The 115,343-nt window shown below is 43.9% G+C and carries 98 protein-coding genes and 3 pseudogenes (2 of these 101 cut by a window edge); 26 read left to right on the top strand and 75 right to left on the bottom strand.

What is annotated here, in order from left to right:
• On the top strand, positions 1–134 hold the 3' portion of the coding sequence (locus AC0YN6_RS14480; protein WP_190865494.1) for an alpha/beta-type small acid-soluble spore protein. 85 nt of this gene lie to the left of the window's left edge; 134 of the gene's 219 nt are visible here — the last part of the coding sequence; the start codon falls outside the window, past its left edge; the stop codon is at positions 132–134.
• Between the two features lie 108 nt (positions 135–242).
• Here the strand turns inward: AC0YN6_RS14480 and AC0YN6_RS14475 are convergent, their stop codons facing one another.
• The 12 genes and pseudogenes from AC0YN6_RS14475 to AC0YN6_RS14420 form a co-directional block, all read right to left on the bottom strand.
• Positions 243–809 carry a lytic transglycosylase domain-containing protein gene (locus AC0YN6_RS14475; protein WP_475747657.1) on the bottom strand — a complete coding sequence of 189 codons (567 nt, stop codon included), beginning with the start codon at positions 807–809 and terminating at the stop codon, positions 243–245.
• Complete coding sequence (gene coaE, locus AC0YN6_RS14470; protein ID WP_475747656.1) at positions 806–1,402, bottom strand: dephospho-CoA kinase; 597 nt, start codon at positions 1,400–1,402, stop codon at positions 806–808. The genes AC0YN6_RS14475 and coaE overlap by 4 nt, the downstream gene beginning before the upstream one ends.
• A gap of 15 nt (positions 1,403–1,417) precedes the next feature.
• Complete coding sequence (gene ytaF, locus AC0YN6_RS14465) at positions 1,418–2,134, bottom strand: sporulation membrane protein YtaF (RefSeq protein WP_475747655.1); 717 nt, start codon at positions 2,132–2,134, stop codon at positions 1,418–1,420.
• A gap of 137 nt (positions 2,135–2,271) precedes the next feature.
• On the bottom strand, positions 2,272–3,117 hold the full coding sequence (gene mutM / locus AC0YN6_RS14460; protein WP_475747654.1) for a DNA-formamidopyrimidine glycosylase: 846 nt from the start codon (positions 3,115–3,117) through the stop codon (positions 2,272–2,274).
• A gap of 48 nt (positions 3,118–3,165) precedes the next feature.
• The gene (polA, locus tag AC0YN6_RS14455; protein ID WP_475747653.1) at positions 3,166–5,844 is read right to left on the bottom strand and encodes a DNA polymerase I; all 2,679 of its coding nucleotides are present in this window, start codon (positions 5,842–5,844) and stop codon (positions 3,166–3,168) included.
• A 302-nt stretch (positions 5,845–6,146) separates the two neighbouring features.
• Positions 6,147–6,806, bottom strand: coding sequence for a phosphate signaling complex protein PhoU (gene phoU, locus AC0YN6_RS14450; RefSeq protein WP_475747784.1), 660 nt, complete (start codon positions 6,804–6,806; stop codon positions 6,147–6,149).
• Between the two features lie 109 nt (positions 6,807–6,915).
• The gene (gene pstB, locus AC0YN6_RS14445) at positions 6,916–7,671 is read right to left on the bottom strand and encodes a phosphate ABC transporter ATP-binding protein PstB (protein WP_475747652.1); all 756 of its coding nucleotides are present in this window, start codon (positions 7,669–7,671) and stop codon (positions 6,916–6,918) included.
• A 12-nt stretch (positions 7,672–7,683) separates the two neighbouring features.
• Positions 7,684–8,559 (bottom strand): phosphate ABC transporter permease PstA, encoded by an 876-nt coding sequence (gene pstA / locus AC0YN6_RS14440; RefSeq protein WP_475747651.1) that lies wholly within the window; start codon positions 8,557–8,559, stop codon positions 7,684–7,686.
• A gap of 1 nt (position 8,560) precedes the next feature.
• Entirely contained in the window at positions 8,561–9,424 is an 864-nt protein-coding gene (gene pstC / locus AC0YN6_RS14435; RefSeq protein ID WP_475747783.1) for a phosphate ABC transporter permease subunit PstC, read from the bottom strand.
• 190 nt (positions 9,425–9,614) lie between these two features.
• On the bottom strand, positions 9,615–10,616 hold the full coding sequence (locus tag AC0YN6_RS14430) for a PstS family phosphate ABC transporter substrate-binding protein (protein ID WP_475747650.1): 1,002 nt from the start codon (positions 10,614–10,616) through the stop codon (positions 9,615–9,617).
• A gap of 100 nt (positions 10,617–10,716) precedes the next feature.
• The gene (locus AC0YN6_RS14425) at positions 10,717–11,997 is read right to left on the bottom strand and encodes a methyl-accepting chemotaxis protein (RefSeq protein WP_475747648.1); all 1,281 of its coding nucleotides are present in this window, start codon (positions 11,995–11,997) and stop codon (positions 10,717–10,719) included.
• 299 nt (positions 11,998–12,296) lie between these two features.
• Positions 12,297–12,398 (bottom strand): annotated as a pseudogene (locus AC0YN6_RS14420) (beta-galactosidase); the annotation flags it as partial.
• 109 nt (positions 12,399–12,507) lie between these two features.
• Between AC0YN6_RS14420 and AC0YN6_RS14415 the strand changes: the two are divergent.
• The 4 genes from AC0YN6_RS14415 to AC0YN6_RS14400 all read left to right on the top strand — a co-directional run bounded on the left by AC0YN6_RS14415 (position 12,508) and on the right by AC0YN6_RS14400 (position 16,911).
• Positions 12,508–13,356: an AraC family transcriptional regulator gene (locus tag AC0YN6_RS14415; protein WP_475747647.1), complete on the top strand. Its 849-nt coding sequence runs from the start codon at positions 12,508–12,510 to the stop codon at positions 13,354–13,356.
• Positions 13,357–14,457: 1,101 nt separating this feature from the next.
• The gene (locus AC0YN6_RS14410; RefSeq protein ID WP_475747646.1) at positions 14,458–15,651 is read left to right on the top strand and encodes a M20 family metallopeptidase; all 1,194 of its coding nucleotides are present in this window, start codon (positions 14,458–14,460) and stop codon (positions 15,649–15,651) included.
• 43 nt (positions 15,652–15,694) lie between these two features.
• Positions 15,695–16,453 (top strand): threonine/serine exporter family protein, encoded by a 759-nt coding sequence (locus AC0YN6_RS14405; protein ID WP_475747645.1) that lies wholly within the window; start codon positions 15,695–15,697, stop codon positions 16,451–16,453.
• A gap of 29 nt (positions 16,454–16,482) precedes the next feature.
• Positions 16,483–16,911: a threonine/serine exporter family protein gene (locus AC0YN6_RS14400; protein WP_475747782.1), complete on the top strand. Its 429-nt coding sequence runs from the start codon at positions 16,483–16,485 to the stop codon at positions 16,909–16,911.
• A gap of 4 nt (positions 16,912–16,915) precedes the next feature.
• Here AC0YN6_RS14400 and AC0YN6_RS14395 read toward each other — a convergent pair whose 3' ends face one another.
• Positions 16,916–17,770, bottom strand: a complete 855-nt coding sequence (locus tag AC0YN6_RS14395; RefSeq protein WP_475747644.1) for a lipoyl protein ligase domain-containing protein — start codon at positions 17,768–17,770, stop codon at positions 16,916–16,918.
• A gap of 128 nt (positions 17,771–17,898) precedes the next feature.
• Between AC0YN6_RS14395 and AC0YN6_RS14390 the strand changes: the two genes are divergently transcribed.
• Positions 17,899–18,765, top strand: a complete 867-nt coding sequence (locus AC0YN6_RS14390; protein ID WP_475747643.1) for an AraC family transcriptional regulator — start codon at positions 17,899–17,901, stop codon at positions 18,763–18,765.
• A 28-nt stretch (positions 18,766–18,793) separates the two neighbouring features.
• Here AC0YN6_RS14390 and AC0YN6_RS14385 read toward each other — a convergent pair whose 3' ends face one another.
• The 3 genes from AC0YN6_RS14385 to AC0YN6_RS14375 all read right to left on the bottom strand — a co-directional run bounded on the left by AC0YN6_RS14385 (position 18,794) and on the right by AC0YN6_RS14375 (position 22,413).
• Complete coding sequence (locus AC0YN6_RS14385) at positions 18,794–19,516, bottom strand: response regulator transcription factor (RefSeq protein WP_475747642.1); 723 nt, start codon at positions 19,514–19,516, stop codon at positions 18,794–18,796.
• Positions 19,517–19,623: 107 nt separating this feature from the next.
• Positions 19,624–21,399, bottom strand: a complete 1,776-nt coding sequence (gene pnpS, locus AC0YN6_RS14380) for a two-component system histidine kinase PnpS (RefSeq protein ID WP_475747640.1) — start codon at positions 21,397–21,399, stop codon at positions 19,624–19,626.
• A gap of 36 nt (positions 21,400–21,435) precedes the next feature.
• On the bottom strand, positions 21,436–22,413 hold the full coding sequence (locus AC0YN6_RS14375; protein WP_475747638.1) for a bile acid:sodium symporter family protein: 978 nt from the start codon (positions 22,411–22,413) through the stop codon (positions 21,436–21,438).
• A gap of 116 nt (positions 22,414–22,529) precedes the next feature.
• Here AC0YN6_RS14375 and AC0YN6_RS14370 point away from each other — a divergent pair, with 116 nt between their 5' ends.
• Positions 22,530–23,672 carry a YfbR-like 5'-deoxynucleotidase gene (locus AC0YN6_RS14370; RefSeq protein ID WP_475747637.1) on the top strand — a complete coding sequence of 381 codons (1,143 nt, stop codon included), beginning with the start codon at positions 22,530–22,532 and terminating at the stop codon, positions 23,670–23,672.
• Positions 23,673–24,083: 411 nt separating this feature from the next.
• Here AC0YN6_RS14370 and AC0YN6_RS14365 read toward each other — a convergent pair whose 3' ends face one another.
• From AC0YN6_RS14365 to AC0YN6_RS14315, 11 genes are all read right to left on the bottom strand, one after another.
• Entirely contained in the window at positions 24,084–25,700 is a 1,617-nt protein-coding gene (locus AC0YN6_RS14365) for a glycoside hydrolase family 3 protein (RefSeq protein WP_475747636.1), read from the bottom strand.
• 38 nt (positions 25,701–25,738) lie between these two features.
• Entirely contained in the window at positions 25,739–27,373 is a 1,635-nt protein-coding gene (locus tag AC0YN6_RS14360) for a response regulator transcription factor (protein ID WP_475747635.1), read from the bottom strand.
• Positions 27,370–29,181 (bottom strand): cache domain-containing sensor histidine kinase, encoded by a 1,812-nt coding sequence (locus AC0YN6_RS14355; RefSeq protein WP_475747634.1) that lies wholly within the window; start codon positions 29,179–29,181, stop codon positions 27,370–27,372. The genes AC0YN6_RS14360 and AC0YN6_RS14355 overlap by 4 nt, the downstream gene beginning before the upstream one ends.
• A gap of 20 nt (positions 29,182–29,201) precedes the next feature.
• Positions 29,202–30,047 (bottom strand): carbohydrate ABC transporter permease, encoded by an 846-nt coding sequence (locus tag AC0YN6_RS14350; protein WP_475747633.1) that lies wholly within the window; start codon positions 30,045–30,047, stop codon positions 29,202–29,204.
• Positions 30,047–30,928: a carbohydrate ABC transporter permease gene (locus tag AC0YN6_RS14345; protein ID WP_475747631.1), complete on the bottom strand. Its 882-nt coding sequence runs from the start codon at positions 30,926–30,928 to the stop codon at positions 30,047–30,049. Before AC0YN6_RS14345 ends, AC0YN6_RS14350 begins: the two co-directional genes overlap by 1 nt.
• Positions 30,929–31,021: 93 nt before the next feature.
• Positions 31,022–32,395 carry an extracellular solute-binding protein gene (locus AC0YN6_RS14340; protein WP_475747630.1) on the bottom strand — a complete coding sequence of 458 codons (1,374 nt, stop codon included), beginning with the start codon at positions 32,393–32,395 and terminating at the stop codon, positions 31,022–31,024.
• 194 nt (positions 32,396–32,589) lie between these two features.
• Positions 32,590–32,781, bottom strand: coding sequence for a hypothetical protein (locus AC0YN6_RS14335; RefSeq protein ID WP_475747629.1), 192 nt, complete (start codon positions 32,779–32,781; stop codon positions 32,590–32,592).
• Between the two features lie 9 nt (positions 32,782–32,790).
• The gene (locus tag AC0YN6_RS14330) at positions 32,791–35,694 is read right to left on the bottom strand and encodes a DEAD/DEAH box helicase (RefSeq protein ID WP_475747628.1); all 2,904 of its coding nucleotides are present in this window, start codon (positions 35,692–35,694) and stop codon (positions 32,791–32,793) included.
• The gene (locus AC0YN6_RS14325; RefSeq protein ID WP_475747627.1) at positions 35,691–37,304 is read right to left on the bottom strand and encodes an SWIM zinc finger family protein; all 1,614 of its coding nucleotides are present in this window, start codon (positions 37,302–37,304) and stop codon (positions 35,691–35,693) included. Before AC0YN6_RS14325 ends, AC0YN6_RS14330 begins: the two co-directional genes overlap by 4 nt.
• A 168-nt stretch (positions 37,305–37,472) precedes the next feature.
• Complete coding sequence (locus AC0YN6_RS14320; RefSeq protein ID WP_475747625.1) at positions 37,473–39,227, bottom strand: sensor histidine kinase; 1,755 nt, start codon at positions 39,225–39,227, stop codon at positions 37,473–37,475.
• Positions 39,228–39,354: 127 nt separating this feature from the next.
• A complete protein-coding gene (locus AC0YN6_RS14315; protein WP_475747624.1) occupies positions 39,355–40,029 on the bottom strand; it encodes a tetratricopeptide repeat protein in 675 nt (224 codons plus the stop codon).
• A gap of 196 nt (positions 40,030–40,225) precedes the next feature.
• Here AC0YN6_RS14315 and AC0YN6_RS14310 point away from each other — a divergent pair, with 196 nt between their 5' ends.
• The 6 genes from AC0YN6_RS14310 to ptsP all read left to right on the top strand — a co-directional run bounded on the left by AC0YN6_RS14310 (position 40,226) and on the right by ptsP (position 46,700).
• Positions 40,226–41,818 (top strand): catalase, encoded by a 1,593-nt coding sequence (locus AC0YN6_RS14310; RefSeq protein WP_475747622.1) that lies wholly within the window; start codon positions 40,226–40,228, stop codon positions 41,816–41,818.
• A 265-nt stretch (positions 41,819–42,083) separates the two neighbouring features.
• Entirely contained in the window at positions 42,084–42,644 is a 561-nt protein-coding gene (locus AC0YN6_RS14305; protein ID WP_475747621.1) for a CAT RNA binding domain-containing protein, read from the top strand.
• A gap of 12 nt (positions 42,645–42,656) precedes the next feature.
• Entirely contained in the window at positions 42,657–43,157 is a 501-nt protein-coding gene (locus tag AC0YN6_RS14300; RefSeq protein WP_475747619.1) for a PTS sugar transporter subunit IIA, read from the top strand.
• Between the two features lie 53 nt (positions 43,158–43,210).
• Positions 43,211–44,662, top strand: a complete 1,452-nt coding sequence (nagE, locus tag AC0YN6_RS14295; protein WP_475747618.1) for an N-acetylglucosamine-specific PTS transporter subunit IIBC — start codon at positions 43,211–43,213, stop codon at positions 44,660–44,662.
• Positions 44,663–44,690: 28 nt separating this feature from the next.
• On the top strand, positions 44,691–44,963 hold the full coding sequence (locus tag AC0YN6_RS14290; RefSeq protein ID WP_475747617.1) for an HPr family phosphocarrier protein: 273 nt from the start codon (positions 44,691–44,693) through the stop codon (positions 44,961–44,963).
• A 6-nt stretch (positions 44,964–44,969) separates the two neighbouring features.
• Positions 44,970–46,700, top strand: a complete 1,731-nt coding sequence (gene ptsP, locus AC0YN6_RS14285) for a phosphoenolpyruvate--protein phosphotransferase (RefSeq protein WP_475747616.1) — start codon at positions 44,970–44,972, stop codon at positions 46,698–46,700.
• 47 nt (positions 46,701–46,747) lie between these two features.
• Here the strand turns inward: ptsP and AC0YN6_RS14280 are convergent, their stop codons facing one another.
• The 16 genes from AC0YN6_RS14280 to AC0YN6_RS14205 all read right to left on the bottom strand — a co-directional run bounded on the left by AC0YN6_RS14280 (position 46,748) and on the right by AC0YN6_RS14205 (position 65,569).
• Entirely contained in the window at positions 46,748–48,058 is a 1,311-nt protein-coding gene (locus tag AC0YN6_RS14280) for a GHKL domain-containing protein (protein ID WP_475747615.1), read from the bottom strand.
• A 149-nt stretch (positions 48,059–48,207) separates the two neighbouring features.
• Positions 48,208–48,501, bottom strand: a complete 294-nt coding sequence (locus tag AC0YN6_RS14275; protein ID WP_475747614.1) for a retropepsin-like aspartic protease — start codon at positions 48,499–48,501, stop codon at positions 48,208–48,210.
• Positions 48,498–48,746, bottom strand: coding sequence for a hypothetical protein (locus AC0YN6_RS14270; RefSeq protein ID WP_475747612.1), 249 nt, complete (start codon positions 48,744–48,746; stop codon positions 48,498–48,500). The genes AC0YN6_RS14275 and AC0YN6_RS14270 overlap by 4 nt, the downstream gene beginning before the upstream one ends.
• Positions 48,747–48,995: 249 nt before the next feature.
• Positions 48,996–50,513: an extracellular solute-binding protein gene (locus AC0YN6_RS14265; RefSeq protein WP_475747611.1), complete on the bottom strand. Its 1,518-nt coding sequence runs from the start codon at positions 50,511–50,513 to the stop codon at positions 48,996–48,998.
• 58 nt (positions 50,514–50,571) lie between these two features.
• Complete coding sequence (locus AC0YN6_RS14260) at positions 50,572–51,453, bottom strand: carbohydrate ABC transporter permease (RefSeq protein WP_475747610.1); 882 nt, start codon at positions 51,451–51,453, stop codon at positions 50,572–50,574.
• Positions 51,454–51,483: 30 nt separating this feature from the next.
• On the bottom strand, positions 51,484–52,449 hold the full coding sequence (locus AC0YN6_RS14255; protein ID WP_475747607.1) for an ABC transporter permease: 966 nt from the start codon (positions 52,447–52,449) through the stop codon (positions 51,484–51,486).
• Between the two features lie 91 nt (positions 52,450–52,540).
• Positions 52,541–53,986 carry a sulfatase family protein gene (locus AC0YN6_RS14250; RefSeq protein ID WP_475747605.1) on the bottom strand — a complete coding sequence of 482 codons (1,446 nt, stop codon included), beginning with the start codon at positions 53,984–53,986 and terminating at the stop codon, positions 52,541–52,543.
• Positions 53,987–54,053: 67 nt separating this feature from the next.
• Positions 54,054–55,319, bottom strand: coding sequence for a TolB family protein (locus AC0YN6_RS14245; protein ID WP_475747603.1), 1,266 nt, complete (start codon positions 55,317–55,319; stop codon positions 54,054–54,056).
• A gap of 35 nt (positions 55,320–55,354) precedes the next feature.
• Positions 55,355–56,554: a GNAT family N-acetyltransferase gene (locus AC0YN6_RS14240; RefSeq protein WP_475747601.1), complete on the bottom strand. Its 1,200-nt coding sequence runs from the start codon at positions 56,552–56,554 to the stop codon at positions 55,355–55,357.
• Positions 56,555–56,582: 28 nt separating this feature from the next.
• Positions 56,583–57,890, bottom strand: a complete 1,308-nt coding sequence (locus AC0YN6_RS14235) for a Gfo/Idh/MocA family protein (protein ID WP_475747600.1) — start codon at positions 57,888–57,890, stop codon at positions 56,583–56,585.
• A 133-nt stretch (positions 57,891–58,023) separates the two neighbouring features.
• The gene (locus AC0YN6_RS14230) at positions 58,024–59,052 is read right to left on the bottom strand and encodes a zinc-dependent alcohol dehydrogenase (protein ID WP_475747599.1); all 1,029 of its coding nucleotides are present in this window, start codon (positions 59,050–59,052) and stop codon (positions 58,024–58,026) included.
• A gap of 35 nt (positions 59,053–59,087) precedes the next feature.
• Complete coding sequence (locus AC0YN6_RS14225; RefSeq protein WP_475747597.1) at positions 59,088–60,644, bottom strand: extracellular solute-binding protein; 1,557 nt, start codon at positions 60,642–60,644, stop codon at positions 59,088–59,090.
• 29 nt (positions 60,645–60,673) lie between these two features.
• A complete protein-coding gene (locus AC0YN6_RS14220; RefSeq protein WP_475747596.1) occupies positions 60,674–61,543 on the bottom strand; it encodes a carbohydrate ABC transporter permease in 870 nt (289 codons plus the stop codon).
• A 59-nt stretch (positions 61,544–61,602) separates the two neighbouring features.
• Positions 61,603–62,565, bottom strand: a complete 963-nt coding sequence (locus tag AC0YN6_RS14215) for an ABC transporter permease (protein WP_475747595.1) — start codon at positions 62,563–62,565, stop codon at positions 61,603–61,605.
• Positions 62,566–62,710: 145 nt separating this feature from the next.
• Positions 62,711–63,763 (bottom strand): response regulator transcription factor, encoded by a 1,053-nt coding sequence (locus AC0YN6_RS14210; RefSeq protein ID WP_475747594.1) that lies wholly within the window; start codon positions 63,761–63,763, stop codon positions 62,711–62,713.
• Between the two features lie 15 nt (positions 63,764–63,778).
• Positions 63,779–65,569 (bottom strand): sensor histidine kinase, encoded by a 1,791-nt coding sequence (locus tag AC0YN6_RS14205; RefSeq protein ID WP_475747593.1) that lies wholly within the window; start codon positions 65,567–65,569, stop codon positions 63,779–63,781.
• Between the two features lie 409 nt (positions 65,570–65,978).
• Between AC0YN6_RS14205 and AC0YN6_RS14200 the strand changes: the two genes are divergently transcribed.
• Positions 65,979–66,815, top strand: coding sequence for a helix-turn-helix domain-containing protein (locus tag AC0YN6_RS14200; RefSeq protein ID WP_475747591.1), 837 nt, complete (start codon positions 65,979–65,981; stop codon positions 66,813–66,815).
• Positions 66,816–66,889: 74 nt separating this feature from the next.
• On the opposite strand, the gene AC0YN6_RS14195 is transcribed toward AC0YN6_RS14200, so the two are convergent.
• The 7 genes from AC0YN6_RS14195 to AC0YN6_RS14165 form a co-directional block, all read right to left on the bottom strand.
• Complete coding sequence (locus tag AC0YN6_RS14195; RefSeq protein WP_006040330.1) at positions 66,890–67,114, bottom strand: helix-turn-helix domain-containing protein; 225 nt, start codon at positions 67,112–67,114, stop codon at positions 66,890–66,892.
• Between the two features lie 125 nt (positions 67,115–67,239).
• Positions 67,240–67,929 carry a class D sortase gene (locus AC0YN6_RS14190; protein ID WP_475747590.1) on the bottom strand — a complete coding sequence of 230 codons (690 nt, stop codon included), beginning with the start codon at positions 67,927–67,929 and terminating at the stop codon, positions 67,240–67,242.
• Positions 67,930–67,944: 15 nt separating this feature from the next.
• Entirely contained in the window at positions 67,945–68,379 is a 435-nt protein-coding gene (locus AC0YN6_RS14185; RefSeq protein ID WP_475747589.1) for a GtrA family protein, read from the bottom strand.
• A complete protein-coding gene (locus AC0YN6_RS14180) occupies positions 68,372–69,370 on the bottom strand; it encodes a glycosyltransferase family 2 protein (RefSeq protein WP_475747588.1) in 999 nt (332 codons plus the stop codon). Before AC0YN6_RS14180 ends, AC0YN6_RS14185 begins: the two co-directional genes overlap by 8 nt.
• An 18-nt stretch (positions 69,371–69,388) precedes the next feature.
• Positions 69,389–73,192, bottom strand: a complete 3,804-nt coding sequence (locus AC0YN6_RS14175) for a phospholipid carrier-dependent glycosyltransferase (protein WP_475747586.1) — start codon at positions 73,190–73,192, stop codon at positions 69,389–69,391.
• A 170-nt stretch (positions 73,193–73,362) separates the two neighbouring features.
• Positions 73,363–74,760, bottom strand: coding sequence for a CDP-glycerol glycerophosphotransferase family protein (locus tag AC0YN6_RS14170; RefSeq protein ID WP_475747585.1), 1,398 nt, complete (start codon positions 74,758–74,760; stop codon positions 73,363–73,365).
• 8 nt (positions 74,761–74,768) lie between these two features.
• Entirely contained in the window at positions 74,769–75,794 is a 1,026-nt protein-coding gene (locus AC0YN6_RS14165; protein ID WP_475747584.1) for a polysaccharide biosynthesis protein, read from the bottom strand.
• A gap of 271 nt (positions 75,795–76,065) precedes the next feature.
• Here AC0YN6_RS14165 and AC0YN6_RS14160 point away from each other — a divergent pair, with 271 nt between their 5' ends.
• From AC0YN6_RS14160 to AC0YN6_RS14145, 4 genes are all read left to right on the top strand, one after another.
• Entirely contained in the window at positions 76,066–77,181 is a 1,116-nt protein-coding gene (locus AC0YN6_RS14160) for a DegT/DnrJ/EryC1/StrS family aminotransferase (RefSeq protein ID WP_475747583.1), read from the top strand.
• 5 nt (positions 77,182–77,186) lie between these two features.
• A complete protein-coding gene (gene neuB / locus AC0YN6_RS14155; RefSeq protein ID WP_475747581.1) occupies positions 77,187–78,224 on the top strand; it encodes an N-acetylneuraminate synthase in 1,038 nt (345 codons plus the stop codon).
• Positions 78,225–78,234: 10 nt separating this feature from the next.
• Positions 78,235–79,374: a UDP-N-acetylglucosamine 2-epimerase gene (gene neuC / locus AC0YN6_RS14150; RefSeq protein WP_475747579.1), complete on the top strand. Its 1,140-nt coding sequence runs from the start codon at positions 78,235–78,237 to the stop codon at positions 79,372–79,374.
• Positions 79,375–79,469: 95 nt separating this feature from the next.
• Entirely contained in the window at positions 79,470–80,570 is a 1,101-nt protein-coding gene (locus AC0YN6_RS14145) for a YheC/YheD family endospore coat-associated protein (RefSeq protein ID WP_475747578.1), read from the top strand.
• Between the two features lie 403 nt (positions 80,571–80,973).
• Here AC0YN6_RS14145 and AC0YN6_RS14140 read toward each other — a convergent pair whose 3' ends face one another.
• Entirely contained in the window at positions 80,974–82,017 is a 1,044-nt protein-coding gene (locus tag AC0YN6_RS14140; protein WP_475747577.1) for an N-acetylneuraminate synthase family protein, read from the bottom strand.
• Between the two features lie 14 nt (positions 82,018–82,031).
• Entirely contained in the window at positions 82,032–82,829 is a 798-nt protein-coding gene (locus AC0YN6_RS14135; RefSeq protein ID WP_475747576.1) for a cytidylyltransferase domain-containing protein, read from the bottom strand.
• A 216-nt stretch (positions 82,830–83,045) separates the two neighbouring features.
• Between AC0YN6_RS14135 and AC0YN6_RS14130 the strand changes: the two genes are divergently transcribed.
• Together AC0YN6_RS14130 and AC0YN6_RS14125 are read left to right on the top strand one after the other, a co-directional pair.
• Positions 83,046–84,434, top strand: a complete 1,389-nt coding sequence (locus AC0YN6_RS14130) for a glycosyltransferase family protein (protein WP_475747575.1) — start codon at positions 83,046–83,048, stop codon at positions 84,432–84,434.
• 445 nt (positions 84,435–84,879) lie between these two features.
• Positions 84,880–85,239 carry a hypothetical protein gene (locus AC0YN6_RS14125; protein ID WP_475747574.1) on the top strand — a complete coding sequence of 120 codons (360 nt, stop codon included), beginning with the start codon at positions 84,880–84,882 and terminating at the stop codon, positions 85,237–85,239.
• Between the two features lie 992 nt (positions 85,240–86,231).
• Here the strand turns inward: AC0YN6_RS14125 and AC0YN6_RS14120 are convergent.
• From AC0YN6_RS14120 to AC0YN6_RS14100, 5 genes are all read right to left on the bottom strand, one after another.
• Entirely contained in the window at positions 86,232–86,558 is a 327-nt protein-coding gene (locus tag AC0YN6_RS14120) for a hypothetical protein (RefSeq protein WP_475747573.1), read from the bottom strand.
• Positions 86,559–86,566: 8 nt separating this feature from the next.
• Entirely contained in the window at positions 86,567–87,424 is an 858-nt protein-coding gene (locus AC0YN6_RS14115) for a glycosyltransferase family 2 protein (RefSeq protein ID WP_475747571.1), read from the bottom strand.
• On the bottom strand, positions 87,424–88,506 hold the full coding sequence (locus AC0YN6_RS14110) for a glycosyltransferase (RefSeq protein ID WP_475747569.1): 1,083 nt from the start codon (positions 88,504–88,506) through the stop codon (positions 87,424–87,426). Before AC0YN6_RS14110 ends, AC0YN6_RS14115 begins: the two co-directional genes overlap by 1 nt.
• Before the next feature lie 97 nt (positions 88,507–88,603).
• On the bottom strand, positions 88,604–88,786 hold the full coding sequence (locus AC0YN6_RS14105; RefSeq protein WP_475747568.1) for a hypothetical protein: 183 nt from the start codon (positions 88,784–88,786) through the stop codon (positions 88,604–88,606).
• 99 nt (positions 88,787–88,885) lie between these two features.
• A complete protein-coding gene (locus AC0YN6_RS14100) occupies positions 88,886–89,191 on the bottom strand; it encodes a hypothetical protein (protein WP_475747567.1) in 306 nt (101 codons plus the stop codon).
• Between the two features lie 180 nt (positions 89,192–89,371).
• Between AC0YN6_RS14100 and AC0YN6_RS14095 the strand changes: the two genes are divergently transcribed.
• Positions 89,372–90,460 (top strand): glycosyltransferase, encoded by a 1,089-nt coding sequence (locus AC0YN6_RS14095; protein ID WP_475747565.1) that lies wholly within the window; start codon positions 89,372–89,374, stop codon positions 90,458–90,460.
• Positions 90,461–90,547: 87 nt separating this feature from the next.
• On the opposite strand, the gene AC0YN6_RS14090 is transcribed toward AC0YN6_RS14095, so the two are convergent.
• From AC0YN6_RS14090 to AC0YN6_RS14065, 6 genes and pseudogenes are all read right to left on the bottom strand, one after another.
• Positions 90,548–91,672, bottom strand: coding sequence for a glycosyltransferase family protein (locus AC0YN6_RS14090; RefSeq protein WP_475747563.1), 1,125 nt, complete (start codon positions 91,670–91,672; stop codon positions 90,548–90,550).
• 21 nt (positions 91,673–91,693) lie between these two features.
• Positions 91,694–93,010: a UDP-glucose dehydrogenase family protein gene (locus AC0YN6_RS14085; RefSeq protein ID WP_475747562.1), complete on the bottom strand. Its 1,317-nt coding sequence runs from the start codon at positions 93,008–93,010 to the stop codon at positions 91,694–91,696.
• An 87-nt stretch (positions 93,011–93,097) separates the two neighbouring features.
• Entirely contained in the window at positions 93,098–94,150 is a 1,053-nt protein-coding gene (locus tag AC0YN6_RS14080; RefSeq protein WP_475747561.1) for a glucose-1-phosphate thymidylyltransferase, read from the bottom strand.
• A 49-nt stretch (positions 94,151–94,199) separates the two neighbouring features.
• Complete coding sequence (locus AC0YN6_RS14075; RefSeq protein ID WP_475747560.1) at positions 94,200–95,354, bottom strand: glycosyltransferase family 4 protein; 1,155 nt, start codon at positions 95,352–95,354, stop codon at positions 94,200–94,202.
• A 117-nt stretch (positions 95,355–95,471) separates the two neighbouring features.
• Positions 95,472–96,170: pseudogene (locus AC0YN6_RS14070) on the bottom strand (phosphotransferase); the annotation flags it as partial.
• 278 nt (positions 96,171–96,448) lie between these two features.
• Positions 96,449–97,243: a glycosyltransferase family 8 protein gene (locus AC0YN6_RS14065; protein WP_475747559.1), complete on the bottom strand. Its 795-nt coding sequence runs from the start codon at positions 97,241–97,243 to the stop codon at positions 96,449–96,451.
• Positions 97,244–97,407: 164 nt separating this feature from the next.
• On the opposite strand from AC0YN6_RS14065, the gene AC0YN6_RS14060 reads away from it, so the two are divergent.
• Positions 97,408–98,349, top strand: a complete 942-nt coding sequence (locus AC0YN6_RS14060; RefSeq protein WP_475747558.1) for a polysaccharide pyruvyl transferase family protein — start codon at positions 97,408–97,410, stop codon at positions 98,347–98,349.
• 119 nt (positions 98,350–98,468) lie between these two features.
• On the opposite strand, the gene AC0YN6_RS14055 is transcribed toward AC0YN6_RS14060, so the two are convergent.
• Together AC0YN6_RS14055 and AC0YN6_RS14050 are read right to left on the bottom strand one after the other, a co-directional pair.
• Positions 98,469–98,678 carry a hypothetical protein gene (locus AC0YN6_RS14055; RefSeq protein WP_475747557.1) on the bottom strand — a complete coding sequence of 70 codons (210 nt, stop codon included), beginning with the start codon at positions 98,676–98,678 and terminating at the stop codon, positions 98,469–98,471.
• Complete coding sequence (locus AC0YN6_RS14050) at positions 98,585–98,872, bottom strand: hypothetical protein (RefSeq protein WP_475747781.1); 288 nt, start codon at positions 98,870–98,872, stop codon at positions 98,585–98,587. The genes AC0YN6_RS14055 and AC0YN6_RS14050 overlap by 94 nt, the downstream gene beginning before the upstream one ends.
• Positions 98,873–99,141: 269 nt before the next feature.
• Here AC0YN6_RS14050 and AC0YN6_RS14045 point away from each other — a divergent pair.
• Positions 99,142–99,270, top strand: a pseudogene (locus AC0YN6_RS14045) (DUF6444 domain-containing protein); the annotation flags it as partial.
• Between the two features lie 21 nt (positions 99,271–99,291).
• Positions 99,292–99,714, top strand: coding sequence for an IS66 family transposase (locus tag AC0YN6_RS14040; RefSeq protein WP_475747779.1), 423 nt, complete (start codon positions 99,292–99,294; stop codon positions 99,712–99,714).
• Between the two features lie 550 nt (positions 99,715–100,264).
• On the opposite strand, the gene AC0YN6_RS14035 is transcribed toward AC0YN6_RS14040, so the two are convergent.
• Complete coding sequence (locus AC0YN6_RS14035; protein WP_475747778.1) at positions 100,265–100,912, bottom strand: TylF/MycF/NovP-related O-methyltransferase; 648 nt, start codon at positions 100,910–100,912, stop codon at positions 100,265–100,267.
• A 138-nt stretch (positions 100,913–101,050) separates the two neighbouring features.
• Positions 101,051–101,845, bottom strand: a complete 795-nt coding sequence (locus tag AC0YN6_RS14030; RefSeq protein ID WP_475747556.1) for a glycosyltransferase family 8 protein — start codon at positions 101,843–101,845, stop codon at positions 101,051–101,053.
• Positions 101,846–102,488: 643 nt separating this feature from the next.
• On the opposite strand from AC0YN6_RS14030, the gene AC0YN6_RS14025 reads away from it, so the two are divergent.
• Positions 102,489–102,848 (top strand): Mu transposase C-terminal domain-containing protein, encoded by a 360-nt coding sequence (locus AC0YN6_RS14025; RefSeq protein ID WP_475747555.1) that lies wholly within the window; start codon positions 102,489–102,491, stop codon positions 102,846–102,848.
• A 328-nt stretch (positions 102,849–103,176) separates the two neighbouring features.
• On the opposite strand, the gene AC0YN6_RS14020 is transcribed toward AC0YN6_RS14025, so the two are convergent.
• The 4 genes from AC0YN6_RS14020 to AC0YN6_RS14005 all read right to left on the bottom strand — a co-directional run bounded on the left by AC0YN6_RS14020 (position 103,177) and on the right by AC0YN6_RS14005 (position 107,107).
• Positions 103,177–104,121 carry an NAD-dependent epimerase/dehydratase family protein gene (locus tag AC0YN6_RS14020; RefSeq protein WP_475747554.1) on the bottom strand — a complete coding sequence of 315 codons (945 nt, stop codon included), beginning with the start codon at positions 104,119–104,121 and terminating at the stop codon, positions 103,177–103,179.
• A gap of 5 nt (positions 104,122–104,126) precedes the next feature.
• The gene (locus AC0YN6_RS14015; RefSeq protein WP_475747553.1) at positions 104,127–105,017 is read right to left on the bottom strand and encodes a glycosyltransferase family 2 protein; all 891 of its coding nucleotides are present in this window, start codon (positions 105,015–105,017) and stop codon (positions 104,127–104,129) included.
• A 206-nt stretch (positions 105,018–105,223) separates the two neighbouring features.
• Positions 105,224–105,985, bottom strand: coding sequence for an IS66 family transposase (locus AC0YN6_RS14010; protein WP_475747776.1), 762 nt, complete (start codon positions 105,983–105,985; stop codon positions 105,224–105,226).
• Positions 105,986–106,381: 396 nt separating this feature from the next.
• Positions 106,382–107,107: a YhcN/YlaJ family sporulation lipoprotein gene (locus AC0YN6_RS14005; RefSeq protein ID WP_475747551.1), complete on the bottom strand. Its 726-nt coding sequence runs from the start codon at positions 107,105–107,107 to the stop codon at positions 106,382–106,384.
• A gap of 157 nt (positions 107,108–107,264) precedes the next feature.
• Here AC0YN6_RS14005 and AC0YN6_RS14000 point away from each other — a divergent pair, with 157 nt between their 5' ends.
• Complete coding sequence (locus AC0YN6_RS14000) at positions 107,265–108,275, top strand: beta-ketoacyl-ACP synthase 3 (RefSeq protein WP_475747550.1); 1,011 nt, start codon at positions 107,265–107,267, stop codon at positions 108,273–108,275.
• A gap of 78 nt (positions 108,276–108,353) precedes the next feature.
• On the opposite strand, the gene AC0YN6_RS13995 is transcribed toward AC0YN6_RS14000, so the two are convergent.
• The 4 genes from AC0YN6_RS13995 to AC0YN6_RS13980 all read right to left on the bottom strand — a co-directional run.
• On the bottom strand, positions 108,354–108,530 hold the full coding sequence (locus tag AC0YN6_RS13995) for a hypothetical protein (RefSeq protein ID WP_475747549.1): 177 nt from the start codon (positions 108,528–108,530) through the stop codon (positions 108,354–108,356).
• 34 nt (positions 108,531–108,564) lie between these two features.
• Complete coding sequence (locus AC0YN6_RS13990; RefSeq protein WP_475747547.1) at positions 108,565–109,950, bottom strand: glycosyltransferase family 2 protein; 1,386 nt, start codon at positions 109,948–109,950, stop codon at positions 108,565–108,567.
• A gap of 152 nt (positions 109,951–110,102) precedes the next feature.
• Positions 110,103–112,016, bottom strand: a complete 1,914-nt coding sequence (locus tag AC0YN6_RS13985; protein WP_475747545.1) for a hypothetical protein — start codon at positions 112,014–112,016, stop codon at positions 110,103–110,105.
• A gap of 600 nt (positions 112,017–112,616) precedes the next feature.
• On the bottom strand, positions 112,617–115,343 hold the final stretch of the coding sequence (locus AC0YN6_RS13980; protein ID WP_475747543.1) for a WIAG-tail domain. It continues 4,770 nt past the right edge of the window; the window shows 2,727 of its 7,497 coding nt (coding positions 4,771–7,497); the start codon falls outside the window, past its right edge; the stop codon is at positions 112,617–112,619.

The raw sequence follows: 115,343 nt of genomic DNA, 5'->3' as shown, positions 1-115,343 counted from the left end.
AGCTAGGCATCGCTATTCCGCAAGACGGATACTACGGCAACATGGCTACAAGAGACGCAGGCTCCATCGGGGGATCCATTACCCGTCGCCTAGTGCAAATTGCCGAGCAATCCCTTGCTGGTCAATTCAAATAATGATTCATTTAGAGTTGTATGAATAACCGAAGCTTTGGCTGGGCTCGTCCATGAAGTGACGAGCCTCCAAGGCTTCATTGTATTTTCATTATGGTCAAGGAACATCCTTTAAAAACTTGGATATAAGTCCTTGTACTTATTATAATAGTAAAAGACCCTTTGCACATAGTGCCTAGTTTCACCAAACGGTATTTCATTAACCGATTTGATAGTCCCGTCCCATTTTCCCGAGTCAAGCCATTTCCGAACATTGCCTGGACCTGCGTTATAAGCAGCGATTGCGGCAATTTTATTTTGGTCAAATTGTTGCGTTAGAGACCTCAAGTACCACGCGCCTACCTCAATGCTAACGTCCGCACGATGCATAAGCATATCTTCCGTAACTTCCTTAAATCCTGCTTTTTGAACGACCCACGCTGCTGTATCAGGCATAATTTGCATTAAACCCAATGCGCCTTTCTTCGATTCCCGGCCTGTCTCATAATTGGATTCACTGCGAATGATCGCAGCAACCAAATGCGGCTCAACCTCATAGTTAGAAGCACTCGCTCGAATGTCCTCTTTATAATGTATCGGATACATCAACTCCGCAAGCCAATCTGATTTGAGAAATAAGATTGTCATTAAACCGAGCAATAGTACGAGCAGCACTCTTTTCTTTTGGAGTATTCTCATGACGAGCACTTACTTTTCCAAAATTGATCCAGCTGACGTTTCGTCTCCTCCAGCGACCCGCTGTTATCAATGACCCAATCCGCACGCTGTCTCTTCTGTTCGATATCCATTTGCAGAGCTACTCGCCTGCTTGCTTCTTCCTCTGACATGCTGTTTCTTTCCATTAATCGCTTTTTCTGAACTTCAGCGGGTACGTAGACCACCAATATGCCTTCGTATAACTGTTCCTGCTTGGTTTCATACAGGAGCGGCACATCCGCAACGACTAATCGTTCAGGAAATTGTTCCGCATAGGTATGTATTTTTTGCTGCATTCTCGAGCGAATAGCTGGGTGGGTTATCGCTTCGAGTCTTGCTAGTGATTCTTTATCGCGAAACACGATTTCGCCGAGAGCCTTCCTGTTAAGAGAACCGTCCGTTTCGAGGACAGCTTGTCCGAACGTAGAGGCAATTGCCTCTAATGCTGATTCTCCCGGAAGGACAACCTCCCTTGCGACTTGATCGGCATCGACCAGCAGTGCACCGCGTTCCACGAGCATATTCGCAATAGTGCTTTTACCGCTGGCAATACCGCCGGTTAATCCGATTATCATCCATTTCACCTCAAATTATAACAACTTCATGATTCCCATCATGATTAATAATATGCCTGGCAACAAAGATAATGTTTGCATGCCCTTCCAAGCTGAGAAACGAAAGCCAAAACGTATGCCTCCGACTAGAAAAAGCGCACTAGCCGCCGCTATAGTTAAAGCCGTAAGTAATGAAGGCAATCCGATCAATGCAGCGCCAAGCCCTGCTCCGAAGGCATCAAGTGATAATGCAACGCCGAGCATAACAGCTTCCGATGCAGAGATCGTTCCTGATTTGTCGACATCCGCCGATTGAGGCGTTCGCAAAATCTGAATGACCAGCCCAAGACGCTTCAGCTCCACCATAACGACGAGTGCTGCACTCGCAATTTCTCCAGCATTCGTTTTTGTAACAGCTTCCGATGTTGCTGCACTTTGTTGCAAGGTAGCCTCAACAGAATCGTTCATCTCATTATTTTGCTTCCCTCGCCTAAGCTGCAGCAGCGCCCAGGCTCCAATCAGCATTAGCACGCATGCTCCGATAAGACGCGCGACGAATTCTGACAGAAATCCAGTTAGAAATCCGCCAACCTGCATCGACAAGTAAATAATAAGACCCGAGCAGCAAGCAATGATCAATACCGACAGCAATGGGATGCGAATTCTCCGCAAGCCATAAGTAACACCAACACCGAATCCGTCTAAACTTACTGCAAAAGCAAGAACTAACAGCGAAACAACATGCGCGAACAATGTTATAGTCCCTCCCCGCACAACGGCTATCTTGCTCACATAAAGCTGTGAGTAGACATTCGCCTATTGTTCGTAACACAATCATCATATGCGGGGAGGATTTGACTGTGCATGTCGATGAGCATTTGCTGCTTTTCTTACTCTTTTCCTGATTTAGTTAGCGTCTGACATTTACTGCAAATATGCGTACCTCGACCACCAACAACAAATTTTTCGATCGGCTTTGCACAGGATGGACACGGCTCATCCTTCTTACCATACACAAGCAATTGATGCTGGAACATTCCCATCTCGCCTTGCCCGTTTACGTATGATTTGATCGATGACCCGCCTGCTTCCACCGCATGCGCCAGCGTGGAACGGATAGCTTCGTATAGCCGTTTCCATTCAGCAGGCGTAAGCGTATTAGGCGTTCGTTCAGGATGTATACGTGCCTGGAACAAAGCTTCATCTACATAAATGTTGCCCAAACCGACAACATGTTCTTGGTTGAGCAGCAGCGGCTTAATCTTTGTCGCGCGTTTCTCCAGCTTCCCTCGCAGTGCTTCCAGCGTAAATGCTTGCTCCAGCGGTTCTATGCCGAGTTTGTTAAGCGGTGGAAGCTCAAGCTCTTGTCCTTCCTTGAATAGATGCATCGTGCCGAACTGCCTGACATCCTTATAACGCAAGTCCGTTCCATCTTCAAAATGAAAAATGACATGCGTATGCAGCTCAAGCGGTTCTTCGGACGGGAATACCCCGTATCGACCTTCCATACGCAAGTGCGACACAAGAACGAGTCCGTCCAGAATGATACGCAAAAACTTACCGCGGCGTTCAACGGTTTGGATCGTATGTCCGACAAGTGCATCTGCAAACTGTTCGGGCTCTGCAGGACGCTGTATAATACGCGGGAGTCTAACGGTTACAGATTGGATTTGTTTTCCCGCTACAAGTTCAATTAATGTTCGTCTTACTGTTTCTACCTCTGGCAATTCAGGCATTTCTCTTCACCTCAACTACCATTATACCCGAAACTGCCCGCCAGCGGGTTACTTTGCCTCATACCAATTGTCACCGAAACTCATATCTGCCTTCAGCGGAACATCAAGCTTGAGCGCTCCCGCCATCACTTCAGGTACAAGCGTCTTCATGAGCTCCAACTCCTCCTGCGGCACTTCGAATACGAGCTCATCGTGTACTTGCAGAAGCATGCGGCTCTTCAGCTTGCGTTCACGCAGCGCTGCATCCATATGCACCATTGCCAGCTTAATAATATCTGCCGCGGTACCCTGAATAGGTGTATTCATGGCCGTTCGCTCTGCGAAGGAACGCAGATTGAAATTTGAGGCGTTAATATCATTTAGGTACCTTCTCCGCTCTAGCAGCGTCGCAACATAACCGTCGCGCTTAGCTTGCTGAACGATATCGTGCATATATTGGCGAACACCTTTGAATACTTCCTTGTAATCGGCAATAAACTTTCCTGCTTCATTACGAGAAATACCAAGGTTCTGCGATAATCCAAAGTCACTGATGCCATACACAATACCGAAGTTGACCGCCTTGGCCGAGCGGCGCATATTGGAATCGACCTCTTCGGCCGTAACGCCGAATACGTCCATCGCGGTCTTCGTATGAATATCCATATCCTTGATGAAAGCTTCTTTCATATTCTCATCATCTGCGATATGAGCAAGCACCCGAAGCTCAATCTGTGAATAATCGGCAGCTACAATGGACCAGCCCGGCTCAGACGGCACAAAAGCTTTACGGATTTGGCGTCCTTCCTCCAGCCGGATCGGAATGTTCTGCAAGTTAGGGAACTGACTGCTTAGTCGGCCCGTAGCCGCAATCGTCTGGCGGTAATACGTGTGGATTTTGCCCGTTTCCTTACGTACCTCTTTAAGCAAACCTTCCACATAAGTGGACTGAAGCTTCGAGAGCTGGCGATAATGCAAAATGAGCGGGATGATCTCGTGATACGGCGCCAACTCCTCCAGCACCTCAGCATCAGTTGAATAGCCCGTTTTTGTCTTTTTCTTAGCCGGCAGGCCAAGCTTCTCGAACAATACCTCGCCAAGCTGCTTAGGTGAGCCGATATTGAATTCCAGACCGGCAAGCTTGTATACGCTGCTTATGATCGTTGTCAGCTGACCTTCCAAATGGCGTCCAAGCGACTCCAGCTCCTCGGACTTCACCTTAATGCCCAAAAACTCCATTCCAGCGAGAATACGTGACAACGGATGCTCCATGTCAAAATAAAGCTTGCTCATCCCCGTGTTGCTAAGCTCTTCGGTTAACAGAGGCACCAGCTTCCGAACCGCTTCCGCCTTCAATGACAAATGACGATACAGCGTCTCTGCATCCGGCACTTTGAACTTCGCACCTTTGCCGTAAACTGCCTCATCCGGCGGCAAAGTCGATAGTCCTTGCTTCTCATTAATGCCGCTGAGCGTCTGGCTGGCCTCGGTAGGATCAAGCAAGTAAGCAGCCAGCTGCACATCAAAAGCAGAACCCTCAAATTTAATCCCGCTCCACTTGAGCGCGAGCTCGATCTTATGCAAATCAAAACCGTACTTCGGCTTGTCCGCTTGCTCAAGCCAGTCACGAAGCTTCGCTGCAAACGGCTGCTTGAGGACAGAGTAAGGCATCGCGTACACGGCCTCTTCAGTCGCAATCGCTAATCCAATCAGCTCTGCATGATGCGGATTTTCACCTATCGCTTCAATATACAAGCCATTCTTATCCGTCTTCTCAAGATGCTGAATCAGATTATCCAGCGCTTCAGCATCTTTATCCGACTCGATGATATGAATATTCAGATCAGCAGCCGCTTCTTCGGCTTCCTTCTCCATATCGCCCGCTTCCGCACCCAATTGCAACCGCTCAATTAGCGATTTGAATTCGAGCTTACGGAACGCCTCAGCCAGCTCCCGGCCATCATACCCAGCATAACGAATATCATCGATGGACTTTTCAAATGGCACTTCACGGTAAATCGTCGCCAATTTTTTGCTCATCGTGGCGTCGTCCTTGTGATTCTCAATATTTTCCTTCAATTTGCCTTTCAGCTTGTCCAAGTTATCAAGGACACTTTCCACTGAGCCATGCTCATGCAGCAGCTTAAGCGCGGTCTTCTCGCCTACACCCGGCACTCCCGGGATATTATCGGAGGTATCACCCATAAGTCCTTTGAGATCAATAATTTGCATCGGTACCAGGCCGTATTTTTCTTGAATCGTTTCAGGCGTATATAGATCCACTTCACTGACACCTTTACGAGTAACAGCGATCGTAACCTTCTCTGAGGCAAGCTGAAGCATATCCTTATCTCCGGTCACGACAAAGGTTTCGATACCCTTCTCATCGGCTGCTTTCGTTAACGTGCCGATAATGTCATCCGCTTCATAGCCCGACAGCTCAAATTGCGAAATGCTAAAAGCTTGAAGCAGCTCTTTAAGCACCGGGAATTGTTCGGATAGTTCCGGCGGTGTCTTTTGTCTTCCGCCTTTATATTCTGCATAGCCTTCATGGCGGAACGTGATCTTGCCGGCATCAAATGCAACAAGGACATGCGTTGGCTTTTCTTGCTCAAGCAGCTTAAGCAGCATCGTCGTGAATCCAAAAATCGCATTCGTATGTTTGCCAGATGAGTTAGTCAGTGGCGGTATTGCAAAAAAAGCTCGGTAGATTATACTATTTCCGTCAATTAGCATCCATTTTTCCATAAGGGATCAACACCTTCTTTATGTAACATTCATACCTGTAAGTATAACACAAAAAGGGCTTTTCCCAAGCATCGCAGCAAGAGAGAGCCCTTTTTATTACAATTGTTACTCAACCCGTTCCTACATCATCAATTGCGATCTGATAACCTTGGCTTCGGTAATGCTCATCTGTCACGAAGTTGTCTCAATATCCGTTCCGTTCCTCTCCATAGCATCCCGTATATTTGATCCATTACGTCTTACTTTATAAAAAAACCGTCCAGCAACTAGGCTTCGACGGTTTCAGCATGGTTTGAAATTAACTATACGTTCAAATCCGGACGACTGCCCGTTACGAGATATACGACGCTCTCACCGATGTTCGTTGCATGATCGCCGAATCTTTCGAGATAGCGACCGACAAAGCTCAGAAGCGATGACTGTGTAATGTTGCGAGGGTTTTCCATCATTAGTGAATAAAGCTCACGAGTAATCTGTCCGTAAAGGGCATCGACTTGATCGTCATCCTTAGCCATTTTATAAGCTAGATCCACGTTTTCCTGAATAAATGATTGAATAGACTCATAGGTCATCAGCTGAACAATTTCTGCCATACGCGGCAGATCGATTAACGGTTTAATAAGCGCTTGCCCCTCTAAACGCAACACAACCTTTGCGATATCAACAGCCAAATCGCCCATACGCTCCAAATCACTCGCGATTTTGAACGCGGACAAAATGCGCCGCAAATCCTTGGCAACTGGTTGCTGCGTGGCAATAAGCTTCGAGCCGATTTCCGTAATCTTCTCTTCCATTTGGTTGAGTGACGGGTCCAGCTTTATTACCTGCTGCGCACGGGCAACATCAACGGATTTCAACGCTTCCATCGATTCAACGAGTGCTTTTTCCACAAAAGTACCCATATCGATCAACAAATTATGAAGATGCTCAAGTCCTTGGTCAAACTCTTTACGTGTGGCCATCATGAACGGCATTCCTCCTAAATAGGTGTGTAAAACATCTTACATTGCAAGCCTAAACATGATGCTCGTAGCTGCTGGAATATCCGCTATTACTGCTAACGCGTTCCGCTTAGCCGAATCTTCCGCTAATATAATCCTCTGTGCGCTGATCCGTTGGATTGGAGAACAGTTTCTCCGTTTCCGAATATTCAATAACCTCGCCATTTAGGAAAAATACCGTTTGATTAGATACACGTGCTGCTTGATGCATGTTATGTGTAACCATTACAATCGTATATTTATCCTTCAATTCTTGAGCAAGCTCTTCGATTTTAAGCGTTGAAATAGGATCAAGTGCAGAAGTCGCCTCGTCCATCAGCAAAATATTCGGATTCACTGCAAGGGCGCGAGCGATACAAAGCCGCTGCTGCTGTCCGCCGGATAGACCGAATGCGGAGCGCTTCAAATGATCCTTAACCTCATCCCACAATACAGCCGATTTCAAGCTCGTCTCAACAATTTCATCGAGCTCGCGCTTGCTCGTAATGCCATGCAGGCGAGGACCATACGCCACATTATCGTAGATCGATTTCGGGAAAGGGTTCGGCTGCTGGAATACCATGCCTACCTTTTTGCGCAACGTTTCTACATCAACCTCGTTCGAATAAATTTCTGTACCGCCAATCGCGATTCCGCCCTCGATGCGAGTGCCCGGAATCATGTCGTTCATACGGTTTAATGTGCGAAGCAAGGTTGATTTGCCGCAGCCTGATGGCCCAATGAAAGCTGTGATTGCCTTCTCTGGAATCGTAAGTGTTACATCCTTCAAAGCGTGGAAAGCGCCGTAAAATAAATTCAGCTTGTTAATATTAATAAGTGCTTCCATATCGTTTTCCTCCTAAATGTTCTTCTGATACTTGTTCCGAAGTAAAATAGCCGAGAAGTTCATAAGCAACAACAGCGCTAGCAAAACGATAATACCGCTGGCCGCAAGCTCCTTGAATTCAAGCTGAGGCTTAGACAACCAGTTGTACACTTGAATTGGAATAACCGTAAACGAATCCATAAGACCATCAGGTAAAAAGGCTACGTAAGTAAGTGCTCCGATCATAACAAGCGGTGCCGTCTCTCCTATTGCCCGCGACATGGCGAGAATAACGCCGGTTAACACACCCGGAAGTGCCGAGGGCATAACGGAACGAGATACGGTTTGCCATTTCGTTGCGCCTAGCGCGAACGAGGCATCACGACGTGATTTCGGAACAGCGCGAATCGCTTCTTGAGCGGATACGATAATAATCGGAAGCACAAGCAGCGTCATTGTAAGCGCCCCTGCAATAAGACTGCGGTCAAGCGAGAGAAGACGAACGAACAAGGTTAAGCCCAAGATACCGTATACGATAGACGGAACGCCCGCTAGTGTACTGATATTAAGCTGAATGATCCGAGTAATTCTGCCCTTCTTCGCATATTCCTCTAGGTAAATCGCAGCTCCTACTCCAAAAACAAAGGAAATCGGCGCCATAATAAGCAGCATGTAAATCGTCCCGACCAGCGCAGATTTCATTCCGGCTCCATCCGCCTTGCGTGAAGGGAAGTTCGTGAATAGATCCGGCTGAAGCCTCGCAACACCATCGATCAAAATATCTATAATCAGCGCGCATAGCGCGAGAACGCCGATTGAAGTAGCAGCGACGAATAGGATATGAAGCATCCAATCCTTCTTTCGTCGATTGGCAATTTGCTTGCGGTTCGCATCTAGAAATATGTTCATCTTAGTACTCCTCTCTGAATTTTCTTGCAATGAACTGGGCAAGAATATTGAGCAGGAAAGTAATGACGAACAACGTCATGCCGACCGCGAAGATCGAACCATACTCAATCGTTCCATGCGGTGTATCCCCAAGGCTTACCTGAACGATATAGGCAGTCATTGTCTGGATACTCTCGAGCGGATTAGCCGTCATATTAGGCGTAGAGCCGGCTGCTACCGTTACGATCATCGTCTCCCCGATCGCCCTTGAGAAAGCAAGTACGGCTGAAGCCACAATACCGGAGAAAGCTGCCGGCACGACGATTTTCAAAGCAACCTCAAACCGTGTAGCTCCAAGCGCATAAGCGCCGTCCCGCAGGCTGCGAGGTACAGAGGACATCGCATCCTCACTGAGCGAGCAAACCATCGGAATAATCATGATGCCGACGACAATTCCGGCACTTAATGCGTTGAACACGCCTGCGCTTTTAAAAACGCTTTGAATAAGAGGCGTAACCAGACTTAGAGCAAAGTAACCATATACGATTGTCGGTACTCCTGCGAGAACCTCTAGAATCGGTTTAATAATTTTTCTAACCCGCTTCGGCGCATATTCAGACAGGTATATAGCACTTGCTAGGCCTAGCGGTATAGCGACTAAACACGCGATAAACGTGATCATAAGCGTACCTGACAAGAGAGGCAAAACGCCAAAGCTTTTGGGTGCAATTAACGGTGACCATTTGGTCCCAAACAAGAAATCAAAGATCGGTATTTTTTGGAAAAACTGATAGGTCTCTGTGATGAGTGTGACGACAATACCTATTGTAGTTAGAACGGATACGGAAGCGCATAAGAACAATAGGATTGGCATCACTTTATTCATGATGCTGATGCGTTCGTTTTTGAAATCATATACTTCCTTGCTCCTGGTTTGAGCCTTACTGACCGTTTTCAGCCCTTGGCTTGGCATTGCAGCGTCCTCCTTCTTGCCTTTACAATTCGTTTACATTTGTGCCGATAAAAAGGTGATGTCCCGCGAGACATCACACATTTTCATCCGGTCTGAATACTTCTTATTGAATTTTTGCTGCTTCTGCTGCATATTGCTCATCTGGAAGTGAAACATAACCAACTTCGCCAGCGAATTTTCCGATGTTGTTGATATAGTATTTAACGAATGCGTTCACTTCTGGACGCTCGAGCTCTTTATTGTTTGTGTAGATAAATAGCGGACGGGACAATGGTGCATATGATCCGTCTTTAATTGTGTCATACGTAGGTGTAACAGCGCCTTTGCCGCCATCTACAGGAACAACTTTCAATTTATCTTGGTTTTCTTCAAAGTAAGCAAAGCCGAAATAACCAATACCATATTTGCTGCCTGCTACACCTTGCACAAGTGCGTTGTCATCTTCGGAGAAGCTGATTGCTTTATCATTGCGAATGCCTTTTTTATCTAGAATAGCTTCATTAAAATAGTCATAAGTTCCGGAGTCAGCGCCTGGCGAGAACATAAGGATTGGCTCAGCAGGGAATGTATCACGAACATCTTTCCAAGTAGTAACTGTGCTGCCCGTTTCAAAAATCTTGTTCAATTCTTCAACCGTTAGGTGATCGATGAAATCATTTTCTTTGCTTACGACAACAGACAAACCGTCAAACGCTACAGATAATTCTGTAAACTCGATGCCAGCATCTTTACAAGCTGTTGCTTCTTCATCCTTGATGGGACGGGAAGCATCGGCAATGGCAATCTCGCCAGCGCAAAATTGTTTGAATCCGCCGCCTGTACCGGATACGCCTACTGGAACGCGTACGTCGCTGTGCTCTTTGTTGAATTCTTCAGCAGCAGCTTCAGTAAGCGGGAATACGGTGCTTGATCCGTCGATTTTAATTTCGCCTGACAATTTCACATTTTCACCAGCTGGTGCGTTTGTTGCTGCATTAGTTGCAGACCCTGTATTTTCTGATCCATTATTTCCGCCTTTTGTATCATTGCCACATGCAGATCCAAATGCAAGCAGCGCCACCATCGATAACATCATAATTCCTTTAAAGCTCTTTTTCTTCAACAACTCTACCACTCCTCTTATTATGTCTCTAAGGGTTCGCCCCTGTGCCTCTTATACTACTAGCCGTTTGTAAACCTCGTATTCTGTTTTTGTAAACTCCATGTTAAAAATACGATTGCTGCAATTTTTTCATTTCGCCCGCTACATGAACAGCTTGCTGATGTGCCTGTTCGGATAGATCCCCAATTTTCTTCGCACTGTTTCGGTTGTCTGCTGCAGCTCTGAACAGATGATTAAATGCTTCTACAGCCTCATTGATATTTGCTTCACTAGAGATTGTCTCCATTCGACCAGTATGTGCAAGGTAAGTCGTATGTGATATGGCATTCACAATTGTAGTCGTCAAGGTTGTTATTTCATTCGCAAATTGCTTCGTTTGGCCAGCAAGCTTCATCACTTCACCAGCTACTACCGCAAAGCCCCGTCCATGCTCGCCTGCACGTGCTGCTTCTATAGAAGCATTAAGTGCGAGTAGATTACTCATTTCAGCCAGCTCTTTAATTAATAACGAGACTTTGCTTATTGAGCCGGCTTCTAATTGAAGCTCATTCATCTGCTTTTCCTGAAGCTCTGAGTTCACTGTAATGGCGTGAAAAACCTTCGTTACTTTATCAAGCTCGTTTTTACCGGAGAGAGTTAAATCTACCATATCTACCGATAAAGACTCGCCATTCGCAGTAGACTCGCGTACACTGCTAACCGCTTGTTCGATTTCCCGCACTCGCTGCTCCGCTGAGCGAATAGTGCTCATTTGCGCATCTACCGCTTCCTGCTGCAGCATTCGGGATAGCTTAAGCAAGTCCGACACGGTCAAAATGCCCGCAAGTTTGTTTTTTAACGTTACGATGACACAATCATAAAGCACGCTGTCATGTCGGCTTAAAGCACTATCTATTAACTGCTGCGGCGCATAATCATAATCCACTACGAGAGGACTCGCATCCATAAGCTTCTTAATGGGCTTGTCATCGTACAAATCTGCGCTAAAACGATGACCCAGCTTCAAGAAAAAAACATTGCGCATCATCAGACCAATCGGAGCCCCATGCTCTTCGGTTACGATGATGCACTCGCTTTCCGGGTGCTTCTTAAATACAGCAATCGTCTCACGGCAAGTTTGCTCTGCACCTATAGTTGGTGCCTTTCGCAAAAAAAGCTGCAAGCTCGCTGTGTGAGCCGCTTCTTTCTTTATTGGCTCTTCAGGTTTTGTAGGCTTTATTGCCTTTGCAACAACAGGCAGCTTCTCTTTCTCCGCAGCCTGTCTTGTTGTTTCTCTCTGTTGTTCTACCTGTTGTTTATGTCCGATAAGTGGTGTGTTTAGAGCAGTAATCTCTTTTTGCTCAACTACAGAGTGTTTCTCTTTTTCTAGAACAGTCGTTGTCACTCACCCTCACCCTTCCTACTATTACCTTCTGCACTCACTATAGGTCGTAAGCATCAAATCAAATAACTAGAAATGTTATCGGAATGTTAAATTCGACATTATTTTTTAGGAATTTTATAAATGTATGTTTGCTGTGTTCATTTGAATAGTGTGTCTTTTTGACTAGGTACAACAAAAAAAGCTGTGCTCCGCATACAATTTCTTGTACACTTCACACAGCTCTTGTTTCATTATTTTATGATTCGGAGGTCCGTTTCAAGATTCGGCAGCCTTCTCCCCGCGGTCAGTTGGAGACTCGAACTCCAATCGGTATAAGTATGACTCCAGAACGTCGTCCACCAAGCATCGTTAAGCGCTTCTAATGTACCGTATTTATTTTTCAGCCAGCCGCGGAATGCGTCCATTATCGTCTTGATTGTAGTTAGCATTGGTTATACTATAATGATATTCATATTATATCTTGTTCATTAGACTAACTATATAAAAGTAATTTCGCATGTATTTAAAAATATGAAACTGGAGGCTTGCGCTATCGATACGATGGTTTTTCCGATTTTGACAGAGACAGACAAGACTCTGCCGGTTTATCTCACGAGTATCGGACATTGGAGCAATCAAGAATCCACTGACCGTCCGAACGGATATCCTTATTTTCAATGGCTGCAGGTTATAAGTGGTTCGGGCGTTCTCCATGTTGGCGATCAGGAAATGACCGTCCGAGCTGGACAAGGATTCTGTCTGTTCCCGAATGAGCAGCATCAGTATTATTCGACAGAGGAGCCTTGGGAGATTATTTGGATGAGCTTCAGAGGCGATTTAATCGAAACGCTTTTCCGGTATGCTGGAATTACACAATCCGGTGTTTATTCAACTGCCGATCAAGATATGATTATTACCCACATGAAAAACATTTACGCGATGACGCAATCCGGCCGATCCTTTCTTGGTTTAGAATGCTCGAAGCTTGTTTACATGTTTTTACTCGATTTGATGAAGGTTATTCTTGTAAGCTCACATTCCGTGGAGCAAAACTACCTGAAGCTGCAGCCTGTTCTCGATTATATTGAAGCCCATTACAATAAGCTCATTACGATCAAGGAATTAGCAGGCTGTATCAATGTAACGCCGCAGTATCTCTGCTTGCTCTTCAAGAAAGCGCTAAAAATGAGGCCTATGGCATACGTCAATCGGGAGCGCGTCAATCGCAGCAAAGAGCTCATGTTCCGCGAGAGCGATATCAAAATGCATGAAATCGCCCAACGCGTCGGCTTCGACTCCCCCAGCTACTACAGCTCCGTATTCAAACGGCTAGAAGGGCTTAGCCCGGAACAGTTCAAGAAAATACACGGTATGCGTTAGCTCGGTGGAGGCGGGTGACGGGGCTGTAAAAGCACATGCGTGCTTACAGTCATCATATCGACGGCGGAGGTCACTAGGCGGGCTTAGTAAGAACATATATGTTCTTACAGACGCTCTGCTATTTTACTTTAAGTGCTGTAAGAACACATGCGTGCTTACAGCCAGCATATCGACGTCGCTAGCATGCCAATATAACTACATAAGAACGTATACGTTCTTACAGACGTTCTGCTATGTTGCTTTAAGTGCTGTAAGAGCACATGCGTGCTTACAGCCAGCATTCTGACGTCGGCAGGTTGCCGGACTGGCTTCGTAAGAACATATATGTTCTTACAGACGCTCTGCTATGTTACTTTATGATCTGGAAGAACACATGCGTGCTTACATCCATCATATCGACTTCGGCAGGTTGCCGGACGGGCTTCGTAAGAACGTATACGTTCTTACAGACGTTCTGCTATGTTACTTTATGAGCTGTAAGAGCACATGCGTGCTTACAGCCATCATATCGACTGCGGCAGCATGCTGGTCGGGCTTCATAAGAACGTATACGTTCTTACAGACGTTCTGCTATGTTACTTTATGAGTTGTAAGAACACATGCGTGCTTACATCCATCATTCTGAAGTCGGCAGGTTGCCGGACGGGCTTCGTAAGAACGTATACGTTCTTACAGACGTTCTGCTATGTTACTTTAAGTGCTGTAAGAACACATGCGTGCTTACAGCCATCATATCGACGTCGGCAGCATGCCAATATAACTACATAAGAACGTATACGTTCTTACAGACGTTCTGCTATGTTGCTTTAAGTGCTGTAAGAACACATGCGTGCTTACAGCCATCATATCGACGTCTGCAGCATGTCAATCTAACTACGTAAGAACGTATACGTTCTTACAGACGTTCTGCTATGTTACTTTAAGTGCTGTAAGAGCACATGCGTGCTTACAGCCATCATATCGACGTCGGCAGCATGCCAATATAACTACATAAGAACGTATACGTTCTTACAGACGTTCTGCTATGTTACTTTAAGTGCTGTAAGAGCACATGCGTGCTTACAGCGTCCATTCATATATTATTAGGAGGCTAATGACGCCATGAACGACAAAAAACTCATTTTTAATGAGATTGATCAATATGCGGAAGAGTTTCGAACGATATCACGAGCAGTGGGCAGTCGCCCTGAGCTTGGACATGAGGAATTTTTCGCATCCGAGCTGCTATGTACTGAGCTCAGAAAATACGGATTTGAGGTGGAGCGCGGCATACTTGGCATCGAAACATCGTTTATCGCCGTTTTTGATACCGGCAATGCTGGACCGACGGTTGGTTTCTTATGTGAATATGATGCACTGCCGGAAATCGGACACGCTTGCGGACATCACCTTATCTGCTCGATGAGCGTCGCTGCTGCGGTCGGTCTTAAAGCTGCTCTTCTTAGCAGCGGCATAGGCGGAAAAATCCGTATTTACGGCACGCCAGCAGAGGAAACACGCGGCGCTAAAGTGCCTATGGCAGAAGCTGGCTTATTCGATGACTGCGATTTTGCGTTAATGGCTCATCCTTATCATACGTTCGAGCGCTCGGGCGAATCACTGGCACTCGATGCCTTGCAGTTTGAATTTAAGGGTCTAGCTGCTCATGCAGCCGCAAGCCCCTATGAAGGAATTAACGCGCTGGATGCTGTGCTTCAGCTGTTTAATAGCGTGAATGCTCTTCGTCAGCAGACACGCAGCGACGCACGTATTCATGGAATTATCGACAACGGCGGTAAAGCACCGAACATCATTCCGGACTACGCGTCAGCCAAATTTTATGTCCGCTCGGCTACCCGCACCTATACGAACGAGCTTACAGCCAAGGTGCTACGCTGTGCGGAAGGCGCAGCATTGCAAACCGGCTGCACACTAACAACAAACAATTTCGAGTTCTCTTACGACGAGCTTCTTACGAATGAAGCATTATCTGAGCAATTCAATGTGAATCTTATTGAAGCAGGCATTCGCCCTGAGCAAATCGAGATCGGCAAAGATCATGGCTCGCTCGATTTAGGCAATGTTTCTGTTCGCTGCCCCGCAATCCATCCTTACGTCAAGGTCGTTCAGGATCGGCTGCTGCTTCATACTAAAGCATTTAGAGATGCTGCTATGACCGAATACGCGCTGGATGGTATGATTTTTGGAGCCAAAATGCTTGCCGCAACCGCGTTCGACGTATTTGCTGATCCTGCTCTGCTCGCCCGGATTCGTTCAGAATTCGAATATCAAATGAAGATCAGCGGTTCAGATTAAAATAAACTGACATCTACTTCGCTCGGAAATGGGGCAGGCCACAATGGATAAAAACATCATCAATAGCCATGAGATCACACAAATTTGTTTATTGGCCGGTAAAATCATCTTACAAAACGGCGGCGAAACCTACCGTGTTGAAGATACGATGGTCCGCATTGCTGCTGCCTTCGGGATCGAGAATTCCCACAGCTTCGTGACGCCGACCGGTATTATTTTTGCCATCGACGGTTCAGCCCAAATGACGAAGCTCATCCGCATTTCCGAGCGTTCGACAAATTTACTTAAAGTATCGTTAGTAAACGATATTTCCAGAAAAATAAGCACGGGTGAGCTCGCCGCTGGCGATGCACACCGAATGCTGCAAGAAATAGACTCCAATGCGTTTATTTACCCCGCTTGGTTGAAGATGTTAGCAGCTGCGCTTGCAAGCGGCTGCTTTCTTATCATGTTCCAAGGCAGCTGGAACGATTTCATTCCCGTCACACTGATCGGCGGTATTAGCTTCGGATTTCTGGTAAAGCTGCACCGATTCGTGCCGATCAAATTTTTCTCTGAGTTTATAACCGCTTTACTGATCGGCACTTTATCTGTGCTGTCCGTACATAATGGCATAGGATTTGACCTTGATAAAATCATCATCGGCTCCGTCATGCCGCTCGTACCAGGCCTGCATATTACAGCAGCGGTCAGGGACCTGATGGCGGGACATCTCGTATCAGGACTTTCAAAGGGAGCGGAAGCTTTTCTTACTGCATTCGCTGTCGGGGCAGGTATAGCTGCAGTACTCTCTTTTTATTAACCCTAACCATTCGGAGGTGTATCTCGTTGATGATTCTCGAACAGTTATTCACAAGCTTTATTGCTTCAGCGGCTTTCGGTCTCATCTTCAACGTACCGAAGCGCACGCTTGCCCATTGCGGAGCGGTCGGCATGATTGGCTGGCTCATTTATATTTCTTGTTTAGAACTTGAACTCGATACAATTCCTGCTACACTCATCGCGTCTTTTGTCGTAACCGTAATTAGTCAGCTATTTTCTAAATTATACAAAACACCCATCATCGTCTTCAGTGTGTCTGGCATCATCCCTTTAGTGCCTGGCGGACTTGCTTATGATGCGATGAGAAACGTCGTTGAAGATCAATATGATATTGCCGTACAGCTTGCTGTTGAGGCGTTCATGATCTCTGGTGCTATTGCGATTGGACTCGTATTCTCGGAAGTTATCAATCAAATCATTCGCAAAACGGAACGTTAATATGCTATGGCTGCACTTGTATCGCATACCTCGCACGCATTACCGCAGCCATTTCCAAAATCTGCTCTCTAGACGGCATGAGCAGATTCGACTCCGCTTCTCTCATACCCGCTTCCGTTTGCTGCGATGCTATTACTCCTTTTATTGCCTCTGCAAAAGCTTGCCCAGCCCCAAGGCCGAGCGGAGTCAATTGCTCCAAACTCGCAGTGCTTTCATCCGTCACCACTGGATAATCACTATCGAACTCCCCTATTGCTGCTCTATCGTAAAAGGATCGTACGAAACTTGCACGTTCCTGCCCAGAACCATCCGCCACAATAAAGGCCTGTACGATAAAAGCATGTGTCTGCCGACGCTGAGCAATCCCGCAAAATTTGAATCCATCAATGCTCAAATCAAATTCTCCGGGACAATACGCTCCTTTTATTTCCCCCTTATCTACCTGACAGCCTGTCTCCTTCAACGCAAGTCGAATTAGTCCGTACATTCGTTCAAAATCATCATGAAAGTGAAAAGAATCAAGCGTCGGTTTCGGCATAATCAGTGATATATTAATGACGCCTAAATCAAGCGGTACAGCCGCACCGCCCGAATTACGCACCGCAGTAGACCAGCCCTCCGATTCCATGAGATGCGCAGCATCAGCTGCTCCTGGCAATCGGCTGTCTCGCAAACCCATGACAAAAGCTCTCGGATGACGCCATATATGACAGATTGCAGGTCCGCCTTGCCCTGTTTTTCTGCATAACAGCTCATCAAGCGCGAAAGAATATAACACATCCGATTCATCCAACGCATTCATTCGATCGAGCAGCAGTATATTGTTTAATTTCAAATCTTTAATTGAATCGAGTTCCATATGTCGTCCAGCCCTCTCTTGCTTGTTGTTCATTTTTACACAAGATATGCTTCCTCCTTATTGCTAATAATATAGGCTTTCACTACAATAAGGATATTGTTATGCAGCACCAAGGGGGTACTTTTAGATTGGAAGCCGTAAATGAGAAAGTCGCCTATGAGAACCCGCTGCTGTCGCTGCGAATTTTTCGATCCATTCGCGCTCTGGGCGGGTATACGAACTGGCATTATCATAAGCAGGTTGAGCTTTTGCTTATTATTGAGGGCGATCTGGACGTATTCGTAGATGAGGAAAGCTTCCATCTTACATCTGGAGACATCGTACTCATCGGAGCATCCGAGCTCCATTCCGATCGCAGCCACAACACACTCGATTATATCGTGCTTCAGTTTGATCTCGAGTCTTTTTTTGATCAAAGTACTATTCCTTATATGCGTTATTTTACAGAGACTCAAACACCGCTTAGCAAAGCGAATTACATTTTCGAAGAAAATAGTGAAGTAAAGCAGCAAACGGTCTCCTGCATTCAGCAGTTATTGCATGAAACTACACATAAGGAAACGGGCTACGAGCTGGCAGTCAGCGTTTTAGTCAAACAAATATTGTTACTTCTGCTCCGCAACGACAGCCGAAAAGTGCTGATTGAACAAGATAATTTTGAACGAATTCGCCTTAAGCCTGTACTTGATTATATTGAGAATCATTTGACTGATCGTATTCAGGTCGAAGAGGTTTGCAAAATAGCCAATATGAGCTATTACTACTTTGTTAAATATTTCAAAAAAACGATCGGTTTATCGTTCACGGAATACGTGAATTATCGTAAGGTGAAATGGGCCGAACGAATATTGCTGACGAAGGATTTAAGCATTTCAGAGGTTGGCGAGTTAATCGGGATGCCAAATATGGCACATTTCTATAAAATGTTTAAAAAATATAACGACTGCTCACCAAAGCAATTCCAGCGAAAAATGCTTGTGTGGAATCGGCAATAATCTAACCATTAGAAAAAGCTCGTCCACCCTACAATTTCGGGGTAACGAGCTTTTTTGGCATTACGAGCTTATAACCTACACCACGGATGGATTCGATTTGGACGGATTGCTGACCGAGCTCGAGCTTCTTCCGAAGTGAACTTACATGAACATCGACCGTACGCTGACCACCAATATAATCAAATCCCCATACAACGTTCATTAGATCATCACGCGTAATGACCATGCCTGGACGCTGCACGAGATAAAGCAGAACCTCGAACTCCTTTGGTCTAAGCGGAATCGTATCTCCGTTCAATATAACCTCATACTTCTCTGGATAAATAGAAAGATCTCCTGCTGTAATGACTTTCTCTGTTGATTCAATCGGCTTGCTATCATCTAGCTGAGTACGACGCAGCACCGCTGATACACGTGCAAGAAGTTCGGCTACGCCAAACGGCTTCGTAATATAATCATCAGCACCGTGCTTCAGTCCTTGTACAACCTCTTCCTCTGCATTCCGAGCTGTTAAAATGATAACCGGTGTTCTGACGCCGTTTTGACGAAGACGGTTCAAAATCTCGAAGCCATTCATGCCTGGAAGCATGATATCAAGGATGACCAAATCGAAATTGCGCTGCAAAGCGGTTTGCAAGCCTTCCCCGCCATGATCAATAACGGTCGTCTCATAGCCCTCTTGGGTCAAGTTGTACGACAAAAGTCTTGCTAATGTCGGTTCATCTTCAATGACAAGCACTTTATGCGACATGTTACCTCCAACCTCGCGAATAGCGGCGCCATAGACGCCGCATCCGCAAATTTAAAACTTTTAAACATAGTTTATCATGGTTTCGTGAAGAATAGGTAAAACTTTTTCTATTGCAGTACTGGCAGCTCGATTGTAAACGTTGAACCGCCCCCTACCTCACTCGTTACCGCTATCGTACCTTTATGCAGTTCAATGAGATGCTTGACAATCGATAATCCAAGCCCCGTACCGCCTGAGCTGCGTGACCTTGCTTTATCTACACGATAAAAACGTTCAAAAATACGCGGCAAATCCTTCTTCGGGATGCCGATGCCGGAATCCGTAATTTGGATAATAATATGATCTTCGCCTAGCCCCTCAACCTTTAACGAAACCCGGCCGCCCTCAGGTGTGTAGTTAATACCATTCGACAGCAGGTTCATAATAATCTGACGCAAGCGATCCTCATCGGCCTCGACATATAAACCCGGCTCAACACTCATGCTGAGTTCAATTTTTTTGCGAGCAGCCTCCGACTCCATAAGCTTGATCGATTTGTGCACGAATGTATCCACTTCTACAGGAGAGAATATGAGTGGTACGCGTCGAGACTCGATTTTCGACAATTCTAATATATCACCGAGCAATCGATTAAGTCGGTCGCTCTCATCAAATATGATTTGCAAAAACGAGCGGGCTGTTTCTTCATCGTTCACTGCGCCGCCAAGCAGCGTCTCCGCGAATCCTTTCACTGCTGTAATCGGTGTCTTCAACTCATGAGAGACGTTGGCGACAAATTCGCTCCGCATTCTCTCCAATCTGCGAATAGCTGAAACGTCCTGCAATACGAGCAGGACACCGGAGAAATCATTTCCTTCCGGATGAATAGGTACCAAATTGAGCTCAAGCAGCCTCTCCTCTGGGAAGTAGAACGTTATTTCCTCGCGCAAATGCTGCCTGCTCTTTAGACCTTCTTGGATCATTTGCAACAGCTCATACTGCTGTTTTGCTTCTGCATAATGGCGTCCGACCAGCTCGCGAGCAGAGAAACCAAGCACTTCCTCCGCACGTCTGTTTAACAGGACAATTTTTCCGTCACGGTCAATCATTACAATTCCGTTAATCATATTATCGAGGACGCTCTCAAGCTGGTTTTCGTTTTGCTGAATTCGTGACATTTGAATTTGCAAGCCGTCAGCCATTGAATTAATCGCATGGCCAAGCTCACCGATCTCATCCTGCTTGGTTACCTTTACCCTTGCTAGGTAATCCATGTTTTTGATCCGCTTAGCAACCTTCGTAATTTGCTCCAGTGGTCTTGTCAGGCCGAGTGCAAGGCGGTAGCTAATAAATGCAGCAATGAGGAAAAGTACCAATAAGCCAGCGAATAGCAACATCGCCAATTGGCGAATACTTTCATCCACTTCCTTCAAACTCATCGAGAGACGAATCACATCAGGCGCTTGATTCGGTACAACCTTTACAGGAATGGCTACGTACATCATATTTTGCTTAACTGTCTCACTGGCCCGAATAGCTCTCCCGACCCCCGAATCCAGTGCTTTCATCACTTCTGTACGGTTAAGATGATTATCCATATCTCTTGGATCCACATCCGAATCGCCAATGACAACACCATCATTACGAATAAACGTTACGCGGGCACCCGTATAACGCTCGAGTTCCTTCGCTTCATTCGTATAATAGTCATATAAGGTAGATATTTCACCTGACTTCCAATTCATTTTCGCCGAAATGATCTGCATCTCGCGCACCATATTGTCTTCAAGCGCGTTTATATGGTTTTCTTTAAACGTCTTTACCATAAATAATCCTGCTGCACTGACCGATAATGCGATCATCGCAATCATGATGAGCGTCAGCCTAGTGCGAAAGCTGTTCATCTGCTTCACTCCCTACTTTTATGTTGCACATAACGTTTATCGTACATGCGTCGCTGTGCTTTCGCTAGTCTTGTTCATGTTAAGTTTTTGTAAAATGTAATGATACACTGTCGCAAGCGGCTGCTGAATTAGAATCGACAACACGACAGGCACAGCCGCCAGCGGACTAAAATAACCGAGCGCCAGCACGATGCCCAGAGAAATGTTGCGCATCCCTGTTGCATACGATACGGTTACCTGCTCCTCGCTATTACGCAGCGGTGCCGTTCCTATGTAGCCAAAAGCGTAGCATGCGCTAACCAGCAGTACAACAATAGGCACGAGCAGCAGCATGTCCTGCTTCAGCTCCCCCAAATGAGGCGCGATAGCCGATGCATTTAAGGAGACGACGCCAACAAAGCAAAGCTTGGACAGCGGCGACGTATAAGGATGAACGACACTTTGAATACGTCCTCGGCTCATCTGATGGAGTGCAACTCCTATAATAGTAGGAAGCACAATAATGACGAGCAAATCAATAATGATAGGCCCTGCCTTCACATCAACAGCCGAGTCAAAGAACAGATGAATGCCTGCTGGCACAACTAGCGGACTAAGCGCTGAATCCAGGACGACCATCGCTAGCATAAGCGGGACACTTCCCCCAGACATCCCAACCCAAAGCACCGTCGATACTCCGATTGGAATAAGAGTAAACAATACGAGACCAACCACATATGGAGAATCGGCTCCGAATGCCAGAGTGCCAAGACCATAAGCGACCAGCGGAGATAATACATGTGCAATTATGAAGGTCAGGCCCATAACGCCTGGGCGCTTCATGACCGCTCTCAATTGACCTACACCGCAGCCAATGGCCATCGTCAGCGTGACATATGCAAATAAGTAGGGCACCCATCCTATAAAGGATTGAAGCTGTGATGCAAATAGAAATCCAAGTATTAACGAACCTGGAATAATAATAAACATCCATTTTTCAAATAACCGATTAAAAGCTAATCCCCATTCACGCATGATCTTTCCCTCATTTACCTCTTCTAGTCGTTTTTGTACATAAGCTATATAATAACATAGACACTCCGCACATGAACGGAATCTCTTGAACTTACACAAAAAAAGGAGCCCGATTTATGAAAAACGGTAAATTCACCAATACAATCATCCGTATGCAATATGTGCCTAGATGGAGCGAATACGCTCCGCGATTTGAAGACAATGCCTCTGCTCACAGCTTTAGATGCGCTGCTTTGTCCATCCTGATTGGAATCATTGAAGAAAAGGTATTTCACCATCCGTTAGACAAACTAAAACTTTTAGGCAGATGCTTATGGGGCGATCTCAAAAACACCGGAACCGGCTCGATTAAGCATGTTACCAAAAAAGAATCACTCGTTATCAATCATATCCGAGACTTCGAGATGGAACTCAGTAAAGAAATTGTCTCCTATCTCTCCAAGTCGTTGCAGCGACAAGCATTCGATTTCATCGTTAATGCGCAGGATGATTCTCATATCGGCCGGTTAGTTGACGCTATCGATACTTTAGACGCTTATTTATATTGTCATAGAGAATCACGTTACGATACGAACCCCTTCTTTCATGCCAAACATCTAGAACTCGAACAAATCCTTATGGGCACGGAGCTCCAATCCATTCGGTGGCTGCTCGATGAATATAATAAGCAAGAGGGCTTATATGAATTTATACAGTACATCATGAACCTCGATACGGTAAAAAGATGGAACGGAAGCTATAATCTCGTTCCCGACAATGACGCCACACATTCCTTCCGCGTAGCTTCATTAGCTTTATTTAACGGATTACTCGAAATCGAGCGCTTCGGCAACCAAAATATCGATTTATATAAGCTGCTTGCTAAGGCTACTCTTCATGATTTGCCCGAGGCATTATCGGGTGATGTCGTATCGAATTTCAAGCACAATAACGCTGACATCAAACATGCCTTCGAGCAGTATGAGAAAGAGACAGCTCAATTTATGATTAATAAGCTGCCTCAATTTTTTCATGAGGATATGATAAATTTCATTGTACACAGTAAGTCAGATGATGAAATCGGTGAACTCGTCGATATTTCTGACAAGCTGGACGCTTTAATCAAAGCGAGCCTTGAGATGCGAAACAACCCTCATTATGCGGAAACCTATTATCAACAGCTTGTGAAGGTGCAGCATCGGTATGAGAATCCCTGTGTCATCTTTTTCCTTGCTTATATTTTGCATGATTTAACCTATTCCAATTTAATTGGTCAATAGTTTCATCTGTCGCTAACGCTAGTAACCTTATAAAGGTTGTAACTAGCATAGAACGTACGCGATTACGTCATCATTTTCATTTAGTACATCCTTAGCTCAGTAACTGCCCTCCGCTACGTTGTACTTTATGCAATAGACTTCTCCTCAAAACGTGTAGTGTACAGCTACATTGTAGTTTTTACAGCAGAAAACATCATTTTCATCGCATCTATCGATCTTTATCTTCTTTCTATTGCATATCTGCAATGTAGCTCTACTTACTCCGTATCATGTGAGGTTTCTATTGTAGATTGTGCAACGTACAACCTAGGGTAGCTAGCTTATTCTCACAAGCCGCTGACTCTCAGCGCCGCTAGCTATCAAAAAGGACCGCGAGTATAACTCGCGGCCCAGCATGATAACATTCATATATTAGTTGTCAACAGCAGCACTCCAGCCGTACGGATATGCAGCAGAAATCTCGAGCGGCAGCTTCCCGATTGGCTTTAAGTCACCAAGCAATGCTCTCGCAGCTGCAGCAAGCGCCAGCGGACGGCACTCATATACAGCCATGTAAGTCTTCACTTCTGGGTACAGCAATAGATCTAGCGGATTCCGAACGGAGACAGCAATCGTACGCTCAGGCGCCAACCTTACAACCTCACGCGCGATATCCCGCTCCACCGGATGCTTTGAAGCATCATAGGTTACAACGACGATTTGTTTAAAACTTTCCAAGTCAGCTAACGGGTTCTCATCGTTCATTTGGCGTTCGACAATGTTAGCACCATACTCCCCAAGGAAATGTCCTAAGGATCCGTCTCCTGATAACATTTCGTCCGCAACCGATACTGGAACAATTTCCGGCCATAGCACAAGTGTGCTTTCCGTACGGCTTAACGGCAGCAAGGAACCTTCATCTTTGACCAATGTAACGGAAGCCTCGCTCCATTTGATCGCCACTGCTTTGTTAACTTCCGTACCGATTGCCCATTGGACCTGTGACCACGGCTGCAAAGGCTCATCAAGCTCAAGCTTCTCCTTCAGGGTCATAATACGATCAAGAGCCTCGTTAATGCGAGCTTCGGGAAGCTCACCATTCTCGACAGCTATAGCAACAGCTTCCAGTGCAGCCCATTGCTTCTCAAATGTATGACTGATCAGCACCATGTCCGCTCCGGCTTGCAGTGCTTGAATAGCTCCCTGCTCAGGGCCGTAGTTTTTATCAATCGCGTCCATTTCTAAGCAATCCGTTACAACGATGCCGTTATAGTTCAGCTCATTACGCAGCAAACCTGTAATCACAGGCTCTGACAAAGTCGATGGTACGCCAGAAGGATCGAGTGCAGGCAAGCAAACATGAGCCGTCATAATACAATCTGTACCCGCTTCAATAGCAGCACGGAATGGCTTTAACTCAATCGCCTCTAAGCGATCACGGCCATGAAGCAAAATCGGCAGTGCATGATGGGAATCAACCGCCGTATCACCGTGTCCCGGGAAGTGCTTGACTGTCGCTGCTACTCGTGCAGACTGATAACCAGCAACGGCTGCTGCGCCAAGCTCAGCAACCACATCCGATCGATCGCTGTATGAACGAACATTAATAACCGGATTATCCGGATTGTTATTCACGTCAATACAAGGAGCATAGTTCATCGTAATACCCAATTGACGCAGTTCCTCACCGCAAACGCGTGCAGTTTCCCTAGCACTCTCTACTTGCCCTGTTGCACCAAGAGCCATATTGCCAGGCATAAGCGTGACGCCATCAACCAATCTCGCAACCATACCGCCCTCTTGGTCAATAGCTACGAATAAAGGAGGATTGCCCGCTTTCTTTGCTATGATTTGAAGTTCGCCGCTTAGCTTATGCACCTGCTTAGCATCCTTTACATTGCGAGAAAAATAGATCGTGCCGCCAATGCCGTTCGCTTCAATTAATTGTTGTATTTGCTCTGTTGGCTCATAGCCATGAAAACCAAATACAAATAATTGTCCAATTTTCTTCTTTAGGCTCCAATTCTGCCACTCACGCTTTGTCGTCATTCTCTTCTACATCCTTTCATTAATCAAGCTTATTGCAATTAATCAATCATTTGCTCACCGTTTTGACCGTCCTCTTGCCGCCTGCTGCGGTAATCGGTAGGATTCTCACCCGTATATTTCATGAAAACTTTTGTAAAATAACGCCGCTCCGCATACCCGACTTCCTTCGCGATTTGTGCAACGCTTTTATGTGATTCCCCCAACATCGCCTTCGCTTTCTCCATCCGCTGCCGCGTTACATATTCAATGAATGTTTCTCCGAAAGTTTGCTTGAACAATAAACTAAAGTAAGAGGTGCTTAATCCGACATGGGTTGCCGTCTCCTCTACACTCAGATCACGATATAAATTGCGATCCAAAAAAGCTTTCGCTTCGGTCATCGAACGCTCCGACTGTTTTTTCTTATCCATTGATTTCTCTGAGACCGTATTCGTTACCTGACGAATAACAGATAACAAATCCTTAATGCCAAAACGCCGATCTAATCTGCGCCAAAGCATATCCTCTTGCTCGCGCGAGAAAACACCCATTTCTTTCATCTCCCGCATAAGATGCAGGACAAAGAAATGAAGCAATGGCTTTACACGATTCAAAGATGGCTCGTTCATTCGCTGTAAGAGAAGCGTAATGCTTTGAAGCTCGCTATCTACGCTTATCGTATCTCCACGCTTAACCGCTCCAATTATTTTTTCCGCTGTATCCCAAAACGCTTGATCCGCTTGTGATGGATTTTGCAGAGCTGATGGATAAATAGCGATAACATCATGGACCGGCGTAAGCTGCATCCCTTGCTGAACTTGCTTATAAGCTTGGGATAAATCGGCTACCGCAGCAAACTCGTGATAAATACCAGCAAATAAGCTCAGCTTTACATGGCTTTTGATCGCGGATAACAGCATATCTGCCCAATTCTTAATAAATGCTATGTCAAAAACAGCCGTTTTTTCCGTTTCGATGAGTACACACCATTCGCCGTCACGAATTTGAATAACCGCATGGTGGAGCCCGTTCTGCTGCAGCTTCTCACGCAGCACATTGCATACAGCAAAGTTCCATAGCTTTCTTTCTTTGTCAGACCAATCTCGCCAATCCTTCGTTTTCTCCGAGCTTACATCGAGATCGAGCACAATTAAGACGAACTGCTGCCGCTTGAGCTGCTGTTCGTCTCCGGTCAACAGCCAATTGTCTGCTGTAACATCGGTATAGTCCATAATAATATCGTACAAAATCTTCTCACTGGCTAGATCGATCATACGGCCCAGCTTCTGCTTCTCTTCCTGCAACAGCTTCTGCTTACTGCGCTGACTGGACATGATCCTTGCAATTACGCCAGTCAATTCATCATAAGGAATCGGCTTCAGTATATAATCGTTGACACCAAATTGAATCGCTGTTCGCGTATAAGCAAAATCTTGGTAACCCGACAGCATAATAATATCGCAGGTCATCTCTTTATCACGAATATGGCGCACGAGCTCCAGACCATCCATAACTGGCATACGGATATCACAAAGCAATAAATCAAATGTTTGCTGCTCCATGAGCTCCAATGCTTCTACACCATTTTTAGCTGTTCCTCCAACAGTAAGTCCAAGCATTTCCCAGGGAATAACCTTTTCTAAATTTCTCGTAATATGTGCCTCATCGTCAACTAGGAGCACTCTCCCCGTCATAGCTGATCACCTCTGCTTTTCGGAATTACACAGCGAATCACGGTCCCGCTGCCCTCTTGACTACATATCCACATACCGAATGCTGCTCCATAATGTATTCGTAAACGATCTGCAACATTTCGGAGTCCAAGTCCTCTTCTTTCCCCTATTTCTGCAATATTAAAGTCCTTGTTGTACGGGTCTGATTCTGCAGTCAACTTACTTAGCACCTTTGCATTCATGCCAAGTCCATTGTCACTAACTATGATGACGATTTGATGAAGCTCAGCAATAACAACGATCGATATCTTACCTTGTCCATCCGCATAACCGTCAAAGCCGTGTTGAATGCTGTTCTCTACAAGCGGTTGAAGTGAAAGCTTTAAAATTGTAAAATCAAGCGCTTCCTCAGGAACATTTATTTCATAGGAGAAAAGCTCCTCGAAGCGATATTTTTGAATTTCCAAATAGCTTCGAACATGCTCGATTTCTTGGCTTATCCTGATTTCTTCCGATTGATGCATGCTGGTACGGAGCAGATTGCTTAACCTGCGTACCATAAGCATAATCTTTGCCCCTTCATTTTGTGCGGCGAGCGCATTAATCGATTCGAGAGTATTAAACAGAAAATGCGGCTTAATCTGCGCCTGCATCAGCATCATTTCCGCATGTTGCTTGCGCGCCTGCTCTCTGCGTACTTCATTAAGCAAATTGCCTATTCTTTCAACCATACTGTTAAAGCTATTGGCTAGAAGCACCGTTTCGTCCTTGCCTTGAGCAGTTACACGTATATCGAGTAAGCCTTGCTCGAACAATCGCATTTTACGAACAACCTTAATGATCGTTTTGGCTACTCTATTCACAAAAAAGACGTTGAACAGCACCGCCGAAAGCAAACCAAGTATTGTAATCATGCCAATCCATTGCACGAACCGAACATTTTCGTTAGTAAGTGAGTCCCAAGGCTTTATTGACACCAGAATCCATCCATTACGATCCAATTGGTAGGAAGACACTAGGCTGTCTACATCTTCGAACTTTACTCTAGCGCTGCTATAGTTATTCGTGAGCTGAGGCAATGAATTGGTTTGCTCATTTATGTTACGACCATCCATCTTTTTTTTGCTGTCGAGCATAATAAGACCTGAATTGTTGACGATCAGATATCTCGTTTCACCTACGTTGGATTGAGGGTTTTGAAATGTTTTGAGCATACTCGATATTTCTTCTGTTTTATACTGCGTAATCATAACGCCTAGATCATTAAATGTCTCAATATCTTTGACAACGCGTATTTGTGTAAATAGAGGCGGTACAACACCTGTCAACTCACGCTGTTCATAAGGCCCAATCCAAAGTGGACGACCCCCAAGCTTTATAACCTCTTTGTAAACGGAATGCTGCTTGAGCATATCGAAGGAAATAGGCTTGAACGTAGTCGGATCATTTCGGTACGAGCGAAACATCGTTCCATCCTTCGCATATAACACGACAAAGCTAACAGCTGGATGTTGAAACAAAATCCGTTTCATTTCTTTCTCCGCTTGGTTAACCTGAATGAGCGTACCAGGATCTATTGAATTATAATTGCTGTATCTCAGTGTGTCCTGTACCTCAGTGCTCGTTAGATTACCGTCAGAGAGCTGATCAAGCTCTCGGAAGAAATAATGAATATTGCCTCCTACTGCCCTGAGTGAAATTTCTGTTTGCTCACTATACTTTTTCTCAAGCAGCGTCTCTGAATTAATAAATGAGAATATGCCGAGGCCAATCATCGGAATGACGATCAGAAATATGAAAGCAAGCATCAATTTCGGTCTCAAGTTCATCTAGGAGGCTCCCTTCTTTATTAACCCTTCACGCTTCCTGCTGTCATACCTTCAATAATTTGACGCTGCAAGAACACATACACGACGAGCACCGGAATAATGCTTATAATTACCGCAGCAGAAAGCGATGCAAAGTTTGTGCGGTAGCCGTCATTAAAGGTTGCCATACCATTAGGAAGCGTTTTGAGTGATTCAGTTGTTATAAATAGCTGGGATAAAATATACTCGTTCCAGTTGCCAATGAAATTTAATATAAAAACAGTAACAAGTGCTGGCATTGATATCGGAATGATGACTCTGAAGAACAGACCGCTTGCGCCCAGCCCGTCCATAATACCAGCTTCCTCCAGCTCATTCGGGATCGATAGCATAAAAGCGTAAAGGATAAATACGGTAATAGGCAATGCATATGTGGAGTATACCAAAATTAAAGACCAATGAGTATCATATAATGGCTGACCAAACAACTCGATCTTCTGAATCAAACGGTACAACGGGATAAACAATGCACCTGCTGGGACGATTAAACCGATTAAAATGAAATTATAAACGGCTCTATTCATCTTGGTGTATTTCATCCGTGCGATCGCAAATGAGGTCATCGCTGCAAAAAGGAGCGTTAACACACAAGCCGTAACTGTTACAAATGTACTATTTAATGCATACTTTCCTATATTGGCCGTTTCCCAAGCAGCAATATAGTTATCGAAGTTGAAGCTAGTTGGCAATGACCATGTATTAACTGTAATTTCTCGGTTCGTTTTGAAAGATGACATAAATAGCCATAACAGAGGGAAGAGCACTACTGCAACATACCCAATTAAAAATGTATGCATCCACCATTGTGAGCTTCGGGAACGTTCCATTAGTATTGCACCTCCTCGCTTTTTGTCACGCGCTGTAATATACCAGTAAGAATCAAAATAATGATAAACATCGCTACGCCGATCGCGCTGCCATATCCAAGCTCAAGTGAGCGGAATCCAACTTTCAGCATATAAGTCGCCATTACTTCTGTAGATTGGAAAGGACCGCCGTTCGTCATAATTTGTACGATATCAAGCACCTTCATCGTTCCCGAAACACTTAGAAGCAGCATTACAAATAGGATCGGTCTTACGAGCGGCAATGTAATCATCCATGTTTCTTGCCAGCCGTTAACGCCATCCAGCTTAGAAGCCTCGACAATTTCTTTCGGAATGTTTAGAATCGCAGCCAAACACAATACAATGAAGAAGCCGATATTTTGCCATGCATTTGCAATTAGAATCGAAAGCATTGCAAGCTTAGGATCTGACAACCATTCACGCGCCCAGCTCTCTGGAGCGACAAGGCGAATAAACTGGTTGATCAAACCTGAATCATAGTTGTACAAAACGCCGAATAAAATCGCAACTGTTGCTGTCGATATAACAACCGGCACAAATACAGCCGATTTGTAAAAGTCACGCATACGTCTAACTTTACTGATTATGATTGAAATCAAGAAGACGAGCGGTATGTTCACGATTAGGGAAAATATCATAAAATAAAAGTTGTTTATAAGTGCTTTAACAAAAATTTCATCCTGAAACAACCTCGTAAAGTTATCAAATCCGATAAACACTTTCTCCGTAATGCCATCCCAACGAAAGAAACCGTAAAAAAAAGATACGATAACGGGATAAACAAAAAACAAAGCATATAAAGCAAGCGTCGGAATAATGAACGCCACATAAGTAATAGGGTTTTTGAGCGCTCTGTTCATAATGTCCTCCTTTGGTCCTGGCGTGGCAAGAGGGTGCCCTCCAGGAAGGAAGCACACCCTCTTGCTAACAGGAACGAATGTAATGTCTTTGGATTATTTAGCTGCGTTTGCTTTTTCTTGCGAAGCTTGAATTTTTGCAGCTACTTTTTCTGGTGTGCTTACTTTACCGATAAGCTCTTGGATACCAACGTTAATGTCAGCACCTACTGCTGGTTGAACGATTGCATCATATGCTTTCCATGAGCTGGAAGCATTAGCCATAACCGTCAAGATCTCAGTTGTAAGCGGATCAACACCAGACAGATCGCTTAATTTCATAGAAGGAAGCAATTTGTCTTCAACCAAAGTACGTTTTTGAACTTCTTCATTGTAGAAGTTAGTAATAAATTTCTTAACTGCTGCAATTTGATCTTCAGTTAGCGTAGCGGAGAAACCAAAGCCGTTTGAGTATGATGCGTTGATTGAAGTTTGGTCGCCAGCGCCGCCTTCGATTGACGGGAAGCCAAAGTAACCGATTTGGCCTTTAAGATCGCCTGCTTCGTCACCTGAGAAGCGGTTAGCATCCCAAGTTCCTGTGAATACCATTGCTGCTTTACCGGAAAGCAATTGCGCGCCTTGATCAGCATAAGCAAGACCTAGAGCACCTTTAGTGAAGAGATCATTGTTAACAAGCTCAGCGTATGAAGATAGTCCTTTAACAAAGTTGGCATCTGTCCATTTCGCTGTACCAGCTACAACATCGCTGAACGCTTGAATACCAACGTTGCGTTCCATAACTGTGTTCCAAAGCATACCGTTAACCCAGCCGTCTTTTGCAGCCAAACCAAATGGTGTGTAGCCAGCTGTTTTGATTTTTTCAGAGATATCAATCAATTGAGCCCATGTAGTCGGAATTTCCAAACCTAGCTCAGTAAAAATTTTCTTGTTGTAGAAGATGGCTTCACTATAGCCGCCGAAAGGAAGGCCGTATACTTTGCCATCTACAGTAAACTCGTCTAAGCTTGCAAATTTACCTGTAAGACCAAGCTCTTCAATAATTGGAGTCAGGTCAAGCATGCGGTTAGCTTTTACATAAAGGTTAAGGTCTGCTCCGCCGAACACTTCGAAGATATCAGGAGGGTTTCCAGCAGCCATTTCAGCCTTCAGCTTTTGATCGCGGTTAACGATCTCATCAATACCTTCAAGCTTGAAAGTAAGACCTTTATTTTCATCTTGTGTTTTCTTAACTACATCTTCAAGAATTTGCAAACGTTTTTTGCTTGTTTCTTTAATTTGTGTGTGGCGAAGGGACAATGTTACGTCTTTCGCTTCTACTGGTGCTTCAGTTGCTTCTACAGGTGTGTTAGTTGCATCGTTTGTTGCTGTTCCTGCATTTTTATTCGTTTCTGCATTGTTCCCGCCACATGCCGTTACGACAATCATAGCTGAAAGCAAAGTGGTGGCAACTAGTGTAGATCTCTTTTTCATTTGGGAAGACCTCCTCGTTTATGGTGTTGCTTGTTTGCCTCGCACCCTTATTATAGTTCTCATGGCTCAGAAGAAAGGAGGTCCAAAATACGATGAGTTAGGGATACAATTCTCTCATTTTTAAAAAGAGGGATAAAATCTTATAGCCCGTCGGGTTATTATTCCCGACGGGCTATAGGATTTTATCTACCGAGTTAGTATCGCATATCACTCGTTATTTCTTTGACAACCTCATAAAATCGCTTCCACTCTGGTATTGCACTGTCATTCTGGCGATTATCGGGCAATTGCCCCTCTTCAGCATGTGAAGTTTTATCATCGATAATCTTTTTTTCAACCTCAAGCTGTAATTTTTGCTGCTTCGCATGCAAACTTCCATCAGACAATTATATCCCTCATCCCTTTAACCAGCCTTTTCGTAATGCAAAAAGCTCCCTAAGATCTTCGGTAGACATTTCGGTAATCCATTGCTCCGACTGTCCAACGACTTGATCGTTAAGCGACTGTTTCCGCTCAATCATCTCATCGATCTTCTCTTCGAGCGTTCCGAGTGTTATAAACTTGTGTACTTGAACCTTCTTCGTCTGTCCAATCCGGAATGCACGGTCAGTCGCTTGATTCTCTACAGCAGGATTCCACCAGCGGTCAAAGTGGAACACGTGATTCGCAGCTGTCAAATTAAGTCCAGTTCCTCCCGCTTTTAGCGAGAGTACGAAAGCAGAGCATGGCTCCTCCGTATTTTGAAACTGTTCGATCATTTGATCCCGCTTCGCCTTCGGCACTCCGCCATGCAAATAAGGCACTTGTAAACCGATCTTCTCCTCAAGCAGCTGCTTGAGCTGATGCCCCATATCGATATATTGGGTGAAGATGAGACACCGTTCCCCTTCGGCTGCAATTTCCTCGCACATCTCAAGCAGCCGCGCTACTTTATTTGAACGTTCAATTTCCCATACAGCTGATTTATCCTCATTATGAAGCAGTGAAGGATGATCACATAATTGTTTCAGCTTAGTTAGAGCTGCGAGAATTAGTCCTCTCCGCTGCATAGGTCCCAGCTTATCTAGATTCTCTAGCAGTTCTGAAACTAAGTTTTCATACATCACGCCTTGTTCGGCTGTTAACGTCATATAAAGCTTAGTCTCGTTCTTATCCGGCAGAGACAGCTGAATCGAAGGGTCCTTCTTAATTCTGCGGAGCATAAATGGTTTCACCCAGCGCTGAAGCCCCGAAATAAGCTTCTCATCGCGTGTTTTCTCAATCGGTGTGACGACCTCCTTGCGGAACTCATTCATACTGCCGAGATAACCTGGATTAATAAAATCATAGATTGACCATAACTCGGTCAGACGATTCTCCATCGGAGTTCCGGTTAATGCCAAGCGATGTCCGGAAGGGAAACGTCTTATGGCGGCTGATTGTTTCGTATACACATTTTTTATATTTTGTGCCTCGTCGAGGCAAAGCGCATCCCAGTCAACTAGACACAAATCCTCTTCATCCAGCTGAGCTAGTGAATAGGACGTAATAACCAAATCCGCCCCAGCTACGGAATCTCGGAATTGTTCACCCTTTTCCCGCTTATTTCCGTAATGAAGCATGACATTAAGCGAAGGTGCAAAACGCTCGAGCTCCTTCTCCCAGTTGCCAATAACCGACGTTGGACAGATCAGCAGCGAAGGTCCTCCCGTCTGCAGCTTCTTTTCCTTAATATATACAAGATAAGCCATGAACTGAATGGTTTTTCCAAGACCCATATCATCTGCAAGGACACCGCCAAGCCCGAACTGTCTAAGAAACAGCAGCCACGACACACCCTCGTGCTGGTAAGGTCGAAGCTCGCCAAGAAACGCATCAGGAATTTCAGCGGGTGGAATTTGTGTAATTTGCTGCAGCTGTGCCAGCCATGACGTTAAGTGATCATTCAGTTCTACTTCCGCTTCCATTGCAGAGTCAAGCTCACCGCTGTCATCCAGCGGAATGCCCCCTCTTAAATGCATTTCCAGCACATCACGGAATGAGAGTCCCTTCCGTTTCCCCATCCGCTTCAGCCATTGTTTAATTTGAGTTACATCCTGCGGGTCCAAATGAACCCATTCACCGCCAATGTGGAACAGGCGACGATTCTGCTCTGCAAGATGAAGAAACTCCGCCTCGGTTAGATTGACATCGCCAAGAGCAAGCTTCCAATCAAATTGCACGATTTGATCCAGTCCGAACATCGGCTGAGCAGCGGAGCCGACAGATGATTTCATCTTGGCTTTCAAACGAAGCTTGCGTGATCGCACGGCTTCCCACCAACTAGGCAAAAGTACAGGACAACCGGCCTCCAGAAGACGAACGCTTGCATGCTCTAGAAATTTCCAAGCTTCATTATCGGTTAACCTGTACCTAAGCTTGCTCTCATCATTCGCTTCCGTCAGCTCTGGAAGTGCATTCGCCCATTTCTGCTGCTCTTTAGCAAGCTTCCCTTCAAGGAGCGGCAGCCATTCATCCGGAATCATTTGCTCGTCATCCGAATCTGCTTCCCAAAACTCCTGAGAATCGTTCATACGGATAGGAAACCACGGACCTCCGTCACGATTTTGAAGCGCGGGGCGTAATATCCAGATGGACGACTCCTGCGGTTCAACAAGCTGAAGCGCAATTCGGAATGGAAGAACATCCTTCCTTAGCCCCACTGCGATTAGCCAATCTTCCTCATCGGCAGCTTTTCTTCTCAGTACCGCTTCACCAGAAGCATTGCCTATGTCCTTCCAAGCCTGTTCAGCCTGTTCGTTTTGTTCAATCATTTGCTCGATTGCTCCGCTAATCCAGTGCTCTATTCCTTTATCACCATTCTGAGTTGCAGCATCCAAGTTTTCGTTCCAGTAACGCTGCAAATCAATCTCCTGCTCTGGAATGGCCATTTTCCAGCTGCGCTTCTCTTCCGTCCAAAGCTGCCAATTGGGCATAAACCAACCATTAAGAAGAGCACTCCTTATCTGCTCGGCCAATTTCATTAGAATAGACAATCGTTCCGTCCACTCGACTTGAAGCAGACGCACATGCTGAGGCGACGATAAATAATCAACAGCAAGTAGCGGTGGGATCTTTAACATTTTCCGATCACCCACATTAACTTCCTCAACATCTGCTCCATACCACGATGCCTTATGCCATGCGAATAATAAGGCTCGCAGTTTGCCATCCGCTGCATCCTTCCGATCGACTGCGCTTAACCAAATGGACGCACCTTCTTCTTCCTCGTTCCAAAACCCGTCTATCGTTAGCGTCCGCGCGCCAATGTAAGTTCTCATGTAACAATTTTCCCTTTCCACAGCTCTTCCTGAAACGCTCTCAAGCGCTGATGTTTTCGTACAAGTCCGCTAATATATTGATCCCATCTGACTGCATCTTTATCAGCTTTATATAACCGCTCGAGCTTCTTCAGCTGCTTGACTGCAATTCGGTAGCCTTGACGATTCCGGGACTGTATAGACGCCTCGACCGATTGGTGATATAGGGGCATTAATGCCCTCGGTGCGTGCTTTGCCATTTCTCTAAGCGCGTTGGCACCAACATCCTCTGGATGGGAGCCTACGAGCATCTGTAAATCAGCCCATTCCTCATAACGTTTCTGATCTAACCAATGGTCAGATAATTCTGAATAGGAATGAGGCAGCAATTGCTTCATATACTCGGTCCATATTGGCAGCTCAGGACGGTCAAGGTCGGCTCTCCGGCATAAAGTAACAAATGGTCCGACCGAACGGCCGTTTTTTGTTTTATTAATTCGCTCGAATAAGAAGCTCATCCACTGATCTACGAGCTGCCACTTGCCTTCTTCCATTCGTTGTGCCGCACACGGATACATGACCTTCTGAGAGCGGTCGAAGCTTGTTAATGCAAAATGTTTAATTGCAAGCTCATCCTGCTTGTCGAAAAAGTACATCATTCCGATCGCGGTATGCAAAAATGTCTCATTAACTTCTTCTAATTGCTCTTTCTGAGAAAGCTCAACCATCGATGCCAGCTCTCGCTCGAACCAACTGCGGTTCTCTGAAAGCTTCTCGCATAAAACCATGTACATATTCTCCCAGTCAAAAAGCTGCTTCTCCGTGCTGGAGGACCATACTTTCACGCGAGCGATTAAAGCATCCGCCCATGCTTCTTCCTGCATTCCCATCTCTTCTGGAGATAGCTCAGATACTAGTGTATATAAATGCTCAACCCAAGGCTCAGCCATACGGATGAACGACATTTCATGATAATATCGACTAAACGAATCGACCGTATTGATGGCACGTTCCGCTTGCTCAAGCACAAAGATAATAGCTGTTGACCAATGCAAGCGCTGCATCGGCTTCTCCCAATCTTTAGCCAGCCCCTTTAATGATGACAACAAAGGTTGAAGAGCATGAAGGGAATGACGGCATTTCCGAAATACTTCGCCATGCGTCTCTTCCATCCACGCCAGCCATTCTTCAGCTGTCGCTAGCTCACCCGGATCACGAGGCGGTAAATCAGGCACTTGCGGAGGTGCAGTCTGAGCAACTGGTGTATTCTTAAGCAATGCACTTGCAGAAGACAGTCCCAGCAATCGAAAATAAGATCGCTCAGCTAGCGTATGTCCCCCCTCCTGTTGACTGCAATATTGAAAATAAACGGCAGCCATATGCTTGCAAAATCCTGTATATGGACAAGTACATGAGCTATAACGCAACTGACCAGCATCAAGAATGACCGCATAAAGATCCGATCCTTGCACGACGCCATATAAATGATCATGGCTTCCTTCATTGGCGCTGTTCACTTTACCTTCCATGTAGTAATGCCAGCCACGCTTCATAATCGTTGTCTCAACATGGACGTTCAGCTGTTGTTCAATCAGCGCGTGCAGCTTTTCATTGAGGCTTATCATAGACATTCACCTGCTTCCTTTCCGTTCACTTGCATTCTTACTATTATACCAATCCCATAAGGCTGTTGCCATCATTTGACGGTAAAAGCTCGATTACGATTACAAATGAATGAATGAACAACATAAAAAAGCCTTACCGTCGATCAACATTCAACGGTAAGGCTTTAATTTAGATTATAATGGCATTTTCACTGTAAACGTCATTTTCCCAGCTGTCTCCGCACTCATATATACGTCACCTTTATATTGCTTTGCAATGGTTTTTACAATAGAAAGTCCTAGCCCTTGATGATCCTCCTGTTTGGTCGAATATCCCGCTTCAAAAATAGGCATCGTTACCGCAATTGCAGCATCCTCGCAGGTGTTCGTTACTGTAAATTCAAGTAAATCCGCTGTCTGAACGCCTACGAGCGTGACATGACGCCGATCTTCCGAATATTTAAGCACTTCATCAAACGCATTATCGATTAAATTTCCGAGTATGCGATTGACATCCAGCGTTTTAACACCCATTTCCTGCATATTCAAACCGTTAAAGGAGCAGCTAAACTGAATTCTATTACCCTCTGCCTGTGAAATTTTCGAACGTACTAAAGCAGCAATAGCTGGATTACCAATATTAATAATATCGTTCATCAAACGAATATCACCAGTCAGCTCCTTTGTATACGCTACGAGCTCCTGCGATTTGTTCAGCTCTGCAAGAGAGTGAATCGTCTGGACATGGTTTAAGAAATCATGCCTCTGACCTCTGATCGAATGAAACATTTGATTGATTTCATCCACATATGTTTCCTGCGTTACCCGTACGGCCTTATCACGAGAAAACCTGTAATATCGCATTGCAAACACCGCTATTAATAAACTAAAAAAGGTAACGCTCAAAATAATAATGCCTAAATTCAAAAACTGTGAATCCAACTTCTCTTGAATAACATGATAATCAGAGGTCATCATCAGCACATAACTATTCATAGGCTGTCCGTCACGATCAGTAATATTAATGCCATTCTCATTTACAAATACCGGAATGTACATTTTATAAATTTCTTGTCCGCCTATATTTTCTCTTAAGGTAGTCATTTTCTTGGAGAAATAAGCTTCACGAACCAATTGGGTATCCTTTTCGGATTTGATATTATAAGTGCCGTAAAAGATTGGCTCCTGCACCTTATGTCCTTGTATCTCTCCATGCTTATTAATTGTATCCTTCCCGTCAGGGAAAGTCTCCGGATTGATGAATCCGATCTCTAACAATGAGTCGCTGCTTTGAATCGAATTCTCGATCATACGATGAACGCCTGTCGCGTCTTCATATTTTTGTTGTCGTTCATAATCCACATAAGGATCAATGATATAATTTGTTGCTCCGTCGTAGTAGTAGCCCCATTTGTTCAGCTTATCTACATTCGTCGTAGATACCTCGAATGGTCCGCTCCAGAAATTCGGCAGCGATTGACCAAGCCAGTTCACAGAAGCATTTTTATTCTCAAATAACTGATTGAACACCTCATACCACGGTTTCCATTCCTTCGTACTCGTATTAATCTGCTTTTCATTAGATGACTTGTACAAAATAATGTCATCAGGTTGTTTTTTGAGGAGTGTAATATGACTTAAGTCCAGCTTATCGCGAAGCTCCATCAGCTGTTCAGTCGTTACCTTCTCGACATCTGGATCAAGGGCATACTGAATAGCAATTGAAGCAGCCCGCAGTTCGCGTCCGATCTGATTTTGAAACTGCTCCGATCCTATGCGAGATTGCTCCAAAGAAATCTCCAACCGTTTAGCGTGCGTTAATAGCTCTTCATTAAAGGAATCTTCTAATGTTTTTTTGGTAAGAAAATAATATGCCGTATTATTTAGTAACACCAAAACGACGATTACACTAATCGCCACAAGCCAAATATTGCGTTGCATCTCATGCATCTTGCCCTTCTATAATATTATAGCTTTCATTATGTAACATCGTTTACGAAACAACAATATAACAAATAATAACTAATCATCACAAATACACGAACATTAGAAGCTGGAACCTGTAAAATGTTCAACATCAAACGGACCATTTCTTAAAAAATAAGCGAACGGCCCATTTACGTTCCTGACGTTTCTTGTAACGCGGAAGCATGCGAAATATACGAAGACCTTCCTCGATCGCTCTACTCGCTTCCGCTGAATTTCCCAGCTTCTTATAAATTGAAGTTAATTGATCATATGCTTCACAAGATGAAGAGTTTATTTCTTGAAAGGATCTTACATACCTCAGTGCTTCTTCTGTACGTCCATTCGAATAATGGGCAGCAAGACGCAAATATGGCGCACCATATTTAACACGCGGGTTAAGCTCTAGACCACGAAGCGTGCTTGCGACTCCTTTTTCCTCATTCCCGCTATTTAAATAGCTGGTTCCCAGATCGTCCCAGTACTCAGCTGATTCCTCTAACATATGCTGCAATGGCTCAAGCCAAAACAATGCTTCATTATACTTCTTTCTCTCAATCAGGAGCCTGGCGAGTTCATGCTTGGAGGACACATCATTTGGTGAACGATCGATTTGCTGTTTCAGCTTTTTTATTCGAGATAATCTTTTTAACGGTTTAAATAAGCTTGGCGTCAACCCAACGAAGCGACGATCAAGCGCATATAGCAGGATAAGCATCACAAGAATCGCTATAAACGGATTGCCAAACAACCATATTAGAAATATAAAAAGACTGAATTTTAACATTTTATCCCCCTGCACCGTTTGTCAAAGATTGAATATTTCGCAAGTTAATTGATCAATTAATGTACAAATATGGTTCTATTATACCATAATCTTCACGTTTTTGATCCAAAATAGCAAATCGTCCCTATTTCTATTATATGAATAATACAATGTTGTATGACTTAAACTACTCGCTAGAACCATCGATTACATAAAAATGGAGGATATCATCCGCATGACAACCAATGAAACGCCAGATTCGACACTTACAGACAGGCAAGGTCATCCAATTTCGGACAATCAAAACATTCGAACCATTGGCAATCGCGGGCCTTCCACTTTAGAGAACTATCATTTCATCGAGAAAATATCTCATTTTGACCGCGAGCGTATACCTGAACGTGTCGTACATGGCCGAGGGGCTGGTGCACATGGCTATTTCGAGGCTTATGGCAAGCTCGGAGACGAGCCTATTGCCAAGTATACGAGGGCGAAGCTATTTCAGGAGGCTGGGAAGCAAACACCCGTTTTTGTGCGTTTCTCTAGTGTAATTCACGGAGGCCATTCACCTGAGACACTTCGTGATCCTCGCGGCTTTGCTACAAAGTTTTATACAGAGGATGGCAACTGGGATCTCGTAGGCAACAATCTAAAAATATTTTTTATTCGCGATGCTATGAAATTTCCTGATATGGTGCACGCCTTCAAGCCTGATCCTGTTACCAATGTACAGAGCATGGAGCGCTTTTTTGATTTTGTTTCACAATCTCCTGAAGCTACCCATATGATTACGTTTTTATTCTCACCATGGGGAATACCGGCAAATTATAGGCAAATGCAAGGCTCAGGTGTCAATACATATAAATGGGTTAATGCTGCGGGCGAAGGTGTACTTGTCAAATATCATTGGGAACCGCTCCAAGGCATTCACAATCTGACACAAACTGAAGCAGAGCAAATCCAAGGAAAAAACTTCAATCACGGTACGCAAGATTTGTATGAGGCAATTGAGCGCGGTGACTATCCAGCCTGGGAACTTCAAGTGCAGTGGATGAGCGATGACGAGCATGAAGAGCTCGATTTCGACCCGCTTGACGATACAAAGCTATGGGACCCAGAACTGTTCCCCATGCTGCCTGTTGGCAAGATGATTTTGAATAAAAACCCAGAAAACTTCTTTGCTGAAGTAGAGCAAGCGGCGTTTGGAACGGGTGTATTAGTGGATGGTCTTGATTTCTCAGATGATAAAATGCTGCAAGGACGAACATTCTCCTACTCCGATACACAACGATACCGCGTAGGATCAAACTATCTTCAACTGCCAATAAACGCGCCGAAGAAAAAAGTTGCTACTAATCAGCGTGATGGTCAAATGGCTTTCTATATCGATATTGCCCCTGGCCAAAACCCGCATGTGAATTATGAGCCTTCAACAATGGGCGGTTTAAAGGAAGCCGCTCGATCTGGAGAACCGCATGAACCCTCATATTCGGCCAAACTGGTGAAGCAGCCGATTGATCGCCAGAACAATTTCAAGCAAGCTGGTGAAACTTATCGTAAATTCGAACAGTGGGAACGTGACGAGCTCGTTGAAAATCTTGTCGATGCACTTAGTACATGCAGCACTGTAATTCGTGATCAGATGATTCGTCATTTCACAGAAGCAGATGCAAATTATGGAAAACGTGTGGAAGAAGGACTGAAGAAAGCAGATTCACTTGGTAACAGTACAAAACATGTCGGCACTACGCCGGCAAACGAAGGAATGGAGCTATCCTCAGAGCTAGGACAATCCACCGACGGTTATTGAAAATAATGAAAGTTTAATTTTTCAAGTTAATCCCCACTTGACGAAAGCGCTTTACATCAATATGATGTTAATATTCAAATCAATGACGTTAAACATCATTCGTTTGATATAAATGATCAAACATATGAAATTGGCGTGTTACTCACCAAATGAGGCATGAGCCAAGACAAGATTACCTTCTAATTATTAATTAGAAAGGTCGTCTTTTCTTGGCTCTTTTTTTTTGCCATTTGGGCATCTTAATGACAAAGGAGGGATTTCAATAATGGCTCGTGCATTTCGGGTTGAGCGTGCAATTGGCAACAATGTGTTATTAACTGTCGATGTTCAAACCAAGAAAGAATACGTCATTTTCGGAAAAGGTCTCGGCTTCTCACTTAAAGCCGGTCAACTAATCAATCGAACAGACACCCGAATTGAAAAGCGATTTCGTTTAGACGATACCGAGCAAATGAAGGAATATCATACTTACCTTGAAGAAATCGATCCTGCCATCATTGATATGACAGAGCGAATTGCCGATCACATCAAACAAAAAACAGGCGTTGATGTACATCCGAAACTATATTTCGCTTTGCCGAGCCATATCCAATTTGCTGTTTATAGGCTTCGTAATGGCATGGATATTGTAAATCCCTTACTAAATGAGACGAAACAGAACTTTCCGTTGGAGTTCGAAATTGCTGCTCAATTAGCCGGATGGATAGGCGAACAGTTCTCCATTAACATCCCAGAGGATGAAATTGGTTTTTTATCGTTTCATATCTATTCCGGCATTCACAATGTCCCTGTGGGACAACTTATTAAACAAGCAGATCAAACTTAGGAGGACATCATCATGTTATCGAAACTATTCGGAAAGTCCAAGTCCAAAACTATTGAAGTATCCGCCCCGTTATCTGGAAAGATCGTACCGCTGTCCGCAGTGCCGGATGAAGCTTTCGCAGGCAAACATATGGGAGATGGAATTGCCATCGAACCATCAGAGGGAAAAATAATCGCTCCTTTCGAAGGTACGGTATCCCATCTGATTCATACGAATCATGCCATCATTATTGAGCATGCATCAGGTTTACAACTGCTCATTCATATTGGAATTAATACCGTTGCTCTAAATGGCGATGGTTTCAAAGCACATGTAGCCTCTGGCGACACCTTCCAAGCTGGTGACACACTCATCGAGTTTGATCGTGCCAAAATCGAAGCAGCCGGCTATTCGGCTGTCACCCCTATTGTCGTTGCGAACGAGGATGATGTGAAGCAGCTTGAGCATGAGACTGCTAGCGGCAATGTTTCTGCTGGGAAAGAGATCTTGTTTAAAGCGGTTATGAACGGCTAGTACCCTAGTTAGTACCTACACACTCATTGGATATGAAAAGAGGACGATTGAATATGCTGGCCTTCCTACAAAAAATAGGTAAAGCTTTAATGCTTCCGGTTGCCGCACTTCCCGCGGCGTCTATCCTGCTGCGATTCGGTAATATCGATTACGTAAAGGACTTCCATATGGGAAGCGCTGGAGAGTTTATCAACCAATACATCGCACCGTTTCTAGCTGCTGGCGGTTCCGCCATTTTCGACCATTTACCGCTTATATTTGCTGTCGGTGTAGCTATCGGATTAGCTGGAGATGCAGTTGCAGCATTAGCGGCTGTCATTGCTTATCAGGTGCTTGTCACTGTCCAAATTAAAGTACCGCTCGTCTTTAGCAACATTGTTGGTGAAGACGTTGTTCTCAATATGGGCGTATTGGGCGGTATTATCGCCGGCTTGATTTCAGCTTATCTTTACAAAAGATTCCATACCATTAAGCTTCCGGATTGGCTTGGTTTCTTCAGCGGCAAACGATTTGTCCCGATCATAACCTCACTGGTAATGGTTATTGTGGCTCTACTGCTCGGACTTGTATGGGGCCCTGTTCAAGTAGCATTAGACAATTTCGGTCGTTGGGTAGTTGGATTCGGCGGGATTGGCTCGTTCGTCTTCCTTACTGCGAATCGGTTGTTGATCCCTACTGGGCTACATCATGTCATCAATTCGATCGCTTGGTTCCAAATTGGCGATTTCACAGATGCGACAGGCAAAGTAGTCCATGGTGATTTGACACGTTTCTTCGCTGGAGACAAAACGGCCGGCTTATTCATGACTGGATTCTTCCCAATTATGATGTTTGCATTGCCTGCTGGCGCACTAGCGATTATCCATACCGCTCGCAAAGAGAAGCGCAAGATGGTCGCATCCATATTTATTGGTACGGCCTTCGCCTCCTTCCTGACTGGTATTACAGAGCCGCTTGAATTTGCCTTTATGTTTGCAGCACCGTTTCTATTCGTTATCCATGCTGTCTTAACTGGATTATCCGGTTTAATCCTTTACGAGCTGGATGTTAAGCATGGATTTGGGTTCTCTGCTGGCTTTATCGATTACGCGGTTAACTACCAGCTCGCGACGAATCCATTACTCATCATTCCCGTTGGTCTTGTATTTGCAGTTGTTTACTATTTCTTATTTCGGTTCATCATTCTCAAATTCAATATCAAGACGCCTGGACGTGAGGATGATACGGAAGAAAAAGAAGCAGATGACAAAGAAAAATCAGCAGCGAGTGTTGGCAGCAAAGCTGAGAACGTGCTGAATGCACTTGGCGGATCTTCTAATATTGTAGGTCTTGACGCTTGTATCACTCGTCTGCGCTTAGTCGTTCAAGATGAAACCATGGTTAACGACACTAAGCTCAAAAGCATGGGAGCAGCCGGCATTATCCGTTTAGGCAAAGGTGCCGTTCAGGTTATTTTTGGCACACAATCCGAGCAGCTTAAAGACGATATCAAAAAACTAATTTAATTTCATACAACATAGGAGTGGAAAACGAATGAATAACAGCTTTGTTATACAAAATCCTTTCGGTATTCATGCAAGACCCGCACGTAAAATTGTCGAGGCTGCTAAAGGGTTCACAGGCGCCGTTACACTAGAGAAGGATGGCAAAAGCTTTAATGCAAAGAGCCTCGTTCATGTTATTTCCGTCGGTGCAAAGCTTGGCGACAGCATTACTGTTTCAGCTGAGGGTGAGCAGGCAGAAGTCGTTATTGCTGCTATCGGAGAAGTTCTGGTCTCTGTAGAAACGCATACAGAAAAGGGGTAATAAAGGATGATGCTTCAAGGAATTGCCGCATCACCTGGGTATGCGATCGGCGTAGCAAAAGTATTGTCGACAAAAGCCGTTCAAATTGAGAAGATCTCATTAGAAGCAGCGCAATTGGATGATGAAGTCAAACGCTTCGAGGCATCAATTGCTGAGGCCCATTCAGAGCTTGAAGCGGTACATGCTCAGCTAATTGATCAGAAAAAAGAGCATGAAGCTGAAATTTTCGAAGCACATCTGATGCTTATGGAAGATGAGGAGCTCATTGATCGTTCGAAAGAAATCATTAGATCCGAGAAAATCAATGCTGAGTATGCTTTCTATACGACCTCTGAAGAGATCGCTGAGATGATTGGCGCACTCGATGACCCTTATTTGAAAGAGCGTGCCGCGGATATTCGAGATGTAAGCCACCGAATATTGAACAAGCTGCAAGGAATCTCTACTTCAAATTTGAATGAAGGAACAGGGCAAATTATATTGTTTGCTGAAGATTTAACGCCATCGGATACCGCCCAGCTCGATCCGAGCAAAATTATTGGCTTCGTTACGCAAGCTGGCGGGCGCACATCTCATTCCGCCATTATCGCACGTTCAATCGGTATTCCTGCAATCGTGGGGATCGGGAGCAAGGTGGAACAAGCTGTAAATAATGGCCAATCGGTCATTATCGACGGAATGAATGGGCAGATTTATGTAGATCCAGATCAAGAAATGCTTGCTCGTTATACTCAATTACAGCAGGAACAGCTTGAAAACAAACAGTATTATCAGACGTTTTTGAATCAACCATCCATAAGCAGTGATGGTGTGCAGGTCGAGCTGGTTGCTAATATCGGACTAGTTAAAGATGCCGAGATAGCCGCCGCTGCCGGTGCTGAAGGCATTGGGTTGTTCCGTACTGAATTTCTGTATATGGATTCAGGTGAGCTGCCTTCCGAGGATAAACAGTTTGAGGCATATCGCAAAGTAGCGGAGGCGTACGGAAGCGATGCTCCAATCGTCATTCGCACGATAGATATTGGCGGAGATAAGGAAATTGCTTATCTTAATCTACCCAAGGAGGACAACCCCTTCCTTGGCTACCGGGCAATCCGAATTTGTCTGGATCGTCCAGAAATGTTCAAGACGCAGCTTCGTGCGATTTTGCGGGCCAGCGCATTCGGTAATTTGAAAATCATGTTTCCTATGATTGCGACGCTTAGCGAATGGCGGCTTGCCAAAGCTATGCTGGAGGAAACAAAACAGGAGCTTGCCGAAGCAGGAGTTTCCTTCAATTCCAGCATTGAGGCTGGCATCATGATCGAAATTCCAGCGGCAGCTTTATTAGCAGACAAATTCGCAAATGAAGTTGATTTCTTCAGTATTGGAACGAATGATTTAGTTCAATACACATTTGCTGCTGATCGAATGAATCCGAAGCTTGGATACTTAAATGATCCGCTCCATCCTGCAATTTTACAGCTCATTGATCGTGTCATCACTGCCGCACATGCTCATGGCAAATGGGCAGGAATGTGCGGTGAAATGGCTGGACAGAAGCATGCACTCCCTATTCTGCTAGGCCTTGGATTAGATGAGTTCAGTATGAGCGCCAGCGCTATCCTGCCTGCTCGCGCTTTGCTGGCGAAGCTGTCACAGCAGGATATGAAGCAGGTGGCGCAAGCTGTCCTTGAGCTGAACTCCGCCGAAGAGGTTAGAGCGTATGTAGAGGAACATGTTCCTGCGTTAAAATAAATGAGAAACAGGCCTAGAAATTGCTTTCCAGGCCTGTTTTTATATATCTATAACTTAATTCGAATTAGAACCTTGCCCTCATCATATTGAAATTGAAGTTCGCCCTTGTATTTATCTACAGTTCTCTTTACAATAGCGAGGCCGTTCCCACGTAGTTCTGAACCCTTTGCTTTCGTTGTAAATCCATATTGAAAGAAGCTTCTTTGCTCCTCTTCTGTAAGCTCAGCAGGGTTCTCGATTGTAAATATATATTTCCCTTTTTCCACTTTACATTGAACCTGAATTTCTTGCGTCAGCTCGCTCGACAAAGATTCAACTGCTTCAATCGCATTATCTAATAAATTTGAGAATAGTTTCACTAAATCCATAGACTCTATTTTATCGAATGCATCATAGTCTGTATCGTAGCTGATTTGTATATTTTTCGAATGAGCCAGCTCCCTCTTGCTCTGGAACAGTACTATTAAGATTGGATTTTTAAGATGCAGCGATAAATTTAACGTTGTGGACTCCTTGGTTAGCTGTTTCAAATAATCATGTGCTTTATCATACCGCCTGATATCCATTAATCCGTTCAAAACCTGAAGATGATTCATAAGATCATGCCTGCTGGATTTGATAGTTTCTACCACTTTCCCCAGCTCGGAAATATAGATTTTCTCCGATTCCTGCAAATCCTGCTTAAGCCGAGTTTTGTACCATTTATTCAACATATAAACACCTGCGAGCAGTACAACAGCAAATAATAAATCCACGCCAAAAACAATCATATTATTTTTGACAACCTGCTTGCTTATGTAACCTAAATGCTTAGCAGCAATATCAATCCCCAGCACGCCAAGCATTTTACCGTCCTCATCAAAGATTGGAACTCCAACCGACATATAGGATTCGGATAATTCATCGTGTAAAATGCCTGTGAAATAGTTCATACCTTGCTTGGCCTTATTCACATGAGCAGGAGGAACTGTACAAGGATACCCAATCGGGATATCTTTGGCATGAGGCGCTAATGCTGTGACCATCACTTTGGACACATCACTATCATCCAATAAAAGAATATAAATATAGAGTGCATCTAAACCTTTGCGATACTCTTCCAAATATTGCTTCACTTTTTCCCGATTATCGTCATCCGCCTTGGTCAACAGAAATTGCTTATAAACGGATTGATCCAAACCTTTGGCTATTTCCGATGCTATTTCTGTATACTGCTTCGCCAATGTGATTTCCGATGATTTGCCTATGAAATAGAAAGAGGAATACAGCTTCACTCCGGTAAGCAAGCACATTATAGCAATAGATATAACAATAAAATAGATCATTCTTTTCTTAGTATCAACGAGGTCTGGTTTCATTAGTCTAATCCTTTTCATCACACATCATGTATCAATCATAACTGTTTCTAAATAATATTTCGACTATTTTCGACAAATCCCTCTTCCAAATTTAGTTTGCTTCATCTGTATAGCTGGATTTTAAACAAAAATAAGACAGCAACCTATGCTCAGGTGCCGTCCGATAATGTTGCTATGTTAGATTTGTAATTCATCCTTAACGTATCAATCACGATTTCATCCATCACTTTAGTATAGAAAGGCATCGATCCACCAATGCCATACGCTTCGTAAACAGAATCTCCATTTTCATACGTCACCCCGATTTCTTCCAATACATCAGGACTGAAAACCGTATGTGACGAACCCGTATCAATAATTATATCTGTTAATTTCAGGATTCTACCTCGATAGCATACCGTAACTGAAGCAGTCAGGAGTTGTCCGTCAAAAGCTATCTTCATGATCTCCGTCTCACTCTCATTAGAGGGTCTCTTCGCAGATGAACGATGCACTCTTCATTGGAGGTATGGTAAACGATGCAGCCTGTCTCCGCATCGAAAAAATCCCTGTTGGCATCCTTCTCGGCAATTGCACGAATAGGTGCTACTTCTGTAATAATTTTCTTATCGTCTTCCTCGTGAACATCAATGATGGAAACCAGAACAAATTGGTCGGGAAACAATTCTCTGACTTGCTGCCATTTCATCGAAAATCCCTCCTGTTATAATTCAAATATAATCATGATTTCAATATATTTTTGATTATTATCATAACAAGAAAGTATTTGTATTGCTATCCTTCAATGGTAGTCACCTTACACTCACTCATCTTATTAAACAAAAAATAAGACAGCACCCTATGTCGAGGCGCCGTCCGATAATATTGCTATGTTAGATTTGTAATTCACCAAGCTTGATAAGCTCGACAATACGACGATTGGCTGTTCCACAGCTCTCTATTTATCCAGCGCTTTTTTTTCCTGATAAGCTTTGTTGAACTCATCTATCATTTTCATGTAATTGGCATCCGCCTTATATGCTTTGACCATCGCGTCCCAAGATTCTATCGATTCTTTTCCTGTGATAATTTTAATTTTCATATCATCCATTTTTTTCTTGAAATCCGGACCCATTTTCAAATCGACGTCAGACAACAAACCGATAGAAACATCCGGTATTCCGTACTTGAAGCGTTCGTCAACAATTTTTTTATTACGTTCAAACATCTCCTTTGGCATCCCCACACGGTAAGCCCACAAGTAAGGATCATATCTTGTGAAAATTTTACCGAACGTGCTTTGCGATACACTATCCTTAACCGCTTGTTCAGTAGTAATTTTGAATCCGTCTTCTACCTTAAAATGAATATCCTTAATCCCGTAGCAAGCCAACTCAAAACCTTGTTCAGATGCTCCGAAATCTAATAAGGATAATATTTTCTTCATTTTAGCTTCTGGTACTTTTTTTGGAATCAAATACAATCCAGAAAATCCATAACCTGTATGAACCATTTTACCTGCAGCACTTTCAAGAAAAGCCATCCCTACGAAATCAGCTTTAGGATCTAGCTTCCGCGCGCTTTCCGTTGCGCGGTAAACACCTTCGATTGTAGAACTCTGAACCCCGACTTTACCTGATTTTGCCATATTTTCATGATCGGTCGTTTTCATAATAAAAAAATCTTCTGGAATAAGCTTTTCCTTATAAATTTTATTCAAATAAATGAGTCCTTCTCTTGTACTTGGTTCCAAATCGGTATCTATCAACTTGCCGTCAACAGCTTTCCATTTACCGTTAGAGTGATTGAAAATATCGATGATCCCTGACCAGTTATTCCCGTTCCAACCATAAGTGTCGGCATTGCCGTTTTTATCTGGGTCTCTCTCCGCAAATGCCTTCAAAGCAGTATAGAAATCATCCATGGTTTGTGGCATTTTCAGACCCACGTTGTCCAACCAGTCTTGTCGGATATTGAAGAAGGTATGTCCATGAAGCGGACGAACTGAAGGCAAAATGTATTGTTTTCCGTTTATCTTTACACTATCCATAGTTTCTTTCGGATAAGCCGACAAGTTCTTGTATTCCTTCAGATAAGGTGTCAAATCCCAAAAAGCGCCTTGTTTAATCATACTGATTGCTTGTGTTTGCTTCATACTTGAAATCTTCATCAGATCGGGCATATCGCCTGAAGCTAACAGAACGTTCTGCTTCTCTTCCACTGCGTTAGGAGAGGCCCACATAATATTCAGCTTCGTATTGGTTCGTTTCTCAAACTCTTTCTTAACCGGGTTATCGTTCGCCGGCGCTTCAGGTGTGTTGAATTCGGTGAAAATGCTGATTTCCATTGGTTCAGTGTTTGTGGTCGAGTTTGGCTTATCATTACCTGAACAAGCAGACAAAGCGGATGCGACCATAATAATGACCAAAAATTCCGGTAACGCTTTCCGTTTCATAAAGCTCACTGTTTTTTTCATGTGAACCCTCCTCATAAGTAAATTGCCTCTCAGATTTTTTCCAATATGAATACAAAAATTATCCTTTCACTGAACCTAGCATTACACCTTTGGCAAAATGCTTTTGGAGGAACGGATAAACACACATAATCGGAACTGTAGCTATGACGACAGCTGCCATTTTCAAGGTTTCTGTCGGAATATTTTGTTCCGCCATCAATTCCGCAGCAGCCGAACCTCCGGCTTGCGTGGACGAGTCGATTAGCATGTTGCGCAGCACAAGCTGAAGCGGCCACTTGTCATAATCATTGATGTATAAAACAGCACTAAAAAAAGTATTCCAATAAGCTACAGCGTAAAACAATCCGAATGCGGCAAGCGCGGGAAGTGACAGCGGAAGAACGATTCGAAAAAAAATTCCAATATCAGTTGATCCGTCAATAACAGCTGATTCCTCCAGTTCAACGGGAATGCTGTCGAAAAAGCTTTTCATCAATATGACGTACCATCCGCTTGTCAATACAGGCAAAATCAATGACCATACGCTGTTGATTAATCCCAAGTCACGAACCAACAAATACGGAGGGATTATTCCTGGACTGAACAAAAGTGTGATCAGGATCATCAGCATAATAATTCTCCTGCCATGTAATCGCTTACGTGATAAACCGTAAGCCATCGCGGCCGTTACTACCAAGCTTAATCCGGTTCCAACGGTAGCGAGAAAACCACTTACAAACGTTGCGCTTTTAAATGTGGACGTAGACAATAAGTATTTGTACGAATCCAATGTCCAATGTTGCGGAAACAAAATATATCCTTGCTTCCGGATATACTCTGTCGGATCAGTAAATGAAACAACAAAAACATAGTAAAGTGGAAAAAGTGTAATGATTGAGACGAAAGCCAGTACAACAATATTAGCTGTATCAAAGATTCGATCGCCTAAACTTTGTTTCATTATTTTCACCTCTTTACCTGTATTTAGCGATTAATATACGCCTTCTTCACCAAATCGTTTAGCCAGCTTATTTGCTGCAATAACCAGAATCAATCCGACCACGGATTTAAACAATCCGACGGTGGTACTGAAGCTGAATTGTCCCTGCTGAATACCTATCCGGTAAATATAGGTTTCAAATACATCTGCGACATTGGATACAGCGCTGTTCATCATCAGAAAAACCTGTTCGAATCCAACGTCCATAATATGCCCCAGCCTTAAAATAAACAAAACGACGATGACGCTCCTGATCGCTGGTAGCGTTATATGCCATACTTGACGAATCCGATTGGCACCATCAATTTTAGCCGCTTCATAGAGTTGAGGGTCTACGCCTGCAATAGCAGCAAGAAAAATAATCGTACCCCATCCGGCTTCTTTCCAAATGTTCTGCACCGTCAGTAACACCCAAAAAATACTTTCATTAGTTAAAAAATCAAATTTAGAAAACCCTAAACTAACCAGCATTTTATTTATTATTCCCGATGACTGTGACAACAGCAAAAATGTAATTCCTGCAATAATGACCCATGAAAGAAAGTGCGGAATATAAACGATAGTTTGAACCCATTTTTTGTACATTTCGTTGCGCAGTTCATTCAGTAAGAGTGAAAGTAAAATCGGCAATGGAAAAAAGAAAACGAGACTCAACAAACTGATAGCCATCGTATTTCGAAACAGCATAAAAAAATCTTGATTTGAAAAAAAGCGGATAAAATGTTCAAATCCCACCCATCGACTTTCCGATACTCCTAAAAAGGGAGAGTAATCCTGAAAAGCTATGATCACTCCCCACATTGGAACGTATTTGAATATTAGAAAAAAAAGTAGACCGGGAGCAATCAACAAATATAAAAATTTGTTCCGTCTAAGTCCGAGCATCACATGTCTCCACTTGCTCTGCGGTTCGAACTTTTGGGGATTACCAATATGCAGTTCACTTTGAGCTTTCATGATACCGTACCTCCCCATCAATACTCTCAAGTAAGAACTTCAGCGTTAAAATCCAAATCCGGTCATCCATCGGGGCCCTGATTTGGACCGTTTAAGATATAAACTCCGTGTAGTCTTGTAAAAAACGGTCGTAGATGTGATTTGGCAATTCCAGCAGATCTTTTGTAGCTTGCATATGCTCACGCAAATGTTGCAGCATCTGTTCAATGCGAGCGCGATAAGTCTGTTCTTTAAATGCAAGATTCTCCCTTTCCTGAGGGTCGCTGATTAAGTTGTATAGCTCGATATACGTCTCATTCTTAAACATATCGACGATCAGCTTGTAATTGCCATCGACGATACATCGCCCAAAGTTACCTCTTCCTCCATTGCCATCGTATTGAATAAAGATTCTCTCGCGTCCTATTGTATTACCAGCTATTAATGGCATGAGTGATCTGCCGGTGATCGGGTACTTCGGCTGGATCTGCGTATAATCGCATAGCGTCGGCAGTACATCGATACTGCTGACTAACGAGCTGCAGGAATTTACAGCGGGTTTGAAATCAGACGGAAACTTCATAAACAGCGGAGTACGTACAGATTCTTCATACATACACATTTTTTGCCATAATCCGTGTGAGCCAAGCATTTCACCGTGATCACTCGTAAAAATAATAAGGCTATTGTCATATAGATTTTCTTTCTTTAATTCGTCGATAATTTTTCCCACACAATTATCAAGTAACGAGACCAATCCCAGATAGACTTTCCATATTTGTCTCCAATCTTCCCTCGAGTAACGGGTTCCTATGGCGCCGGTCAAATTGTATAACTGTAGCGGCGACTGATTCTGGCACCACTCCCCGACATTCTCTGGTAAGTCAATCGATTCGACCAAATTAAACCAAGGGTCGGGAATTTCAAGGGGAGGGTGAGGTGCATGGAACATTACATTGAGCAGAAACGGTTTGCTGCGATCCCGCTCCCTAATCGCATCCACAGAGTCTCTCGTTATAAACTCGTCAATGAAGAACTCCTGACCTTCTTCGTAACAGCCAACTGCGGGTATTGAATACGATTTTGTACGCGTTATCATTCCATGAGCCATTTCCGGTACGATCCCACGAAAATTCGGTCCGCCAGGCACACGCTTATGATTCTCCTTCAAATACGCTTCGTATCTGCCCTCAAGTCTTCTCCAGTTCGTTTTGCTATCAGGGGATTTATCCAGACTTGGCTTCATCTGAAAATGATGTTTACCTGTATGCCAGACATCCCAGATATTATCCGTAAGCCCGTATAGATGGTCGATGTCTGGCCTTACTAGGGAGTGCATGTCCTCTCCCCGATTAATTAAACAACCTGTTTCGTTAGGATACATGCCAGTAAAGAACGATCCACGTGCAGGAACACAAATGGGTGAAGCGCAATACGTTTTTTCGAATACGATGCTGTTTTCCTTTAACCGATTGATGTTTGGAGTATGGACGCCGATGGCATCCAGCCTCAATTGGTCCGCCATAATAAGGATGACATTCGGCTTTTCTTTTCTCATTGCATATCCTCCAGTACGTCCTGGTTTTGAAACGCCTCCAACCTGCTTCTCTTCTCTGTTATCAAACTCACACCAAACCGGACAAGTCTGCGATATATACGCGTCGTGTATTGCCCGTATATCCATTAAAGACAAGATGCTTATTGTCTGGCGCCCAAGCAGGGTGAGGATCGACTCGAAGCACGCCTGATACTTTTGTTCCTGGATTTCCAATATTGATTCGTACGATTGTCGCCTCGCTTCTTTCTTGAAGATCGATGAGCCGCAGCGGAACTGTACCGTCACCGAAAGCTACCTTTTCGTGCTCATAGGAATCGGTAACGATATGTCTTCCGTTAGGATGGACAGTCGGGTGTCCGGATCCTGGAATCGAGTCGATGATTTTGCCAATATTCGTACCATCCTTATTGACTTGAACCAAATACAGCTGTTTGTCGCCATCGAGGCACAAATTCATCGAAAGCTGTTGTCCGTCGGGGTACCAGTTAATATGGTGACCACCTTTATCCCATTGTTCCGGTCCGACTGCAACTCGGATATCGCTGCCATCGGCATTCATTGTGACAACCCAGTACTTCAATCCCTCCTTAATCATATTCCACGGTTGTTCCTGTTCCGTATGAAACCATCTCATGGTAAACAGGATCCGATCGCCCAGAGGGTTAAATTTGCAATGAAAACCATAGCATTCACCATGTTCATACAGAGCCTTATCGATAGACGGCTCAGCACGGTCAAATACATCCTTAATCGATATTAGCAGCTTGCTCTCTCCGGTTTCCGTATCCAGTGCATAGAGACCATCGTCTTCTCGAAAGCCAAAGTTGCGTGGAACATGCTCATCCGGAACGATAACGCCGTATCCTAACTGCGTTCGCCGCATCCTTTTCGGACAAGCGGAAATAATCGTTCTACCGTCTGGAGAGATTCGGTATATACTTCCGGGCATAAATCGTTTTTCGCCAGTATGCGGGTTTAATCGCACGCATTGAGCTTCCCACGTTTCCGTATTCACATCGTTGTAAAAAATGGAATTGTCATCCGCACCCCAGTTGATGTTAGCGCCCAGTTGCGGCTCCCAGCCGCATGTTTGCGCGACAACCCGCTCTTCCGCTGTATGTAGGTCGATGAGTACAATGTTGGCTGATTCACCTGGATCAGGAAGACGATGCTCCTGAGGCATTTGCAGCAAAGCGACATAACGCCCAGACGGACTGACCGGCGATGTATCGAAAAATCGGTGAAAACAGCCACCTGTTCGTGGAGTTATACACCACACAGGGACTAGCGGATTAAAATCGTAGTACCTAGGAAATAGCTTGCTAATGTTCAACAAAAATCACTCCTCAAAATTATATATTAGCGTTATTAGAAATTGTCCGCGTTCCAAAATACCGAAGAAATTTCAGGAAAAAGTATTTTGAGATATGGTATTGCTGGGGACGATTGGTCTTCCAAAGTGCTATAACCGTTCAATAGCAACAAAACCCATTGAGCCTCGCTGAGTTGCAACGAAATATTGTAGGGTGCGGATGCGGAAGCTTCGACTGCTTCCACCTCCTCCTCTCGAATGCGCAAAACCATTTCTTGATCGTTGAGTCCCATCAAGAGCGCCGCAGGAAGATTCAAACTTTCTTTCGAAGTGGATTCGCGCATCCGCCTTGATAATTCAGGAGCGAGCTTTATAAGCAATCGACTAATGTCAAGAATCTTCCACATTGCATTTATTTCTATCTTACTATTGCCGTACTGGCGGAAAGTTTCCTGCAGGGCATGGCGATCAGGCAGATACGCTTTAATGCTCGAAACTTCTGGTTTTGCCGCCACCGCTTTTAGCAGTAACGAACACGCTGCCTCTTCATGCCCGGGCTTGCAGCAGCAATCGGCTAGCTGCATTTGCTTTTCATCCCTGCTCTTATATCGCAAATAAGCCACAATATTCCCCATGCTTTCTGCTACAATAAACTGATTCGGTTCGACTGTTTTCCATTGTTGCTGGCCAAGCCAATATGATTTCGAGCGAATCGTTGTGCAATACATCTCGCTGTTCGTTTCTTCATACAACGCCATAACCTGTTCCAAATCAGATTCTTCACAATTTCTTATGGTGTAAGAAGGAGAAATACGAAGCTGCAAGATATGTTGGACTTCGGCGTTCCATACTATTTTAGGATAAGGAAACCACCCCAACTGCTCATAAAAAGATTGAATGTTAGTATGAAGAAGCGATAAATCGTAGCCATTTTGTTTCATAAATTCGGTTTGCCTACGAAGAATACGCTGTGCTAGTCCTCGTTTTCTATATTCTGATAATGTGGCCACGTTACCTATCCCACCTAGCTTTAATTCCAAGGAACCGTATCTTACACGGAATGTAAAAAGCTGAATTGCTGCAACTATTACGCCATCTACAACCGCAATCCACGTTGTGTCCATTGAATAAGCCTTATCATAATCCAATCGTTCTTGGAAAAAGCTTCTCCCTCGCGGAAAGACAGCGTTCCAAACATCATACGTTTTTTCTAATTCCATCCTTGAGTTAATTGGCCGTATTTCAATCGTTTCCATTCTTTAGTACCTCCTTGCCTACGAATAGTTACACTTGTTCGATCTTCACAACCCTTTGCTCCAATCGCGATTGATCGGCAGAAAAACCAATTAAATGTCCGTCAATAGATTTCTCCAATGAGGTTGAGGAAATGGAAGGTTCTGCGCCTCTCATCACTTTGACAAAATCCTCGACAAGGCGTAAATCTCCTCCTCCATGCATATCCTTGGAAACTCCAAGTTTGACAAGTTGCTCAGAATAGGTGTGGTCTTTTCGGGCGTCTGGATGCCTGATGACAAAGGAACCCTCCTCCATGTCACCTTGAATTTCTCCACTTGTCCCTATTATATGAATAGATCGCCCTGGCTTTGAAACGCCTCCCGTCATAATGTGCGTCCCTGTACTACCGTCCGCAAATTCCACAATAACCGTCTGATGATCGACCACGTCATTATCACAATGCCACACACAACGACCGTAAGGGTTGTCTGTCCTTAGTGATTCCGTTAGGTCCTGATCGCTTTCCATTACGCCTAAATGATGATTGTAAGATACATATCCTCTCCATAGACGTTGCTCGATATAGTTTTTCCGTGCGGAATAGGGGCAGGTATCTTCTATAGAGCAATCGACCAAACACCGAGTACCTGCTCCTTCAGGAGCATTTTCCGGCTGGAATTGCAGCAAACCCCCAAAGCTGCTCACTTTAACCGGCCGAATATCTCCCATCATCCAGCTCAGAATGTCCAAGTCGTGGCAGCTTTTTGCCATGAGCATCGAGGACCCTCCTGTATCTTGTCGCCCCCACTTTCCTCTGACATACGCCATCGCCATATGGTGATATGCTACGTTTTCTTGAGTTGTTATACTAATAATATTGCCGATTGCACCTTCAGCGACTTTGCGGCGTATTTCTGCGTAGAAAGGCGCATATCGCAGCACGTGACAAATCATGGACTTTCGCCCGTTACGCCTAGCTTCTCCATATAGCTCAAAGACTTCATCCTTGCTTATGCCAATCGGTTTCTCCAACAGAATGTCATATCCGGCTCTGAGCAATGGAATCGATGTAGAAACATGCTGATGATCCATCGTACCGTTAAATACAGCATCTGCCATTTTTGGTTTGCTAATAAAATCCTCGACGGATTCAAAACAACAATCATTGGACAGTCCAAAACGCTCTTTTGTCAACTTCCTACGTTCACTGTCTGGATCCACAACGCCTGCAATCTTCAGTTGCTCGGGATATTGCAGTGCATATGATGCATACATCAGACTACGATGACCTGCACCTACAATGACAACCGACACAGGCTTTTCCTCTTTCCTTTTATAGGTGCTGCTAATACCCATTTTGTTTCCTCCTCCATGAAATTAATGATGCGCATCACTCTACTCAAAGGTAAATGTAGGTTGCCGCTTAATTAATTGATTGAATATTCAAATAATTAAAGGTAGGTTTATTCCCGCTTTGAAAATGATTCTATTATTTCTCGCAATCTATCATTACGTGAATGGTGTTGCCTTGATGAGAGTTACGGATATCGAAGGCTTTATCCACTTCGGACAAAGAAACGATATGCGTAATCATCTCTTTCGTATTCACAAGCCCGTCTAACACAAGCCGCAACCCTTCTTCAAAAAAGCGGCGATTGTCTATATCCCGTTTTGGTTCAGTCGAATATATATCGAGTCTTTTTTTGTGGATCTTAAAAAAATCGAACGGCTTATGGCATGTTCCAATACAACCGTACATGACGATGCGACCGTTCTGAGCAGCGGCATCAATCGCATCAACCATGCCGTCACCTTCAAGCAAACATGGTATTACAACATCAAACCCGTCAGGAAAATCTTTACGTAATAATTCCATTGTTCTCGACTCAGATGAAGGCAACTGATATGTATGAGTTGCTCCATATTTTCGAGCCAACTCCAGTTTTTCTTCTAACAAATCGGTCACCACTAAATTACGAGGGCTAAATAGGGATATGACCTGTGTCATAACCAGGCCGCTTACTCCCTGCCCCATGATCAAAACATTTTTATTCGGCGAAATCTCACAAAGTTCGGCAGCATGAAGGATGCCTGGAAGCACCTCGATTAGTGATCCTTCCAACAGTGGCAGCCTATGAGGCAATACTTTCACAGAAAACGGACTACAGCAGACATATTCTGCAAATGCCCCCCATACATAGCGCAAAGCAACATGATCGCCTTCCTGCAGTCCAATGACACCTGATCCAATCTTATCAATTACCCCTGCCACTTCGTGACCGAGTCTGGTCGGATAGGTTACAAACTCTGGCTCACGTGCACCACGAAACACCTCGACGTCGCTACCGCATATGCCTACCCATTTGACCTTCACGCGAACTTCATATTCGGTAGGCTCTGGAATAAAAGCTCTGCGCACAGAAATATTGCCAACTTGTTCTACCACCGCACACATTTGGGTGTTCGGTCCCGTCTCGTCTGTAAGTTCCAGAGGCGGTACTGACATTTTTCGAACCATTGTGTTCACTCCTTTATTTAATTCCTGAATCCTTTTTATTTATGAGTGCTTTTGTACCAATCCGTAGCTTCTTTAATAACTTGATCACCTCCGCGTTTTTTCCAATCCACTACGAATTTGTCGAAGGCGTCCAGTGATTCCTTCCCTGTAACAATTTTGGCGGCCAGCTCCAGCCAGAGACCGTCTCTTGCCAACTCCGGACGCGCCAGCAGGGTCGGTAGCGCCGGCATACCTAAACCGTCGTTTTTACGCCCTTCTTTGGCTCCTATTTCAAGTGCTCTCAGATCAATGTCGCCGGAAGGACGGTTTTTTACAAATTCCGTGTTGCTCAGCAAGGAAGGTCCTACCATACGGAGCCAAATCAAATGCATTTCTTCTTTATAGATGTCCTCCTGCTTCACCGGATATTTATATATTATTTTGTCGCCTTCTGTTATGTAATCCTCACCTTCTATACCGTAGGTTAGGAACTTCTGGGCTTCGTCCGAATAGAACCAATCCAAAAATTTAATCGCATTTTCGGGATTTTTTGTAGTTTTTGGAATGACCCATACGTATCCCCCTACAGATGAGCTAATGCTCATACCGCCCTTTCCATCCGGACCGATAGGAGCTGGAATGACCTCCACTTCGGCTGAGTGCGTCCCTGTTTTGACTTCAGTCACCCACTTATGGGCAATTCTTGATGCATGAGTCCATAAGCCGACAACGCCTTGCCCTTTAATTTTCGCATCCCAATCCTTTGCTTTTTGCACGAAAACTTCATTATCCAACAGCTTTTGCTCATAAAGCTTCCGGTATATGGCTAACGCATTCTTCATGTCAGGACGGATAATGTTCGGAATGAGCTGTCCATTCTCAAACTTCCAGTCTCGCGTAAGCACATCATAAGCACCGAAAAACGCTTCTGTGAGATCCAACTTTTCCCGCCCGGAAAATGGAATCTCATCCGGCTTCCCGTTGCCGTTCGGGTCCTTCTCTTTAAACGCTTTCAACATCTCGATATATTCATCTACCGTCTTAGGAGGCTTTAAGCCGAGCTTGTCCATCCAATCTTTGCGGACAAACATAACATTTCCATTAGGCGTAGGGTTTTCTGTAGGAATACCGTATATTTTACCACCCTTGCTGACAGTGGAATCTTCCCACATTTCCTTCGAAATGTTCTTTTTTAAATTTGGACCGTATTTTTCGATCAATTCATTCAACGGTATTAACACTCCCGTATCAACGGCCGGATCTACCTGGGGACTGTTAATCCCGCGAGTTTGCAGCAAATCAGGCAACTCACCCCCGGCAAACAACAGCGTAAGCTTCTGGTCAAACTCGCGGTGGGGGATTAAATCCAATGTTACATCCGTCTTGGAAAATTCTCGCAACTTCTTCGTATATTTATCTTCGTTAATATTAGGAGAGGCTTCAACATATTGACTTCCTTGTGTACTAATGCCAATCCTTAGCTTCACTGGTTTATTATCTGAGCTTTCTTGGGAATCGACTTTACCTTGCTTTCCCTCTTCCGTTGAACAACCGACCAAATTCCCTCCAACCAAAGCGACCGATACTGCAAGCACTGCTATCTTTTTTCTCATATGACCCTCTCCTTCATCAAAAGTATAAATTAACCTTTTACCGATCCCAACATCGCCCCTTTCATAAAATGCTTCTGGATCAGCGGGTAAACGAACAAGATCGGTACTGTTGCAACCATAATGGTTGCCATTTTAATTCCTTCCATCGATTGCAATGTCGCATTGACACTTTGCATCAATGCTTCCGTGTCACTATCCACGAGCAGCTGTCGCAGCTTAACCTGAAGCGGAAACAGCGCGGGGTCCCGGAGATACATAATGGCGTTAAAGTAGCCGTTCCAATGACCGACTGCGTAGAACAGTCCGATTGTACTAAGAGACGGAAGGGACAGCGGAAGCACTATGCTCCACCAGGTACGGTATTCTCCGCAGCCGTCAATATTTGCCGCCTCCACAAGTCCTTTGGGAATTTCCCGGAAGAAGGACACCATAATGATTAAATTGAAAGCGCTTACCGATCCAGGAATAATGAGCGCCCATAACGAATTTAGCATGCCGAGCGATTTCACTAACAAATAGCCAGGTATTAAAGGCACTTGAAAGATCATCGTGAATACAACCAGCATTAGGATTAATGAGCGACCCCTCAACTCATTTTTGGATAAACCGTAAGCCATTAACGAGGTAATGAACATATTGAACAAGGTACCGGCTACAGTCAAAAAAACGGTAACACCAAACGATTTCCATATTGCTATATTTTGGATAACAGCTTCATAATTAATTGTCGTCCATTCAACAGGGAAAATACCGACATGTCCTTGGGATATTGCGTTGCCGCTGCTTAGAGATCCTGCTAAAATATGCAAAAACGGCAACAGCATCGTAAGACTTATAACGGTAAGAAATAAATAATTGGTATACTTAAACAAACGTTGCGAAGTGTTTTCCCTGATCATAAGCACGTCTCCTTTCTCTCATTCCTACCTCACTCTCCCATTCACAGTAGAGTCAATACTCAATAGATCGAGCTTCCGGTTGTCTTCTTGCTTAACTGATTCGCACCGACGACCAGAATTACCCCGACCAGCGATTTGAATAATCCAATTGCCGTCGTATAGCTGTATTGTCCGCCTAAAAGGCCGATACGATATATATAAGTGTCGATAATCTCACCAGTTTCGGCAACAAGTGGGTTTAGAAGCATATAGATTTGTTCAAAGCCGAGTTCAAGCACATTCCCGATACGCAGCAGAAGCAGGACCATAATTGTCGGTAAAATTGCAGGCAAAGTAATACGGAATACTTGCTTCAACCTCCCCGCTCCATCCATCTCGGCTGCTTCGTACAGCTCTGGATTGATACCGGACAATGCCGCTAAATAGATAATCGTCCCCCAGCCAACTTCCTTCCATATACCTGAGACAACAACGATTGATCGGAAGTAGGCGGGCTCCTGAATGAAAAATACCGGATCCTTGCCCAGCAAACGAATAACGTCATTGACCATTCCCGAACTCGGGGACAAGAAATTAATAACAAGACCGCCGACAATGACCCAAGATAAAAAATGGGGAAGGTACAAAACCGTCTGTACCGCACGTTTAAAAAACAACCTGCGCACTTCATTCATCAAGAGAGCCAGCGCAATAGGAGCCGGAAATCCAAGTGCGATTTGGTAAATGCTGATCAGCAGCGTATTTTTCAGCACTCGAGAAAATTCAGGATAGGTGAACAAGTTGTAAAAATGTTTGAGTCCTACAAACTCGCTGCCCATAAACCCTTTAAAAACATTGTAATCCTGGAAAGCAATAACCATGCCGGTGAGCGGTATGTACTTAAATAAAATAAAATAGATCACTCCCGGAAGTATCATCGAATAAATCTGCCAATATTTTAACCAATAATGCGGCCGATTCGTTACTGAGACCATCATGGCGACGTGTTGTTCCGGTGGTTTACCTTTGCCTCTAATCTCCATTTTCTCTCTCCTTCCCTTTTCTATTTTTTAATTGTATTCTCTATCATTTTCAATAGCCATGTGTTTAGCCGCCTTCTGTTGTGCTTTTTTGACTAACAGGCTTCCTTCAATGCTACGTTGAAAAAAAACTAACAAAAATTCATTGTTAGGTTTTTAACCTTTTCTTATAATCGTTTGGTGATAACCCGCAATATTTTTTGAATGATTTAGAAAAATGTGGATAGTCGCTGTATCCTACCGCAAAGGCAACCTCGTACGTTTTGCTGCCGGCAGCCTCCAGAAGCTCCTTTGCCTTCTCCATTCTCAGCTTGATGATGTGATCTATAAAGCTCAACCCCAACTCCTCCTTAAAGCACCTACTGAAATATGAGTCCGACATCCCAGCTTCATTAGCAGCAACTGCGAGTGATAAACGCTCGTTGGAATAATGAATCGCAATGTAGTCCAAAGCTTTTTGAATACACTGATGATGTCCCCAATTGCGCATCTGACGGATCTGTTTAGCGTAAACTGCAACAATCTTCTCGGCCTGAAATACGAGCTCGCAGGTAGACGAAACAGTAGACAACAACGGTTTCGGAAGCTCCCGAAATTTCCCGCTGCTTTGAGTGACAAGCCCCGCTTCTGCTAAAATAAGCGCATCCTCCAACTGCTCCGTACACTGCGGAGGGGTTAATCCTCTTTCCAATAATTGTTGATAGTAACCTTCAAGTTGCTCCAAAGCTTCCTGCTCACTGAGTATCCACAAACGTTCAGCTAAGGCAGCAGCCACACTTCTGCACTCCCACAGTCGTTGCCCCCGTTCCAGGCGGTTCCTCACTTTAATGTCCAGTTTAGCCGCTACTTTACCCAACAGCTCTTCCAAATGCTCTTGACGTACGGGCTTCAGTAGATAGTCCATAATCCCGTAACGCAGCGCTTGCCGCACATACCCGAAATCATCATATCCGGATAATATGACAATTTCCGTCACCTGCTCCCGACTCCGGATTGCCTCGATCAATTCCAGACCATCTATTTCCGGCATGCTAATATCAGTAATGATTAAGTCCGGTTTAAGTCGCTCCCAAAGCATTATCGCCTCACTGCCGTTTTCCGCTATCCCTTCCACACGAAAACCGTAAGGACTTCCGTTGATCAACTTCGATAAACTTCTTTTAATCATCACTTCATCATCAACAATAAGCACTTTATACATAGATCTACCCCTCTTTCAGTCAATGTATTTTAACCTCATCCCGATAATAGTCCCCGTCTCGTCAGATTTCTTGATAAACAAACCGTAAGGCGTACCGAACTTAATTCTTAGGCGTTGGTGTACATTCCACAGACCGATCGTATCAAACGCTCCGCCAACATCGAGTCCCTCGGGCAGTGTTTGACTATCATCTACCGCAAACGCTGTATTATAACGATCCCTGAGCCTGCAGCTCATCCCTTGTCCACGGTCTTCAATATACAGCGTAAATTCCCCTTCGTGCCGCACTCCGATAATCCCGATATAGCTCGGCTTCTGCTTATGGGCCTGATAACCGTGCTTAAACGCATTTTCCACAAGCGGCTGAATCATCAGCCGTACAGCATGCACGTTGTTAAGCAGTCCGTCATCCGTACGTATTTCTACCTGCAAACTATTAAATCGTTCCTGATGAATGCCCAAATAGGTGCGTATATAACATATTTCCTCTAACAACGTGACTTCTCGACCCGGATTCCCAACGCTATATCGAAAAATATCAGCCAGCGAGGTAGCCATACGGCTAACAGGTTTAACATCTTCGATGATCGCATACGAGTTAATGATTTCTAACGTATTATAAAGAAAATGCGGATTGATCTGGGATTGCATCGCTTGTAGCGCCGATTCCCGCTGTCTAATCTGCATCTCCTGCTCTTTCATTCGGGAGGTTTGCACTTCATCGAGAAGGCGGCTGATTTCACCGACCATTCGATTAAATCCGCGGTTTAAAGCTCCTAGCTCATCGTTTCTATTTTCAGGCGCCTTAACGTTCAGATCTCCTTCTTCGGCGCGGCGCATAAGACGCTGCAGATGGAACAACGATTGCGTTAAGTAAAGTGAAAAACCTCCAATTAGAATTAGAGCGAAGCTCACCAACAACAGAACCACCCAAACCGTAATATTCCTTAAGCTGATCATATCCTTGTTCAATTCCTTCAGTGAAACTTCTGAAATCAAAGTCCAGCCGGTCATTTGAGAACGTTCGTAAATTATAAGACGGTTGTCTTCCTGTCCCTTCTCCACATAGTAACCGTTCGGAATCTCCAGTCTGCTGCGGAGCTCCGGCGTCAACACCTGCATCCCCCATCTATCCTCATGGGGGTGGTAAACAACCCTGCCCTCTGCATCCATAATCCAAACGAATCCGGTTTCACCTAACTTTATTTTCTCGCATATTTTAATAATTTCATTAAGTCGGACATGAGCAATTAACATCCCGCTCGATTCATACGACACCGTATCCAAAAACTTACGGGCGATCGTCAGAACAGGGGTAGTATCCAAATATTCCATGCCTACAATCCGGTAATTAAATTCCCCGAGAAGCGCATCTTTATATTGTTCATAGTTTTCCTTTCCTAATGTGGCGCTATAGCTTGCAATTGCAATCCCGTTCTTCGAAACGATGGATAACCCATAAATATCAGGACGCCCAAAAATAATACTTGGAAACAGCTCATCCGATATTTTTTTGTTTATAAGAAATCGGTCGTATTGATCCTCATGCACCAGCTTCATGAATGACTGGATTTGCGGATTCAGCAGCAGCGGATAAGTTATCCTTTCCAGATCAGAAAAGTATCCGTCCAATTGCGAATTGATCTGGCCTAGAAGCTGCTCGCTATACTGGATTGCATTATGTTCAATGCCTTCAGAAGCCTTCTCAAACCATATCGTGCCAAAGACCATCAGTGGAACACATAGAAAGAAAAGAATAAGGAGTATCAGCTTCGTTTTAATTGACAGCGCTTTATCAAATAACAAGCTCTCACACCCCGTTGCATCATTTTAAAACAAGCTTCATCCGCACATCTGTGTTAATAGATGTATTTATTCCTAATAAATCTCACTAAAGTCCTTTTCCCAAACTGGTGAAACCATTTGATTGAATCGCTAGCTTTAAAGTTTTGACTGTTGCGCGGAACTTGAGAAACGGAGAGTCATCGATTGGCGATGGTAGGTATTGTTGAATAAAAAACTCAGAATCAACCGAAAGGCAGTCTGTATAGGGATAACAGGCTGCCTTTCTCCTTCGTTTTCCTTTTCAGTTTATTATGAATTCCGAGCAATTTCTTTGCGATTATTGGGAAATATATTGCGATTATTGATTCGGAGCAATATTATTGTGATTATAAGAAAAATAATGCGGTAGTTCCCGGAAAGGAACACGATTATGACGGATTCAAAATATTTTCAATATTTAGAAGAAGATTTAATGGCGCATTATAGCAATTCTACTTTCTTTCCCAATAAAGACTTCCACTTTCATGAAAATTACGAGATTTTTTTATTTTTGAAAGGTGATATCCATTTCTTTATCGATCAATTCTGCTATCCGTTGCAAAAAGGCAGTCTCATTGTGATCAACAATCATGAGATCCATAAAATTCGCAATCTTACGTCACAACCCTACGAGCGAATAACGGTTCATTTTAAGCCGCGAATTGTCCTACCCTTTTGCTCATCCGAAACGAATTTGCTTTCCTGCTTTCAAAATCGCAAGCCTGGTCATAACAACATTGTCCAACTCAACGATATGCAAATAGAAGCCTATTGTTCGCTTGTGTCGAAATTAATAGAAGTCCTTAATCAAAATGAATATGGAAGAGACGTTCTTTCCTTCTCCTATTTGACACAAATTCTTGTATTTACCAATGATGCTTTCCGAGAAACAAATGCTCATATACCGAGTAACACTTCGCCATTGATTCAATCTGTTATGCACTACATCGACACTAATCTGCTTAAAGAATTAACCTTGGATCAAATAGCCAAAGAGTTATCCGTGGACAAGTTTCATCTAAGTCGTACGTTCAAGCATCAAACTGGCGGAACAGTTTATCGTTATATTTTATTAAAACGAGTAGCTCAGGCTAAACAGTTATTATCCACGGGACATTCAGTCTCCGACGCCTGCCATTTGTCAGGTTTTAATGACTATGCCAATTTTATTCGTACATTTAAAAATCTTACCTGCATTTCTCCCGGCCAATACGGGAAATCGACCTAAGTCATTCAGTTGGATCAAAGCAAAAAAATAAGACAGCACCCTATGTCGAGGCGCCGTCCGATAATATTGCTATGTTAGATTTGTAATTCACCAAGCTTGATAAGCTCGACAACCGCTTGTGAACGACCTTTGACGTTCAACTTTTGCATGACATTAGAAATATGGTTGCGGACGGTCTTCTCGCTGATGAATAGTTGTTGTGCAATATCTCTCGTTGTCTTATCCTGTACTAACAGCTCGAATACCTCGCGTTCACGATGCGTTAATAGAAACTTGCTCTTATGGTCGCTACCCTTCAATGTTTGTCACCCCTCCTTGCGCGGGTTTTTATGGTTTAACAAGGTTAAGGGATACAGTCAAATTATACTATGAAGGGGCGATACCATTGGTGCTGTTGCGGAGTGAAAATGGGCTAAACTTCCATTTACATTTTTGCATGAATGATGAGCCGGTGCGTGGGGTTCACAATTGGATCACAGGTTATTAAAGTCAACAGCTTATCTTTCTTATTGTAATTAAGTACAGATACATCTGTCGGTTCGACAATGGATACTTTATACACGGTGTATGTAAAGGTTTCGCCTTTCGTATCTACGACGATTTTATCTCCAACCTCTACTTCTCCAAGCCGATTAAACAACCTTCCTTTGGAACGCATCCGGTGACCGGCTATAGCAGCGTTGCCAACTTGACCAATTGCTGTCGTTTCCGTTAAATGCGCTGTAGCCGATTTCAGGTTTTTCTGGGTTGCACCCTCGACGACAGGCAGCTTAAGCTTTATTTTATCAATCTTAATCGTTGCGATCGGCGTAATCTTCTGTGCTGCTGGAGCCTCTGTAGGGGCCGTTGTCGGTGTGTCTGTCGGTGTGTTCGTCGAAGCGTCTGTCGGTGTATCACTTGGTTCCTCAGTTGCCTCTGATTGCTCGTAGAACAGGTCTGTCAGTTCCTCAAATTGCTGCTGCGCTTGCTGCTCCGCTGTAACATCGAAGCTAGCCTCTTCCCAAGAAGCCATCAGCTTATCTTGCTGACGGTTCTCATACCATTCATTTGCTTTTGGATACATTAAGATGAGTATCCCAACGATAACTAATGTATACGATAGTATTCTTTTCATTTTTCCCGCCTTCCGCTATCCGCTCTCAGACTGTGGTCCTTTCACTGCAAAAACCCATTTTTTACTTCCGTAAAAATTTAGTACAACGGTTACCCCCGTTACCAGCACCTTAGAAACAACCTCGTGCAATCCCCACCACTCCTTAAAAACCATGAGCAGCAGCAATGTAATCCCGAGTAAAATGCCGTTCCAAACGATGAATCTCACACTCGTGTTGAGCTGCTGCGGCTTAGACGCTGGATTCTCTTTCTTACCAAAAGTATATCGGCTATTTAGCACATAGCTGTTTATCATTCCTGCGCCATAAGCAACTACCTGCGCAAATAAGTAGTATGCGCCAAACCAAATAAAAAGGGTGAACACAAGGAAGTCGATCAACGTATTAAGCAGACCTACTAAATTAAACGTTATAAATTGTACAAAGGTTCCTTTGGATGTTTCTTTAGACATATTTTTTTACTCGATCCTGTTCAGCCGAATCCTCAGTTTTATTATCTTGCTCAGAAAAACCTTGTACCTCACGAACGATATACAAAGGGCGATTTTTCGATTCATCATAAATCCGGCCAATATATTCCCCGATTATACCAAGGAGCATGAGAATAATTCCGTTAAACAAAAGATTTACCGCAACGATGGAAGCCCAGCCTGTAATGGTAGTTCCCGTGAAAAGCTTTTGAAATATAACGACTAACAGATACAGAAAACTCGTAATTGACAAAGTAAAGCCAATATAAGTAGCAATTTTCAGCGGCTTGTAGGAGAACGAAGTGATTCCATCAATCGCAAAAGCAATCATTTTCTTAAGCGGATACTTCGTTTCGCCTGCAAAACGTTCCTCCCGCTCATACTCTACCATTGTCTGGCGGAAGCCTATCCAGCTGACCAAGCCGCGTACGAACCTATTTTTTTCTTTTAAACCGCGCAGCACATCACAAACCTTCCGGTCTATTAAGCGAAAGTCTCCTGTATCCACGGGGATGTCGACATTCGTTAAGCTTCGCAGCGTGCGATAAAATAGCTTCGCGGTCAGTTTCTTGAACATTGTCTCGCCCTTGCGCTTAAGGCGTTTGCCATATACGACCTCATACCCTTCCTTCCACTTTGCGATCATATCGATAATGACCTCAGGAGGGTCTTGAAGATCCGCATCAATAACGACAATTGCATCTCCCTGCGCGTAGTCCATTCCAGCCGAAATGGCGATTTGATGTCCAAAATTTCGCGAGAAATTAATCAAGCGGACATTTGGATCGAAATCGCAAATCATGGATATTAATTCGACCGTACGATCTTTACTTCCATCGTTGACGAAAATAAGCTCATATGATTCGTCTGCGTCGTCCATGACCCGCTTCAGCCGCTCATACGTATGCTCGATAACCTCTTCTTCGTTGTACATAGGAACGATAACACTGTATTTTACAGCCGATTGCTTCATCCATATGACCCCTTTCTATTAAAATAACCAGCTTGGAAACCAACGCAGTACATGCTCGACATACCAGCTTTTCACTGTCATACCGGAAAGTGCAGGGTAATAAACAATAAATAACAAAATGGCAGCAGCAACAAACACATTTCGTACAACCTTGAAGCTCGGCCTTTTCTCTTCAATCACCTTGAACATATAAACCAAGCTCAGAATGATGAACGGCACCATTGCAAAATAGTGATAAAGGAACGTGAGGCGCGTCACCAGCATCCAAGGCACATACTGTGCAAGGAAAGCGATCCATATGGTATACATCGCTCGGTCTTTCCGTTTAATACTGATCCAAATCGACGCTGTCATTGCAAAAATACCTGCCCACCAAATGAGCGGATTACCCATCGCCACAATGGTAGACTTTAAGCCAGCAGCCATGTTGTCACCTGAATAATACCATACCGGCCTCTTCATGAACGGCCATTCCCACCATGAGGATGCGAATGGATGTGTCGATACAAGCTTGCTATGATAACTGAACATATGCTTCTGATAATTAACTAAGCTCTTTAAGGTATATCCTTCATCCATCACCGTCAGTACTGGAATATAGGATAACGCATAGATGGCAAGTGGAATAACGATATAAAACACGAGACAAACAGCTAGCGTTATGATCGTATAACGCGGGAATACATTAATAATATGCTGCAGCTTGTCCTGACTAAAGACAGCCTCTTTCTTGCTCTGATTTAGAACCCGTTTGGCTGCTGCATACTCCCTATATCGATCAAATAATGAAATACCGAGCATAATAGCTAAACCTGCGCCCCCATAAAGCACAATCCACTTAGATGCAACTCCGATTCCAAAAAACAAACCGGCAAGAAACAACGGAAGCAGCGTTACGCCTAGCTTAACCCGATAGAAACTTAACGAATAATATTTGTGCATGAAATAAAACATCAGCATAATAAAGAACACACCGTAAACGTCAATCGTTGCAATTCTTGTTTGCGTAAAATGCATAAAGTCTGCTGCTAATAAAGCCGTAGCCACGCCAGCATAGATACTGCTTTTAAACAGCCTTCTAGCGAATACATACATGAGTGGAAGCATCGCAATCCCAAACAGCGTGCCGGCAATACGCCAGCCGAACGGATTAAGACCAAACAACTTGATGCCAATCGCAATAATGATTTTGCCAAGCGGCGGATGTGTATTCTCGTAGGCAACAATTTGCTCCAAATGCTCATATGCCGTACGGGCATGATAAATCTCATCGAAATAGGAGCCATTCATATAAGTTGCTTCATATTTCGCACGCTGCTGCTCGTCAAAGAGCAGTGACACGCTGCCTCTCTTGGCATCCTTCGCTTGCGTATCATTTATTCCAATGATCGAGAGCGGGATCTGGTTGCCTTGCTCATAGATCGCAAGCTCATGCATAGAGAATCCTGTTTGAACCGTTGTAAGCTTCACATAACGAGCTGCTAGCGCCGCTGGTTGACTGTTCCAAGTAAACACAGCAACATGCGTGCTGTCGATTTCCATCACGTTGTCCCAATCAGTTCCATTTTGACTGAATTCGTATTTGTATTTCCCTGTACCGACTCCTCCAAAGCTATTCACGCGATCAAGCTGCTTAACATCACCTAAATCAACGTAAAAGCTTTGTCCAACCGCCGCAGGCTGCCAAGCCGTTGCTGGACCCTTCATCTCACCAAGCTGGAATAGTGCGACAACCGCATAAATAAGCGTTATCGCTCCCATCCATAACCAATCTTTGCGTACGAGTCGTAAATTATCCTTCTTCATTCTTGAGGCAGCTTCAACCTTAAATGCGGACAAAATTTTATGATCCGACTGTTTAAGATCCTCCGCTAATAAAGGATTTATTAGCTTCAATCTGCCGCTTGCATAATTATCATAGCCGATATAAAGCAAATAAATCAGCAGTCCAATATTAGCTAACGAGCACAATAGCACAATCCCATTAAAGGGTACATTTGTCGTAACTTTGCTATAGTCAAGCACATAAGCAATATTAATGAAGTTCGTGATGCTGAATCCAAAATAAACCATGAGCATTCTTCGATCAAGCGTTTGTATGAAAGCGAAAATTCCGAGCAATAGTACAGGAAACATGTAACGCTCATGCATCTTCGTCACGCCCATAAACACGACAACTATAAGCACCATCGCTATAAAGTAAGAGCGCTTTGACGATTCACTATCGTGCTTTTTCAGTGCAAAAAATATCGATAATGCTACTGCGGCCAAAATAAAAATGGTCCCCCAGGTTTGGAACGAGAACAACAGCCACGTATCGGTAATCGGCTTCCAATTGGCATTGCTCAGCGCATAGAAGTTAAAAGCGTTTAGCGTCGCATAAGGGTAAGAAGATAACGTTCCCGAGTACAATTTCATAAGGCCTGAAATCCCGCCATTACCCCAAAAGAAAGGAAGAGCGAGCAAAATAAATGTTGTAAATCCGTAGAAAGCGCTGACCGGAATTTTCTTCCACGCTCTACGATAAACGAACCATAACAGCAGCACCGGCATGAAGATGAACGCTTGCGGCTTAATAAGCGCTGCAATTGCGAACAGTATGGATGCACGCTCGATTTTATTTTCTACCAATCCATGGATGGACAGCACGAGTGCTAAAGCAAAGATCGAATCGACTTGACCCCACGCCGCTGAGTCTATAATTATGGCAGGATTGAATAAGAATAGCAGTGCAAGTCCTAACGAAACTGAATAACCCGCTTTCTTCTTGCCAATTTGGAAAACAAAATAAGCAGCTGCCAAATCAGCTATAATCGCAGGCAGTTTAAATAAAAGCATTGCTCCATCAGAACCTGAACCTAGAGACAGCATATCTTTCACTACACCTAATACATACAGAATATAAATATAACCCGGAGGATAATCCACAAACATTTCTGTATGATAAAAGCCGGACAGCCCTTGCTTCGCGGCATGGTCGGCCCAAGCCATGAACAAAGCAATATCATTCGCATAACCACTGCTTGAAACAGCTATCCCTAATCGTAGAATAAGCGCCCCGATAAACACGATTATAAGAGTAGCTTTATGTACATGCCGCTTCTCGTCCAGCCAGTTTCTTTCTCGAAACAGCTTCCTATAAATGATCGCAAACATCAAGCTGAACAGTGCTCCGAACAAAATAAGAGGAAGTACAGAGCCGCCAGCCGCCGCTTCATTACCTTGACTTGATTCTGCTGGCACCAAGCTGAACACCTCTACTCCAGCAGGTGCCTTCGATACCTTCTCTACGCTGACATCATCAAAATACGCTTTCCCCGTATTAATACTCCCGTAGCCGCCTAGACTTGCGCCAAACGTAATACTCTTCTGATCCTTACCCGTCTTCGCATAAAAATGAACATAGGCCCATTTTCCGTTTGTATCCTTCACTTCAGGATACGAGACTGCTATGCCGTCTACGAAAAAATGAGCTCCTGTTGCTGCCAATCCAACTTGCTCCGTCTTCACATAACCAGAAAACTTATAAATTGATTTTGGTTTTACATTTATCGTTTGTACCCAACGTGAATGATTGGCTTGCTTATTCTCAATTACCGCAGAATAGATTCCTGTATGGGCCTCTTCGTCGCTGATCGTATAAGATGTGATTTGCTCTTCCTTTAAATAGGCATCATAGCCCCAATCATTGGGTATGACGTCCGATACGTTCTCGAAGCTAGTATTTTTCAATAGATTATTCGCAGCTTGACCGATTACGGCAGGCCATAGAAAAGTTAAGAGTAGGATAGTAATTACAGTGCGAATGGACATTTTCATCATCGTTCCAGTTTCCACCTCATATCGGCATTAGTACGAGCTTCTACAGTAACATACAACTTAACTTTATTAGATAATAGTACGATGGTCAATGAAATCAACAAAAAAACGCAGCCGTCTTCTAAGAAGAACAGGCTGCTTCTAACATGAATAGGATTTCAATTTTCAATTTGCTAACGATGCTTCGCTAACCTCTTCGGTATAGAGGCTGTGGTCGCGGTAAGACGGCGCAGTGAAGACCAGATGAATTGATTGCTGTTACCTGTTGGTTTCACCTTATCAATGACTCCCACTCTTGCATGCAGCGAGGTCAGGTATGTCCGGTTGGCAATCGCTTTGGAAAATATCTGTTTTAGTCCAGCTGCAGAATGGAAACAGACCGGAGCGTTTCGAATGTAATATACAAAGCCAGGCTTACGATAAAAAATAACAGGTTTAGCGCTGATAAGAGCCTCGTATGCGACAGAGGAGTACGGTGTAATCACCACGTCTGATCGGTCAATCATCTCATTGAGAGGCACTAGGCCATGTCTAAAAACTTTAGAATTTCTGCATCTCAAACTTTTGCGAAAAAACGAACTGTTTCCTTGATCCGGATGCAATTTATATGAAACCGCTATTTTTCCATTTAAAGGTATGGATGCCAGCTCAATGGTTCGAATAAGGGTTTTATTGTATTGATTTCCTAACGGCTGTAAAGCAACAAGCACCTTCAGTTGAGCGCTGCCCATTTTTGCAGCGGCTTTATTACCTGTAGGTAAATTACGGTAGAAACATGGTCCGCTGACGACAATTTTGCTAGGTGGCGCCCCGTAAGATTTAAGAAAATCCGCATGAGACTTGCCCCATACGAAGTTAAGATCCGCATTGACTGGGAAATGTGCAATTGGGGCCATTAGTCCGTGCTGGATGTTAACTGTGTGCACGTTGCGTGATTGTGCAAAGGAAGTCATCAATGCCCCGTGATGATTGATAGTCGATCCATAGACTGTACGGCGTATGGAATATCGGTCGAACAGAGTATGCACGCGGCGCACATGCAGCATTGCCTTTTTGACGCGCGCCGTGAGCCACGATCGAAAGGCAGAATTACGGAAAGCGGCTGGCGTATGGACGGAGGATAAGAGTGTGCGCAGCTGTCCCATTGTCTTTTGGGCTATAGTGGGAGAAAGACCTGCCGGTGTAAGCCCATGCAAAAAAATGAGCGGACGGCATTCCTTTATCTTCAACATAGATCGGTATTCGCCTGGGTGATGGGCGACATACAAAATCTTTTCTCCTCCCGAGTCTTTCGTCATGCCAAATAGCTCAGCGCGGACAATCGTATAGCCGGATTTATTAAGATTAGGCTTAGCAGGCACGAGATAAGGACTGCAGGCAGCTTGCAAATTTCGAATTGGCCCCTTTTTTTTCAGCTTTGCATTTCCGAAAGCCTTGGAATGATGCAACACATATTTCTGAAAATCCCGCAGTATCAAGATGCCCAGCGGTACATTGTCGTAACGCAGTGACTTGAAAGCTTCTAAGAATTCTATACTATACCGCCAAATGGTCCAAGTTTTATTATGCATATGAACCTCTATTCCCCCCCGTAACTCGATAAAATCGCAATCAAATGCTCGATTGAAACCTTAGGAGCTTTATCTGAACGGTATATAGTAACTGCAGATGGCTGGAAGTGTCGAAATTTAAGCCCCTCTATGGATATAGGAAGAACGACATACAATTCATCATCTTCAACTAAAGTCGCTAATTCGTCTTCAGTAAGCAATTCCTCATGAAACTTTTCTCCCGGCCGAGCTCCGACAATCTGCACAGCTGGCACAGGCAATCCTTTGTTCAGGCAGTACTGCTGAACCGCAATGCTCAAATCCTCAAGCTTCAATGACTCCATCTTCAAAATAAAAGTCTCTCCGCCTTCACAATAGCAAGCTGCTTTAATTGTCAAGTTGGCCGCCTCTTGAATTGACATAAAAAAACGAGTCATGCTGGGGTCCGTGATCGTCATTGGTTTTCCGGTCAAAGCTTGATTCATCAGAACGGGAAATACCGAGCCCCTCGAGCCGATCACATTACCGAAACGTACAGAGCAAAATTTCGTGTCATTATTATTAAGCCGGTAGTTCGCTTGCTTGAACAATTTTTCAGTAATCAGCTTGGTGGCCCCCATTGTGTTGCTGGGGTTGATTGCCTTGTCGGTACTGATGTTGATGACCTTCTTAACTTTATTCAAGATACTGGCGCGAATGACGTTGTCACTGCCGTAATTGTTTGTTTTCACCGCTTCGAACGGGTTTTCCTCACAGATGGGAACCTGCTTCAAAGCTGCTGCATGAAACACGTAATCCATCCCTCTCACGGCAAAGTTTACGGAATCATAATCGCGTATATCTCCCAGTATGAATTGAAGTCGTTTTTCGTTCGCATATTTCAGCTTCATTAAATACTGCTTCGAATCGTCTCGGTTAAATACGACGATTTGCTCCGGCTCGTATGTGAGCAGCGTTGAAACGATTTGTTCGCCAATGGAGCCGGTACCTCCCGTTACAAAAATTTTTTTATTTCTAAAAAAGCTAGATATCTGTTGGGATGATATGGACATCATTCCCCCTCCTTCGAGATGAATGGCTGCAATTTAGACTCGTTTAAGTAAAGCGCTCTGCATGATGCGGGCGACATATTAGAGACAGCTGCGGAGTGGTTGTCTAATACTCTATTTTATGTTTTGAGAGAAGGTACGGTTATAGGTCATTCATCTATCTTTGCGATTTAGAAGAGAAGATAGGCAAACCATCAGGAGCAACAACTGACCGGAATAAATATATTAATACTAGACTGCTTCTTATCAAAGCTGCATCGGAAAGGATCGATTATTAATGGAGGTTCCTTTATCCAGGCCTGATATTACTAGTTTAGAAAAAAAATACGTGATGAAGGTGTTAAACTCCGGGCAGCTCAGCTTCGGAGAAACACTTCACCAGTTTGAACAAAGCTTTTGCAATACGTTTAATGTCTCCTATGCAGCAGCGATGAACAGCGGAACAAGTGCACTTCATGTTGCTGTCAAAGCGTTAGGGCTGCACACCGGCGACGAAGTGATCACAACGCCGTACAGTTTTGTCGCATCTGGCAACTGTTTGCTTTACGAAGGTATCAAACCCGTATTCGTCGATATCGACTCTGATACGTTTAACATCGATACTACGCTTATCGAACCGGCCATTACGCCGAATACGAAAGCGATCTTGGTCGTTCATGTATTCGGTCAGCCATGTAATATGGATGAGATTCAGAGAATTGCGGATAAGCATAAGCTCTTTATTATTGAAGATGCATGCGAAGCAATAGGAGCGACCTGGAAAGGCAAGCCGGTCGGTACGCTCGGAGATATGGGCGTCTTCGCTTTTTATCCAAACAAACAAATTACGACCGGGGAAGGCGGCATACTGATTACAAATAACGAGCGTTACTTTAAACTTGCAAGCAGTCTCCGCAACCAAGGACGCGATCCGGGAAGTGACTGGCTGACACACGATCGCATCGGTTACAACTATCGAATGTCCGATCTGCAGGCTGCCGTCGGATTGGCCCAGATGGAAAGGTTGACGACGATTTTGTCCAAGCGCGAGCGAGCCGCAGCGTTTTATACTCACTTGATTCTCAAAGCTGGGCTGCCAGTGAAAATTTTAAAGCCGCTGCCTGATTCGACAATGAGTTGGTTCGTCTTTATCGTTATGCTTCCAGACGGCGCAAATCGCGATTTTGTGATCGCGCGGCTGGCGCGAAATGGCGTCCAAAGCAAACCGTATTTCCCCTCCATCCACTTGTTTCCAGTCTACCGAAGCCAGTACGGGTTTCATCCCGGAGATTTCCCGATCAGCGAAAGCACGTCAGATCGGACGATCGCTATCCCTTTCTATTCAAATATAACGTTCAAAGAGCAATCACATGTCGTTAAGAGTCTTAGCGAAGCGTTACAGGGGGAGGAATGACTACTGTGGAGCTGAGGATCGGAAAACATACCATCTCGAATGCTCACCCGATGTACGTCATCGCGGAAATCGGTGTCAACCATAACGGCTCGCTTGAGACGGCCAAAGAAATGATCGTTTCCGCCCGCAATTGCGGCGCTGACGCTGTGAAATTTCAAATGTTCCGCAGTGAAGACCTCGTATCCGATCAGGCGGCGCTGGTCGAGTATCAGAAAGCTTCCACTTCCGATTCGACTCAGCTCGAGATGCTGCGTCGTCTGGAGCTGGACGAAGCTGCGTTTCTCGAGCTGAAAAGCTTCTGTGATACGTTAGGCATAACGTTTCTTGCCACCCCATTCGATACGAAAAGCGCCTACACGCTCAACCAAATGGGGATCGAGACGTTTAAGATCGGGAGCGGCGACATCACTAATTTACAATTGCTTGCAGCCGTCGGCTCCTTCTGCAAGCCGGTCATCCTATCGACCGGAATGACGACGCTAGGCGAGATAGAAACAGCCCTTGCCGTACTGAAGCAAGCTCCGAAAGTGGCGCTGCTGCACTGTACCTCTGCTTATCCGGCTCCCTATAACAGTATTAACCTGCGTGTCATCGAGACGCTAAAGTCGGCTTTCGGCGGTATTATAGGCTACTCCGACCATTCGGTTGGGATGGAAATACCGATTGCTGCAACTGCTCTCGGATACAAGATTTTGGAGAAGCATTTTACGTTGGACCGCACCATGCCCGGACCGGATCATCAAGCTTCGATGGAGCCAGAGCCCTTTAAACGGATGATCGAAGCAATTCGGCATGTCGAGCTGGCGCTTGGCATTACGCAGAAACGAGTGACTGAGGTGGAAGAGCTGACGAGGGAATTGGTCCGTCGGGGCGTATATGCAGGGAAGGACCTACCTGCCGGTCACGTAATACTGGAGGCGGATCTGCAGCTATTACGACCTCTCGGAGAGATTGACGCCGCACAATATAAGCAGCTGCTCGGCAAAAAGACTACGCATTCGTTCAAGAAGGGCGAACCGCTCTCTTGGCTAGGGCTAGCGTAAGGAGGCCATTATGAACATTATTTGCATTACGGGAACGAGGGCGGATTACGGTATTTACCGCCCTCTTCTTCTTGAGCTTCAGCGTGAACTTAATATAGAGCTAAAGCTGGTCGCCACCGGCATGCATGTGCTGGACGAATACGGGAACACGATTGATCAAATTCAAAAGGATGGTTTATCCGTAGCGGGAACGCCGTCCATATTAGTAAAAGGCGATTCCACCTATGCGATGTCCCAGTCGGTCGGACTCGGGATCATTTATTTCTCCGATATTTTCCAATATATCAAACCTGACTTCATTCTGCTGTTAGGCGACCGAGGCGAAATGCTCGCAGCAGCAATTGCAGCGCATTATCAAAATATCGGCATTGTCCATCTTCATGGCGGAGAGTGCAGCGGGTCGGCGGACGATACGGTACGCCACGCGATTTCGACGTTTGCTCACCTGCACTTCGTATCGAGTGTAGAAGCTCAGCATTTCCTCGTTAACCGCGGCGAAGCGCATTGGCGGGTTATTCCGGTAGGTTCGCTTAGAAAAACGGAAGTGCAGAGAGTATACGATCTCAAGGCTTCGGAACGCGAGCGGCTCATGACCCATTATGAGCTTGCGACGGCGTATCCCAAAGTGCTCGTGGCCATGCACCCCGATTCGAAGGATCCGATTTCGTTTGATGCGCAAATTGAACCGGTGCTGCAAGCGCTGCGCAGCATGAAGCAGACGCAGTATATTGTCATCGGTCCGAACAGCGACGCGGGCGGGGAAATATTCAAGGAAAGGCTGAGCAGCTTCGTCCAAGAGAGTTCTCTTCGTCGCTACTATGCTTCAGTGCCTTCGAGCGATTATTTGTTCCTCTTATCTCAAGCCGACCTGCTCGTCGGAAACAGCAGCAGCGGCATCATTGAAGCGCCATTCTTCCAGCTGCCATTCGTCAATATCGGCGCAAGACAACGAAACCGCACGCATGCGGCCAATGTCATTCATGTTGATTATGAAGAAACGAATATTATGGAGGCGGTCACCGCTTCACTGGAAGCAAGCAGAGGGACGATCGTAGAAAATCCATATGACCTGTGCGACTGCCCGGAGCAGGAAATCGTGCACATGCTGAAGCAGCTGGCGGAACATCCGCAGCTTCTAAACAAGCGATAAAAGCGGAGCATTCCGTATTCAATGGCATATGACCATACCTTCACCTGATCACCTTCATATCTTATATCATAAAATTAGATAAAGGAGTGGTATCCTTGCATCCTCCCTATGTGGGTATTCTAGTAAACAATAACTTGCATCGCAAGATTTCCTCCGGCGCATCGGACTATGAAAACGTAGACCTTTACGTAAAGGCAGGTGAAAAATACGGCATTACCCCCTGTTTCTTCCGACTGTGCGATCTTCGGACAGGACAATCGACTGTGAAGGCTTACGTAAAACTAAACAAGGGTTACGTTCGGAAGAATGTCCCTGCTCCCTCGGTCATACACAATCGGGCAATCTTTTCAAGCAAAAGTCAAATTCGTCGATTGTCTTCGTTCCTGCATAGCGGACGAATTCTATTTAACCGCCGAAATCGTTACGGCAAGCTTCATGTTCACCGCTTGCTATGGCAAGACGCGAAGTTGCGCCCGCATATGCCAACGACCGATCGGGCCACAGCGGCCGCAATTCAAAGGATGATGATGCAGTCCGACTCTCTGATCGTCAAGCCGAACAGCAGCAGTGTCGGGCGTGGCATCATGCGTATAGACCGAACGAAAGCGGGTTGGAAGCTGACGTACCCGGTATCGCTCAGTTATTTGAAACAAAAGTGGCGCTCCATCGAATGGAAAGGAAAGCATCTTCCCCCAGTACTTCAGAAACGCATTCGAAGCACGTTCTACATCGTGCAGCAGCTCTTGCCTCTCGCAACTTTCAAAGGGAGTCCCTTCGATCTGCGCGTCTCCGTGCAGCGAACTGCGGACGGTAAATGGGGTATGACCGGTATCGTAGCGAAAGTGGCCCCGAAGCACACGTTCGTGACGAACGTAGCTCAAGGCGGAAGTACGTGTCAGTTGCGCAAAATACTTCAAAAAGAGTATGCGAATTTAGATATAGATGATATAGAAAAGCGCATCTACAACCTTTCCATGCGAATCGCTTCCCAGCTATCCAAACAACTTCCCCATATGGCCGATTTAGGGCTCGACATAGGTATTACGACTGACGGGCATCCGATGTTCATCGAATGCAACGGCAGAGACCAGCGTTACAGCTTTCGCGATGCCGGCATGATGGACGTGTGGACGGCTACCTATGATAATCCAATCGGTTACGCCAAATACTTGCTCAACAATAACTCCGATGCATAAGCATCGGAGTTATTGTTGAGCAAGCATTAGAAATATCGGGATGGTACCGATTGGAGACCTGCGCTACTGTCGAGTGATGGACTGGGATATTCCACCTACTACCTTTAATGAATGGGTGAGAATCCATGTAGGCAATGCTGTTGGACTTTTGCGAGCAACTACGGATAGGTTTCAATCTGCCAAACCAATTTACCTTATATATTTCAGGTAATCGGAGAATGTATAGAAAAATGATGAGGCGACCATTTGAGTATGCTAAATCTCTTGCTGGGTTTTCCTAGAAGAAGCAGGAGAACTTTAGAATGCGAAACAGACGGAAAACCAAGGGCATAAGGTCCTTGGTTTTTTTGCAAAAGTAACAAACCCTGAAGACAATAAGATAGTCATTCCTCTTTCCGTTACTTTATATAGAATCATCCCCATTAATAGATTTCCATGAAAACGCCTGCTCCTCACCCACCGATTGCAGCAACGTCCGTCCTAATAGTTTGTCGAAATCGTCCGGGGCCATATCCGACCAATTTTCTGTACGCTTAAACTGAATATCCCTCTCCGTCAAAACCTCGCCGATCGGTAAATCTCGCGCGGCTACCATTTGCTTGCGAGAATGTACATACTTTTTCTCATCCTCTTTCAGCTCGAATTTCGAAGGCCCGCTCATTTGCGAAATCATATTCGTGTTTTCTGTAAATTGAATAAACGTATTTGCTTCAATGGCGGATTCGTCGTCTATCCGTTTGCTCACAAAATCCAACGTGACATGCTGTTCAAATACGCGCGCTCCGAGTCCATATGCTGCTGCATAGGCGACATACCTCTCTTGTTCGGAATATGCTGCGGTATGATCGGCATACCCGACTGGAAAATCGAATAATTTTTCATACATGGGTATCTTTTGCAGATGCAGCGATGACGGAGGCGTCGGATACTGCTGTATCCCATACATGAAGACGATATTTTTCTTGGGCGACAGCATGCGGACCGTATATTCGATATCGAGCAATGTCGCTCCTCCCACACCGACGAATAACGGCTGCTCCGCTTGAGACAGCTTCCTAAGCATGTAGGCATCATGCATGCTTGCTGCATGGATTGCCAAAGCATCAACTTTCTCATCGATCAGAAATTCAAGTCCCGGCAGCTCATCGGCCAATCCGACGATTGCGAGCTTGTTCATGCGGCAGCGAGCGAATACCTCCTTCCATTGTTCGCGACTGAGCAACCACTTTTGCAATCGCACAAATAAAGAATGATTCGATGCCATGTATGCATCCAATTCCAGCATAATATGAAGCTTCACCGCATCCGCCCCTGATGCTTTCAAAGAATCGATTACGTCGAGCAGATAGGAGATACTGCCTTCATGGTTGTAGGCCGTTTCTGCAATTCTGTAAATAGAGGAAGGCTTTTCCTTATCCTCACGGAAATACGTTTCCAATTGATTCATTCGTTATTCACCCTTTAGCTCTTATAGATTTGTTCCTTCATCAGCTGCAACCTTTCCATTTGATCATGATACAATCGCTCGATTTCCGTCTTTTTATCCGAAGCAAGCTGTTTTTGCACAACGTCGCGATTGAATACAGCGGCATAGGGCAGCCTATCTATTGCGCTTAAGACAGAGCCGAAGCTAGACCGTTCACCCAGCATTTCACCTAGCTGCTGCAAATACTGCAGATCCTCGTAGGTATCCAGAGTAAGCCTTACATCACGGTATTCCTCCTTACGAGCCTGTATGACGCGAACGTCGAATATATGGGGCTGATTTAACCAGTACCCCCATATTTCGGTGTCCGAATCCGTATTCTCCTTAAATGCAACCACGGTTTTCAAAGCCTCGTAACGAATGCCATAAATAGAAGCTCCTAACGGCAGTCCTTCCACATACATAAAGTCAGGTTTGCGCAGCAGCGCTTCATTGGTTAATAGATTCGCATATTCGACCGCAAAAAAAGGATTATCCGCCGTAATCGAAAGCACATAATCCAATCTATAAAATGTAGCAGCATCGTGTAGACGAAGAAGCACATCATCCGGATGCCCCATAAAATAATGTATGCGCTGGGCATGCGCGGCTTCGACTAACGGCGCGTCCTGTGGATTGGTCGAGGTGCACAGCACAATTTGATCTACCCGGCTTACCAGCTTAGCCCTTTCAATGACATGATCAATAACCGGCTTTCTCCCAATAGGAAGCAAAAGTTTAAGAGGGAGTCTTGTTGATTTCAATCTAGCCGTAATCAGTACGCCGATTTTCATAGCATGATCCTCCTTAATTATGGCCCCTTCTCTTCAGTTACACTCCATCGCAATGCTCATATATTCTATGACAAGCATGTGAAATATGATCTAGACAACTGTTTCAATGTATATATATATAAGCCAAAATTGGTTGATTGCCCCATGGCATTCGGCCTCTCTCTCACATACGATACATAAATGGATTTACCGCAGATTTAAGGGAGGTATATATAGATGATAAACTCGCAGCTTCGGGCATTTGACCTGACTGCAAATTTCTTTCATACATTTCGCAGCGTCAGGTACAAGCACGTTCCTGTCGTTAGAGCAATGGCTTATCCCTTCCATCTTCGTGCCGTTAAATCTTTCAAAGGCTCCAAACGGGCAGGCCTGCAGTGGATACGTAACCCCCGCCAAATGTACGACAAGTTGATCGCAAATGATAGAGTAACAGCAGTGCCTTATAAACCGAGCGAGCTTGGAAAAGCTAAAACGATATTTAGTTCTAAGGTTATAGATGGATTAGGCATTAATAGAAATCAAAATATCATTTGTATCGAAAAGAAGAATGGACGGAGTTTAAAGGCTCCCTATTACAATCCGGAAGCGTTCGGTCGTCTCCAAACGACCCACTACAACTCTTTATTGCTTCAAATCAAATCGATCGTGAACAAGAAAGGCGTACATCCTTACTTCAAGCGAAAAGGTTTCATGAATTGGATCACGTACCAGCTTCGCTCAGTTATGCGGAAAATTGACGGTCTCGATCAGTTGTTTTCAAAAAATAACATCAAAGCTATCATCCAGTCCTCATCCGTAAATCCGATGGGATATTTGCTCGTGCATATGGGCAAGCAGCGTCGTATTCCTACGATGAACATTCAATATGGACTGATCGACACGTATCAGATTTTATCTACCAACGTTGATCATTACGTTGCCTGGGGCGATCAGCATCGGAAGCGGCTTACACGCTATGGGACTCCGCAAAATAAGTTTCATCTGCTTGGGAACGCACGGTTCGATCCCATCTTTCATAGTAAATGGATGAACAAATCACAACTCTCGAACAAATTGGGCATTAACGGGAACAGAACGTTCTTCGTTTATCCCGAGCAGCCTTTAAAACAGCATCACAATCGAATCGTCATGCAGCGGATCATTCAAGCTCTGCTGCCATTCCGCAATAAAGTTGCGCTCCTCGTGAAGAAGCATCCTCGTCAGAAAGGAAGCGGATTGTCTCCTGGCATGATGCGCAAATACCCATTTGCTAAGCTTATTCGTCACCGCGCAATCCGTCTTTACGATCTGCTGAGCGGCGCGGACTGTGTATTTGTCCAGTTTTCCACTACTGGCCTCGAAGCCATGCTGTTCCATAAGCCCGTCATTGCGCTGGCCTTCTTCCCCAATACGAATAAACACGAATACTCTTATTATGCTTCAAGCAGACTGCTAACATCTGCGAAGGGACAAAAGCAGCTTCGGACGATTGTGTCGATATTCATGAAAAGAAGCTCCTATCGACGGCTTATGATGAATAAGCAGCAGAAATACCTTCTTGGCGCTTACAGCGGCAGCATGAACGCAAAAAACAATATTAATACGTTAATGGGATCCATTTAATAAGAAACAAAGGGTTGAGCAGCATGCTATTTCTGCTCAACCCTTTTTCACTTTTAGTTCACTTAATCTGCAATAGACGGTAGTGCTCCGATTATGCGCGCGAGTACGCCGACTGCTTTGCTATAGTCAGGAATATCTCGGGTAACCACTGTTCGCGCTCCGATGACACAGCCGATTCCAATACGGATGCCAGGAATGACAATAGTGCCAGTCCCAAGCTCGATAGTGGTTAGGCGAATGCGGCACGGACAAGCCGATCCATAATACTTTCCTTGAATCTAAATGACATGACTTATGCAGTTCCTTCCAAGCAATGGAAACCGTTTAATAGTCATAGAAATGTAAGCTAAAAACCGGAAAACCCTTGACTTTTGGAAATCATCCCAATAATCGCGAAGAATACCTTTTTTAACGGGTATACCTCTCGAGATAATAGGTGGTTTTGATGAAACAAACCCTTGAAAATCCACGATTTCGTAAGCTTTCACAAGGCGAATGTGCGGGAGCGCCAATCTTACGATCGCTTTGGGAAAAGGTCGATTTTTCATTACTCTTGACACAATCCGGGATATTCAAACGAAGCGGTGCTCCGTCATGGATGCTTTGCTTTATGTACATCATCGGATTGATCTCTGGATGCTCATCGGTTGTACAAATGAGCGAACTGGCTGGAAAAATTCTCTACTTGAACTCATGTTTAAACCTTACTAACTCGCACAATACACGCTCAGCCGGTTCTTCACAGTCCCTCATGCTTGGCGAACGTTTGGGAAAAAGCGCGTTGCAAGGCTCCAAGAAGAACTAGAAACTGCGCTTTAGGAAGGCGATGTTATTAATCTCGACGATACGCATAGCGCCTGGCGCAAAGTCTCTGACGATGAGGCTGGTTTAACCAAGTTTGATCTAGCCAGACAAATGCTTCTCATGCTGCGTGAGTCGGTCACTTGCCGCCTCTGGGTAGCGATGGACCGATGGTATTTATACAAAGACTTTTTCGTTTTCTTGCAAGAGCATAGGATGCATACAAGTGTTTAACCGCATCGGGAAAGGGTCTGTCTGCCGTAGCTATTTAGAAGGGACAACCTGTAACGAAACAACGATTCGTTCCAATCGCTGCCGTTGTCGCCATGCGTCTTAAAGAAGACGAGGAATTATGTGAAGTAAGAGAAGGTGCCCAAGATGACCCGGCAACCGACATGATACGCCAATGAAAGCACTAGAAGTGTACGGAAAGCGCTAGCGTATTGAAGTGTTTTTCCGCACAGCCAAACAAGAGCTTAGTTAGTTTTGAAAAGTGCCACTCTACATCCGAAGCGCACCAGCACGCACATATGGAAATGCTTCTTGCTGCGGAAACGCTACTTGCCTATGCTTTATGGCAAGTAAACAAAGAAAAAACGAGTGATGAGAGCCACACCCACGGCGAAATGGTTCGCGGTCTCTTTCACACTCGTTGCCAGGTTCGCACAAGAAACAACAAGTGTTTAAAGCGAATCTACATCGATTTTGACATAGAGGTACGCCGTTTTGCAAGCTCTTAAGAATCTCTCTATGACCATGTGGCCGGTTTATTCAAGCTCACCTTGCTTGGTTGTGAGCGCCAGCAGCGCTTCCTCCTGCGGGCCGATGTCGCTTGCTACAATGCGCCAGCGCACCGCCGTCTCCGGCTTTTCGCCTTACTTGGGGCGTCCGCGGCTGGTACGACGCAGCGTGTATGTTTCCGGTTCGGACGTAAGTGTCACCTCATGAAATTTCTGCTTCTGCTGTTTCCGGAAAGCGGCGATCCCCTGCTGGGCGTCATGCTCTCACGCATACCGTGCAGCGCTCAGCGTCCGCAGCGCTTTGGCCATTTTCTCGCGCTCTTTGTTCATCTGGCGCTCCAGTGTTTCTTGCTGCTTGGCTTCGAAATGGCTGGAGTGAGCGACGACGAATCGCAGCGGCTGGCCGTAGAGTTCCCTCTCGAACGACTGCAACCGATAACAGGAGCGACCGTCCTCCTCGTTCGTGACCTGGACGTCCTGCCATTGATCGCGCCAGTTGGCTTCTTCTTTCAGTTCGCTGCTCAGACTGAATGTATCGGGCAATCGGGTAATGAACGACAGCCCTTCCTGTACGTTGGACCATAGTTCCCATTATCTTTTCTTTAGTTTCCAAACTTTTAAACGACCATTTTTCTTCTTGAAAACAGGTTTATACTTGTTGCCCCACATTTTCAATGCATTTTTGTACAAATACTTTGTTACTTTTGCATATTTGTCATTATTTGAACTCCGCGAATTATTTTTTGTATGCTGAAGGCGATTATATAACGTTATGTCAATCCATTTAAACGCATATTTTCCGGCAAGCTTCAATAAAATTTGACGGTCTTCGGCGTAACGGCCTCCAAGTGGAACATTCGTACTCCATCCGCCGACAGCACGTAGTGCATCGGTCCTGTAAAATCTGGGATAAACCATCGGATGAAAGGTGATAAAATCATAATTGTCTTTAATTTTTCTTTTTCTGCTTTTTTTCAGTAATTTCTTTTTTCCTCTTTTGTTCAATTCCCAAGTTTTGTTATTTCCATATACCATTGCTACTTTATCGCCGGATTTTTCCATTCTCTCTACACATTTTTGCAATGTTTTTTTTTCATACCAATCATCGGCATCCAATTGAGAGTAATATTTGGTGTCAACCCGTAATAGAGCTTGTTGCAATGAAGCTGATACCCCCCGGTTTTCCCTCTGTTTAACATAAGTGATACGAGGATCGTTCAAAAATATTTTTATTTTCTTTTTGGTATTATCCGTTGATCCGTCATCAATAATAAGTAACTTCCATCCTTGATAGCTCTGTTTTAATACACTTTTTATGGCACGATGTATGAATTCCCCTCTGTTAAAAGTAGGAATGATCACGGTCACAAGCGGCTTCGTTTTTTCCGTTTCTTTTTTTTCTTTTCCCTCTTCCTTTTTCTCATTCTCCGTATCCGGTAGAATAAACATTATGATCCGCTCCTTTCTAAGAGTTCCTCGTAATAACTTTCGAGTTGTTTTATTTGGATAGCCGAATTAAATTGTGATTTGACCTTTTCATGTCCTTTTTTCCCAAATTCTATGCGAAGTTGTGGATCTTCTATTAGTTTGATTATCCGTTCTGCAAGCAGCTCAACATTTTTTTCCGGCACGAGAAACCCGTTCACATTATCGCTGACTAATTCAGGAATGCCGGCATGCCATGTAGAAACGACAGGTAAGCCGGTTGCCATCGCCTCCTTAAGAGCATTGGGAATGCCTTCATGGTTACCATCTTTTGTGGTAATGCTGGGCAAACAGAAGATATCGGCTTTTTTCAGCTTCTTGGCTACTTTCTTATGAGAAATTCCGCCTTTTAACTTTACCGATTTCTGTATATTAAACTGCTGAATCATCTGCTTTAATTTCCGGCGTTCCGGTCCCTCGCCAATAACCGTTAACTGAGTCGCAGGGTGAATCTCTAGTACTTTTTTGAAAGCCCTTATTAAATATGGAAACCCTTTCTTCCCTACCATTCTGCCTACAGACAAAATATTTACTTGTTCTTTATTGGTCTCCCTATCGCAATAAGCAAATTTCTTCAGGTCAATACCACTGTATAAGACTTTAATCTTTTCAGAAGGGCATCCCCATTCAATTAATTGCTCTTTCATGGAATTTGAAGGAACAGTGAATATTTCACCCTCCTGAAAAAGACGAGGCAGTTTCTGCTGATAAGGTTGTTTATGATTTTTCCATGCCGGTAGATCCATCCCGTGAAAAGAAGTGATCATCGGTAATCCTGTCATTTTTTTAGCACGAAGAATCCGTACACCGGCGTTACCAAAACGGGCATGTATCAGTTTGATTTTTTGACGTTTCCAATGCTTTGCCAATTTATGAGGATCATCTGATAAAAAATAGACCGGTTTATAGGGAAAACGGTCAAGATTCATTTTCTTTCGGGTATAAACAATCGGCTTGAATTTGTTTATATTTTTTAATTCTTCATATATGAAAGTTTCGGACGGCTGCAAGTAATAATTTCTGACAAATGCCGTTCTTGTATTCATGGCAGTTCCTCTCCCTTACAATTCCTTAAATTACAATATTCAAAAGCCATTGAATCCGTATGGACGGTTGTACTTTTTCGGATCGCCGGGGAATATACTATTTCCATTCCTTATAGAGGGTTTCATCCATTTTCTTGATTTGTTCAAGAAACGAATCCGCCAAATCCAACTTCTTCAATTCTCTCAACAGGCGGAAAGGCTTGGTGGATTTTATTCTGTATAAATTTCCATAATCAATGATTTTCAACACCTTTTCATCCGTAACAAAAACATGCCGCATTTTCAACTCGATCCTGATGAATTTCAGCCGTTCCATTTCTTTTAATATGTTATACAATTGCATTGTAATATTGTGGGATAGTTCTTGCTCACTTTTTAATTATGTGTACAAATCAGTTCCTTTCAAGTATTCCATAACAATATATTTGGATCCAACTTCATAGATTTTGGGCATGAAAGAGACTCCTTGTCCGGCTTTCATCGCCCGGCTTTCATTATTTGCATTTTTACGGCTGACATAGATTTTTACACAGCGATCGGGCGATAGCCGGAAAACAGCACCCTGTTCCCCCAGTCCGATTAATGGAAATGAAGTCGGATTTACGACTATAAGCTTGGGCTCTCCTTTTGCTTGCTGTTTATTCTTGGTAACGGATATTCGTCTGAAATCTTCGATTCGGATCACCCCCTTTAAACAGGCTTGATGTTCGCCTCCCTAATATTATTCTATGTTCCTGGTTTCCGGATTGTATGGATGAATGTTTGAGATATCCCCCCATTTTTCAGGGATGAAGACAGTTGGCTGAACAGCTTTTGAGCAAACAGCATATTTTATGGTATACACCGCAGATCAGGGGGAATCAAGATGGATACCATTGCTCATTACCTGGGCGAGGACATTAATATTAATCAAGGATTTATTTATAATCAAATTACTGCTACGAAAAAATACCGTTCCATAGTCATCGGCAATTTTCCCAAAAGAGAAAATGCCAAGTCTTTTCCCTTCCCGGAGTATTATTATATAAATGAGATCAAGAATTGGCCCCAATTTATCCGGGATAAAAATATCAAAGCGATTCATGCTCATAAAGGCCCATTCGCCAGAAGTATACTGCCGCTTGCCTCCAAATATCGAATTCCCCTTATTACTAGTTTCCGCGGGAAAGACGCCTCAGCAACAAACAAAAGATATGAAAAAAACAAACGCAAATACCAGGAATTAATACAGTATGGAAGCATGTATTTGCCTGTATGCGAATTTTTCAAACAGCAGATGATGAAAGTCGGTTTTCCGGAGGAGAAACTAAAAGTACTTTACGGCGGAATCGAACTCAAAAAATTTCCATTCCATCTGCGGAAATTTCCAAAGAAAAAATCAAAGATACGGATTCTTTCCGTAGGACGATTGGTGGGTAAGAAAGGTTTTCCCATATTAATAGAGGCTTTTTCCAGCGTCCATAAACATTACCCGAGAAGTGAATTGGTCATCATTGGAAAGGGTAATAACAAACAACGAAAAGCTTTACTAAAGTTAATAGAAAAATTGAAACTAAAGGATTCGGTCATTATAAAAAAAGAGATGAATAATAAAAAAGTGGCAAAAGAAATGAAGAAAGCCGATATATTCAGTTTGGCCAGTTATACAACTGGAGACGGCAATATGGAGGGTATCCCCAATGTATTGAAGGAAGCAATGGCCTGCGGATTACCGGTAGTATCCACTAGGCATGCAGGGATTCCCGAACTGATAGACCATGGAAAATCCGGTTTGTTAGTTGCGGAAAAAGATCCCAAGGAACTCGCTTCCGCTTTGATTCAATTAATCAAAAAACCGAAATTATGGCCAAAGTTCTCTGCAGAGGGACGAAAAAAGGTAGAAGCTCAATTTGATCAATATAAGCAAATCAAAATGCAGGAGTCTTATTATGACTGGATGCTAAACAAATTGTGATATTGCAGGACAACAATAAACAGAATAAGAATTGTAAAAGGATAGCTTTCTTTTAAGAGAAGAGCTATCCTTCTTTCATATCTTTATTTACTTTTTCTCATTATTTTTTTCTCTATTTAATGTGGACCAGAAATCTTCAATGACTACTTCGGCGAGAAATCTGCTCCCTACACCTTTACAGTAGTTGCTCATTTTTTGATAAAATTTCTGATCGTTCAACTTTTCGTAACATTGTGCGATATCCTGGGCATCATGAACAAATAAAGGGTAATCCGTGCCGAATAGATCCTCATTAGCAATTACTCTTGTAGTAATAACCGGTACACCAAGGGCGCAATATTCCAAAATTCTTGACAAATAAGAGTGACTGGGATTTTGATCCTTGCTGTTATCGTAAATGAGCGCTAGACCAATTCCTGCTTTTAGTATCATTTCTTTAGTTTCCCAAAATGGCTTTTTGCCGTGGTCCACTACCTCGGGAGATTTTAGCAATTTTCTGGCAGTCGGTTCATATTCCTTTTTAAATCCAGGGTATAGAACGTGGAGTGACACATCCGGGAATTTCTCCCGAATGAAACGGGTAGCTTCGATGGCAATAGGAAGTCCGTAACGCGGTCGAATCATCCCAACGTTAATTAATTGCAATGGCTTGGAAGGCTTGAGTTCGGCCAATTTTTGGGAGGACGGCAATTCAATAAACTGGGGAAGCACCTTCACCTTCCGATTAACTACCTTAGGTTCAACCCCCTTCTTTAATAAATATTTTTTGTAACGCTCTGCATTTGGACGGGCCTGTAAAAGAGTGATGCGAGACTTTTGAAACAATGTATTCATTTCTTTCATGATATTATTGTCATCCAAATTATAATGAATAGACAGGAAAAGAAGTTTCTTCGCCAATTTCGGATTCTTTTTTAACAGCTTAAAGCAGCCTTTACGGTCACGGATAAAAATGAAATCATAGTTTTTCTTGTTATCTAGCTCAATGATCTTTTTTTCATGTCCTTTATGAAAGCGGGTGTGATCAAACTTGAAGCCATCCTTGCCATTTTCAAATTTAAAGGGCACAACACAGTCAATTACACATTTTTCCCTTTCTTTCTTAGATAGACTTTTGACTTTTTGGTCAAAAGCCTTAATTGTAGAAAGAAATTGCAGTACATCACCTTTCGGTCTATACTCGAAGAAACGAAAAGAAAAACAAATTTTCAACGATTTCACCACCTATTTAAGCTATTTCACGCTATTATTATTTCGACCCACACCCCAATATTTCAACCCGCATTGTTTAATATCCCGGGGATCCAACGCATTTCTGGCATCGAATACGAAATCTTCTTTCATTCTCTTCTTTACTTCCAGCCAATCGATTTCCAAAAATTCACTCCACTCCGTACATAACAAGACGCCATGGGCATCGTTGACATTCTGATAAGCATCTTTGCCAAGAATGATTTCCGGGAAGCGTTCTTTAACGGTTATATTAACAATGGGGTCATATACTGTTACGTATGCCCCTTCTTGGAGAAGCAGAGGAATCAGTTTGAGCGATGGCGCTTCACGGATATCGTCGGTCTCCGGCTTAAAAGCCAGCCCTAATACAGCGATTCTTTTGCCCTGTAACCCATTCATTTTTTCGGCCATTCGCTCTACGATCCAGGATGGCTGATTTTGGTTGATAATTTCAACATCGCGTAGGATCGTCATTTCCATTCGTGCGCTTTTTCCCATTTGATAGAGTGCGGCTACATCTTTGGGAAAACAGGATCCGCCATATCCGATTCCGGCATGGAGAAAGTGTTTGCCAATACGATGATCCATACCCATACCTTTGGCTACTTCAGTCACATCGACGTCGAGTGCATCGCATAATTTGGCAATATCATTAATGAAGGAGATTTTGGTCGCTAGGAAGGCATTGGATGCATACTTGATCATTTCTGCGTTGCGAGGAGTGGTGACTAAAACAGGAGCATCTACCTTTTCATAGAGTTTCATCATCATTTCTGCAGCTTGATTTGATTGGCAACCGATGATGATACGATCCGGATTTCGCGCGTCCTGAAGAGCTTTGCCTTCCTGCAGAAATTCAGGGTTGGATACAATGTCTACAGGGATGGTTTTTTCCCTTTTGCTTGCTTCTTGCAAGATCAGCTCCTCTACGAGGTCAGCCGTTCCGACCGGCACGGTGCTTTTGTTCACGATAATTTTGTACTCATTTATATGCTTGCCGATTTCTCTGGCCACATCTTTCACGAACGTTAAATTAGGCCGACCATCAGGCAATGACGGTGTACCGACAGCAATGAAAATGATTTCCGCAGGTTCTACCGCTTCCTCGATATCGGTGGTAAAAGATAGTATGCCTTGTTGCAGCTTTTCTTGAATAAGCGGCTCGACCAATGGTTCATATATAGGGAGAATACCTTTTTTCAATTTGGAAATCTTTTCACTGTCTATATCTACACCGATGACATGGTGGCCCAATTCACAAAGGGAAGCAGCAGTAGTAATTCCGACATAACCGGTTCCTATGACTGCAATTTTCATAGTCTCACCTTCTTTCATTTCTTATTACTTTATTCCACCCGTTTCTAAGTGGAATGGTCTGTAATCCAACGTGATCATATTTGGAATTTATTCGTCATCATCCTCAGGATCCCGCATCATTTCCATTTTCGATTTATCTCCCAGATGGAAGTGCAAGGTTGTTGTCTTGCCTTTGTCCACCCCTTTAAATTGCACTTCCCGGCCGAAAACGCTGTAGCTTACACGGGCAGGCAGGTTGCATACGACCGCTTTTTCCAATAAAATGCTCTGTTCAATATGACAGTTATCAACACGACAGCCGTTTTGGATAGATACATAAGGGCCGATCACGGCGTTTCTCAGGACACAATTTTCCCCAATAATCACCGGTCCCCTGAACGTACAATTTTCCACCACGGTTTGCTCTCCTAGCACGATCTGATCTTCCAGATTCCGTTCCAACATCCATTTGTTGGCTTCGAGCCAGCGGTTGACGGTTCCGACATCAGAGTACAATTCTCTCGTAATCGTATAAGAAATAATGAAATCCTGCCGGATGAGCCAGTGGATCGCATCGGTAATTTCATATTCTCCCCTTGCCGATGGGGAGATTCTGTTAACCGCTCGGAAAATGTTCGTATCGAACAAGTAAGCTCCGATGACCGCCAAGTTGCTTTTGGGTTTTTGCGGTTTTTCCTCCAAAGCGATAATATCATTCCCTTTGATTTCAGCAATTCCGAAGTCTTGCGGATTCGGAACCGGAGAAAGGAGAATGGAGCCGTTACTCTTGTTCTGCTCGTATGATTCTATCAGGATCTTAAGATCTTCAGCAATCAGATTGTCTCCAAGCAGGAGAATAAATGATTTTTCTCCTATAAAGGTCTCCGCCAGCTTCACTGCATGGGAAATTCCCTTTTGTTCAATTTGGTATATATATTCAATCCGGGCCCCGTAACGGGAGCCATTTCCTATCAATTCGGGGATTGCCTTTTGCTCAGGATTCATGACAATCCCGATCTCCCGGATTCCATTATTGACCAGGTTTTCCACACAGTACTCCAACACCGGTTTATTCGCAACCGGCAGCAATGTCTTCGGCTGGGAATAAGAAAAAGGCTGGAGTCTTGTTCCTTTTCCGGCACATAGAATAAGTCCTTTCATCGCAATATCACTCCCATAACCAAATTTTCGCTTCGCATCCCACCCATTCTTACTGTTTTTCTTTATTTAGCAATTCCTCATAGATTCCAAGGTATTGTTCCGCAGTTTTGGACCAGGTAAATTCCTTGATACTTGTCAACCCTTTTTGGCCGTATTTCTCGCAAAGCTCCTTTGAATCCAATAACTTTGAAAGGGAATCGTAAAGCTCCTCATTGTAATTTTGAATGGGGAAGACCAATCCGTTTTCTTCATGCCTAACGACTTCCGGGATCCCGCCTTGATTGGAGGCGACTATAGCCCTGGATGATGCCATGGCCTCCAGGTTGACTCTCCCGAACGGTTCTTGCCATAATGAGGGGATCACTACAATATCAGCAAGCCGATAGATGTAGGGTATTTTGTAAGGAGGAATGAATTTGGTGAAAACCACATGCTTATGAAACTTCGCCGTCTGGCGATAGATCCTTCGTACATAAGGGGTCATCACATTTTTGCCGTAACGGGATGCCCCGGTTATCACCAGTTTCAGATTCGGATATTTCTTTATCAGCTTTGGCATCACTTTTAAAACGAGGTGTATTCCTTTATCCTTCTTGAGGCGGCCGACAAACAATAATGTTAAATCTCCTTCTTGCATACGATATTTCTTTTTCAGTTTTTCAATCTCCTCTTTCTGATCCCCCGCTTGTTCAAAAGGTTCCTGATTTATTCCCAAATAAACAGCATGTGCCTTCCCGTTGAATCGGGGAAATTGGCGGACATATTGACTTAGCAAATATTGGCTGTTGGTGATCAAAGCATCTGCCTTTTCTGCAACTTGATTCATTTGTTTGCGGTTAATATAGGGTCGTGAAAAAAAAAGCATGGAATGCATGTTGAGTACTGTCGGGATATCCGGAAATTGTTCTTTTATGCGGAGTACGTACAACGGACGATTCTCAACCATGATAATATCCGGCATATGCTTCTTGATATGACGGATTACTTTTCCCAGATAACGGTTGGAGCTGGAATAATTAAAGCGTTTATAGTAAAGATTCCCTTCCTGTTTCGAACGAGGGTATTCCGGACACTTTCGCGTATATACCGTTACCTCATAGTTCTGCTCCATCTGTTCGGCAACCATGTGAATATCATGTTCCACACTTGTTCCAATGACTGGGGGCACTGAAAAAGGTCCTGGGCTAATAATGGCAATTTTCATAGTCCACCTCAATATCCATGCGATTTGTATAGAGTATGAATCCCAAGAAATAAAGGCAACGGTATTTGTCCGTCCAAAGTTTGAGAAAGCAAAAATGTGCTTACAGGAAGTATAGTTTCATATATCCAGATTTTTTTTTATATATTCAGTTCTTTTTTTCTCTTGTTCCAAGTAATGTTCCAGTTTTTCAACAGATATTTTTTTATATTTTTTCGGATTTTTCAGGATCCGTTCTATGTTATAAGGAAATAATAAGTCTATTAAAATGATATGTTTAACATTTGGAGAAATAGGGTGGTATTGTTCGTAGATTTTCAGGAGATCGTTCATGGTATTCTCCTCGTAGGTGCAGGTTTTGTAATATTTCCTTAGTATCGTTTTCCAGTCTTTTGAAGGTAAATCAAAATAAGCATTTCCAAAATCAATAAGTTTATATTTATCATTTTCCATCAAGATATGTTGGCAATGAAAATCTCCGTGCACAATGGTTTGATAGTTTTCAGTATTAATGTTTTGAACCAATTTTTTCGCTGTATAGGCAGCTTCATAAAAAAAGGGTAAATACTCCAATGCTTTCATGGTGTTTAGATCGGAATTATTTTCATTTTGTTGTTCCCACTTTTTCATCTTTTTTAAAATTTGATCATATATAGAAGTTAATTTCTCCGTCTTTCTGCGAATATATATTTTAGAGGGGTATTGCAAAGAAAGAGATGTATTGTGGAGAATCCCCATAATTTTTATGAGATTTTTCAGGTCATCCACGTTTTTTAAAGAATGCGGCTTTCCATTAATCCATTCATATAAAACAAAATAACGACCATCATGTTTAAATTACAATTCATTTTTATTGGTAATAATTGGGGAAGCGACAGAAACTCCCTGTTTAAGTAATAGTGCTTCTGTTGTTGCTATAAAATTCTGTTCTTTTTTATCAAGAAAAAGGCTTTTGATTATCCCCGTTATCTGTTTCAGCTTTTGCAATATATACCGATTTTTCATCTTTTAACACATTCAAATTAGCAACTTTAAACCCGTAATATTTATTAAGGGTCTTTATAAATTCATCATTAGATTCCCTCTTTCTTTGATTCTTAAAAATCTTGCCATAAAGAGGCCGTTAAATATTTCAAGTACTTTTCCTTAAACGGATGATTATCAGAATTCCATGGTTTCTTGGGTCCGGTAAAATGAATAATGGCCGGATGGCTTAATGGTCTTTTTTTATGGTGTTTGTGGGTATAATTCCATTTGGGATCAAGCTCCAGCCATTTATTGTATAGAACCGCATTTAACGTATCTTGATCTAAATAATTCACTTTTTCAGCATTATTACTTATATAATAAATCAATTGTTTGGAAATATTTTCCTTCCTCCATTTTTTCAGATTCATTAACAACACACCGGCATTAAAATAACAAGAATTTCGGGGTATAGATAAAGTATTATTATGTTTTTGTCTTTTTCTTTTTTTATGGAGATACGCTTCATCCACTGCGGCCAAATAATGTTTGCCAATATCGGTATTCCATAATTTAGACAAATCAGATTCTACGATAAGATCACAATCAAGATACAACGCTTTGGAAATATCATTACTCAACAGATCGGGGATCATTATGCGATAATAGGTTTCTTTTGAAATATAGTCTAATTGGGGATTCATTTTAAAGGATTCAAAAATCTTCTTATCTATTTTTAGAAATGAAATTTGTTTGTTATATCTCTTTACAATTGATTGCAGTTTAAATTTATTCATATCGGAGATATCTCCATCAATAATAAAAATGTGAATACTACTGTTTTTTGTATTACTTTCCAACAAAGAAGTCAACATTACTCCCAAATGTTGGGCGTAATTGTTATTTGATGCTGCTACAATGAACATTGGGGTCACCTCCATTTCCTTTTTTTAATCTATGTGAAGTAATGCAAGTAAGATTGTATTTTCATCCATACCAATAATAAATGTGCTTTTTAATCACGGTATATGGCTAGTTCAAATCAGTAGGGGGTACATATTATGAAATAAACAATCAAGTAGGTGATATTATGAAAAAAGCCGCACTTTTTGATACGTCCGTTGCCAGTCCGAATTTAGGCGATCAAATTATCATGGAAGCAGTGGAAGATACTATCACGAAAATTTTACCAGATATGTATCTAATCAAGTTTCAAACCCATGATGTCATATCAAAAAATTCCCATAAATTAATCAGTTCAAGTGACTATAAATTTGTGGGAGGTACCAATATATTATCCTCTGCAATGGACTCAAAATCACTGTGGAAAATCGGTAAAAATGATATTGAGCATATTAAAAGGGTTATTCTTGTGGGTGTAGGTTGGAACAAGTATCAATATAATCCCAATTCATACACAACCAAATTGTACCGAAAAATATTATCGAAAACGTACTTGCATTCAGTCAGGGATTCCTATTCTGAAAAAAAACTAAAATCTATTGGAATAAAGAATATACTCAATACTGCATGTCCTACAATGTGGGTACTCACTCCCCAGCATTGCCGGGAAATACCAAAACAAAAAGCAGATAATGTACTTTTGACCATCAACGGGAGGAATAAAAAGGAATTTGACAAACTTTTACTGAAATTGCTCGAAACAAACTATAACAAAATATATTTTTGGCCTCAAGGAGTCAAAGATTATGAATATATGAAATCCCTTGGAGGCAAACGTGTGGTTTACTTGCATCCAACGCTTAAGGCTTACGATCAATTTCTGCAGACAATGGATGTTGATTATGTAGGCACCCGTTTGCATGGAGGGATTCGGGCATTACAGCATAAAAAAAGAACACTTATCCTTTCTGTCGACAATAGGGCCACGGAAATAGCATTGGATACCCATCTACCGGTTATCGACCGCAAGGATCTGTTTTCTATTCAACAATGGATCGACAGCCAATATATTACAAATATCAAATTACCGGAGGAAAACATCCGGATGTGGAAAGCACAGTTTAAGTAAACGAAAAAAGAGCCAGCGGCATCGGGGTGGTTGAAGGTACTCACCCGAGTCAGTGCCGCCGTCTCTTACCAAAGAATTTAAATTCGCATCAAACACTAGAATTCTTTAGGGGTAACTAATTAAAGCAATCGAGTGAAAATATCCTTATGATCTTGCAACCATTTCTTATGACCAAACTTTTTCGAGGCATATTTTGCCGCATTTCGACTACTACTTTCCCAATTTTCCATTAGACTTAATACAGTCTCTGCTGCGGTTTCTGCTGATAGATAAGAGGCTTGATCCCAACTATAATGAACTTCAAGAACCATACCACCTTTTTCCTCCAACAACTCGGGCATCCCGCCACTATTGGAAGCAAGAACTGGAACTCCACATACATAGCTTCTATCGGTACAGTAGGACAAGGGTCATTATATTTAATATGAAGTAGGATATGAGATGAACGATATAAAGAAGGGGCATCCTTCTGCAAATAGCTTCCTGTAATAAATACATCTTTATTCAAACCTAATTCTGCTATACGTTTTTTACGTCATTCACTGCTTTGGAATTCCAAATCAGCCTACCTCCGATTGTCAATTTGACAGGAATTCCTCTTTTGCGGAGCAGCGTCGCCGTCTCTAGAGCAAGCATTTCCCGTTGTGGCTGGTGATGGCTTCCCATGAACGGAAAAGAGGTTGCATCGTGAAGCTAACTCCAGAGCAAATCTTGGGAATCAGTAAAGGGGATACGGAAATAGCCGCTTTTATCACGATGTTGACCCAGCGAATCGAGTAACTAGAAGACCGAGTAAAGGATTTGGAAAGACAACTCGGTCAAAATTCAAAAAACAGCAGCAAGCCCCCATCAAGCGATGGCTTACGTAATCCAACGAATCTGCGCAAGCCCGGTGGTAAAAAAGGCGCACCTAAAGGGCATGAAGGTCATACGCTGCGTTTCGTGGACACACCCGATGAAGTCATCGAACATCCTGTGTTCACATGCAAGCAATGTTTCCGTTCACTTGAAGATGTTCCTAGCCTAGACTATGAAAATCGCCAAGTATTTGATCTGCCAGCACCTCGTGTTGTGGTGACAGAACATCGAACACAGAAGAAATGCTGCCCGGATTGTCAGACCATCCAGCAGGCTTGTTTCCCGGAAGAAGTGAAGGTACCTGTCCAGTACGGCACAAGCTTTGCAGCCATGACCTCTTATCTGAATGTCTATCAACTACTGCCGCTGGAGCGTATCGCTCAGCTTTTTTATGATTTAACCGGTTATCGCCCTAGTGAAGCGACCTTGCTTTCTACCATTCAAACGATGTCTGATGCGCTTAAGCCTGTCGAAGACGAGATTCGAGAACAGTTGTGGAAGAGTTAGGTTGTACATGCAGATGAAACAGGTTTTCGCGTGGAAGGCAAAGGGCATTGGCTGCATGTGATCCCGAATCCAGCATTGACGTTGCTCGGTGTGCATGCAAGCCGCGGAAGCGAAGGGATTAAGGAAATGGTGTTAGAAAAAAAGACCTTTCCAGAAGTTCTTTTGGGAGAGCTCTGAAATTCGTTTATTGTTTCTTGAAATAACCGTTAAAGCATTCTATCGGTTATTTTTTAGGTGTTTTCTTCATTAAATCACCGCATTAATGCAATATTTTGCAGGTATCTTGAATGCTGAGGGAAACGGATGTGGACCTTAGCAAACAACAAACGATGTCTTTTCATAGTGAACTTTATCGTGTACTGGAAACGCTGGCGCATTGAGATGTGTTTCCGCATAGGCTGCGGAAACACTACTTACTTATGCTCTATAGCAAGTAAACAAAAAAAACGAGTGATCAGAGCCAAACCCATGGCGAAATGGTTCGTGGTCTCTTATACACTCGTTGCGAGATTCACACTAGAAACCACGAGGGTTCCGAGTGAATCTATCATTATTTTACACGTTGAATGTGTAGTCTAGATTTACCCTCAATATATACATACTTTTCTTTTTTATCGGAGAAGTATTCATTAACAGCTTTGTAACAGCCTGACCAAGTAGTATAGTCATCGATAATTAGTAAACCACCATTAACTAGAAATGGGACAATTCGTTCTAAACAAATTAATACAGAATCATACCAGTCACAATCGATATGGGCCAAGGCAACTGGTTTATTTATTAATAATGTATCTTTAAAGAGTCCCTTCATTAAAAACACATTATTGTCCTCAATTGGGTATCCAAATAAATCAAAATTTTTATTAACAACGTTATATAGATTTTTTATATACCCATAATAATTTTCACCCCCTATTCCATTAGATATTCCAGATTTTATGACTTTATATCGCTTCTTTACATCATTTCCGTCTTTAGAGGAAGGTGGGGGGATCATGCCAAAAACATCATATACATATAATGGTCTATTTATTTTTTTTGAATGAGTAATAACTAATGCTGATCCTCCTAAGGCACAACCAGCTTCAATCAAAATCCCTTCCCTTCCTTCCCTTTCAATTAATAGTACCGCCTCTTTTAAATCATTTAGAGCTGAATAACTCAAATAAGTTAAGTTTGCTTTCTTAATACGTTGCATTATATCCACTATTATTCCTCCTAACTTTTTCATAGCCTCTCGGCATTCGCCGAGGCAGATGGGACAAGGACTTCCTTGAACCACCTTCGTTCAATTCAGTCCCCGATTTGCTCCAATTAATTCCGAGAGGCTATATTCTTAAAAATCTTGCCATGAAGAGGATCTTAAATACTTCAAATATTTGTCCTTAAAGGGATCATTATCCGTATTCCAAGGCTTCTTACGTCCGGTAAAATGGATAATAGCCGGTTTCTTTAATGGTTTATATTTATAATGTTGACGGGTATAATTCCATTTGGGATCAAGATGCAGCCATTTTTTGTGCAGAACTACATTCAGCGCATCCTGATCCATAAACTTCAATTTTTCCCCATCATCTATTATGAATTTGATTAACCTATTGGAAATCTTATTCTTCCTCCATCTATCCAAATTCATTAACAATACACCGGCATTAAAATAATAAGAATCTTTAGGTAGGGATAAAGATTTATTTTTTTTCTCCCTCTTACTCTTTTTATAGAGGTACGCTATGTCCACTGCAGCTACATAGTGCTTGCTTATATCAGTATTCCATAATTCACTCAGGTCTGATTCTATGATAAGGTCACTATCCAGATACAATGCTTTAGGAATATCTTTATCTAAAAATTCAGGGATCATAATGCGATAATACGTTTCTTTTGTTATATGTTTTTTCCGGGAATTCAATGCAAAGGATTCAAACATTTCCCTCTCTGTGCTAAGAAAGGTAATTTGTTGATTATATCTTTCTACAATCTTATGAAGTTTAGTTTTGTTATTTCTAGAGATTCCTCCGTCCATTATAAAAATGTGAATATCATAGTTTTTTTGATTATTTTCCAATAAAGAAGTCAACATTACTCCTAAATGCTGAGCGTAATTATCGTTTGATGCTGCTACGATGAACATCGGGACCACCCCCATTTCCTTTATTTAATCTATGTCAAGTTATACAAATGCGATTGTATTCTCATCCTAAGCAGTAATAATTGTGCTTTATAATCATGGTATATAGCTATGTCTCATCAATAGGGGGTACATATTATGAAATAAACAATCAAGTAGGTGATATTATGAAAAAAGCCGCACTTTTTGATACGTCCGTTGCCAGTCCGAATTTAGGCGATCAAATTATCATGATAATGAACTTTTGTCCATCAACGGGAGGAATAAAAAGGAATTTGACAAACTTTTACTGAAATTGCTCAAAAAAACTATAACAAAATATATTTTTGGCCCCAAGGAGTCAACGATTATGAATATATGAAATCCCTTGGAGGCAAACTGGTTTACTTGCTTCCAAACTTAAGGCTTACGATCAATTTCTGCAGACAATGGATGTTGATTATGTAGGCACCCATTTGCAGGAAGGGATTCGGGCATTACAGCATAAAAAAAGAACACTTATCCTTTCTGTCGACAATAGGGCCAAGGAAATAGCATTGGATACCCATCTACCGGTTATCGACCGCAAGGATCTGTCTTCTATTCAACAGTGGATCGACAGCCAATATATTACAAATATCAAATTACCGGAGGAAAATATCTGGAAGTGGATGAGTCGGGCCTGTGCTATGCTTGGCATTTACCTTCTCTTTACCAAACCGTATTCGCCAACCAGGTGAAGCCGCATTCGGCACTAAGAGATGGAGCGAGTCCGGAGGTGACCTACCGGTCGGATCCGGCAGCCCTCCGGTTTGTGGAGCCATCCTCTCTCGCCAATGCCTTCCTGCATGCGGAGGAACGCAAAGTCGACAAAGCCGGCTGTATCAGCTTTAAGGGCAAGAAATATGAAGTGGGCATCCTGTTCATCGGGCGCACCGTGCTGGTGGTCTATGATCCAGCCGACATCAAGGATATTTCGAGCGTTTTTCGATTGCTTTCCTTCTTTGGGGCAGAGAGATCCAACTGATCGACGATGTCGCTGATTAGGCGAGCAAAGTGATCCTCTGGCACCCATTCGCTCAGGTACATCGGGATGAGTTCTCCTTGTTCCGTGGAGTAAGGTTTGAATTTGGCCATGCCTCGCACATCCTTTACACGTTCATTACCATTTACTTAATATTTCGCGACGATTCGGGTGAACTGCTGTATCGTCGGACAGACTCCTAAGACATGAAAAAGAGGCGGATAATAAACCCGATGCATCGATTTCAGCATGCAGATCATATGGAGGCCCTGATCCTACACTTTTTTAATCGTTACGGGAGGAAAACATCCGGAAGGTAAAGACTTTACGGTTAAATTTTGTAAAGTTGTTTGATGTATTGTATTTGTTCATTTAAACCTTTTTCCAGAGGATAAGAAGGCATATACCCCAATTCGGATTGGGCTTTATTTATATCTGCCCACGTATGTTTGGGATCACCGAGCATTTCATCAACAAATATCAAATCCGGTTTTTTCCCCGTCAATTTTCCTATCAGCTTGATTACTTCAAGTAACTCTATTCTTGAATTACCGCCTACGTTATACACTTCTCCCGCAGCGCCCTTTTCCATTGCCAAAATATTGGCTTGCACAGCATCTTCAATGTATGTGAAATCTCTTGTCTGTTTTCCGTCGCCATAAACGGTAATAGGATTGCCGGACAGTATATTCTTGATAAATCTATGAAAGGCCATATCTGGTCTTTGTCTGGGACCATATACTGTAAAATAACGTAATGATACCACAGGTATACCATAGTTCATATAATACAGCCTGCATAAATGCTCGCCCGACAACTTCGAAACTCCGTAAGGCGAATACGGGGTAGGCAGATGGCTTTCGGAAGTCTGGCCTGAAGTCAATCCGTAAACCGATGAAGAAGAGGCATAAATTACTTTTTTTACATTACTGTTTTTGAGAGCCTCCAATAATTTCTGGGTTGCTAATATATTATTTCTTATATATATTTCAAAATCATTTCCCCAACTGGTCCGGACTCCGGGTAATGCAGCTTGGTGAAATACATAATCCTGCTTCGCGATTAATGATTGTAATGGGAGGTCGTTAATATCGGAATTAATCCAAGTAAAATAGGGATTATTTATAAAATTTTTCATGTTTTTATTTTTTATCCATTTATCATAATTTGTTGAAAAACAATCGACACCGGTAACGAAATAACCTCGTTTTAATATTTCTTCTGTTAGTGTAGAGCCGATAAAACCAGCGCAACCAGTGATAAGGACATTTTTCATAGTGATCACATCTTTCTACTTTTTATTTTCATCAGCTTTTTTATGATTAAATATCCTTTTCTATAACCGTAAACGGGTTTATATTCATTTCCCCATCTGTTTAAATATCTTTCAATAGAATTTTTCCGCAATAAATTCCGCTTCATTCTCCAAAGGCGGTTCGTTAATTGGTTCTTATGTCTTCGGCGGTAATACATATATTTATTAATCCAGTAGAATGAATATTTTTCTATTAATTTCAAACACATTCGTCTATCTTCCATAATTCTTCCTTCATACGGATCATCGGTTTCCCATCCCCCTACACTGAGTACGGCTTCTGTTCCATAGCACCTGGGATGGAGCATAAAAGTAAGATATTGCAAAAAATCATATTTGTTTTTAAAATTTCGATGCCGTATATACCTGATTCTTTTCCATTTCCCTTTTTTCCTTTGCACCATAATAATATTGCCATAGAACAGAGCTGTTTCAGGTGCAGCTTTGTCAATGTGCAGTGCAAAATATTCCAAGGCCTTTAGTGACAACCAGTCATCCGAATCAAGTTGAATAAAATAGGGGGTATCAATATTTTTCAAAGCGGTGTTCATTACCTTCGATATTCCCACATTTTTTTGCAATGGAATTAGTTTAACACGCTCATCCTGCAAAAAAGGTTCTATTTGTTCTATAGACCGATCCTTCGAAGCATCATCGATAATTAACAATTTCCAGTATGGGAAAGTTTGATCAAGTACACTCTCGATGGATTTACTGATCGTTTTTTCTCTGTTATAACAGGGAATAACGACAGTAAACAAAGGTTCATCCATTATTGTACCGTCTAATGTGTTTCGATTCTGGTCGTCCTCATCCGGTTCAACTTGGGAGATACGAAAAGGATATCTATTTTCCAACGAATTTCACCCCTTGTTAAACGATCTCATGCTATTGTATGATCCGGTAATGTTAAAAGATTGGACATCTGTGCATTCCACCGCTCCATTTTGGCAAACGGTGCCAGACCCCGTATCATGCTCTTCTTCTGTATAAGCCGCTTGAAAAATGCTGAAGAATATTGATACCCTAAAGGACGCCCATCCATTCCAATGGCAGTATACTTTCATACATTAATATAGAAGGGAAGTTCCGCTTGGTTATTATCAAACGGAATGTAATCGTCCCAAAGAAACCGGAGGATAGCATCTTTGTGCAGCACCATGCGTGCCCCCAGATTTTCGGCTTTGCTTTTCTTTTTTCGACCTCGTGCATGGCTAGGAACGCTGGCATTACTGTCCTTCCACTCATGCTGCCCTTCAGCTAGAATGTCATCGTAATGGTCCCGAATAGCGCCAAGAACATCTTCGGGAATGGCCATTTGCTCTGCTCTAAAGGACTTTGCAAGCCTCCAGCTCTCTTGCAGCAATTCGACCATTTGCTGTGACCATGTTTGCCCGTCATGCTCGGTAATCCCCTGGCACTCCCGCAGTAAATGGGCGTTGCATAGTACGTGAGAGAAATAGTAATGAGCCTTGAAGTAGGCTGAAAGGCAGTCGTGAACGACAGTTCCCAGATAGAAGGGGAAGAAGCCGAGCTCATCCATGGCTTGACTACCGCGTTTGTCGTGGACGTTAAGCATCGTCCAGTTGCCATTGGATACCGTATGCATCCACTTGGTCTTTTCCCCGACTCGGAATCCGGTCTCGTCTGCATGAACGACTGGCTCGTTAAATAATGCCGTTTTAATCTGTTGTTCGGACTCCTCCAGAGCATGGTGCATCCGTCCAAGTTGGGAGAGAAGCGTCGCCTCACATGGGCGAAAGCCGGTAAGATCTCCAAAAAGCTGGGCAATTCGCTCAAGCGGAAGCATCCGATAGGCGTGCAGATAAGCCGCCTACGCGGTTATTCCGTCACCATACTGCGTCGGGGCATTTACATGTTTTGGAAACGCGGCTCTCTGCTTTAGTCCTCATGCCTGACAGCATTTCTTTTCTGCGCGATGCTCGGTTACTCGGATAGCAGGGGCGGGAAGGTCGTAGACTTGTCGCTTCTCATAGTCCATGCCCGTTGCATTTGCTAATGAAGAAGCACACCGGAGACATGTCACTAAATGGTGGACGACGATTTCGTCGGGCTGTGTCAAAAGGGCTTATTACTTTCATATCAGCTTCCAATAGATTGTATTTTCCTCTTCCGCATATTTTTTATAGATTTACATTAAAAAACCAGTTCAAGGAGTGTCATTTCCCGGAACCGGTTTCCATTTCGCTTATTTATCAAATCAGTCGTAAATCATACGTCTATCTTTGATGCTTAGGCTCTTAAGTTCCTTGTCGCCGGACTTCGCCGGAAATACTCGCTCGACCATGGAATTAAATTCAGCAATAAAGCCCTGGATTGGATGTCCAAGCTTCACATCGTTCAAATATGCATTCATGCGTCCGACAAAATCCGGATTGGCAGATACATACACATGCTCCACGCTAGGTCTTAAACGCTTAACTTCACCAGCGATCTCATCTTTTATTTGAGCTGTAAGCATATAATGTCCCGTTGATAAGGTGCTCATTTGTCTACTCATTCGGACGCCCTCTTTGCCCATGTAGCTGCTATTTGTACGACTCATCATTTTCTGGTCGCCTGTAGGTTTTTCTTCATCTAATGATACTGCGACATACGCATTATGGTCGGTCAGCATAACATATGATGATTTAACCGTACCCATTTTTGTTATACTCTCAGCAATTTTTTCGCTCATTTCCATACGATAATTTTTATGCGATCCAATTATATTATTGCTGTTTAGCCTGCGGCCGTTTACACGGTTCTTTTCGTTCATCTGATCATCAGCAAAGCGCTTGTCCTTCATTAAATTACCATTCGCATCATACCTAATGCTGTTTGAACGGATGTTTTTATTTCCTAAATCCCCCTGTTTTTCCATGCATCCCGCAAGCATCGTGCTGAGCAGCACGCCCGCGGACAAAGCAATGATTCGTTTGCGCATTTAGCCATCCTCCATTTACGTTTGATTAGGCTTCAGATTCAATCTTAGCGTTAGCCAATCGCTTTCGGACTATTCATGACATTGACAAGATGGCAGCTATGAAGTAAATTAGGATCAGATACTAGTACTTGGTACTAATTCGGAGGAGGTATTGAGGATGATAAACGATAGCATTCAATCCGTTATTAGCTCGAATGCCGCAATTACCGCTATCGGCACTTATGTTCCAGAACGAATTTTAACAAATGCCGATTTAGAGAAGCTGGTTGATACGAATGACGAGTGGATCGTGCAGCGTACCGGCATACAAGAGCGCCATATTGCAGCCGATGATCAGTTCACGAGCCATCTTTGTATCGCAGCTGTCAACGATATGGTTGTACGCTACAACAAGGCCGTAAACGATGTCGATTATATCATTGTGGCTACGTCCACGCCTGATGCCGTATTTCCAAGCGTAGCTTCGCAAGTTCAGGCTCATTTTGGCATTGAAAACTGCGGAGCAGTAGACCTGCAAGCCGCTTGCGCTGGTTTTGCCGCTGCCCTTCAACTAGCTAACGGATTATTGCTTTCAGGTGCATATCGCAAGGTGTTGGTAATTGGAGCGGAGACATTATCCAAAATTACCGATTATTCAGACCGTTCCACATGTATATTATTTGGAGACGGAGCCGGAGCCTTCCTTATGGAATCATCGGATGATGGTACAGGCGATGTGGTGTCTATGTATTCCAAAACAGATGGCGCGCGCGGGCATCTGCTTTATCGCAGCGGTTTAGCTTCTGCCATAGGAGATCATGATATTCATAGGAATGGCATGATCGTGCAAAATGGCCGTGAAGTATACCGTTGGGCTGTAAGTCATGTAGCAGAAGGCGTAAAGCAGCTCATGGCAAGAAGCAACCTACCACCAGAGGACATTGACTGGTTCATCCCTCACAGCGCGAATATGCGAATTATTGAAGCCCTTTGTGAGAGGACCGGCTTCTCACTTGACCAAACTTTGTCCAGCATCAAACGGTTTGGAAATACTTCCGCCGCTTCTATTCCGCTCGCCATAGACGAAGCGGTCAAAGCAGGTTCATTAAAGCAAGATCAGCTCATGCTTCTTTATGGGTTTGGAGGCGGCTTAACACAAGCCGGCGTCGTTATCCGCTGGTCATTATAAGGATGGCGAACAGCCTTATATCCTATTATGCTCCTGACGAAACATAATAGAATATAAGGCTGTTCCCTGACCTCCCTTTTAATGCTGCTGCTCATAGGCCAATTGATGTCCATTTTCAAAGCCTTTTGCAAACCCTTCATTATAACCATTGTTGAAAACCTGATCTAATATTTCGTACTCGTTATTCTTCTTTCTATGGCGTTTCCTTTGTACTTTTTTTCTGCGCTGTAACGTCTTTTTTTTTCTCAATGCCATCAGTTTTGCCTCCAAGCCATTGACGTATTGTAGATTACAATGCTTGCCGCAGATTGATCGGTACTATTATGGGTAGACCATCGGGAATAACAAGAAGCTCTGACTCTGACAAGCTGACTTTCGGACGCATATTCATGTGCCATGCTTCAACTGCTAATGGACTAACGATTGCTCGCTTCATACCATTTTCCATATAATACATATCGCCATCCGCCTTTACGCAAATAGATCCATGAAGAATAGCGTTGTTTGCGCCCCCTCGAACAAGATCCAATTTAAGCAGCGCTTCCTCCTCATTCAATACAGGTCCAATCGTCCATTGCCTTAAAGTGATTTGAGACAACTGAATAACAGGTCCTTCCCATTTCCCTTTAATGGGCCTTCGAGCATAGTCCTCTATCCAATAAATCTTTTCAGTTAATCCTTTTACCGCAATCGCTTGCGGATAAAACGCTGTTTCACCGAACCTTCGTTCATGCAATCTATTCGATCGACTAACGTCTGTCTGATTTAATAAGTTGTTGTTTGAAATGTCAGACAAAACCTTGTTCGGTATAATCCATTTACCCATATAGTAGAGCTGGGCTTCCTCTTTTGCTGCCTGCGCTTCACTGTTTGAAATCCCCTCATCTCTCGAAATGAGATGAACGAAAGCATCTCTGGCATAAACCAGCGAAAGTCCTTGAAGCCTTACTCTCATGCAATAGTCATTTTCATCGTATGGTCCTTCAAGGCAGCCTTCATCCAAATAACCGACCTTCTCTAGCAGCTCGCGCCGAAACAACAAGCATTTTTTGGACAAATTGTCTGCAATTCCCCATCTGGAAGGATCACTTATATTGTTTATTGTCGCAAATTTCTGCATATCTTCCATGCCGCTGTAACTTGTCTCGATCCGTTGATCGCCGTTCATTCCATTCGATACCGCTCCTACCATGCCGATACCAAGATTACTTTGCAAAGATATAAGCATATTGTCGAGCCAATTATCGGTACAGACTACATTGTTACTTAGCAGCAGCATCGTCGTTCCTTTGGCCATCATTAAGCCCCTGTTCGCCGCTCCTGCAAACCCATGATTATGTGATAAAATATGATATCTCACCATTCCGCCCTGCTGCTTCAAATACTGCTCGATTCCATCTGATGAGTTGTTGTCGACGACGATGATTTCATAGAACAAATTTGTATATTTGATAATACTTTCAATGCATTGCTTAACGTTTTCGAGCTCGTTATAGCTCGGAATAATAATACTTGTTCCTTCAAAATGTGATTCGAAGCCTTTACAACCCACATCTAATCCGTGTTGATAGCCTTCTTCCAAACCTCGTTTGTAATGCTCAATACGTTTGATCACATTTGTTTGCAACACACTTTTGTTTTTGAGACGTTTGGCTTTCTTTTTAACTCGTCTCATCGACGATCACTCCATTTCTGTCAAATGATCGATCAGTTTAACAGAGGATTTTGACGCTTTTCGCGCACAAAATCCTCGTCTTGTTTCTATGCCCTACCGATTAAACCAGTTCATGTCTTCTAACGCTATTTGTTACCTGTTCGGCCAACTTGTTAGATCCGATGCTTTCGAGCACCAGCTTTTCCCTTGTTTCGCAGCCTGCTGGCAGCTGTTTTACTCCTGCGCTTCTGAGCGACAGCTTCTTCCTCGTTACGCTGGTCGCTGACAGCTGCTCCTCGTTCCTTGATACGCTCCTCGCTGACAACTGCGCAGATTAACGCAAGCACTTCGCCTGCAAGATGCTCTAACGTAATAGTCCCCTTACGAATGTGATTCCCTTGAATTGTATCTGCCTGCAAATGCTTGCCCGCTAACGACTCCAGCTGAACATGCTCGCCAATTATCGCACCGTGAACAAGCTTCACTCCAGTTACTGCACCGTCCTGCAATGCTGATTCACCTACGCTCGCCGCTTCCAAGTTTGCCGCTTGCACGGCATTTGGCTGCAGCTGCTTCGCACTAATTGACAGCTCGGCGATTTTGTCGGACGTAATCGCGCCTGCAGCTATATGCTCCGTCCCTACAGCTTCCAGCCTCAGTGCCGCAGCCCCAACAACACCGTTCTGCAGCTGCTTTTCACCTACGCTGTCTGCAGACAGCTTCTCTGATGTAACGGATTCATCCACCAAATGAACGCTGCGTATGCTATTCTCGCACAAGTGGATACCAAGCACAGAACCACCCGCCAGCTTACTGCTTGAGACCGACTCATCGGCTAACTGCGCCATCCCTACTGCCCCATTACCAATATGTTCCTCTCGAACCGCATGGGGCGCAAGCTTATCTTCATTAATAATTCCGTCTTGCAAATGCTCGCTCTCAATGGCGTTCTTCGCCAGCTGCTTCGTAGATACCGAGTCTGCTGCCAAATGAGATTGGAGTACTTGCGCATCAGCGATTTTATCCGAAGTGACGCTGAAACGACTAAGATGGCGGTTTAGCACCGCATCGTTTGACAGCTTCTGCGCATTCACGCTTTGGTCGGAAAGCTTCGCCGACGTTACCGACTGATCAGCTAGATGCACGCTTTGAACGGCCTCTTCCTGCAGGTGGGATGAAGAAACCGAGCCGATTGCTAATTTATCTGATTCGACTGCGCCCGGCTTCAAATGAACAGCATCTAACGCTTCCTTAGCAATCTTATCGCCTGTAACGGCTCCATCGCGCAGCTTCGACTGCGTAACAGCGCCATCTGCGAGCTTCGAACTGTTAATGGAATCATTGGCTAAATTTTCCGGGCGGATCGCTCCGCTTCTTATTTTTCCCGATGTAATCGAGTGTTCGGCCAACAGCTCCGAAGTAATCACAAATGGCTTTAAATGCTTGGCGTCAATTGAGCCCTCTGCTATTTTGTGCGCGCTAATCGTACGGTCAGCGAGCTTCTCCGACGTAATGCTTCCATTCTGCAGCTTGCTTCCATTGATGGAGAGGTTCATAATTTTATCTCCGGATATCGCGTTGTTCGTCAAATGGTCCCCGGTAATCGTCTGTTTCGCAATTTTAGAAGAGTAAACGGCGCCATCCGCAATATGAATACTTTCAACTGCATAATCGGCAATGGCACCCGCTTGAACGCTTCCTGCTCCGAGCTTACTGCTGATGATTGCACCGGGAGCAATTTTGTCTGCGGAAACCGCAAAGTCAACCAAATCGTCCGTATAAATAAAAGGGATTGGCGCATCCAGACTTTTCATTCCCTTAACTCTTTCCAGCTTCTCATCCAAGTTAGGTTTTATTACTCCTTTAACCATTTTCTGAGGCTCCCCTGGATTCTCAGAAGCTTTAAGGCCCTCAAGATCTTCAAATTCAAGCAAATTCGGATGCGATTCTTTAGTCATTCGTATGGCTGCCGTTCTTTTCCTTTTGTTCAAATCATCAAGCCACTTTAATTCGGAATGATTCGAATTTTCAACATAAAAAAGCGGCTTCCGCCCCTTCGGGCTGTTCCCTTTTCTTCTTTTTTCCATTTTTTCCCCTTCTTCCTCCTGAAATGTCAATAGCTTCTCGGCATGTGCCGAGGCAAATGGGACAAGAGATTCCTCGTTCCATCCAACATACCTTCCTTTGTAGGAGGATTTGTTATTTCAATCACAATCCAAATTGGAGAACTGGTACCTACAATAAACCTACTGCATTCCCAACTTGGATTCTCACCTGGAAGGCGTTCCTCCAGATACGTTTAACCGTCCTTTCGGATTAATGCCGAGTACAAACAAGCCATTATCAATTATCGGGTCTAAAGAGTCACTTGAAACTAAATTCCCTAATGAGTACAGTTTTGGTTCAGCACATTCATTTAACTTCCTCCTCCTAAGTAGATATATGAGGAGGGACAATAGTCGGTATAGATAAATATCCATTAATAAAAGCCCATTTTATCATTGCTTGCGATGTGTTAATCCAACATTCTAGCAATAGTCATGTAATCATCTGAGAGGATGGGGATTATTTAATGCTAGACTAAATAATAGACACGGATTATGCCAAACAAGAGATTTCTCCAATAACCTGCTCCATGAAAAAAGAGGATTTTGACGCATTTCGCGCACAAAATCCTCTTTTTGTTTCTATGCCCTGCCGATTGCAATCCAGTTAATGTCTCCTCTGGGATCATGACTAATGCGCGTACGAATAACGGTAATAGTTGCTTGTTCGGCCGTTTTGGATTGTATGACTGCATAACAAGCGGGATTATCAATCGTCGCTGTCAATACATAACGATCATCCGTGAATGGCTCTTCGAAAGAAATGACGACTTGGATCTGCTCTTCTTGAGAAGTGAAGCTAAAGGGCGACAATCCGAACTGTTGCTTAGCGACTCCGCTCCTTGAAGTCGATATTACAGGAGCAAAACTTAATGCAGAAAGTTCAATCGGCTTTTGCTCCAGTGGCTGGATCGTTCCTTGGTCAAACTTATACTCATGCAGCAGGCCTGGCGCGAGTTTATCGGCTGTCACGCTGCCCGTGGCTAGTTGCTCTGACCCTACGCTACCATGAGCCAATTGTTCGGAGCCTATGCTTCCCATTGCCAGCTTCTCTGTCGTTACGCTGCCTTCCGACAGCTGCTCTTCTCCCACGCTTCCGAGCGCCAGCTTCTCCGTCGTTACGCTGCCTGCCGACAGGTGCTCTTCTCCTACGCTTCCAAGCGCAAGCTTCTCCGTCGTTACGCTGCCTTCCGATAGCTGCTCTTCTCCCACGCTTCCGAGCGCCAGCTTCTCCGCCGTTACGCTGCCTGCCGACAGCTGCTCTTCTCCCACGCTTCCCAGTGCCAGCTTCTCTGTCGTTACGCTGCCTTCCGACAGCTGCTCTTCTCCCACGCTTCCGAGCGCAAGCTTCTCCGTCGTTACGCTGCCTGCCGACAGCTGCTCTTCTCCTACGCTTCCAAGCGCAAGCTTCTCCGTCGTTACGCTGCCTTCCGACAGCTGCTCTTCTCCCACGCTTCCGAGCGCAAGCTTCTCCGTCGTTACGCTGCCTGCTGACAGCTGCTCTTCTCCTACGCTTCCAAGCGCAAGCTTCTCCGTCGTTACGCTGCCTTCCGACAGCTGCTCTTCTCCTACGCTACCAAGCGCTAGCTTCTCCGCCGTTACGCTGCCTGCCGACAGCTGCTCTTCTCCCACGCTTCCGAGCGCCAGCTTCTCCGTCGTTACGCTGCCTGCGTCTAGTTGCTCCGTTCCTACGCTTCCAAACGCCAGCTTTACAGTCGTTACACTGCCTGCCGACAGCTGCTCTTCTCCCACGCTTCCGAGCGCCAGCTTCTCCGTCGTTACGCTGCCTGCGTCTAGTTGCTCCGTTCCTACGCTTCGGGGCGCCAGCTTTTCACTCGTTACACTGCCTGCCGACAGCTGCTCTTCTCCCACGCTTCCGAGCGCTAGCTTCTCTGTCGTTACGCTGTCTGCGTCTAGTTGCTCCGTTCCTACGCTTCCGTGCGCCAGCTTCTCCGCCGTTACGCTGCCTGCTGACAGCTGCTCTTCTCCCACGCTTCCGAGCGCCAGCTTCTCCGTCGTTACGCTGCCTGCGTCTAGTTGCTCCGTTCCTACGCTTTGGGGCGCCAGCTTTTCAGTCGTTACACTACCTGCCGACAATTGCTCCGTCCCTACGCTTCCGAGCGCAAGCTTCTCTGTCGTTACGCTGCCTTCTAACAGCTGCTCTTCGCCCACGCTTCTGAGCGCCAGCTTCTCCGTCGTTACGCTGCCTGCCGACAGCTGCTCTTCGCCTACGCTTCCAAACGAAAGCTTTTCAGTCGTTACACTGCCTGCCGATAGCTGCTCCTCTCCCACGCTTCCGAGCGCAAGCTTCTCCATCGTTACGCTGCCTGCGTCTAGTTGCTCCGTTCCTACGCTTTGGGGCGCCAGCTTTTCCGTCGTTACACTGCCTGCCGACAGCTGCTCCTCTCCCACGCTTCCGAGCGCAAGCTTCTCCGTCGTTACGCTGCCTGCGTCTAGTTGCTCCGTTCCTACGCTTTGGGGCGCCAGCTTTTCCGTCGTTACACTGCCTGCCGACAGCTGCTCTTCTCCCACGCTTCCGAGCCCCAGCTTCTCCGTCGTTACGCTGCCAGCATTCAGATGCTCCGTTCCTACACTCCCAACTTCCAGCTTAGACGCGGTTACGCTGCCTGCCGACAATTGCTCCGTTCCTACACTTCCGAGCGCAAGCTTCTCTGTCGTTACGCTGCCTTCTAACAGCTGCTCTTCTCCCACGCTTCCGAACGCAAGCTTCTCTATCGTTACGCTGCCTTCTAACAGCTGCTCTTCTCCCACGCTTCCGAATGCCAGTTTCTCCATCGTTACACTGCCTGCCGACAGCTGCTCTTCTCCCACGCTTTGGAGCGCCAGCTTCTCCGTCGTTACACTGCCTGCCGACAGCTGCTCTTCTCCCACGCTTTGGGGCGCCAGCTTCTCCGTCGTTACACTGCCTGCCGACAGCTGCTCTTCTCCCACGCTTCCGAGCGCCAGCTTCTCCGTCGTTACGCTGCCTGCGTCTAGTTGCTCAGAGCCTATACTTCCAATCGACAGTTTTTCTGTCGTTACACTGCCGTCTGATAACTGCTCCGAACCCACACTTTGGGGCGCTAACTTCATACTCGTTACGCTGCCTTCTAACAACTGCTCTTCGCCCACGCTTCCCAGTGCCAGCTTCTCCGTCGTTACGCTGCCTTCCGTCAGCTGCTCCGTTCCTACGCTACCCAAAGCAAGCTTTTCCGTCGTTACGCTGCCTGCCGACAGTTGTTCTTCCCCTACGCTTTGAGGCGCCAGCTTCTCCGTCGTTACGCTGCCCGCCGACAACTGCTCCGTACC

The sequence above is a fragment of the Paenibacillus sp. J22P15 genome (assembly GCF_056269345.1).
This window is presented reverse-complemented; position numbering and strand designations above follow the sequence as displayed.

Coding starts and splice junctions, on each gene's coding strand:
- AC0YN6_RS14475 (WP_475747657.1), bottom strand. CDS start 809: ATGAGAATACTCCAAAAGAAAAGAGTGCTGCTCGTACTATTGCTCGGT.
- coaE (WP_475747656.1), bottom strand. CDS start 1,402: ATGATAATCGGATTAACCGGCGGTATTGCCAGCGGTAAAAGCACTATT.
- mutM (WP_475747654.1), bottom strand. CDS start 3,117: ATGCCTGAATTGCCAGAGGTAGAAACAGTAAGACGAACATTAATTGAA.
- polA (WP_475747653.1), bottom strand. CDS start 5,844: ATGGAAAAATGGATGCTAATTGACGGAAATAGTATAATCTACCGAGCT.
- phoU (WP_475747784.1), bottom strand. CDS start 6,806: ATGGCCACACGTAAAGAGTTTGACCAAGGACTTGAGCATCTTCATAAT.
- pstB (WP_475747652.1), bottom strand. CDS start 7,671: ATGGAAGCACTTATTAATATTAACAAGCTGAATTTATTTTACGGCGCT.
- pstA (WP_475747651.1), bottom strand. CDS start 8,559: ATGAACATATTTCTAGATGCGAACCGCAAGCAAATTGCCAATCGACGA.
- pstC (WP_475747783.1), bottom strand. CDS start 9,424: ATGAATAAAGTGATGCCAATCCTATTGTTCTTATGCGCTTCCGTATCC.
- AC0YN6_RS14415 (WP_475747647.1), top strand. CDS start 12,508: ATGAAACTGGAGGCTTGCGCTATCGATACGATGGTTTTTCCGATTTTG.
- AC0YN6_RS14410 (WP_475747646.1), top strand. CDS start 14,458: ATGAACGACAAAAAACTCATTTTTAATGAGATTGATCAATATGCGGAA.
- AC0YN6_RS14405 (WP_475747645.1), top strand. CDS start 15,695: ATGGATAAAAACATCATCAATAGCCATGAGATCACACAAATTTGTTTA.
- AC0YN6_RS14400 (WP_475747782.1), top strand. CDS start 16,483: ATGATTCTCGAACAGTTATTCACAAGCTTTATTGCTTCAGCGGCTTTC.
- AC0YN6_RS14395 (WP_475747644.1), bottom strand. CDS start 17,770: ATGGAACTCGATTCAATTAAAGATTTGAAATTAAACAATATACTGCTG.
- AC0YN6_RS14385 (WP_475747642.1), bottom strand. CDS start 19,516: ATGTCGCATAAAGTGCTTGTCATTGAAGATGAACCGACATTAGCAAGA.
- pnpS (WP_475747640.1), bottom strand. CDS start 21,399: ATGAACAGCTTTCGCACTAGGCTGACGCTCATCATGATTGCGATGATC.
- AC0YN6_RS14375 (WP_475747638.1), bottom strand. CDS start 22,413: ATGCGTGAATGGGGATTAGCTTTTAATCGGTTATTTGAAAAATGGATG.
- AC0YN6_RS14370 (WP_475747637.1), top strand. CDS start 22,530: ATGAAAAACGGTAAATTCACCAATACAATCATCCGTATGCAATATGTG.
- AC0YN6_RS14365 (WP_475747636.1), bottom strand. CDS start 25,700: ATGACGACAAAGCGTGAGTGGCAGAATTGGAGCCTAAAGAAGAAAATT.
- AC0YN6_RS14360 (WP_475747635.1), bottom strand. CDS start 27,373: ATGACGGGGAGAGTGCTCCTAGTTGACGATGAGGCACATATTACGAGA.
- AC0YN6_RS14355 (WP_475747634.1), bottom strand. CDS start 29,181: ATGAACTTGAGACCGAAATTGATGCTTGCTTTCATATTTCTGATCGTC.
- AC0YN6_RS14350 (WP_475747633.1), bottom strand. CDS start 30,047: ATGGAACGTTCCCGAAGCTCACAATGGTGGATGCATACATTTTTAATT.
- AC0YN6_RS14345 (WP_475747631.1), bottom strand. CDS start 30,928: ATGAACAGAGCGCTCAAAAACCCTATTACTTATGTGGCGTTCATTATT.
- AC0YN6_RS14340 (WP_475747630.1), bottom strand. CDS start 32,395: ATGAAAAAGAGATCTACACTAGTTGCCACCACTTTGCTTTCAGCTATG.
- AC0YN6_RS14330 (WP_475747628.1), bottom strand. CDS start 35,694: ATGAGAACTTACATTGGCGCGCGGACGCTAACGATAGACGGGTTTTGG.
- AC0YN6_RS14325 (WP_475747627.1), bottom strand. CDS start 37,304: ATGTCTATGATAAGCCTCAATGAAAAGCTGCACGCGCTGATTGAACAA.
- AC0YN6_RS14320 (WP_475747625.1), bottom strand. CDS start 39,227: ATGCATGAGATGCAACGCAATATTTGGCTTGTGGCGATTAGTGTAATC.
- AC0YN6_RS14315 (WP_475747624.1), bottom strand. CDS start 40,029: ATGTTAAAATTCAGTCTTTTTATATTTCTAATATGGTTGTTTGGCAAT.
- AC0YN6_RS14310 (WP_475747622.1), top strand. CDS start 40,226: ATGGAGGATATCATCCGCATGACAACCAATGAAACGCCAGATTCGACA.
- AC0YN6_RS14305 (WP_475747621.1), top strand. CDS start 42,084: ATGGCTCGTGCATTTCGGGTTGAGCGTGCAATTGGCAACAATGTGTTA.
- AC0YN6_RS14300 (WP_475747619.1), top strand. CDS start 42,657: ATGTTATCGAAACTATTCGGAAAGTCCAAGTCCAAAACTATTGAAGTA.
- nagE (WP_475747618.1), top strand. CDS start 43,211: ATGCTGGCCTTCCTACAAAAAATAGGTAAAGCTTTAATGCTTCCGGTT.
- AC0YN6_RS14290 (WP_475747617.1), top strand. CDS start 44,691: ATGAATAACAGCTTTGTTATACAAAATCCTTTCGGTATTCATGCAAGA.
- ptsP (WP_475747616.1), top strand. CDS start 44,970: ATGATGCTTCAAGGAATTGCCGCATCACCTGGGTATGCGATCGGCGTA.
- AC0YN6_RS14280 (WP_475747615.1), bottom strand. CDS start 48,058: ATGAAACCAGACCTCGTTGATACTAAGAAAAGAATGATCTATTTTATT.
- AC0YN6_RS14275 (WP_475747614.1), bottom strand. CDS start 48,501: ATGAAGATAGCTTTTGACGGACAACTCCTGACTGCTTCAGTTACGGTA.
- AC0YN6_RS14270 (WP_475747612.1), bottom strand. CDS start 48,746: ATGAAATGGCAGCAAGTCAGAGAATTGTTTCCCGACCAATTTGTTCTG.
- AC0YN6_RS14265 (WP_475747611.1), bottom strand. CDS start 50,513: ATGAAAAAAACAGTGAGCTTTATGAAACGGAAAGCGTTACCGGAATTT.
- AC0YN6_RS14260 (WP_475747610.1), bottom strand. CDS start 51,453: ATGAAACAAAGTTTAGGCGATCGAATCTTTGATACAGCTAATATTGTT.
- AC0YN6_RS14255 (WP_475747607.1), bottom strand. CDS start 52,449: ATGAAAGCTCAAAGTGAACTGCATATTGGTAATCCCCAAAAGTTCGAA.
- AC0YN6_RS14250 (WP_475747605.1), bottom strand. CDS start 53,986: ATGAGAAAAGAAAAGCCGAATGTCATCCTTATTATGGCGGACCAATTG.
- AC0YN6_RS14240 (WP_475747601.1), bottom strand. CDS start 56,554: ATGGAAACGATTGAAATACGGCCAATTAACTCAAGGATGGAATTAGAA.
- AC0YN6_RS14235 (WP_475747600.1), bottom strand. CDS start 57,890: ATGGGTATTAGCAGCACCTATAAAAGGAAAGAGGAAAAGCCTGTGTCG.
- AC0YN6_RS14230 (WP_475747599.1), bottom strand. CDS start 59,052: ATGGTTCGAAAAATGTCAGTACCGCCTCTGGAACTTACAGACGAGACG.
- AC0YN6_RS14225 (WP_475747597.1), bottom strand. CDS start 60,644: ATGAGAAAAAAGATAGCAGTGCTTGCAGTATCGGTCGCTTTGGTTGGA.
- AC0YN6_RS14220 (WP_475747596.1), bottom strand. CDS start 61,543: ATGATCAGGGAAAACACTTCGCAACGTTTGTTTAAGTATACCAATTAT.
- AC0YN6_RS14215 (WP_475747595.1), bottom strand. CDS start 62,565: ATGGAGATTAGAGGCAAAGGTAAACCACCGGAACAACACGTCGCCATG.
- AC0YN6_RS14210 (WP_475747594.1), bottom strand. CDS start 63,763: ATGTATAAAGTGCTTATTGTTGATGATGAAGTGATGATTAAAAGAAGT.
- AC0YN6_RS14200 (WP_475747591.1), top strand. CDS start 65,979: ATGACGGATTCAAAATATTTTCAATATTTAGAAGAAGATTTAATGGCG.
- AC0YN6_RS14190 (WP_475747590.1), bottom strand. CDS start 67,929: ATGAAAAGAATACTATCGTATACATTAGTTATCGTTGGGATACTCATC.
- AC0YN6_RS14185 (WP_475747589.1), bottom strand. CDS start 68,379: ATGTCTAAAGAAACATCCAAAGGAACCTTTGTACAATTTATAACGTTT.
- AC0YN6_RS14180 (WP_475747588.1), bottom strand. CDS start 69,370: ATGAAGCAATCGGCTGTAAAATACAGTGTTATCGTTCCTATGTACAAC.
- AC0YN6_RS14175 (WP_475747586.1), bottom strand. CDS start 73,192: ATGATGAAAATGTCCATTCGCACTGTAATTACTATCCTACTCTTAACT.
- AC0YN6_RS14170 (WP_475747585.1), bottom strand. CDS start 74,760: ATGCATAATAAAACTTGGACCATTTGGCGGTATAGTATAGAATTCTTA.
- AC0YN6_RS14165 (WP_475747584.1), bottom strand. CDS start 75,794: ATGATGTCCATATCATCCCAACAGATATCTAGCTTTTTTAGAAATAAA.
- AC0YN6_RS14160 (WP_475747583.1), top strand. CDS start 76,066: ATGGAGGTTCCTTTATCCAGGCCTGATATTACTAGTTTAGAAAAAAAA.
- neuC (WP_475747579.1), top strand. CDS start 78,235: ATGAACATTATTTGCATTACGGGAACGAGGGCGGATTACGGTATTTAC.
- AC0YN6_RS14140 (WP_475747577.1), bottom strand. CDS start 82,017: ATGAATCAATTGGAAACGTATTTCCGTGAGGATAAGGAAAAGCCTTCC.
- AC0YN6_RS14135 (WP_475747576.1), bottom strand. CDS start 82,829: ATGAAAATCGGCGTACTGATTACGGCTAGATTGAAATCAACAAGACTC.
- AC0YN6_RS14130 (WP_475747575.1), top strand. CDS start 83,046: ATGATAAACTCGCAGCTTCGGGCATTTGACCTGACTGCAAATTTCTTT.
- AC0YN6_RS14125 (WP_475747574.1), top strand. CDS start 84,880: ATGAAACAAACCCTTGAAAATCCACGATTTCGTAAGCTTTCACAAGGC.
- AC0YN6_RS14120 (WP_475747573.1), bottom strand. CDS start 86,558: ATGGTCCAACGTACAGGAAGGGCTGTCGTTCATTACCCGATTGCCCGA.
- AC0YN6_RS14115 (WP_475747571.1), bottom strand. CDS start 87,424: ATGTTTATTCTACCGGATACGGAGAATGAGAAAAAGGAAGAGGGAAAA.
- AC0YN6_RS14110 (WP_475747569.1), bottom strand. CDS start 88,506: ATGAATACAAGAACGGCATTTGTCAGAAATTATTACTTGCAGCCGTCC.
- AC0YN6_RS14105 (WP_475747568.1), bottom strand. CDS start 88,786: ATGCGGCATGTTTTTGTTACGGATGAAAAGGTGTTGAAAATCATTGAT.
- AC0YN6_RS14095 (WP_475747565.1), top strand. CDS start 89,372: ATGGATACCATTGCTCATTACCTGGGCGAGGACATTAATATTAATCAA.
- AC0YN6_RS14085 (WP_475747562.1), bottom strand. CDS start 93,010: ATGAAAATTGCAGTCATAGGAACCGGTTATGTCGGAATTACTACTGCT.
- AC0YN6_RS14080 (WP_475747561.1), bottom strand. CDS start 94,150: ATGAAAGGACTTATTCTATGTGCCGGAAAAGGAACAAGACTCCAGCCT.
- AC0YN6_RS14075 (WP_475747560.1), bottom strand. CDS start 95,354: ATGAAAATTGCCATTATTAGCCCAGGACCTTTTTCAGTGCCCCCAGTC.
- AC0YN6_RS14065 (WP_475747559.1), bottom strand. CDS start 97,243: ATGTTCATTGTAGCAGCATCAAATAACAATTACGCCCAACATTTGGGA.
- AC0YN6_RS14060 (WP_475747558.1), top strand. CDS start 97,408: ATGAAAAAAGCCGCACTTTTTGATACGTCCGTTGCCAGTCCGAATTTA.
- AC0YN6_RS14035 (WP_475747778.1), bottom strand. CDS start 100,912: ATGCAACGTATTAAGAAAGCAAACTTAACTTATTTGAGTTATTCAGCT.
- AC0YN6_RS14030 (WP_475747556.1), bottom strand. CDS start 101,845: ATGTTCATCGTAGCAGCATCAAACGATAATTACGCTCAGCATTTAGGA.
- AC0YN6_RS14020 (WP_475747554.1), bottom strand. CDS start 104,121: ATGAAAAATGTCCTTATCACTGGTTGCGCTGGTTTTATCGGCTCTACA.
- AC0YN6_RS14005 (WP_475747551.1), bottom strand. CDS start 107,107: ATGCGCAAACGAATCATTGCTTTGTCCGCGGGCGTGCTGCTCAGCACG.
- AC0YN6_RS14000 (WP_475747550.1), top strand. CDS start 107,265: ATGATAAACGATAGCATTCAATCCGTTATTAGCTCGAATGCCGCAATT.
- AC0YN6_RS13995 (WP_475747549.1), bottom strand. CDS start 108,530: ATGGCATTGAGAAAAAAAAAGACGTTACAGCGCAGAAAAAAAGTACAA.
- AC0YN6_RS13990 (WP_475747547.1), bottom strand. CDS start 109,950: ATGAGACGAGTTAAAAAGAAAGCCAAACGTCTCAAAAACAAAAGTGTG.
- AC0YN6_RS13985 (WP_475747545.1), bottom strand. CDS start 112,016: ATGGAAAAAAGAAGAAAAGGGAACAGCCCGAAGGGGCGGAAGCCGCTT.